This is a genomic window from Streptomyces sp. NPDC054866 (assembly GCF_053610745.1).
In genome coordinates, this window is the sequence record NZ_JBSGZA010000001.1 from 395270 (window position 1) to 508850 (window position 113581).

Annotated in this window: 99 protein-coding genes and 4 pseudogenes (2 of these 103 cut by a window edge); 53 read left to right on the forward strand and 50 right to left on the reverse strand. The window is 70.6% G+C overall.

The genetic code is table 11. The features are described from left to right. Positions 1-122 carry the 5' end (the start) of a hypothetical protein gene (locus tag ACWGI2_RS01575; protein WP_453693015.1) on the reverse strand. Its footprint begins 958 nt before the window's first position, so only the first 122 of its 1080 coding nucleotides appear in the window; it begins with the start codon at positions 120-122; its stop codon lies beyond the left edge, outside the window. A 153-nt stretch (positions 123-275) separates the two neighbouring features. Here ACWGI2_RS01575 and ACWGI2_RS01580 point away from each other — a divergent pair, with 153 nt between their 5' ends. From ACWGI2_RS01580 to ACWGI2_RS01610, 7 genes and pseudogenes are all read left to right on the forward strand, one after another. Beyond that, positions 276-680, forward strand: coding sequence for a MarR family winged helix-turn-helix transcriptional regulator (locus ACWGI2_RS01580; protein ID WP_453394890.1), 405 nt, complete (start codon positions 276-278; stop codon positions 678-680). 23 nt (positions 681-703) lie between these two features. Next, positions 704-1961, forward strand: a pseudogene (gene mgt / locus ACWGI2_RS01585) (macrolide-inactivating glycosyltransferase). 214 nt (positions 1962-2175) lie between these two features. Then, positions 2176-3144, forward strand: coding sequence for a CDP-alcohol phosphatidyltransferase family protein (locus tag ACWGI2_RS01590; protein WP_453693017.1), 969 nt, complete (start codon positions 2176-2178; stop codon positions 3142-3144). A gap of 333 nt (positions 3145-3477) precedes the next feature. Beyond that, positions 3478-4686 (forward strand): S8 family serine peptidase, encoded by a 1209-nt coding sequence (locus tag ACWGI2_RS01595; protein WP_453394062.1) that lies wholly within the window; start codon positions 3478-3480, stop codon positions 4684-4686. Positions 4687-4780: 94 nt separating this feature from the next. After that, positions 4781-5344 carry a DUF1697 domain-containing protein gene (locus ACWGI2_RS01600; protein ID WP_453693019.1) on the forward strand — a complete coding sequence of 188 codons (564 nt, stop codon included), beginning with the start codon at positions 4781-4783 and terminating at the stop codon, positions 5342-5344. Beyond that, positions 5337-5720: a nuclear transport factor 2 family protein gene (locus ACWGI2_RS01605; RefSeq protein ID WP_453693021.1), complete on the forward strand. Its 384-nt coding sequence runs from the start codon at positions 5337-5339 to the stop codon at positions 5718-5720. Before ACWGI2_RS01600 ends, ACWGI2_RS01605 begins: the two co-directional genes overlap by 8 nt. 34 nt (positions 5721-5754) lie before the next feature. Further along, complete coding sequence (locus tag ACWGI2_RS01610; RefSeq protein ID WP_453693023.1) at positions 5755-6783, forward strand: ketopantoate reductase family protein; 1029 nt, start codon at positions 5755-5757, stop codon at positions 6781-6783. Here the strand turns inward: ACWGI2_RS01610 and ACWGI2_RS01615 are convergent. From ACWGI2_RS01615 to ACWGI2_RS01680, 14 genes are all read right to left on the reverse strand, one after another. After that, entirely contained in the window at positions 6776-7285 is a 510-nt protein-coding gene (locus ACWGI2_RS01615) for a GNAT family N-acetyltransferase (protein WP_453693025.1), read from the reverse strand. The two genes, ACWGI2_RS01610 and ACWGI2_RS01615, sit on opposite strands and share 8 nt — an antisense overlap. 46 nt (positions 7286-7331) lie before the next feature. Next, a complete protein-coding gene (locus ACWGI2_RS01620) occupies positions 7332-8189 on the reverse strand; it encodes an SCO6745 family protein (protein WP_453693027.1) in 858 nt (285 codons plus the stop codon). An 11-nt stretch (positions 8190-8200) separates the two neighbouring features. Next, on the reverse strand, positions 8201-8971 hold the full coding sequence (locus tag ACWGI2_RS01625) for a sirohydrochlorin chelatase (RefSeq protein WP_453394068.1): 771 nt from the start codon (positions 8969-8971) through the stop codon (positions 8201-8203). Between the two features lie 6 nt (positions 8972-8977). Beyond that, entirely contained in the window at positions 8978-9880 is a 903-nt protein-coding gene (locus ACWGI2_RS01630) for an ABC transporter permease (protein ID WP_453693029.1), read from the reverse strand. Beyond that, complete coding sequence (locus ACWGI2_RS01635) at positions 9867-10658, reverse strand: ABC transporter ATP-binding protein (protein WP_249587029.1); 792 nt, start codon at positions 10656-10658, stop codon at positions 9867-9869. Before ACWGI2_RS01635 ends, ACWGI2_RS01630 begins: the two co-directional genes overlap by 14 nt. A gap of 36 nt (positions 10659-10694) precedes the next feature. After that, entirely contained in the window at positions 10695-11825 is a 1131-nt protein-coding gene (locus ACWGI2_RS01640) for an aliphatic sulfonate ABC transporter substrate-binding protein (RefSeq protein WP_453693031.1), read from the reverse strand. Positions 11826-12055: 230 nt separating this feature from the next. Continuing rightward, on the reverse strand, positions 12056-13426 hold the full coding sequence (locus tag ACWGI2_RS01645) for a sulfate adenylyltransferase subunit 1 (RefSeq protein ID WP_453693033.1): 1371 nt from the start codon (positions 13424-13426) through the stop codon (positions 12056-12058). Between the two features lie 2 nt (positions 13427-13428). Next, on the reverse strand, positions 13429-14367 hold the full coding sequence (gene cysD, locus ACWGI2_RS01650; protein WP_453693035.1) for a sulfate adenylyltransferase subunit CysD: 939 nt from the start codon (positions 14365-14367) through the stop codon (positions 13429-13431). 91 nt (positions 14368-14458) lie between these two features. Continuing rightward, the gene (gene cysC, locus ACWGI2_RS01655) at positions 14459-15064 is read right to left on the reverse strand and encodes an adenylyl-sulfate kinase (protein ID WP_453693037.1); all 606 of its coding nucleotides are present in this window, start codon (positions 15062-15064) and stop codon (positions 14459-14461) included. Further along, positions 15064-15777: a phosphoadenylyl-sulfate reductase gene (locus ACWGI2_RS01660; protein WP_453394075.1), complete on the reverse strand. Its 714-nt coding sequence runs from the start codon at positions 15775-15777 to the stop codon at positions 15064-15066. The genes cysC and ACWGI2_RS01660 overlap by 1 nt, the downstream gene beginning before the upstream one ends. Next, positions 15774-15953, reverse strand: a complete 180-nt coding sequence (locus ACWGI2_RS01665) for a hypothetical protein (RefSeq protein WP_453693039.1) — start codon at positions 15951-15953, stop codon at positions 15774-15776. The genes ACWGI2_RS01660 and ACWGI2_RS01665 overlap by 4 nt, the downstream gene beginning before the upstream one ends. After that, positions 15950-17647, reverse strand: a complete 1698-nt coding sequence (locus ACWGI2_RS01670) for a nitrite/sulfite reductase (RefSeq protein ID WP_453693041.1) — start codon at positions 17645-17647, stop codon at positions 15950-15952. The genes ACWGI2_RS01665 and ACWGI2_RS01670 overlap by 4 nt, the downstream gene beginning before the upstream one ends. Positions 17648-17763: 116 nt before the next feature. Next, entirely contained in the window at positions 17764-17847 is an 84-nt protein-coding gene (locus ACWGI2_RS01675; RefSeq protein ID WP_323178717.1) for a putative leader peptide, read from the reverse strand. A 137-nt stretch (positions 17848-17984) separates the two neighbouring features. Next, positions 17985-18545, reverse strand: coding sequence for a GNAT family N-acetyltransferase (locus ACWGI2_RS01680; protein ID WP_453394077.1), 561 nt, complete (start codon positions 18543-18545; stop codon positions 17985-17987). A 108-nt stretch (positions 18546-18653) separates the two neighbouring features. Here ACWGI2_RS01680 and ACWGI2_RS01685 point away from each other — a divergent pair, with 108 nt between their 5' ends. Then, positions 18654-19679 (forward strand): M4 family metallopeptidase, encoded by a 1026-nt coding sequence (locus tag ACWGI2_RS01685; protein ID WP_453394078.1) that lies wholly within the window; start codon positions 18654-18656, stop codon positions 19677-19679. 19 nt (positions 19680-19698) lie between these two features. Here the strand turns inward: ACWGI2_RS01685 and ACWGI2_RS01690 are convergent, their stop codons facing one another. Next, positions 19699-20991 carry a GAF domain-containing protein gene (locus tag ACWGI2_RS01690; protein ID WP_453693043.1) on the reverse strand — a complete coding sequence of 431 codons (1293 nt, stop codon included), beginning with the start codon at positions 20989-20991 and terminating at the stop codon, positions 19699-19701. Between the two features lie 244 nt (positions 20992-21235). Beyond that, entirely contained in the window at positions 21236-22870 is a 1635-nt protein-coding gene (locus tag ACWGI2_RS01695; RefSeq protein WP_453693045.1) for an acyl-CoA dehydrogenase family protein, read from the reverse strand. A 17-nt stretch (positions 22871-22887) separates the two neighbouring features. Here ACWGI2_RS01695 and ACWGI2_RS01700 point away from each other — a divergent pair, with 17 nt between their 5' ends. Then, positions 22888-24030: a YihY/virulence factor BrkB family protein gene (locus ACWGI2_RS01700; RefSeq protein WP_453693047.1), complete on the forward strand. Its 1143-nt coding sequence runs from the start codon at positions 22888-22890 to the stop codon at positions 24028-24030. A gap of 204 nt (positions 24031-24234) precedes the next feature. Here ACWGI2_RS01700 and ACWGI2_RS01705 read toward each other — a convergent pair whose 3' ends face one another. Continuing rightward, on the reverse strand, positions 24235-25086 hold the full coding sequence (locus tag ACWGI2_RS01705; protein ID WP_453693049.1) for an NmrA family NAD(P)-binding protein: 852 nt from the start codon (positions 25084-25086) through the stop codon (positions 24235-24237). A gap of 80 nt (positions 25087-25166) precedes the next feature. On the opposite strand from ACWGI2_RS01705, the gene ACWGI2_RS01710 reads away from it, so the two are divergent. Both ACWGI2_RS01710 and ACWGI2_RS01715 read left to right on the forward strand, forming a co-directional pair. After that, positions 25167-26102 (forward strand): AraC family transcriptional regulator, encoded by a 936-nt coding sequence (locus tag ACWGI2_RS01710; RefSeq protein ID WP_453693051.1) that lies wholly within the window; start codon positions 25167-25169, stop codon positions 26100-26102. A gap of 27 nt (positions 26103-26129) precedes the next feature. Then, entirely contained in the window at positions 26130-26849 is a 720-nt protein-coding gene (locus ACWGI2_RS01715) for a DUF6597 domain-containing transcriptional factor (protein WP_453693053.1), read from the forward strand. Here ACWGI2_RS01715 and ACWGI2_RS01720 read toward each other — a convergent pair. Together ACWGI2_RS01720 and ACWGI2_RS01725 are read right to left on the reverse strand one after the other, a co-directional pair. Continuing rightward, on the reverse strand, positions 26830-27237 hold the full coding sequence (locus ACWGI2_RS01720) for a VOC family protein (protein ID WP_453694620.1): 408 nt from the start codon (positions 27235-27237) through the stop codon (positions 26830-26832). The genes ACWGI2_RS01715 and ACWGI2_RS01720 overlap by 20 nt on opposite strands. Before the next feature lie 36 nt (positions 27238-27273). Continuing rightward, positions 27274-30201 (reverse strand): glycoside hydrolase family 2 TIM barrel-domain containing protein, encoded by a 2928-nt coding sequence (locus ACWGI2_RS01725; RefSeq protein WP_453693055.1) that lies wholly within the window; start codon positions 30199-30201, stop codon positions 27274-27276. Between the two features lie 243 nt (positions 30202-30444). Here ACWGI2_RS01725 and ACWGI2_RS01730 point away from each other — a divergent pair, with 243 nt between their 5' ends. Then, positions 30445-31140 (forward strand): pyridoxamine 5'-phosphate oxidase family protein, encoded by a 696-nt coding sequence (locus ACWGI2_RS01730; RefSeq protein WP_453694621.1) that lies wholly within the window; start codon positions 30445-30447, stop codon positions 31138-31140. A 6-nt stretch (positions 31141-31146) separates the two neighbouring features. On the opposite strand, the gene ACWGI2_RS01735 is transcribed toward ACWGI2_RS01730, so the two are convergent. Next, positions 31147-31278 (reverse strand): hypothetical protein, encoded by a 132-nt coding sequence (locus ACWGI2_RS01735; RefSeq protein WP_453693057.1) that lies wholly within the window; start codon positions 31276-31278, stop codon positions 31147-31149. Here ACWGI2_RS01735 and ACWGI2_RS01740 point away from each other — a divergent pair. After that, positions 31271-31393: a hypothetical protein gene (locus ACWGI2_RS01740; protein ID WP_453693059.1), complete on the forward strand. Its 123-nt coding sequence runs from the start codon at positions 31271-31273 to the stop codon at positions 31391-31393. The two genes, ACWGI2_RS01735 and ACWGI2_RS01740, sit on opposite strands and share 8 nt — an antisense overlap. A gap of 50 nt (positions 31394-31443) precedes the next feature. Here ACWGI2_RS01740 and ACWGI2_RS01745 read toward each other — a convergent pair whose 3' ends face one another. Continuing rightward, the gene (locus ACWGI2_RS01745; RefSeq protein WP_453693061.1) at positions 31444-31599 is read right to left on the reverse strand and encodes a chemotaxis protein CheB; all 156 of its coding nucleotides are present in this window, start codon (positions 31597-31599) and stop codon (positions 31444-31446) included. Between the two features lie 278 nt (positions 31600-31877). Here ACWGI2_RS01745 and ACWGI2_RS01750 point away from each other — a divergent pair, with 278 nt between their 5' ends. Together ACWGI2_RS01750 and ACWGI2_RS01755 are read left to right on the forward strand one after the other, a co-directional pair. After that, positions 31878-34421 (forward strand): polysaccharide lyase family 8 super-sandwich domain-containing protein, encoded by a 2544-nt coding sequence (locus tag ACWGI2_RS01750; protein WP_453693063.1) that lies wholly within the window; start codon positions 31878-31880, stop codon positions 34419-34421. 77 nt (positions 34422-34498) lie between these two features. Next, entirely contained in the window at positions 34499-35044 is a 546-nt protein-coding gene (locus ACWGI2_RS01755) for an RDD family protein (RefSeq protein ID WP_453693065.1), read from the forward strand. Between the two features lie 31 nt (positions 35045-35075). Here ACWGI2_RS01755 and ACWGI2_RS01760 read toward each other — a convergent pair whose 3' ends face one another. Then, positions 35076-35276 carry a ferredoxin gene (locus ACWGI2_RS01760; protein WP_453693067.1) on the reverse strand — a complete coding sequence of 67 codons (201 nt, stop codon included), beginning with the start codon at positions 35274-35276 and terminating at the stop codon, positions 35076-35078. Positions 35277-35290: 14 nt separating this feature from the next. Next, positions 35291-36535: a cytochrome P450 gene (locus ACWGI2_RS01765; protein ID WP_453693069.1), complete on the reverse strand. Its 1245-nt coding sequence runs from the start codon at positions 36533-36535 to the stop codon at positions 35291-35293. Positions 36536-36794: 259 nt separating this feature from the next. Between ACWGI2_RS01765 and ACWGI2_RS01770 the strand changes: the two genes are divergently transcribed. Beyond that, entirely contained in the window at positions 36795-37646 is an 852-nt protein-coding gene (locus ACWGI2_RS01770) for a radical SAM protein (RefSeq protein ID WP_453694622.1), read from the forward strand. 10 nt (positions 37647-37656) lie between these two features. Next, complete coding sequence (locus ACWGI2_RS01775; protein WP_453693071.1) at positions 37657-38067, forward strand: nucleotide triphosphate diphosphatase NUDT15; 411 nt, start codon at positions 37657-37659, stop codon at positions 38065-38067. Here ACWGI2_RS01775 and ACWGI2_RS01780 read toward each other — a convergent pair. The 3 genes from ACWGI2_RS01780 to ACWGI2_RS01790 all read right to left on the reverse strand — a co-directional run bounded on the left by ACWGI2_RS01780 (position 38039) and on the right by ACWGI2_RS01790 (position 41252). Next, a complete protein-coding gene (locus ACWGI2_RS01780; protein WP_453693073.1) occupies positions 38039-39739 on the reverse strand; it encodes a hypothetical protein in 1701 nt (566 codons plus the stop codon). The genes ACWGI2_RS01775 and ACWGI2_RS01780 overlap by 29 nt on opposite strands. 43 nt (positions 39740-39782) lie before the next feature. Then, positions 39783-40553, reverse strand: coding sequence for a S1 family peptidase (locus tag ACWGI2_RS01785; RefSeq protein ID WP_453394094.1), 771 nt, complete (start codon positions 40551-40553; stop codon positions 39783-39785). Between the two features lie 129 nt (positions 40554-40682). Continuing rightward, positions 40683-41252 carry a hypothetical protein gene (locus ACWGI2_RS01790; protein WP_453693075.1) on the reverse strand — a complete coding sequence of 190 codons (570 nt, stop codon included), beginning with the start codon at positions 41250-41252 and terminating at the stop codon, positions 40683-40685. A 198-nt stretch (positions 41253-41450) separates the two neighbouring features. Between ACWGI2_RS01790 and ACWGI2_RS01795 the strand changes: the two genes are divergently transcribed. Then, positions 41451-42293: a dienelactone hydrolase family protein gene (locus tag ACWGI2_RS01795; RefSeq protein WP_453693077.1), complete on the forward strand. Its 843-nt coding sequence runs from the start codon at positions 41451-41453 to the stop codon at positions 42291-42293. Here the strand turns inward: ACWGI2_RS01795 and ACWGI2_RS01800 are convergent. Beyond that, a complete protein-coding gene (locus ACWGI2_RS01800; protein WP_453693079.1) occupies positions 42263-43288 on the reverse strand; it encodes an AraC family transcriptional regulator in 1026 nt (341 codons plus the stop codon). The genes ACWGI2_RS01795 and ACWGI2_RS01800 overlap by 31 nt on opposite strands. Before the next feature lie 69 nt (positions 43289-43357). Here ACWGI2_RS01800 and ACWGI2_RS01805 point away from each other — a divergent pair, with 69 nt between their 5' ends. The 3 genes from ACWGI2_RS01805 (at position 43358) to ACWGI2_RS01815 (ending at position 48988) form a co-directional block, all read left to right on the forward strand. Continuing rightward, the gene (locus ACWGI2_RS01805; protein WP_453693081.1) at positions 43358-44968 is read left to right on the forward strand and encodes a flavin-containing monooxygenase; all 1611 of its coding nucleotides are present in this window, start codon (positions 43358-43360) and stop codon (positions 44966-44968) included. 227 nt (positions 44969-45195) lie between these two features. Further along, positions 45196-46311, forward strand: coding sequence for a ribosome small subunit-dependent GTPase A (gene rsgA / locus ACWGI2_RS01810; RefSeq protein WP_453693083.1), 1116 nt, complete (start codon positions 45196-45198; stop codon positions 46309-46311). Between the two features lie 1324 nt (positions 46312-47635). Continuing rightward, positions 47636-48988: an AlkA N-terminal domain-containing protein gene (locus ACWGI2_RS01815; protein WP_453694623.1), complete on the forward strand. Its 1353-nt coding sequence runs from the start codon at positions 47636-47638 to the stop codon at positions 48986-48988. A 230-nt stretch (positions 48989-49218) separates the two neighbouring features. On the opposite strand, the gene ACWGI2_RS01820 is transcribed toward ACWGI2_RS01815, so the two are convergent. From ACWGI2_RS01820 to ACWGI2_RS01835, 4 genes and pseudogenes are all read right to left on the reverse strand, one after another. Then, on the reverse strand, positions 49219-49587 hold the full coding sequence (locus tag ACWGI2_RS01820; RefSeq protein ID WP_453693084.1) for a PPOX class F420-dependent oxidoreductase: 369 nt from the start codon (positions 49585-49587) through the stop codon (positions 49219-49221). A 9-nt stretch (positions 49588-49596) separates the two neighbouring features. After that, positions 49597-50676: pseudogene (locus ACWGI2_RS01825) on the reverse strand (glycosyl hydrolase family 95 catalytic domain-containing protein); the annotation flags it as partial. A 459-nt stretch (positions 50677-51135) separates the two neighbouring features. Beyond that, positions 51136-51618 carry a DUF456 domain-containing protein gene (locus ACWGI2_RS01830; protein ID WP_453693086.1) on the reverse strand — a complete coding sequence of 161 codons (483 nt, stop codon included), beginning with the start codon at positions 51616-51618 and terminating at the stop codon, positions 51136-51138. A 55-nt stretch (positions 51619-51673) separates the two neighbouring features. Then, entirely contained in the window at positions 51674-52657 is a 984-nt protein-coding gene (locus ACWGI2_RS01835) for a helix-turn-helix transcriptional regulator (RefSeq protein ID WP_160507889.1), read from the reverse strand. A gap of 235 nt (positions 52658-52892) precedes the next feature. On the opposite strand from ACWGI2_RS01835, the gene ACWGI2_RS01840 reads away from it, so the two are divergent. The 3 genes from ACWGI2_RS01840 to ACWGI2_RS01850 all read left to right on the forward strand — a co-directional run bounded on the left by ACWGI2_RS01840 (position 52893) and on the right by ACWGI2_RS01850 (position 60079). After that, entirely contained in the window at positions 52893-56657 is a 3765-nt protein-coding gene (locus tag ACWGI2_RS01840; RefSeq protein ID WP_453693088.1) for a S8 family peptidase, read from the forward strand. Between the two features lie 129 nt (positions 56658-56786). Continuing rightward, entirely contained in the window at positions 56787-58250 is a 1464-nt protein-coding gene (locus ACWGI2_RS01845; RefSeq protein ID WP_453693090.1) for a protein phosphatase 2C domain-containing protein, read from the forward strand. 86 nt (positions 58251-58336) lie between these two features. Beyond that, positions 58337-60079, forward strand: a complete 1743-nt coding sequence (locus ACWGI2_RS01850; protein WP_453394104.1) for a pyruvate dehydrogenase — start codon at positions 58337-58339, stop codon at positions 60077-60079. A 7-nt stretch (positions 60080-60086) separates the two neighbouring features. Here ACWGI2_RS01850 and ACWGI2_RS01855 read toward each other — a convergent pair whose 3' ends face one another. Next, positions 60087-63143, reverse strand: coding sequence for an alpha-mannosidase (locus ACWGI2_RS01855; protein ID WP_453693092.1), 3057 nt, complete (start codon positions 63141-63143; stop codon positions 60087-60089). 217 nt (positions 63144-63360) lie between these two features. Here ACWGI2_RS01855 and ACWGI2_RS01860 point away from each other — a divergent pair, with 217 nt between their 5' ends. Then, positions 63361-63843 carry an ATP-binding protein gene (locus tag ACWGI2_RS01860; RefSeq protein WP_453693094.1) on the forward strand — a complete coding sequence of 161 codons (483 nt, stop codon included), beginning with the start codon at positions 63361-63363 and terminating at the stop codon, positions 63841-63843. Positions 63844-63882: 39 nt separating this feature from the next. Here the strand turns inward: ACWGI2_RS01860 and ACWGI2_RS01865 are convergent, their stop codons facing one another. Together ACWGI2_RS01865 and ACWGI2_RS01870 are read right to left on the reverse strand one after the other, a co-directional pair. Beyond that, positions 63883-64959 (reverse strand): DUF2637 domain-containing protein, encoded by a 1077-nt coding sequence (locus tag ACWGI2_RS01865; protein WP_453693096.1) that lies wholly within the window; start codon positions 64957-64959, stop codon positions 63883-63885. Between the two features lie 241 nt (positions 64960-65200). After that, positions 65201-66052: a (2Fe-2S)-binding protein gene (locus ACWGI2_RS01870; protein WP_453693098.1), complete on the reverse strand. Its 852-nt coding sequence runs from the start codon at positions 66050-66052 to the stop codon at positions 65201-65203. A 135-nt stretch (positions 66053-66187) separates the two neighbouring features. Between ACWGI2_RS01870 and ACWGI2_RS01875 the strand changes: the two genes are divergently transcribed. Then, a complete protein-coding gene (locus ACWGI2_RS01875) occupies positions 66188-66985 on the forward strand; it encodes a GntR family transcriptional regulator (protein ID WP_453693100.1) in 798 nt (265 codons plus the stop codon). Positions 66986-67236: 251 nt separating this feature from the next. Here the strand turns inward: ACWGI2_RS01875 and ACWGI2_RS01880 are convergent, their stop codons facing one another. Both ACWGI2_RS01880 and ACWGI2_RS01885 read right to left on the reverse strand, forming a co-directional pair. After that, positions 67237-67998 carry a hypothetical protein gene (locus tag ACWGI2_RS01880; RefSeq protein WP_453693102.1) on the reverse strand — a complete coding sequence of 254 codons (762 nt, stop codon included), beginning with the start codon at positions 67996-67998 and terminating at the stop codon, positions 67237-67239. Positions 67999-68152: 154 nt separating this feature from the next. Continuing rightward, entirely contained in the window at positions 68153-69865 is a 1713-nt protein-coding gene (locus tag ACWGI2_RS01885) for a PucR family transcriptional regulator (RefSeq protein WP_453693104.1), read from the reverse strand. A 348-nt stretch (positions 69866-70213) separates the two neighbouring features. Here ACWGI2_RS01885 and ACWGI2_RS01890 point away from each other — a divergent pair, with 348 nt between their 5' ends. The 6 genes from ACWGI2_RS01890 (at position 70214) to ACWGI2_RS01915 (ending at position 78366) form a co-directional block, all read left to right on the forward strand. After that, positions 70214-71104 carry an FAD binding domain-containing protein gene (locus tag ACWGI2_RS01890; protein WP_453394112.1) on the forward strand — a complete coding sequence of 297 codons (891 nt, stop codon included), beginning with the start codon at positions 70214-70216 and terminating at the stop codon, positions 71102-71104. Next, positions 71104-71697, forward strand: a complete 594-nt coding sequence (locus ACWGI2_RS01895; protein ID WP_160507900.1) for a (2Fe-2S)-binding protein — start codon at positions 71104-71106, stop codon at positions 71695-71697. The genes ACWGI2_RS01890 and ACWGI2_RS01895 overlap by 1 nt, the downstream gene beginning before the upstream one ends. Positions 71698-71699: 2 nt before the next feature. Beyond that, positions 71700-74090 carry a xanthine dehydrogenase family protein molybdopterin-binding subunit gene (locus ACWGI2_RS01900; protein ID WP_453394114.1) on the forward strand — a complete coding sequence of 797 codons (2391 nt, stop codon included), beginning with the start codon at positions 71700-71702 and terminating at the stop codon, positions 74088-74090. A 281-nt stretch (positions 74091-74371) separates the two neighbouring features. Further along, positions 74372-75850, forward strand: coding sequence for an NCS2 family permease (locus ACWGI2_RS01905; RefSeq protein WP_453693106.1), 1479 nt, complete (start codon positions 74372-74374; stop codon positions 75848-75850). 36 nt (positions 75851-75886) lie between these two features. Next, positions 75887-77044, forward strand: a complete 1158-nt coding sequence (locus ACWGI2_RS01910) for an XdhC family protein (protein ID WP_453394116.1) — start codon at positions 75887-75889, stop codon at positions 77042-77044. A gap of 98 nt (positions 77045-77142) precedes the next feature. Next, positions 77143-78366 (forward strand): FAD-dependent monooxygenase, encoded by a 1224-nt coding sequence (locus ACWGI2_RS01915; RefSeq protein ID WP_453693108.1) that lies wholly within the window; start codon positions 77143-77145, stop codon positions 78364-78366. A 27-nt stretch (positions 78367-78393) separates the two neighbouring features. On the opposite strand, the gene ACWGI2_RS01920 is transcribed toward ACWGI2_RS01915, so the two are convergent. The 3 genes from ACWGI2_RS01920 to ACWGI2_RS01930 all read right to left on the reverse strand — a co-directional run bounded on the left by ACWGI2_RS01920 (position 78394) and on the right by ACWGI2_RS01930 (position 81180). Continuing rightward, positions 78394-78852: an SRPBCC family protein gene (locus tag ACWGI2_RS01920; RefSeq protein ID WP_453693110.1), complete on the reverse strand. Its 459-nt coding sequence runs from the start codon at positions 78850-78852 to the stop codon at positions 78394-78396. An 18-nt stretch (positions 78853-78870) separates the two neighbouring features. Beyond that, a complete protein-coding gene (locus ACWGI2_RS01925) occupies positions 78871-79674 on the reverse strand; it encodes a polysaccharide deacetylase family protein (RefSeq protein WP_453693112.1) in 804 nt (267 codons plus the stop codon). Between the two features lie 66 nt (positions 79675-79740). Continuing rightward, complete coding sequence (locus ACWGI2_RS01930) at positions 79741-81180, reverse strand: aminopeptidase P family protein (RefSeq protein WP_453693114.1); 1440 nt, start codon at positions 81178-81180, stop codon at positions 79741-79743. Positions 81181-81270: 90 nt separating this feature from the next. Here ACWGI2_RS01930 and ACWGI2_RS01935 point away from each other — a divergent pair, with 90 nt between their 5' ends. The 7 genes and pseudogenes from ACWGI2_RS01935 to ACWGI2_RS01965 all read left to right on the forward strand — a co-directional run bounded on the left by ACWGI2_RS01935 (position 81271) and on the right by ACWGI2_RS01965 (position 87522). Beyond that, complete coding sequence (locus ACWGI2_RS01935) at positions 81271-82449, forward strand: NAD(P)/FAD-dependent oxidoreductase (protein ID WP_453693116.1); 1179 nt, start codon at positions 81271-81273, stop codon at positions 82447-82449. Further along, on the forward strand, positions 82446-82772 hold the full coding sequence (locus ACWGI2_RS01940) for a (2Fe-2S)-binding protein (protein WP_453394122.1): 327 nt from the start codon (positions 82446-82448) through the stop codon (positions 82770-82772). The genes ACWGI2_RS01935 and ACWGI2_RS01940 overlap by 4 nt, the downstream gene beginning before the upstream one ends. Before the next feature lie 81 nt (positions 82773-82853). Continuing rightward, a pseudogene (locus ACWGI2_RS01945) lies at positions 82854-83105 on the forward strand (FAD-dependent oxidoreductase); the annotation flags it as partial. A 474-nt stretch (positions 83106-83579) separates the two neighbouring features. Continuing rightward, a complete protein-coding gene (locus ACWGI2_RS01950; RefSeq protein WP_453694624.1) occupies positions 83580-84743 on the forward strand; it encodes an FAD-dependent oxidoreductase in 1164 nt (387 codons plus the stop codon). 60 nt (positions 84744-84803) lie between these two features. Next, entirely contained in the window at positions 84804-85709 is a 906-nt protein-coding gene (locus ACWGI2_RS01955; RefSeq protein ID WP_453693118.1) for a dihydrodipicolinate synthase family protein, read from the forward strand. 57 nt (positions 85710-85766) lie between these two features. Continuing rightward, the gene (locus ACWGI2_RS01960) at positions 85767-86768 is read left to right on the forward strand and encodes a proline racemase family protein (RefSeq protein WP_453693120.1); all 1002 of its coding nucleotides are present in this window, start codon (positions 85767-85769) and stop codon (positions 86766-86768) included. A gap of 61 nt (positions 86769-86829) precedes the next feature. Next, complete coding sequence (locus ACWGI2_RS01965) at positions 86830-87522, forward strand: GntR family transcriptional regulator (RefSeq protein WP_453693122.1); 693 nt, start codon at positions 86830-86832, stop codon at positions 87520-87522. A 30-nt stretch (positions 87523-87552) separates the two neighbouring features. Here the strand turns inward: ACWGI2_RS01965 and ACWGI2_RS01970 are convergent, their stop codons facing one another. The 3 genes and pseudogenes from ACWGI2_RS01970 to ACWGI2_RS01980 all read right to left on the reverse strand — a co-directional run. Further along, positions 87553-88887, reverse strand: a complete 1335-nt coding sequence (locus tag ACWGI2_RS01970) for a phytase (RefSeq protein WP_453693124.1) — start codon at positions 88885-88887, stop codon at positions 87553-87555. Between the two features lie 233 nt (positions 88888-89120). Beyond that, the gene (locus ACWGI2_RS01975) at positions 89121-89354 is read right to left on the reverse strand and encodes a hypothetical protein (protein WP_453394895.1); all 234 of its coding nucleotides are present in this window, start codon (positions 89352-89354) and stop codon (positions 89121-89123) included. A gap of 120 nt (positions 89355-89474) precedes the next feature. After that, positions 89475-90335, reverse strand: a pseudogene (locus ACWGI2_RS01980) (DUF72 domain-containing protein); the annotation flags it as partial. Positions 90336-90768: 433 nt separating this feature from the next. Here ACWGI2_RS01980 and ACWGI2_RS01985 point away from each other — a divergent pair. From ACWGI2_RS01985 to ACWGI2_RS01995, 3 genes are read left to right on the forward strand one after another with little or no spacing between them, the layout of a single operon-like run. Beyond that, positions 90769-91038, forward strand: coding sequence for a hypothetical protein (locus tag ACWGI2_RS01985; protein WP_453693126.1), 270 nt, complete (start codon positions 90769-90771; stop codon positions 91036-91038). Then, positions 91035-93128: a bifunctional polysaccharide deacetylase/glycosyltransferase family 2 protein gene (locus tag ACWGI2_RS01990; protein ID WP_453693128.1), complete on the forward strand. Its 2094-nt coding sequence runs from the start codon at positions 91035-91037 to the stop codon at positions 93126-93128. Before ACWGI2_RS01985 ends, ACWGI2_RS01990 begins: the two co-directional genes overlap by 4 nt. Before the next feature lie 2 nt (positions 93129-93130). Continuing rightward, positions 93131-94231 carry an LCP family protein gene (locus ACWGI2_RS01995; RefSeq protein ID WP_453693130.1) on the forward strand — a complete coding sequence of 367 codons (1101 nt, stop codon included), beginning with the start codon at positions 93131-93133 and terminating at the stop codon, positions 94229-94231. A 1-nt stretch (position 94232) separates the two neighbouring features. Here the strand turns inward: ACWGI2_RS01995 and ACWGI2_RS02000 are convergent, their stop codons facing one another. After that, the gene (locus ACWGI2_RS02000; RefSeq protein ID WP_453693132.1) at positions 94233-95609 is read right to left on the reverse strand and encodes a phosphatase PAP2 family protein; all 1377 of its coding nucleotides are present in this window, start codon (positions 95607-95609) and stop codon (positions 94233-94235) included. Positions 95610-95799: 190 nt separating this feature from the next. Here ACWGI2_RS02000 and ACWGI2_RS02005 point away from each other — a divergent pair, with 190 nt between their 5' ends. The 7 genes from ACWGI2_RS02005 (at position 95800) to ACWGI2_RS02035 (ending at position 102119) form a co-directional block, all read left to right on the forward strand. Further along, positions 95800-97437 (forward strand): alpha/beta hydrolase, encoded by a 1638-nt coding sequence (locus ACWGI2_RS02005; RefSeq protein ID WP_453693134.1) that lies wholly within the window; start codon positions 95800-95802, stop codon positions 97435-97437. Between the two features lie 265 nt (positions 97438-97702). Next, positions 97703-97972, forward strand: a complete 270-nt coding sequence (locus ACWGI2_RS02010; protein WP_453693136.1) for a hypothetical protein — start codon at positions 97703-97705, stop codon at positions 97970-97972. A gap of 11 nt (positions 97973-97983) precedes the next feature. Further along, on the forward strand, positions 97984-98187 hold the full coding sequence (locus ACWGI2_RS02015; protein ID WP_266871763.1) for a hypothetical protein: 204 nt from the start codon (positions 97984-97986) through the stop codon (positions 98185-98187). Then, positions 98184-99119, forward strand: coding sequence for an ABC transporter ATP-binding protein (locus tag ACWGI2_RS02020; RefSeq protein ID WP_453693138.1), 936 nt, complete (start codon positions 98184-98186; stop codon positions 99117-99119). The genes ACWGI2_RS02015 and ACWGI2_RS02020 overlap by 4 nt, the downstream gene beginning before the upstream one ends. Then, positions 99116-99901: a hypothetical protein gene (locus tag ACWGI2_RS02025; protein ID WP_453693140.1), complete on the forward strand. Its 786-nt coding sequence runs from the start codon at positions 99116-99118 to the stop codon at positions 99899-99901. The genes ACWGI2_RS02020 and ACWGI2_RS02025 overlap by 4 nt, the downstream gene beginning before the upstream one ends. Positions 99902-100062: 161 nt before the next feature. Beyond that, positions 100063-100875: a response regulator gene (locus tag ACWGI2_RS02030; protein ID WP_453693142.1), complete on the forward strand. Its 813-nt coding sequence runs from the start codon at positions 100063-100065 to the stop codon at positions 100873-100875. Beyond that, positions 100872-102119, forward strand: a complete 1248-nt coding sequence (locus ACWGI2_RS02035) for a sensor histidine kinase (RefSeq protein ID WP_453693144.1) — start codon at positions 100872-100874, stop codon at positions 102117-102119. The genes ACWGI2_RS02030 and ACWGI2_RS02035 overlap by 4 nt, the downstream gene beginning before the upstream one ends. Before the next feature lie 4 nt (positions 102120-102123). On the opposite strand, the gene ACWGI2_RS02040 is transcribed toward ACWGI2_RS02035, so the two are convergent. Beyond that, positions 102124-103296 (reverse strand): magnesium and cobalt transport protein CorA, encoded by a 1173-nt coding sequence (locus ACWGI2_RS02040; protein WP_453394196.1) that lies wholly within the window; start codon positions 103294-103296, stop codon positions 102124-102126. Positions 103297-103533: 237 nt separating this feature from the next. Here ACWGI2_RS02040 and ACWGI2_RS02045 point away from each other — a divergent pair, with 237 nt between their 5' ends. Beyond that, complete coding sequence (locus ACWGI2_RS02045; RefSeq protein ID WP_453693146.1) at positions 103534-104724, forward strand: winged helix DNA-binding domain-containing protein; 1191 nt, start codon at positions 103534-103536, stop codon at positions 104722-104724. 34 nt (positions 104725-104758) lie between these two features. Here ACWGI2_RS02045 and ACWGI2_RS02050 read toward each other — a convergent pair whose 3' ends face one another. Then, positions 104759-105418 carry a LysE family translocator gene (locus ACWGI2_RS02050; protein ID WP_453394899.1) on the reverse strand — a complete coding sequence of 220 codons (660 nt, stop codon included), beginning with the start codon at positions 105416-105418 and terminating at the stop codon, positions 104759-104761. A 57-nt stretch (positions 105419-105475) separates the two neighbouring features. Continuing rightward, the gene (locus tag ACWGI2_RS02055; protein ID WP_453694625.1) at positions 105476-106282 is read right to left on the reverse strand and encodes a response regulator transcription factor; all 807 of its coding nucleotides are present in this window, start codon (positions 106280-106282) and stop codon (positions 105476-105478) included. Between the two features lie 179 nt (positions 106283-106461). Between ACWGI2_RS02055 and ACWGI2_RS02060 the strand changes: the two genes are divergently transcribed. Both ACWGI2_RS02060 and ACWGI2_RS02065 read left to right on the forward strand, forming a co-directional pair. Then, positions 106462-108174, forward strand: coding sequence for an AMP-binding protein (locus tag ACWGI2_RS02060; protein ID WP_453693148.1), 1713 nt, complete (start codon positions 106462-106464; stop codon positions 108172-108174). Further along, positions 108171-109793 carry an AMP-binding protein gene (locus ACWGI2_RS02065; RefSeq protein WP_453693150.1) on the forward strand — a complete coding sequence of 541 codons (1623 nt, stop codon included), beginning with the start codon at positions 108171-108173 and terminating at the stop codon, positions 109791-109793. The genes ACWGI2_RS02060 and ACWGI2_RS02065 overlap by 4 nt, the downstream gene beginning before the upstream one ends. Here ACWGI2_RS02065 and ACWGI2_RS02070 read toward each other — a convergent pair. From ACWGI2_RS02070 to ACWGI2_RS02080, 3 genes are all read right to left on the reverse strand, one after another. Further along, positions 109756-110295, reverse strand: a complete 540-nt coding sequence (locus tag ACWGI2_RS02070) for a GNAT family N-acetyltransferase (protein WP_453693152.1) — start codon at positions 110293-110295, stop codon at positions 109756-109758. The genes ACWGI2_RS02065 and ACWGI2_RS02070 overlap by 38 nt on opposite strands. Positions 110296-110357: 62 nt before the next feature. Continuing rightward, the gene (locus ACWGI2_RS02075; RefSeq protein WP_453394202.1) at positions 110358-111074 is read right to left on the reverse strand and encodes a hypothetical protein; all 717 of its coding nucleotides are present in this window, start codon (positions 111072-111074) and stop codon (positions 110358-110360) included. 38 nt (positions 111075-111112) lie between these two features. Continuing rightward, the gene (locus ACWGI2_RS02080; RefSeq protein ID WP_453693154.1) at positions 111113-112006 is read right to left on the reverse strand and encodes a protein kinase domain-containing protein; all 894 of its coding nucleotides are present in this window, start codon (positions 112004-112006) and stop codon (positions 111113-111115) included. A gap of 282 nt (positions 112007-112288) precedes the next feature. On the opposite strand from ACWGI2_RS02080, the gene gcl reads away from it, so the two are divergent. Continuing rightward, positions 112289-113581, forward strand: the 5' portion of a protein-coding gene (gcl, locus tag ACWGI2_RS02085) for a glyoxylate carboligase (protein WP_453693156.1). It continues 495 nt past the right edge of the window; only the first 1293 of its 1788 coding nucleotides appear in the window; it begins with the start codon at positions 112289-112291; its stop codon lies off the right edge, out of view.

Here is a 113581-nt window from a genome sequence, read left to right on the forward strand (position 1 = left end):
AGGCCCATGCCGAGGCACATCAGCAGGGGTGTCACGAGGTGGAGGAGGACATGACGGAGTGGTCCGGAGGGGGTTGCCGGGCCGGCGGTTGCCTTGTGGGCGGGCGCCGATGTGGCGGTCATCGGAAGACCTCTCGCGATAGTTGGCTTATACACTCAATCTCGGTGTTGTACTGTACAACCATTCGCGGAGAGGGAGAAATCGTGGCCGACCGAGACGGGTTCGACCAAGGCGGGTCCGACCGAGACGGGTCCATCGAGATCATTCAGCGGGAGATGACGGCGTTCGCCCGGCGGGCCCGCGCCACCGCCGCGCGGATGCACCCCGAGCTCTCGCTCGTGTCGTACACGCTCCTGAGTCACCTCGAGTACCAGGGCGGATGCCGGGCCACGGACCTCGCGACGCACTACACGCTGGACAAGTCGACGATCAGCAGGCAGGTGGGCGCGCTGGAGAAGTCCGGCCTCGTGGAGCGGCGGCTCGACCCGACCGATCACCGGGTGCACGTGCTGCACCTGACCGACCGGGGGATCGAGGTGCTCGCGCAGGTCACCGACGCGCGCCGGGTCGCGTTCCGGGAGCGTCTCGGTGAGTGGGACGGGCCGGACCTGGAGAAGTTCGCCGAGTATCTGCTGCGCTACAACGACGCCGCGTCGCGCGGCGGCCCGACGGTCGAGTAGGCAAGACTCCGAACTGAAAGAGGTTGCACGAGACGTCTCGTCTCGTTTATGGTCCGGGGCATGACCTCACGCCAGCGTGCCCACATCGCCATGTTCTCCATCGCCGCGCACGGGCACGTCAACCCGAGCCTCGAAGTGATCCGCGAGCTCGTCGCCCGCGGCCACCGCGTCACGTACGCGATCCCGCACCTCTTCGCCGACAAGGTCGCCGAGACCGGCGCCGAGCCCGTCCTCTTCGATACGACGCTGCCGGGCCCCGACGACGACCCCGAGGCCTGGGGGACCGAACTGATCGACAACATCGAGCCGTTCCTCACCGAGGCGATCGAGACGCTGCCGCAGCTGGCGGCCGCGTACGAAGGTGACGAACCGGACCTCGTCCTGCACGACATCACCTCCTACCCCGCACGCGTGCTCGCCCGCCGCTGGGGCGTGCCCGAGGTCTCGCTCTCGCCGAACCTGGTCGCCTGGGACGGGTACGAGGAAGAGGTCGCCGAGCCGATGTACGCCGGGCTGAAGGAGACCGAGCGCGGGCAGGCCTACTTCGCGCGCTTCCGCGCCTGGCTGGAGGAGAACGGGATCACGCAGGACCCCGATTCCTTCGTCGGCCGCCCGCCGCGCTCGCTCGTCCTGATCCCCAAGGCGCTCCAGCCGAACGCCGACCGGGTCGACGAGACGGTGCACACGTTCGTCGGCGCCTGCCAGGGCGACCGCTCGGCGCAGGGCGACTGGCAGCGCCCCGCCGGCGCGGAGAAGGTGCTGCTCGTCTCGCTCGGCTCGTCCTTCACCAAGCAGCCCGGCTTCTATCGCGCGTGTATCGAGGCGTTCGGGGACCTGCCCGGGTGGCATGTGGTGCTCCAGGTCGGCAAGCACGTCGAGCCGGGCGAACTGGGGGACATCCCCGGGAACGTGGAGGTCCATCAGTGGGTGCCGCAGCTCGCGGTCCTCAAGCAGGCCGACGCCTTCATCACGCACGCGGGTGCGGGCGGCAGCCAGGAAGGGCTCGCCACCGGGACGCCGATGGTCGCGGTGCCGCAGGCCGTCGACCAGTTCGGCAACGCGGACATGCTCCAGGGGCTCGGCGTTGCCCGGCATCTGCCGATGGAGGAGGCCGCCGCGCAGACGCTGCGGGAGGCGGTGCTCGCTCTGACGGGCGACCCGGAGGTGGCGCGCCGCCTCGCCGAGGTGCGGGCCGGGATGGCCGGGGAGGGCGGTACGAAGATGGCCGCGGACCTGATCGAGGAGGAGCTCGCGAAGGCGGCGGGGTGTGACGCTCCGTGAGGGATTTCCGTTGCACCCCGGGGCGTTTCTGTTACATACCTGTCGCTCGATAACGCTCAGGTAACGCAGGGTGGTTCTGGCATGGGTATTGACTCGTCCTGAAAGGTTGACCGTTACCCCCGGCCAAAGGTTGCACAGCCAGGTTCTTGTTCCTTGAACCAATACCTTCTTAGCGTGAGGTGAACGTTCCGCGAACGCCAGGAAGTTGACCCCCATGCGACGAGACATACCGCCCCTCGACGAGGTGCGCCGCATCACCCAGAAGAAGCGCGACGCGTGGTGGACCGTGATCCTGGTCGATCCGGTCGCCACGCCGCTCGTGCGGTGGACGGCGAAGTGGACCCGGATCACGCCCAACCAGATCACCTGGGGCGCGTTCTTGCTGGGGCTCGTGTCCGCGGGGTTCTTCGCACTGGGGGACTGGCAGTGGCTCGTCGTCGGTGCCGTCGTCTACCACTTCAGCTTCATCCTCGACTGCATGGACGGCAAGGTCGCCCGGCTCACCGGCACCGGTTCGGTGTTCGGCGCCTGGCTCGACTTCGTCTTCGACCGCATCCGCGTGATGGCGTGCGCGGTGGCCCTGATGGGCGGCCAGTTCCACCGCACCGGGGACGCCTTCTACATCTGGGCCGCGGTCGCCGTGGTCGCCCTCGACACGCTGCGTTACATCAACGGGCTTGAGATCTTCAAGATCCGGCACACCATGCGCAAGCAGATCAAGGTCCGCATGAGGGCCGCCCGCCGGGCCGAGAACGAGGCCGAGCTGGCCTTCATGGAGGACCTGCTGCGGGAGAACCCCGAGGCCGACATCGAGCAGGACCTCCAGAAGACGCAGTCGGAGCAGGGAGTCCCCGAGGCCCCGGAGGCGCCGGTGCCCGCGCCCAAGCGCCAGGTCATCGACCTGCACCAGGAGTTCCGTGGCAAGTTCCCCGCGTATCTGCGGGCGCGTTCCTTCCTGCTGCGCCACCGGATCCGTACGCACCTGGTGAGCGGCATCGAGTTCCAGATGGGCGTCTTCATGATCGGCCCGCTGTTCGACGTGGTGCTCCCGGCGACGATCGTCTCCGGCGCGCTGCTCCTGGTCTTCGAGCTGGCGATCATCTACAAGTTGCTGCTTTCGACGCGGGACTTCACGCGGACGATCGACTCCTTCGAGGAGCGCAAGGTCCTGGCCGCGGCGTAAGGATCGCCGGCTTCGCCGACTTCCGTCCTCGAGCGCCGGGCGGGCTGGAACCTCCAGCCCGCCCGGCGCTCGAGGTGCGTCACAAGCCCCTTACATCTATGAGGACTTGAGGGATTCGGCCCCGCGGTGTCCGATCTGCCAACGGGGGCCCGTTTTGTTATTACAGAACCTTGTTGAACAAGTCACAGGTGTATGTAGGTATTGATCTGCGCGCGTCAATCAGACATGGTTTCGTCCCAACGCCCGGAGATCTTCCGGATCTCGAGGCGCGTTGCAGTGAAGTTTTGAAAACCCCCCACATCCCCCCACATCACCACGAGGAGACCCCTCTTCATGGCAACTCACAAGCGTGCACGCTCGGTGAAGCTCGTCTCGGCGATAGCCGCCACGGCCACCGCGGTAGGCGTCACCGTCTTCGCCACCTCGTTCGCAGGCGCGGCAACCCCCGCCGAGGGCAAGGTCTACGGAGCCGACGCCAAGGGCGCCGTCGCGGGCAGCTACATCGTCATGCTCGACGAGAAGGCCGACAAGGGCGCCAAGTCCGACCTCGCCGAGGAGTACGGCGGCGAGCTGAAGCGGAACTACTCGTCCGCGATCAACGGCTTCTCGGCCAAGAGCCTCAGCGAGACCGAGGCCAAGCGCCTGGCCGCCGACCCGGCCGTCGGCAAGGTCGTCCAGTCCAAGAAGTTCAGCATCGACGCCACCCAGGACAACCCGCCGTCGTGGGGCCTGGACCGCGTCGACCAGGCGGACACCGCGGGCGACAAGAAGTTCACGTACCCGGACGCGGCCGGTGAGGGCGCCACCGCGTACGTCATCGACACCGGTGTCCGCGTCAGCCACAAGGACTTCGGCGGCCGCGCCAAGTCCGGCTTCGACGCCATCGACAACGACGACAACGCGGACGACGGCAACGGCCACGGCACGCACGTCGCCGGCACCATCGCCGGTGAGGCGCACGGTGTCGCCAAGAAGGCGAAGATCGTCGCGGTCCGCGTCCTCGACGACCAGGGCTCCGGCACCACCGAGCAGGTCGTCGCGGGCATCGACTGGGTCACCAAGAACCACGAGGGCCCCTCGGTCGCCAACATGAGCCTGGGCGGCGGCGCCGACGAGGCGCTCGACGCGGCGGTCCAGAAGGCGATCGCCTCCGGCGTCACCTTCGCGGTCGCGGCCGGCAACGAGTCCTCGGACGCCGGTCAGGGCTCGCCGTCCCGCGTGAAGGAGGCCATCACGGTCGCTTCCTCCACCAAGGACGACGAGCAGTCGGACTTCTCCAACTTCGGCTCGGTCGTGGACATCTACGCCCCGGGCTCGGACATCACGTCCGCCTGGAACACCGGTGACGACGCCACCAACACCATCTCCGGTACGTCGATGGCGACCCCGCACGTCGTGGGCGCCGCGGCCGTCTACGTCGCCGCCCACCCGGACGCCAAGCCGGACGCCGTCGCCAAGGCGCTGACCGACGGCGCGACGCCGGACAAGATCTCGAACCCGAGCGAGGGCACGCCCAACAAGCTGCTCAAGGTCGTCGAGTAAGCACCCTCTCGTTACTCCCTTGAGTAACACCCACTGAACCGGCGGCCGCCGCGCCCACCCCCACGGGGCGCGGCGGCCGTCCTATGGTGTGCGGATGACGGTCAAGGCATACGCGGCGCTCCTGCGCGGCATCAACGTGGGCGGCAGCAGAAAAGTGCCGATGGCGGAGTTGCGTCCGCTGCTCGCCGGTCTGGGACTCGGCGACGTACGCACCCATCTCCAGAGCGGAAACGCGGTCTTCACCTGCGAGGCCACCGACGAGGACGCCCTGGCCGCAAGGGTGGGCGAAGCCATCGAGCGGCACTTCGGCTTCACCGTGGACGTCCTGGTGCGCGACGGCGCCTACTTGAAGGCGGTCGCCGACGCCTGCCCCTTCCCCGCGGCCTCACTCGAAGGCAAGCAGCTGCACGTCACGTACTTCTCCGAGCCGGTCGACGCGTCCCGGCTCGACCGGATCGACCCGGCGGGCTTCCTCCCCGAGGAGTTCCGGCTCGGCGACCGGGCGCTCTACCTCTACGCGCCGGACGGCCTCGGCCGCTCCAAACTCGGCGAGGTCCTATCGCGGCCCGCCCTGTTCAAGGGTGTCATCGCCACCACCCGCAACTGGAACACCGTCGCCAAGCTGGTGGAACTGACACAGGAGCAGAACCGTGGCTGACCGCACGCCCGCCGTCGACGCGGCCATCGAGGCCGAACTGCACCTGCTCGCCCCCGAGGTGCGCTCGTCGCCCGAGCTGCTCGGGCAGCTGCTGCACCCGGAGTTCACCGAGTTCGGCACCTCCGGCACCCACTGGGACCGCGCGTCCATCATCAAGGCCCTGACCGAGAGCACGAACAGGACGGCCCGCCCGATCATGACCTCCCGGATGCGGGGCGTGCAGCTCGCCGACGACGTCGTGCACCTCACTTTCGACACCGAGAGCAACGGCCGTCTGGCGCACCGCAGTTCACTGTGGCGGCTGTGCGAGGGCGAATGGCTGCTCTGGTTCCACCAGGGAACGCCGTTCAGCGAGGACGGGCCGTCAGAGGCCTGATCTTTTTACGGTGTCATGTGCGAGGCTCGGATCCATGCGCTACATCATCATCGGGGCAGGGGCGATCGGCGGCACCGTGGGCGGGCGCCTCGCCGAGAGCGGACATGACGTGGTCCTCGTCGCGCGGGGTGCGCACTACGAGGCGGTGCGGGAGAGCGGCCTGCGGGTCAGGACGCCCGACGGGACGATGACGCACCGGCTTCCCGTCGTCCAAGGCCCCGCCGAACTCGGCGAGTTGCGGGCGGACGACGTGCTGTTCCTCGCCGTGAAGACACAGGACTGCGAGGCCGCCGTCGACGCCTGGAGCGGGCGCCCGGTGGCGGGCGGCGGGACGGCGGGCGAGGTCCTTCCGCTGGTCTGTGCGCAGAACGGCGTGGAGAGCGAACGCATCGCGCTGCGCCGCTTCCGTCGGGTGTACGCGATGTGCGTCTGGCTGCCCGCGACTCACGTCGAGCCGGGCTCGGTCTCCGCGGCGGGCGCCCCGTACACGGGCATACTGCACATCGGCCGCTACCCGAAGGGCACGGACGACACCGCCCGTCTCATCTCCGCGGGCCTGGAGAAGTCGAAGCTGCTCTCGCCCGTCGTGGCGGACGTGATGCGCTGGAAGTACGGGAAGCTGCTCGCCAACCTGGCCAACTCCATCGAGGCGGTCACGGGCGTGCTCTCCGGCAGCGAGGCCATCGCGCTCTACCGGAGGGCCCGCGCGGAGGGCGAGGCGGTGCTCGCCGCCGCCGGCATCGAGGCGGTGAGCGAACAGGAGCAGAAGGAGGCCCGCGGCGACCGCATCAGCTTCGAGCCCTTCGACGGCTCGGAACGCGGCGGCGGCTCGTCCTGGCAGAGCCTGAGCCGGGGCACGGGCACCATCGAGGCGGACTACCTCAACGGCGAGATCGCGCTGCTCGGCCGCCTGCACGGAGTGCCGACGCCGGTGAACGACGCCTTGCAGAGCGTGGCGAACGCGTTCGCGCGGGAGCGGCGCGACGCGGGGTCGATGCCGGTGACCGAACTCCTGGGCCTGGTGGCCGGGGCACAAGAGAGGGCACAAGAGAGGTTCAGCTGAGCACCGAGGTCATCAGGAGCGTGGTGCGGCCGTTGTCCTCCGGGACCGCGCGGCCCTGGGTGAAGCCGAGGCGCTTGAGGACGGTGAGGGAGGCGATGTTCTCCGCGTCCACCGTCGCGTGCACCTCGGTCAGGGCGAGGGTCTGATGGCCGTACGCGGTGAGCAGGCGGGCCAGCTCCGTGCCGAGGCCCATGCCCCAGCTGCCCCGGAAGAGCCCGTAGACGATCTCGTGGCCGTCGAGCCACCTCTCCGGCGACGGCTTTATCTCCGCGTGGCCTATGTAGCGCCCCTCGTGCCGCACCGCCCAGACCGGGAACTGGTTCTCGGCGTACACGAGGCCGAAGATCCGGCGGAACAGCGCGTGGGTCTGCTCCACGCTCTGCGTCCCGTCCCCGAACCAGCGGCCCACGGCCTCGTCCTGGAGGAGCGAGACGAACTGTTCCTCGTCGGCGGCGACATAGGGGGACAGCACCAGACGCTCGGAGCGGAGTACGGGGGTCATCGGCGTGACGGTAGGGGCAGGAGTGGCACTTAGGCAACTGGATTGACTAATCCGCGGGCCGCGGAAGACCGATCGGGTTGGGGAAGGGGATGACGCCCGCCGCCAGGATCTGCCGCACCGGTCGTTCCAGCGCGGCCAGGAGCGTGTCCGCGTCCCGTGCGGCCAGCGGGCGCAGCAGGCGCGCCGTCAGGCGGTCCGTGGCGTCCTCGATCAACTCGCGCTCCGTACGGCCGTGTTCGGTGATGTGTCCGTCCCCGTCCACCAGGCCGCGCCCGCGCAGCCGGTCCACCGCGTGCGCCCACTCCTGCTCGCCCCACCCCCTGTCGTGCCGGATGGTGTCCTGGTCCACACGGCCCGTGGCGGCGGCGAGCACCAGCGACTCACAGGCGTCCAGGCCGTGGTCGGCGAGCGCGGCGACATGAGCGTCGCCCCTGAACTCGCGCACACAGGTGACCAGTTGCCACAGCCGCTGCACCGGGTCGGTGCGCTCGCTCACGTCGCGGTTCGCCGTGAACAGCGGGCGGGCGAGCGACGGGGCGTCCTCGACCATCGCCGTGAGCGGCGGACACAGGGCGGCGGCCTGGTCTTCGATGCCCGGGACCAGCGCGCGCAGCGCCCGCGCCGTGTAGGCCGCGCGCTCCTCCACGATCCGGCCCGGCGACACGTACTGCCAGGCGGAGGGAATGGCCCGCTCCACCATGCCGGGGGCGAAGACACCTAGCGCGGCCGTCGCCGCGCCCGACTCGACCGGGCCCATGGGAGCCGTACGGGCCGCGAAATAGCCCATCCAAAAACCCTTGAGGCCGAGCGCCCGGCCGAGGTCGCGGCAGCCCTCCTCGAAGTAGATCACTGCGTGCAGGGGCTCGGTCCGCAGCCAGAGCGTGCGGGATCTGGAGAGGGTCATGAACCCACAAACTAGGCCAGCACGGGAACCCGCGCCACCCGCCCGACCACACCGTTCGCGGCACATGCCTCGTCGTAGCGCCGTACGAGCAGCCGCGCCAACCCGGCCGAGGGGCCGAGCACTTGGGCCGTGACGTCCGCTTCGGCGGCCCCGCGCTCGATGCGGTCCGGCAGGAACCCGGGCGCGATGACGTAAGGAGCCACCGCCACCCTGCGCACCCCCAGGGCGCGCAGCTCCCGCACGGCGTCCTCCGTGCGGGGCAGAGATGCGGAGGCGAACGCAGGCCGCACGGCGCACCAACCGGTGTGCCGCCACTCCCGCGCGATTTCAGCGATCACTGCGATCGCCTCCGGGTCCGATGACCCCGCCGAGGCCAGCACGACCCCGGTCGAGGACTTGTCGGCGGGGGTGAGCCCCGCCTCGTACAGCCGCTGGTCCAGGGCGGTCAGGAGCAGGGGAGAGGGGCCGAGCACCGCCGCCTGCCGGATGCGGAGGCGGGGCGGTGCCTGGCTCAGGACCGCCGGGATGTCCGACTTCGCGTGGAACGCTCGCGTCAGGAGCAGCGGCAGCGCGATCACGTCACGTACGCCCTCGGCGTCCAGGGACTCCAGGACCTCGGGGACCGAGGGCGAGTTGAAGTCCAGGAAGCCCGTCTCCACCCGCAGCCCCGGCCGCTGTTCCCGCACTCGGCGCACCAGGGCGCGCACCGTCGCGGCATGCCGCGGATCGCGGCTGCCGTGGGCGACGACGAACAGGACGGGGCGGACGGGACGGCCGTACATGGTGGGTCAGCTCCTCACGAGAAGTCCGCGGCTGCGCAGCACGCGCCGCTCAAGGGGGCTGAAGATCAGCAGGTCGATGGCGATGCCGACGATGAGGATGAGGAGGATCGCGAAGAACACCTGCGCCATGCTGCTGTTCGTGCGGCCCGCCTCCAGGAGCTGGCCGAGGCCCATGCCCAGGTCCGGCGACTGCGCGATGATCTCCGCGGCCATCAAGGACCGCCACGAGAACGCCCAGCCCTGCTTCAGACCCGCCAGATAGCCGGGCAGCGCCGCAGGCATCACGATGTGCCAGGTGTGACGCAGGCCCGTCGCACCCAGCGTGCGGCCCGCCCGCAGGAAGAGCGGCGGCACCTGATCGACGCCCGCGACCAGGCCGTTGGCGATCGAGGGGACCGCGCCGAGCAGGATCACCGCGTACATCATCTGGTCGTTGAGACCCAGCCAGATCACGGCCGGCGGCACCCACGCCACCGACGGCAGCGACTGAAGTCCGGACAGGATGGGGCCGATCGCGGCCCTGATGAACCGCACCCGGGCCACGATCAGACCGAGCGGCGTACCGATCGCGAGGGCCATCAGGAAGCCGAGCAGACCGCGCGACACGGACGTCCAGATGTACTCCAGGAGCGTGCCCTGCATCCAGGCGTCCTGCACCTCGTGCCAGACGTCGCCGGGCGGCGGCAGTACGTAGGTGTCGGTGACGTTCGTCCACACCAGGACCTGCCACACCACCAGGACCAGCAGGACGGCGGTCACCGGCGGCAGGACCTTCTGGACGAGGGTCCGACGGAAGGGCGTACGCCGGGTCTGGACCGCGTCCAGGGCGTCAAGGCCCGCCTCCAGGCCGGCCAGGTCCTGGCTGCTGTCCCTCTCGGCCTTGTCGACCGGAGTGTCAGTGCTGGCCATGTCGGCGGATCTCCCCACGCAGTTGTTCGGTGATCTCGACGGACAGTTCCGCCACGGCGGAGTCCTCGATGCGGCGCGGGTGCGGGATGTCGACCCGCCACTCGTGCGCCACCCGGCCAGGACGCGACGAGAGGAGCACGACGCGCTCGGCGAGGCGGACGGCCTCGCGCACGTTGTGCGTGACGAAGAGGACGGAGACGTTCGTCTCGCGCCAGATGCGGGTCAGCTCGTCGTGCAGGACGTCACGCGTGATCGCGTCGAGCGCCGCGAACGGCTCGTCCATCAGCAGGATCTTGCTGTCCTGCGCGAGGGCACGGGCCAGCGCAACGCGCTGGCGCATGCCGCCCGACAGCTCGTGCACCCGCTTGCCGTACGCCCCTTGGAGCCGTACGAGGCCAAGCAGCTCCTCGGCCCGCTCGCGCCGCTCGGCCTTCGCGACGCCGCGCAGCTTCAGGGCGAGCTCGATGTTCTTGCCCGCGGTCAGCCACGGGAACAGCGCGTGCTCCTGGAACATCAGGGCCGGGCGGCCGTCGGTGGCGATGTCGCCCGCCGACGGCTTGTCGAGCCCGGCCACCAGATTGAGCAGCGTCGACTTGCCGCAGCCCGAGGCTCCCAGGAGGGTGACGAACTCGCCGGGAGCGACATCGAGCGTGATGTCGTCCAGGACGAGCTGCTGCCCGGCGGGCGTGGCGAAGGACTTCGAGACATGCTCGATCCGGGCTGCGTGCGGGGCGGCCGTGATGTCCTCCGCCGCCTTGGCGAGGGTGGTCGTCGCCATGGTCGTCACCTCCTGGGAACTGGTCGATGTCCGGGGTTACTTGACGCCGAGACCGGCGTCGTCGACCGCAGGCTTGCCCTCGGCCTTCAGGATCTTGTTCAGCGGCTTCAGGTCGTAGATGCCCTTGAGGTTCGGCTTGTCCAGGAGGCCCGCCTTGACCGCGTGCTTCGCCTCGGAGTCGAGGGTGGCGGCCAGCGGGTCATCAGTGGTCTGGATGGACTTCCACGCCGGGTCGATGACCTCGGCGGGCAGCTCCTTGCCGGACGCCTCCTTGAGGGCGGCGTTGGCGGAGGCCTTCGCCTTCTCGGGGTTGTCCTTGATCCACTGGTTGGTCTTCACCGAACCGCGCAGGACGGCCTCGACGACCTTCGGGTGCTCCTTGAGGAACTTCTGCGACACGATGATGTTCGTGATCACGAACATCTTGTCCGGCCACAGATCGGCCTCGTCGAGGATCGCCTTGCCGCCCTCGGCGACCAGCTTCGACGCGGTCGGCTCCGGCACCCAGGCACCGTCGATCGAGCCGGACCGGTAGGCGTCAGGGGTGATCTTGTTGTCGGTGCGGACCACCGAGACGTCGCCCTTGCCGCTCTCCGCGTCGACCTTCCAGCCCTTTTCCTTGACCCAGTTGAGGAAGGCCACGTCCTGGGTGTTGCCGAGCTGGGGCGTCGCGATCTTCTTGCCCTTGACGTCGTCAAGGGACTTGATCTTCTTGGGATTGACCACCAGCTTCACGCCGCCGGAGGCCGAGCCACCGATGATGCGCAGGTTCTTGCCCTGGGCCTTGGTGTAGCCGTTGATGGCGGGCGAGGGGCCGATCCAGCCGATGTCGATCGACTCCGAGTTCAGCGCCTCGATCTCCGACGGGCCCGCGTTGAACTGCGTGTACTTCGCCTTCGTCGCGCCCAGTTCCTTCTGGAACAGGCCCTCCTGGTCGCCGACGAGCGCGGTGGCGTGCGTGAGGTTCGGGAAGTACCCGATCTTCACCTCGTCGAGGCCCTCGATCTTCTTCGCACCCGCGGCCACCTGGGCCTTGTCGTCCTTGTCGTCCGATGCGGACCCGTAGCCGCAGGACGTGAGCACTACGGCGAGCAGCGGCAGGGCGGCGACGGCGGCCAGGGCACGGCGGCCGCCGGTGGTGCGTGGAGTGCGGAAGCTGGCAGGCACGGGAGGTGGTCCTCTCGTTGGCCCGGCGGTCACACCGTCAGGGTGTGGCCGGGAGATCGGCAGGTTTTCGTCTTCGCAGGTGGAACTCGCGGGGGGTGTGGGCGCGCAAGCGGTGCGCGTACGTCACTACGCACATCGCCCGACTCCGCCCTGCCCCGCGCCGAGGGCGCCGCTGCCGACGCGGCCGCCCTCCTTCGCGAAGGTCGAGAAATAGTCGATGGAGGTCATGGTCAGAAGTCCCAACCCTCGTCGTCCGCCGCCGGCTTGGCCTCTTCGGCCGTCTCCGTGGTGGCGAACGCGTCGCCCGCCATGCCCGCCGCGAGCGTCGTGCCGTCCGCCGGGTCGATCAGGAGGAACGAACCGGTGCGGCGCGAAGCCGCGTACGAGTCGACCGCGATCGGCTCGGCGGTGCGGATCACGACGCGGCCGATGTCGTTGGCGACCAGCTTCCCCGGGTCCGGGTGCTGGGAGAGGTCGTCCAGGGTGAGCCGCGAGGGGATCTCCTTGACGATCGCCTTGACCGTGCGGGTGGTGTGCTTGAGCAGCACCCGCTGGCCCACGTTCAGCGCGGTGTCCGCGACGTGGCAGACCGTCGCCGTGAGGTCCTGCGAGGTCTGCGGCTGGTCGCCGCTCGGCACGATCAGGTCGCCGCGCGAGATGTCGATGTCGCTCTCCAGGAGCAGCGTCACGGACTGCGGCGTCCAGGCCACGTCCACCTGCTTGCCCAGGAGGTCGATGCCCGCGATCTTCGACGTACGCCCCGAGGGGAGCACGGTCACGGACTCGCCGACCCGGAAGGTGCCCGCCGCGATCTGTCCCGCGTAGCCCCGGTAGTCGGGGTGCTCGGCGGTCTGCGGGCGGATCACGTACTGGACGGGCAGACGCGCGTGGCAGGAGGTCAGGTCGTGGCTGACCGGGACCGTCTCCAGGTGCTCAAGGACGGTCGGGCCGCCGTACCAGTCCATGTTGGAGGACGGCTCGACGACATTGTCACCGGCGAGCGCCGAGATCGGGATCGCGGTGATCTCCGGGACGCCCAACTCGCTTGCGTACGCGGTGAATTCCTCGGCGATCTTCGCGAAGACGGTCTCCTCGTAGGCGACGAGGTCCATCTTGTTCACGGCGAGCACCACGTGCGGGACGCGCAGGAGCGCGGCGACCGCGGCGTGCCGGCGGGTCTGCTCGATGACGCCGTTGCGGGCGTCGACGAGGACGACGGCGAGGTCGGCCGTCGAGGCGCCGGTGACCATGTTCCGGGTGTACTGCACGTGGCCCGGGGTGTCGGCGAGGATGAACCGCCGCTGCGGCGTCGCGAAGTAGCGGTAGGCGACGTCGATGGTGATGCCCTGCTCGCGCTCGGCGCGCAGGCCGTCGGTGAGCAGCGCGAGGTCGGGAGCCTCCTGGCCACGGCCGAGCGAGACGCGCTCCACGGCCTCCAGCTGGTCGGTGAGGACCGACTTGGAGTCGTGCAACAGGCGTCCCACCAGTGTGGACTTGCCGTCGTCGACGGACCCCGCGGTCGCGAACCGCAGCAGGGTGGTGGCCGAAAGCTGCTCGGCGGAGAGCGGCTGCGCCTTGTCGGGTTCGGTGGTGCTGGTCATGTTTAGAAGTACCCCTCGCGCTTGCGGTCTTCCATCGCGGCCTCGGACATCTTGTCGTCGGCGCGGGTGGCGCCACGCTCGGTCAGGCGGGACGCGGCGATCTCGGTGATGACGGCCTCCAGCGTGGTGGCGTCGGAGTCGACGGCGCCGGTGCAGGACATGTCGCCGACGGTGCGGTAGCGGACCAGCCGCTTCTCCACCGTCTCCTCGTCCTTGGGGCCGCCCCACTCACCGGCGGTCAGCCACATGCCCGAGCGCTGGAACACGTCCCGCTCGTGCGCGAAGTAGATCTGGGGGAGCTCGATGCCCTCGCGGGCGATGTACTGCCACACGTCCAGCTCGGTCCAGTTGGACAGCGGGAACACGCGGACGTGCTCGCCGGGCGCGTGGCGGCCGTTGTAGAGCTGCCACAGCTCGGGGCGCTGGCGGCGCGGGTCCCACTGCGAGAACTCGTCGCGCAGGGAGAACACGCGCTCCTTGGCGCGGGCCTTCTCCTCGTCCCGTCGTCCGCCGCCGAAGACCGCGTCGAACTTCTCGCTCTGGATCTTCTCGGTGAGCGGCACGGTCTGGAGCGGGTTGCGCGTCCCGTCCGGGCGCTCGCGCAGCTTGCCCGCGTCGATGTAGTCCTGCACGGAGGCGACATGCAGCCGAAGCCCGTGCTCGGCGACCACGCGGTCGCGGTACTCGATGACCTCGGGGAAGTTGTGCCCGGTGTCGACGTGAAGGAGCGAGAAGGGGATCGCCGCGGGGGCGAACGCCTTCAGCGCGAGGTGCAGCATGACGATGGAGTCCTTGCCGCCGGAGAAAAGGATCACCGGCCGCTCGAACTCGCCCGCCACCTCGCGGAAGATGTGCACACCCTCCGACTCCAGGGCGTCCAGGTGGGACAGGGCGTAGGGACTGTCCGTCCCCTCGGTCACAGTGGCCACGGTGGTCGTCATGCTGCACCCTTTTCGTTCGCTTCTCCGCCTGCGCGGCGCAGAGGTGCGGGATTCACGGTCCTCTGCGGCCGGGCGGCCACGCATGCGTCGCTCACAGGACACCCCTTTCGATGAGCAGCGCGCGCAAGGCCGCCGCGGACTCCTGCACGGTCTGGTCCTGCGACTCGATGCGCAGATCGGGTGACTCGGGTGCCTCGTAGGGGTCGTCGACCCCCGTGAGCCCGGAGATCTCACCGGCCGCCTGCTTGGCGTACAGACCCTTCACGTCCCGTACGGAGCAGACCTCCACCGGCGTGGCCACATGGACCTCCAGGTAGGGCGTGCCGCCCGTCTGGTGGCGCTTGCGCACCGCCTCACGGCTGTCCGCGAAGGGGGCGATCACCGGCACCAGGACCTTCACGCCGTGGCGCGCGAGCAGTTCGGCGACGAAGCCGATGCGCTGCACGTTGGTGTGCCGGTCCTCGCGGCTGAAGCCGAGGCCCGCCGAGAGGAACTCGCGGATCTCGTCGCCGTCGAGGACCTCGACCCGGTGGCCGTCCTCGCCGAGCCTGCCCGCGAGTTCGTAGGCGATGGTGGTCTTGCCCGCGCTGGGCAGACCCGTGAGCCAGATGGTGGCTCCGGTGGTCACGTGCTTCTCCGATACGTTCCGGGGACCGGTGGCTTGCTGGGGCTGAGTCGCTGCCTGAGGCCGTGTCATCAATGGATCCCGCACTCGGTCTTGGCGTTGCCCGCCCAGCGTCCGGCGCGCGCGTCCTCGCCCTCCAGGAGGCGGCGGGTGCAGGGCGCGCAGCCCACGGAGCCGTAGCCGTCCATGAGGAGGGGGTTGGTGAGGACGCCGTGCTCGGTGACGTAGGCGTCCACGTCGTCCTGCGTCCAGCGGGCGATCGGCGAGATCTTGACCTTGCGGCGCTTCTCGTCCCAGCCGACGACCGGGGTGTTGGCGCGGGTCGGCGACTCGTCGCGGCGCAGTCCCGTCGCCCACGCTGCGTACGAAGTCAGGCCCTCCTCAAGGGGCTTGACCTTCCGCATGGCGCAGCACAGGTCGGGGTTCCGGTCGTGCAGCTTCGCGCCGAACTCGGCGTCCTGCTCGGCGACGCTCTGCCGCGGCGTGAGCGTGATGACGTTGACGTCCATCACGGCGGCGACGGCGTCACGGGTGCCGATGGTCTCGGGGAAGTGGTAGCCGGTGTCGAGGAACACGACGTCGACGCCGGGGCGGGCGCGCGAGGCGAGGTGGGCGACGACGGCGTCCTCCATGGAGGAGGTCACGCAGAAGCGCTCACCGAAGGTGTCAACGGCCCACTGGAGGATCTCCAGGGCCGAAGCGTCCTCCAGGTCCCGCCCCGCCTGCTCGGCCAGAGCCTTCAACTCGTCGTCGGTGCGCTGTCCTTGAGCCTGAACGGTCGTCATATCTCTTCCCCTCCACCGCTGCCCAGCTGAACTCCCTGGGCGAGCAGCCCGAGGAACTTCAACTGGAAGGCGCGATTGCACGCGGCGCATTCCCATGCGCCGTGACCGGTCTCGTTCGGACGCAGGTCCTCGTCGCCGCAGTAGGGGCAGTAGAAGGGCGCGGCACGCTCGCTCACGACAGGGCCTCCTCGCTGGCGCGGGCGACCCAGGTGGCGAAGCGCTCGTCGTCCGCGCGCTCCTCCTCGAAGCGCTTGAGGACCCGCTCGACGTAGTCGGGCAGCTCGGCCGAAGTGACCTTCAGGCCACGGACCTTGCGGCCGAACCCGGCCTCCAGGCCGAGCGCGCCGCCCAGGTGCACCTGGAAGCCCTCGACCTGGTTGCCGTCACCGTCGAGGACCAGCTGCCCCTTCAGGCCGATGTCGGCGACCTGGATGCGGGCGCAGGCGTTCGGGCAGCCGTTGATGTTGATGGTGATCGGCTGGTCGAACTCCGGGATGCGGCGCTCCAGTTCATCGATGAGCGAGGCGCCGCGCGCCTTGGTCTCGACGATCGCCAGCTTGCAGAACTCGATGCCGGTGCAGGCCATGGTGCCGCGCCGGAAGGGGGAGGGGTTGACCCGCAGATCAAGGGCTTCGAGCCCCGCCACGAGCGACTCGACCTGAGCCTCCTCCACATCGAGCACGATCATCTTCTGCTCGGCGGTGGTGCGAAGCCGCCCCGAGCCGTGGGCGGCGGCGACATCCGCGATCTTCGTGAGCGTCGCGCCGTCCACGCGGCCGACGCGGGGGGCGAACCCGACGTAGAAGCGGCCGTCCTTCTGCTTGTGCACGCCGAGGTGGTCGCGCCAGGTGCCGGTCGGCTGCTCGGGGGCGGGCCCGTCGACGAGCTCGTACTTCAGGTACTCGTCCTGAAGGATCTGCCGGAACTTCTCCGGGCCCCAGTCGGCGACGAGGAACTTCAACCGGGCGCGGTTGCGAAGGCGCCGGTAGCCGTAGTCACGGAAGATGCCGATGACACCGCCGTACACGTCGGGAACCTCGTCCAGCGGCACCCAGGCGCCGAGCCGCACGCCGAGCTTCGGGTTGGTGGAGAGGCCGCCGCCGACCCAGAGGTCGAAGCCGGGGCCGTGCTCGGGGTGGTTCACGCCGACGAAGGCGACGTCGTTGATCTCGTGCGCGACGTCGAGCTGCGGCGACCCGGAGACCGCCGACTTGAACTTGCGCGGCAGGTTCGAGAAGTCGGGGTTGCCGATGAAGCGGCGCTGGATCTCGTCGATGGCGGGGGAGCCGTCGATGACCTCGTTCTCGGCGATACCGGCGACGGGCGAGCCGAGGATGACGCGGGGAGTGTCACCGCAGGCCTCGGTCGTGGAGAGCCCCACGGCTTCGAGCCGCTCCCAGATCGCGGGCACGTCCTCGATGCGGATCCAGTGGTACTGGACGTTCTGCCGGTCGGTGAGGTCTGCGGTGCCGCGCGCGAACTCCTGCGAGATCTCGCCGATGACACGCAGCTGCTCGGTGGTGAGCCGCCCGCCGTCGATCCGGACCCGCAGCATGAAGTACTCGTCGTCCAGCTCTTCGGGCTCCAGGATCGCGGTCTTGCCGCCGTCGATGCCCTGTCGGCGCTGGGTGTAGAGCCCCCACCAGCGCATACGCCCACGAAGATCGTTCGGGTCGATGGAGTCGAAGCCGCGCTTCGAGTAGATCGTCTCAATGCGTGTCCGCACATTGAGACCGTCGTCGTCCTTCTTGAACTGCTCGTTGCCGTTCAGCGGCGTGAAGTGGCCTACGGCCCACTGGCCCTCACCACGGTGACGGCTCGCCTTGCGCCGGGGCGCGGCAGTCGTGGGTTTTTCAGGGGTGGCAGCCATGGCTATACGTCCTTCAAGGCGGGCTGAGGGCGGCTCTGACCTGCACACTTCGCGCTAGGGGCGCGGCGGTGCGCAGATAGGGGGTCAAGCAGAGAGAGTCGTCGGCGCTGGTGCTGTCAGCTCGCCGGACACATGGCGCTGGACATGCGGCAGAGATCGACGTGACGCCGACTCACCAAGGCAATTCCAGTGCGATCCATGACGGAAGCGTGTCACGGGACTTTCGGCCCAGTCCACCATTATCCAGAATGTGGACGTGAGGGTCTTGCTATGCGAGACGGTGTGGTCTCGGTCACTTGTTGTCGGCCGGGCCCCGGGGCCCGGCCGACGCACCTTGCTAGGCCCCCTGCCAGGGCCCCGGCGTCGGAACGTCCGGCTCCTGTTCGACCTTCGTGTCGAAGAGCTTGAAGCCGCGCCGCAGGTAATTGTCCATGGCGTGCTCGCCGTCCTTGGAGCAGGTGTGCAGCCACACCCGCTTGGTCGGGGCCAGCTCGGGCCACCGCTCGGCGAGGTCCCAGGCCCGCCGCACCCCGTACGAGAGGAGGTGGCCGCCGATGCGCCTGCCCCGGAAGGCGGGGATGAGCCCGAAGTACACGATCTCGACGACACCGCCGTCCTGCGCCGCCAGCTCCACATACCCGGCGGGCGTCCCCTTGTCGTACGCGACCCAGGTCTCGACGCCCGGCTTCCCGAGCTCCTCCTGCCACTGGGCGTAAGAGAGGGAGAGCCGGTCCGTCCAGTGGATGTCGCCGCCGACGGAGGCGTAGAGGAAGCGGCTGAACTCGGGGGAGGGGATCTCGGCCCGGACGATCGTGACGTCCCCGTCCGGTGCCGCGGCCGGCAGCAGATCGGTGGGAGCGGTCTGCTCCAGGGACCAAGTGGTGACAGTGAGGCTCATGCGGGTCAGCGAATCACGTGCCACGCACCCTGGCCAAAGGTGCCCGGGATGCGGGAAGATCCCGCAGCGCACGCCACCCCCCGCATTCTTCGAGCTGGAGGATGTTCCATGGCCCGCCGCACACCCCGCGGCCTGCTCGCCGCGGCCACCGTCACCGTGGCCCTCGCGACGCTTGCCGCACCCGCTTCGGCCTCCGCGGACCCGCAGGCCCGTGTCTTCATGGTCAACCCCGTCCAGTCGTCGGGGGACCAGACCCTCGTCGACGCGAAGGACTCCGCGACGTCCGTTCCCGCCAGTGCCTACGCCACCGCCACCCTGCGCAACCTCGACTCCAGCGGTGGACTCTCCGGCAAGTGGGCGTACATCAGATCCGACACCGGCGCCTCCGCCAAGGTCGCTGACGCGGGCGGATACGCCCGCGACGACGACCAGTTCGAGCAGGTCATGGCGTACTTCTGGGTCAATGAGTCACAGGAGTATTTGCAAAGCCTCGGCTTCGGGACCGAGCTGCCGGGTGCCAACGACCGCGCCCAGCCCGTCCGCATCAATCAGTGGGGCGCGGACAACTCGTTCTTCACCGACAAGAAGGCCGAGATCCGCTTCGGCAAGGGCGGTGTCGACGACGCCGAGGACGCGGAGGTCGTCATCCACGAGTACGGGCACGCCGTGCACCACGCCCAGGTGCCCGGCTTCGGCACATCGCTGGAGGCGGGCTCGATCGGTGAGGCCTGGGGCGACTACCTGGCGGTGTCGGTCGGCGCGTACGCGGACGCCAAGTACGGCTGGCCCGCCAAGGCCGACCTCGCCTGTGTCGCCGACTGGGACGCCGTCTCGTACTCGGACGCCCCGCACTGTCTGCGCCGGGTCGACAGCGACAAGACGTACGCCGACAAGGTGGGGGAGGTGCACGCGGACGGCGAGATCTGGTCCCGTGCGCTCTTCGACATCCGTGGCTCGCTCGGTGCCCGTACCGCCGACCGGATCATCGTCAACGCCCAGTTCGGCTTCGCGCCCGACACCAGCTTCCAGGACGCGGCCCTGACGACGATCGCGACCGCTCAGAAGATGTACGGCAAGAGCGCGGCGGACGCCGTGCGCAAGGCGTTCGAGGCGCGGGAGATACCCGGCGTGTGAGGGGAGGGGGCAGCGGCATTCAAGGCTCCGGCACTCGCCGTGCCTCGCGCACCGCGGGCGCCGTCGAATGCGGCAGCAGGTTCGCCGGACGCTCGGGCAGGATCACGTCCACGTCCACGTCCTCGGGGAAGCGGTAGGGGCGGTGGGCCAGGAGGCCGCCCAGGTAACGCCGGACCCGGGAGAGCTCGGCGCGGACCGTCACCGTGCGGGCCGGGTCGCCGAACATGTCGTCGGCCAGGCCGGAGGCGGTGCGGCCCTTGCGGTGGGTGGCTAGGAGGTAGAGCAACTCCGCGTGGCGCGGGCTCAGTTCATGCGTCCAGCCGCCCGCGCCGCCGCCCTCGACGGTGACCGACCAGCGGCGCGGCCCGCTCACGTCCAGGACGACGCGGGTCGCCGCCAGCGGCTGCGGGTCCTCCTCGACGCGCAGCAGCCAGCCGCCGGGCAGCGGCTCCACCGCGCACGTGCCGAGCGAGGGCAGCCGTACGTGGCCCGCGGCCATCGCCCTGGGCAGCGCGAGACGGTCCGTCGGCGGCATTCCCGTGACCGCCGCCGTCCACCCGTGGGAGTCCACCGCGACGGCGCGCCCCGCCAGGCGGGCGAGGATCGGCGCCGCCACCGAGCGCAGCCGGTCGAGCGCCGTCACGTGGGTCTCCCGCAGCCGGGCCTCGGCGAGCTTCGCCACCGAGTCGACCAGGGCGAGCGTCGCCGGATGCATGGTGTTCAGCGGGCCGCTGATGTCGACCACGCCCAGGAGACGGCCGTCGCGAGGGTCGGTGATGGGCGCGCCCGTGCACGTCCAGGCGTGATGCGTCTCGACGAAGTGCTCGGCGGAGAACACCTGCACGGGACGGCGCACGACGAGCGGTGTCCCTATGCCGTTCGTGCCGACGACGCTCTCGCCCCAGTCCGCGCCCAGTTCGAAGCCGAGCGAGTCCGCCTTGCGAAGCACCGTGGAGTTGCCCTCCCGCCACAGCACCCGGCCCTCCGCGTCACAGACGACCATGATGTGGTGCGCCGCGTCCGCCACCGAGACGATCGCGTCCCGCAGCACCGGCATGATCTCCGTCAGCGGCGACGCGCGCCGCCGCTCCTCCAGCTCCTCGATGCTGAGCAGCCGGGAGCGGAAGTCGCGGTCGGGATCGACCCCGTCGAGCTTCATGCGCTCCCAGGACTCCTCGATCACCGGACGCGGCAGCACACGCGGCTGCTGCCCGGCCAGCGCCGCGTGGCGGACACCCGCGAGGAGCCGTGCGGCCTGCGCACAGTCCATGGCGGAGATCCTCGCGAGGTTGATCGTCGAAGTCGCGTTCATCACCGGGTCCTTCCCGAGCAGAGCCAGTGCGTCGGGGGCACTTGCTCATCGTGCCCTTTCGGCGTCCGCAAGGGTATTGGTTCAGAAATGAACTTCTGGCTTGCAACCGTCTGCAACCCTCGCGAACAGCCGTACGGCGACCGAAGCTGATGCCGACGCCGTTCGCGCGGCGTTCACGCTCCTCAACGGGGCTTGTGAGTGGGGGTGGTGCCGTGTCGGCGCAGCACCACCCCCGCGCTTCCCGCTAGTTGCCCGGCGCGGCCCGCTCCACCACGGTGGCCAGATCCAGACTGTGCGGCAGCGTCCCGAACGCCGAGCCCCAGTCCCCGCCGAGCCGCGAGGCACAGAACGCGTCGGCCACCTCCGGGGGCGCGTACCGCACGAGCAGCGAACCCTGGAGCACCAGAGCCATCCGCTCCACGAGCCGGCGCGCCCGCGCCTCGATGCCGTCCAGATCGGCCAGTTCGGTGAGCAGCCCCTTGATCGCGCCGTCCAGACGGTGATCGGCGCCGCGGGCGAGGCCCACCTCCTGGAGGAAGGCGTTCAGCGCCAGCGGCTCCCGCTGCAGCGCACGCAGCACATCCAGCGCCTGTACGTTCCCCGAGCCCTCCCAGATGGAGTTGAGCGGCGACTCGCGAAGGAGCCGCGGCATCCCCGACTCCTCGACGTAGCCGTTGCCGCCGAGCACCTCGAGGGCCTCCACCGCGAGCGGCGTGCAGCGCTTGGTCACCCAGTACTTCGCGGCCGGCACCGCGATGCGCAGGAACGCCCGCTCCTGCTCGCTCCCGTCGTCGTACGCGGCGGCGAGCCGCAGCGCGAGCGTCGTGGCCGCCTCCGACTCCAGGGCCAGATCCGCGAGGACGTTGCGCATGAGCGGCTTGTCGATGAGCTTGCCGCCGAACGCCTCGCGGTACGTGGCGTGGTGCACGGCCTGCGCGACGGCCTGCCGCATGATCGCCGCCGAGCCCACCACACAGTCGAGCCGCGTGGCCGCCACCATCTCGATGATGGTGCGCACCCCGCGCCCCTCTTCCCCGACCCGGCGCGCCCACGTCCCGTCGAACTCGACCTCGCTCGACGCGTTCGACTTGTTGCCCAGTTTATCCTTCAGGCGCTGAATGGCGAAAGCGTTCCGGGTGCCGTCCTCAAGAACACGCGGCACGAGGAAACACGTGAGTCCCGCGTCGGTCTGACCGAGCACGAGAAAGCCGTCGGACATGGGCGCGGAACAGAACCACTTGTGCCCCGTGAGTTCATAGGTGCCCTCTTCCGCGAGAGCACGCGCGCGTGTCGTGTTCGCGCGTACATCACTGCCGCCCTGTTTCTCCGTCATGCCCATCCCGAAGAGCGCACCGGCCTTCTGGGACGCGGGCCGGAGACCTTCGTCGTAGACGAGAGAAGTGAGCCGTGGCTCCCACTCGGCGGCGAGAGCGGGATCGGCCCGCAGCGCCGGAACGGCCGCGTGCGTCATCGAGACCGGGCAGCCGTGCCCCGCCTCGACCTGGGACCACACCAGGAACCCGGCCGCGCGCCGCAGATGCCCGCCCGGCCGCGACCAGGCCGTGGTCAGACCCGACGACACCGCCTTGCCGAGCAGCCGGTGCCATGCCGGGTGGAAGGTGACTTCGTCGATGCGATTCCCATAGCGGTCATGGGTGTGCAGAACGGGCGGATTCTCATTGGCCAGGAACCCCCATTCCCGCGCCTGTGCCGATCCCGCGGTGCGCCCGAGTTGGGAGAGTTGCTCACGCGCGGTGTCGAGCAGCGCGGGATCGAGATGCCGTTCGACTCCTTCCGTGAGGACGCGGTCAGACGTGAAGACGTCATATCCCACCAGGGGCGGAGCCTGGTTGGTCACTGTGTGGGTGGTGGCTGCCATGCCGCTACGGTAAGGAGGTGCACCAGGCAAAAGAAACACCCGGGAGGCCGACGGGCCGCTGGCACCGGGCCCGCGCTCTCTACAGCAACGTCTCCAAGCGCAGGACCGCCTGGCTGCTGCTCAAAGACACGGTCAACTCCTGCGTGGAATACCGGATCCTCGGCCTCGCCGCCGAGGCGGCGTTCTTCACGCTCCTTTCGGTGCCGCCGCTGCTCCTGAGCCTGATCGGCCTGCTCGCGTACGTAGACCGGTGGACCGGCGCGAACACCATCGCCAGCGTCGAGAACAACATCCTCGAGGCGTCCCGCACGGTCCTCTCCGACAAGGGTGTCCGGCAGATCGCGGAGCCGATACTGGAGGACGTCATGCGGGTCGGCCGGCCCGACGTCATCTCGATCGGTTTCCTCTTCGCCCTGTGGTCGGGCTCGCGCGCCGTGAACGTCTTCATCGACACGATCACGGTGATGTACGGATTGGACGGCGCACGCGGCATCGTCAAGACCCGTCTCCTGGCCTTCGGCCTGTTCATCGTGGCGCTGCTGATCGGTTCGGTGGCGCTGCCGCTGATGGTGGCGGGGCCCGACGCTGTGGTGAAGCTGGTACCTGGCTCCACGACGGTCGTACAGATCCTCTACTGGCCGGTGGTGACGCTTCTGTCGGTGGTCTTCCTTACGACGCTGTACCACGTGTCGGTGCCGGTGCGGTCGCCCTGGGTGGAGGACATGCCGGGTGCGCTGATCGCCCTGGGGATGTGGGTCCTGGGCAGCTTCCTGCTCCGGATCTACCTGACGAGCACCGTCGAAGGACCCACGATCTACGGTTCGTTGGCGGCGCCGGTGGCTGTGCTGTTGTGGATCGGAGTCTCGGCGTTCGCGGTCCTTGTCGGGGCGGCGGTGAATGCCGCGATCGACCGGGTGTGGCCTTCCGTCGCCACGGCGGCTGCGCGGGCGGCCAATGATCGGATTCGGGAGGCTCGGGCGGTGGAGGTGGTGGCGCGGGCCGCTGCCGCGAGGGAGGCCTCGCAGGACCCGGACGACCCCGACATGCCGTCGGAGTTCCCGGAGCGGTGGTCCCGCTTTCTGCCCCCGGATGACGTTTCCTCGCGACTGCGGACGCACGTCAAGAAGAACGGCGGCGGCGAGGAGCCGCCAGTGGAGTAGGGCGGTCCCTGCGGGGCTTTCCCCCACCCCGCCCCTTCCCGAAACTGAGGGGCTCCGCCCCCAGACCCCCGCTCCTCAAACGCCGGAGAGGCTGAATTTCCAGCCCGTCCGGCGTTTGAGGACGAACTCGGCGGAGCCGGTGATGAGGGCACACAAGGCCCCCGCGCCAGCGGGTTTTCGGGAAGGGGCGGGGTTGGGGACAATTCACGCTTTCCAGACGGCTGCATGCTCCCTGGCGAAATCAGCGAAGTCACGAGGCGCCCGCCCCAAAATCTCCCGCACCCCCTCGGAGAGATGCGCGTTGCGGCCGTCCAGGTTCGTTTCGAACAGCTCGATCAGGAACTCCGTCTCCTCCTCCGGAACCCCGAACTCGGCGAGCGCACCCCCGTACTCCCTCGCCGAGACGGGGACGTACCGGATCTCCCGCCCCGCGGCCGCCGCGATCTCCGCCACCGCGTCACGGAACGACAGCAGGCGCGGTCCCGACACCTCCACCACCCGTCCCTCGTAACCCGAGTTGGGGCGAAGCACCGCCACCACCACGTCCGCGATGTCCCGCGTGTCGATGAACGGTTCGAGCACCTCCCCGGCGGGGAACACCAGTTCCCCCTCCCGCATGCCGTCGAGGAGATGCCCCTCGCTCAGGTTCTGGGCGAACCAACTCGCCCGTACGACGGTCCACTCCGCCCCGGACTCCCGCACCGCCCGCTCCGTCGGCTCCGCCTGGTCCTCGCCCCGTGCGGACAAAAGCACGATCCGCCGCACACCGAGCGCCACCGCCTGCCGGGCCAGCGCGCCCACCGCCTCGCCCGCGCCGGGCGCGCCGACGTCCGGCTGGTAGGCGAGGTACGCGGCGTCCGCGCCCCGCAGTGCGTCCTCCCACGTCGAGGGGTCGTACCAGTCGAACCGCACGGCCCCCGACCGTGAAGCGGCCCGCACCGTGAACCCCGCCGCCTCCGCGGCCTCCGCGACCCGGCGCCCGGTCTTGCCGGAAGCGCCCGTGACCAACACCGTCATGCCCTGAGTGCTCTGCGTGTTCCCCGCGTTCTCTGTCATGACTTCAGTGAACCGGCCCCCGCCACAAGGAGCCATCCGCCAGGGACTCGCCCCCATACGCGTGCGTCTACGCTTCCGGCATGGACGTACTCGCAGGCTTGCTGGAAGGCCCCCGCGCGCGAGGAGCCTTCATGATCCGCGCGTGCTTCGACCCGCCCTGGTCCGTCCGCATCGCGGACGAGGCGCCCCTCTCGGTCATGATCATGGTGCGGGGCACCGCCTGGATCGTGCCCGACGACGGCGAACCCCAGCTGATCCGTCCCGGAGACGTCGCCGTCGCCCGCGGCCCCGACCACTACACCGTCGCCGACGAGCGGGCGGCGGGGCCCCACGTCGAGATCAGGCCCGGCGAACGCTGCGTGCCCCTCGGCGATACACCGGCCGACCAGTACCGGGACCTCGGCCAGCGCACCTGGGGGCAATCGCTCGACGGAGCCTCGGAGATGCTGATCGGCACCTATCAGGCGCGCGGCGAGATCACCGGGCGGCTCCTCGACGCGCTGCCCCCGCTCCTCGTCCTGCCCACCGAGGTGTGGGACTGCCCGCTCACCCCGCTGCTCGCCGACGAGATCACCAAGGACGAGCCGGGGCAGGACGTCGTGCTCGACCGGCTGCTCGACCTGCTGATGATCGCCTCGCTGAGGGCTTGGTTCTCGCGGCCGGAGGCGGAGGCCCCCGCCTGGTACCGGGCGATGGGCGACCCGGTCGTCGGACAGGCGATCCGGCTGCTCCAGGACGACCCCGCGCAGCCCTGGACCATCGCCGCGCTCGCCGCGAAGGCGGGCGTCTCGCGGGCCGCGCTCGCCCGGCGTTTCACCGAACTCGTGGGCGAGCCGCCGATGGCGTACCTGACGGGATGGCGGCTCGCGCTCGCCGCCGACCTGCTGCGGGACAGCGAGCAGACGATCGCCGCGATCGCACGCCGCGTCGGATACGGCAGCGCGTTCGCGCTTTCCAGCGCCTTCAAGCGGGTGTACGGGGTCAGCCCGCAGGAGCACCGCTCACGGGCCGCTTAGCCCCTTCAGCGGCGTAGCCTTGAGAACGTGTCGTACGAGACTGTCGAGTACGCCGAGCGGCCGTCCCGGCTCGCGGGCGCGGTCCTGTGGACGCGTGCCTCCGGTGGTGAGGCAGGCCCCGTCTACCCCGTCCTGCCCGACGGCTGCATGGACCTGCTGTGGACCGGCGGCAAGCTCCTGGTCGCGGGCCCCGACACGCGCGCGTACCGCCCCGAAGCGAACGTCGCCGCCCGGTACGTGGGCATCCGCTTCTACCCCGGCACCGCCCCCGCCTTCCTCGGCGTGCCCGCGCACGAACTCCGTGACCGGCGCGTCGACCTCGCCGACCTGTGGCCGTCCGCGCAGGCGCGCCGGCTGACCGAACGCATGGACGCGGCCGGTGATCCGGCGGCCGTCCTGGAGTCCGTCGCCCTGGCGCGCGCGGGCGGGAGCGAGCCGCCCGACCCGCTGCTCGCGCACGTCGTCAAGACCCTGGACGCGGGGCAGAGCATCGCGGCGACCGCCGAGGAGGCGGGCATCAACGCCCGCCTCCTGCACCGGCGTTCACTCGCCGCGTTCGGCTACGGCCCCAAGACGCTGGCCCGTGTCCTGCGGCTCCAGCGCGCGCTCGCCCTGGCCAGGGGAGGCCTGGCGTACGCGGAGACCGCCGTCGTCGCGGGCTTCGCCGACCAGGCCCATCTGGCGCGTGACGTCAAGGAGTTGGCGGGCGTTCCGCTGAGCGAGCTGCTCAGCCCGCGTCCGGGCTAGACAGCGGAGCGAACAGGTCGACGCCGTTGCCGTCCGGGTCGAGGACGGAGGCGTACCGCTGGCCCCAGAAGGCGTCCCACGGCTTGAGCTCACCGTGATATCCGGCGCCGACCAACTCGTCGTACGCCGCGTCGACGCCCGCCGGGGTCTCGCAGTGGAACGCGAGTCCGATGCGGCCGGAGCTCCGCGGCGGCTCCCAGTTCTCGACGAAGGAGCGGATGGTCTCCTCGGTGTCGAACGCGATGCGCAGACCGCCGGGGAGCGCCGCCTCGACATGCGGCTGGTCCTCGGAACCCTCGGGGAACTCCAGGCCGAGACGGCGGTAGAAGGCGAGTGTGGCGGACATGTCGGCGACGACGATGCCGACGAGGTCGAAGCGGGGTGTGATGTTCGTGTTCATGCTTCGCAGCGTAGGCAGCCGACCTCAGCTCGTCTTGAAGAAAACGGACAGCGGGACGTCAGCGGTCGTGTCGGGCGTGGCATCCCGGTGCGAGAAGGTGAACGCGAACTCGGCGGGGGCCGCGTGGAGTTCGTACCGCGGCAGCACCCCGGGACCGCACGACTGCGAGCCGATGCCGTGCTGCCCGTGGTCGAGGTGGACCCACACCGTGTCGCCGGGGGTGAGGTCCGTGCGGTGTGTGGCCGCGTCGAGCTGCTCGGTCGTCCAGCGGCGCGCCGTGAACCAGAAGGCGGGCTCGCCGACGACCCGTATCCCCTCGCCGGTGAAGCCCGCCCGCAGCTCGGCCCAACGGACGTCCGCACGGGCGCCGTTCTCCTGCGGGCGGACGTACGGGGTCTGCATCCGGTCGACCGGCGAGAAGTGCCGACTGGTGACGGATGCCGCTGCCGTGTCCGGGTAGGCCTCGTCGATGCCGCCGAACCAGTGCGCGTACCCGTACGCGGCGGGCAGACCGAGCCGGATGCCGAGCCGGGGCAGCGGCACCGTCCACTCGCCCTCGGGCGTGACGGAGACGGTGAGGCGCAAACGGGGGCCGTCGGACGTCCAGCGGTAGACGGTGCGCAGGCCGATGTCGCGTGCGGCGGGCGCCACGCGGGTGCGGACGGTGAGCGTGTCGTCGGTCAACTCGACTCCGTCGAGGCGGTGTTGCATGCGGTGCAGACCGAGCTCGCGCCACACGAGACCGTTGCGCTGCCCGCCCTGCCAGGACGCCCCGTTGTCGTTGTCGGTGGGGGCCCGCCAGATGTCCAGACGCGGGGCGCTGGACAAGGGGATGCCGTTCAGGCCGCGCAGTTCACCGCTTCGGGCGTCGAAGGTGCCGGGGCCGAGCGTGATGAAGTCGCCGCCGCGCGAGGGGCGTTCACCGATCGCGGCGGGGACGGTCGGCCGTGGCGTGACGGGGAACTCGGCCCGCGCGACGACGTGGTCCAGCTTCGTCCAGTCCGTCTTGACGCCCACCATCGCCGTGAGGTGCAGGAAGGTCTCGGCCTCGCGGCTCGCGGGCGGCGCGTCCGGCAGCTTCAGGTCGACGGATTCACCGGGGCCGAGGCCCGGTGGGACGGCCAGCTCCCCGGCCACGGAGACCTCGTCGTTGTCGCTGATGTACGACCACTCGAAGGACAGATGGGACAGGTCCGCGAAGTCGTGCAGATTGGTGATCCGAGCCGTCCCCGCGTCCTCGTCGTACGCGAAGCCCACGGGCTGGATGACCCGCTTGTACACGTCGAGCCCCGGCGAAGGCAGCCGGTCGGGGAAGACCAGGCCGTCACAGACGAAGTTCCCGTCGTGCAGCTCCTCACCGAAGTCGCCGCCGTAGGCGTAGCCGAACTCCGGGTGCCTGAGGCCGTGGTCGATCCACTCCCAGATGAAGCCGCCCTGATTGCGCTCATGGGCGTCGAACAGCTCCTGGTACTCGCTCAGGCCGCCGGGGCCGTTGCCCATCGCGTGCCCGTACTCGCAGAGGATGAAGGGGAGTTGGCGCCTCGGCTCCGGTCCTTCGGTGTCCGCCCGGTGGCCGATGCGCTCGACCTCGGCATGGTCGGCGTACATGCGCGAGTACATGTCGGTGTCCGCGCAGGACCGGTCGCCCTCGTAGTGGATGAGGCGTCCGGAGTCCCGTGCGCGGATCCAGTGGGCCATGGCGGTCAGGCCGCGGCCCGTCCCGCACTCGTTGCCGAGCGACCAGATGATCACCGAGGGGTGGTTCTTGTCGCGCTCGACCATGCGGGCCGCGCGGTCCAGGAGGGCGGGCGTCCAGCGGTCGTCGTCGACGGGGTTGCCGCGCCACCCCTGCTCGGTGAAGCCGTGGGTCTCCAGGTCGCACTCGTCGATGACCCACAGGCCCAGCTCGTCGCAGAGGTCGAGGAAGGCGGGATGCGGCGGATAGTGACTGGTGCGGACCGCGTTGATGTTGTGCTGCTTCATCAGGAGTACGTCGGTGCGCATCGTGCCGAGGTCGAGCGCGCGGCCCGTGTCCGGGTGGAACTCGTGCCGGTTCACGCCGCGGAACAGGATCCTGCGGCCGTTGACCTTGATGACCCCGTCCTCGACGGCGACCGTACGGAAGCCGATCCGCAGCGGGACGCGCTCGCCCGCCGTGGCAAGGACGCCGTCGTAAAGGCGTGGCGTCTCGGCGGTCCAGGGCTCGACGGCCACCGTCACCGACTCACCCGTGGCGACGTCGACGCCCAGCTCCGGCACGGTGACCCGGCCGTCGATGTCCGAATCGACCCGCAGCGTCCCCGTCCCCGCGCGATGGTCGTACGAGGCGTGCGTGAAGAAGTCGAGCACGCACCCCTCGGGGCGGTGCAGCAGGGTCACGTCCCGGAAGATGCCCGGCAGCCACCACTGGTCCTGGTCCTCCAGATAGGAACCGGACGACCACTGGTGGACGCGGACCGCGAGGACGTTGCCCGACGGCTTCAGGAGGTGGCCGACCGCGAACTCGTGCGGCAGCCGGGAGCCCTTGAACTCGCCGAGCTCCGTGCCGTTCAGCCAGACGCGGGCACAGGACTCGACGCCGTCGAAGCGGAGTGTGCCGCCGCCGGTCGTGGGCCAGTCGGCAGGGAGGTCGAAGGTGCGCAGGTGATCGCCGGTGGGGTTCTCGGTGGGCACGCGCGGCGGGTCGACCGGGAAGGGATAGACCATGTTGGTGTAGATGGGCGCGCCGTGGCCCTGAAGCACCCAGTGGCCGGGCACCGTCACGGTGTCCCAGGCGCCGGCGTCGAAGCCGTCCGAGGCGAAGGAGTCGTCGGCGGTGTCGGCGGCCGGGGAGAGCCGGAAGCGCCAACTTCCGTTCAGGGAGAGGGAGATGGCATCCGAGCGCGCATACCACGCGCGGGGCGGGAGGCTGCCGGTGCCGGGGGATACGTCCTCAAGGTAGGGAAGCTCCATGGCCTCCATCAGACAGCGGGGAGGTGGGACGTCACAACACTCACACGGCGGGGGTTGTTGGATTCTCGGCGGCTCGATTGGACGAATGTCGCATGGGGTGCGGATTTCGTCGTTCGCCCCCGATCTGTCGGCTGTAATCCGTTGAGGCATGGCATTTCGGTCGCGATATCGGTAGCTTGCGGAGGCGTGACCACCAGCAAGCACCAGACCGAGCAGCAGAGCCAGCAGCAGACCGAGCGGCACGTGCCCCCGACCCTGCCCCCGTCCCCGCCCCTCTCCGGCACGCTCCCGCAGACCGCCCGCACCCGCCACAGCCGCCTGCGCGAGCAGGGCAGCCTGGACCGCGCCGACCTCGAAGCGATCCTCGACGCGGGGTTCATCTGCCATCTGGGCGTCGTCGTCGACGGGCACCCCATGGTGGTGCCGACCGTCTACGGCCGCGACGACACGCGGCTGTATCTGCACGGCTCGGTCGCGAGCCGCAGCCTGGCCGCCGACCCCGACGCCACGGTCTGCGTCACCGTCACCCACGTGGACGGCCTGATCCTGGCCCGCTCGGTCTTCGAGCACGGCGTCAACTACCGCAGCGCGATGATCTACGGCGTCCCGCGCAAGGTCACCGACCCGGACGAGAAGCTGACGGGCCTGCGCCTGCTCACCGAGCACGCGACCCCCGGCCAGTGGGACTACGCAAGGCGCCCGAGCCGCAAGGAACTCGCCGCCACGACACTGCTCGCCCTCTCCCTGGAGGAGGCCTCGGTCAAGACGAGCGTGGGCCCTCCGGACGACGGCGAAGGCCCGGACGCGGAGCTCGGGCTGTGGGCCGGAAACCTTCCCCTGACGTCGACTTGGGGCACCCCGGTCGCCGACCCGCTGCTCCCGCCCGGCATCGCCGTCCCGCCGCACATCGCCGGGCGCGCCGGGACCAGGCACGGCTGAGGCACGTCAGGGCTTCACGGACGCGGGCGCCCCGCAGCCGTGCGCCTTCGCCGAACCCTCCGCGAACGCCTTGAGCGCGGCGCGCTGGTAGGCGCGGTCGGCGGACGTGGGCTCGCCCTCCCCGCACTCCGTGCTCACCCAGATCCGTGCCGCCGTAGAGGTCGAGATCCGCGTCGGGGCCGAGCAGCACGCCATCGGCCAGCGCGTCGGCCACGTCGTCGAACCTCCCCGCACGGGTAGTCCCGCCCGGTGATCGCTCCCGCCGTGAACCGCATCGGGCGACGCATGACTGCCTCTTGTTCTCTACGAGGCGGCGGACGGCCCCGGGGATCTCCTCCACGTGGAGCACGAAGTCCACGGCCCCCCCGTGGCGACCGCCGCTTCGGGCATGCCCGCGAACCGAGCGGCCTTCGGGTCCTCGACGATCACGGTGCGGCCCCGCTGTTTGACCGCCTCCACCCCACCAGGAGATGCCGGTCGGGGGGCGGGCCTGGATACCGCCCGCGGATGACGCGACGGCCAGGATGGAGTACGGCCTCAGGGTGGAGTACGGGCCTGAAGCGTACTGTTCCGACATCACACTCCGGGCCTAGCCGCTGCCGGTGGGCCTAGGCCCACAGCGCGTGACTGCCAGGTGCTGACGGTCTTGTCGCCACCCGGGGCATCTGCTTGACTCCGCCCGCCAGAACGCGAGTACGCCGATACGCCAGTACGCCATCTCACCGGCGGAGGTCGCCATGGAGATCACCCGCAGACGTCTGTTGTCCGCCCTGTCGGCCGCCGGTCTCCTGGCGGTGGTCCCCGCGCTGCCCGTGAGCGCCGCCGAGGCCGCGGCGGGCAGCGAACGCCTCCTGGCCAACACCGTCGGGATCTTCGCCGGGACCACCGAGTCCAACGCGCGCCCCGAGACGGCCGCCAAACTCGCCGCGATCGACAAGACAGCCCGGACGAACCTGAAGGCGATGGACGACGCGGGCGAGGGCGAGCTCTTCGCCGGTCTGGCGCTCGGCACCGACGACGCCAACCTCAACACGGCCTTCAGGCGGCTGTACGAGATCGCCCTCGCCACCCGAACGCCGGGCACCCCCTCCGACCTCTACGGCGACACCGCCGTGCAGCGCCGCGTGATCGACGGCCTCGGATGGCTCCACGAGCGCTACTACGGCGACCAGACGAAGGGCTACTACGGCAACTGGTTCAACTGGGAGATCGGCATCTCCCAGCACGTCAGCAAGACCCTCGTACTCCTCGTCGACGAGGTGCGCACCTACAAGCCGGGCCTCATCACCGCGTACGTCGCCTCGATGGACGCCTACCTGCGCAACGGCACCGACGGTGACGTGAACCTCGACTCGCGCTTCCACACCGGCGCCAACCTCGCCGACATCACCACCAACCGGATCCTTCAGGGCGCGCTCCTCGGCGCGGGCGGCGAGGCCCGCATCCGCAAAGCCCTCACCGACCAGCTGACGGTCTTCGTCACCATCGACCCCTACCGCCTCAACCACGGCGTGACCGACGGCTACTACGCCGACGGCTCCTTCATCCAGCACTCCTCCGTCGCGTACACGGGCTCGTACGGAAAAGGCCTGCTCACGCGGATCGTGCAGACCCTCAAGACGCTCGACGGCACGGGGTTCGCGCACGGGCAGGAACTGGTGCCGACCGTTCAGAGATGGGTACGCGACGGCTTCGCGCCGCTCATCTTCGAGGGCTGGATGATGGAGATCGTCAAGGGGCGCGCGGTGTCGCGGCCGGACGGCGGCTATGTGGATGTCGCGGTCGTCGTGGAGGCGGTCGTGGACCTCTCCTCGCTCTCCACCGGCGCCGCCGCCACCGCCCTGAAGAGCTACGTGAAGCACATCCGGTCCACGTCGCGCGCCGTGCTCAACCCGACCGGCTTCGTCTCGCCGGTCAGCATCGTGCGCTACACCGACATCATCGGCGACGCATCGGTGCCGCCCGCCGACCTGAACCCCGCGTCGCGCAGCGTCGCCTTCAACGCCATGGACAAGACCGTCCACCGCAGACCGGGCTACGCCTTCGCCCTCGCGCGCAGCTCCGACCGGATCAGCAAGTACGAGTACATGAGCGGCGAGAACCTCATGCCGTGGTTCCAGGGCGACGGCGCGTACTACCTCTACCTCTCGGGCCAGGACCAGACGCAGGCGTACGGGGTCGACTACTTCACCATGGTCTCGCCGTACGGCCTCGCGGGGGTCACCGCGCCCGTCGAGCGGCGCCGCACGGTCCCCGAGCTGTACGGGAAGCCGTTCTACGACAACCCCGGCCACCCGCTGAACTTCACCTCGTCGTCCGAGTCGCAGAACAAGTACGTCTACTTCCCGCGCGGCACCAACCAGTACTCAGGGGGCGCCGTCCTCGGAACGTACGGCGCGGCCGGGGCGGTGCAGTCCAGTGATGTCGCCTTCCGTGACCGGGAGTTGCTGCCGGATGACTTCGTGGCGTACCGGAACGCGACGGCGACGAAGTCGTGGTTCCTGCTCGACGAGGAGATCGTGGTGCTCGCGGCGGGGGTGGGCGACGGCGCGGGTCGGGCCGTGACGACGACGGTCGACGCGCGGACCGCGGCCCCGGACGACCAGGTCTCCGTCACAGGGGAGCTGCGTGACGGCCGCCCGTGGACCGGCGCGGGCACGGGCGACCTCCGGTGGCTGCGCTACGCCAACGCCACGCAGCGCACGTCCGTCGGCTACGTCTTCCTGGACACCCCGAAGGTGCGGGTCGCCCTGGACAAGGTCACCCGAAGCCGCCGGGTCGTCCGCACCGCGAACCCGGACACCGCGGTGACGCGCTCGGTCTTCGGCGTGACGGTGGACGGGGCGGCCGGGGCCGAGCCCGTCTCCCTGGCGTACGCGCTGGTGCCGAACGCGGCCGAGGCGGGGCTGAGGTCGTACCGGGGCGGGCAGCCGCTGAAGGTCCTCGCGAACACGGTGCGGCTCCAGGCCGTCAGCCACGCGGGCCTCGGCCTGACCGCCGCGAACAGTTTCACGGCGGGGCGCCATGAGACCGCGGGTCTGCGGATCGAGGGGCCCGCCTCGGTGCTCGTACGGCGCGAGCGTCGCGGCACGACCACCGTGGCGGTGTCCGACCCGACGATGGACCGTGCAGGGATCAGCGTGCTGCTGCGCGGCCGTCCCCTGCGGGCGGTGAGGGCGGACGAGGGGGTGCGCGTGAGCCGGGCCCACGGCGGGACGCGGATAGACGTGAACACCCACCACGCGTACGGACGGAGCTTCACGGTGACGTTGCGGGGCTGACAGTTGCAGGGCTGACAACTGCCGGTCCTTGGGCAGGCACTTGGAGCGTTGTCGCAGGTGTGAGGCATGATGCCGCCATGAGTGATCCACGGGGGCAGTACCAGTACCAGCAATACGCTCAGCCGCAGGCGCCTTACGGCGTGCAGATGCCACCCACGCGGCACCCCGGTCGGCTGCCGCGACGTGCCGGGGACGCGCGCCGCTTCTTGGCCGTGATCGTCGACCTGGCCGTCGCCCTGTACGGCGCGCTGGGGATCGCCGGCCTGACCCCGGAGTCCAGCCCGTGGTGGACTCTGTACGCCCTCGTACCGGCGGTGTCCTTCACCAACCAGTGCGTCCTGACGCTGCTGTTCCGCGGCAGTGTGGGGAAGCTGTTGTTCGGCGTCCGCGTGATGCGCGCCGCCGACGGGGGCCGCCCCGGGCCGGTCCGCGCCGTGCACCGCTGGCTCGCCGGTCTGTGCTGGCTGCCGCTGCAGCCGTGGTACTGGCTGCGGGAGAACTTCGGCGGCAGCACGGACAACTCGGTGCGCAAGAGCTGGACGGGCGAGCTCTACGACACGGATATCGCCGGGCTCCGCTCCGTACGCCGCAAGGACCTCGCCGCCTGGCAGCGGGGCCACTGAGCCGGTCCCGGCCCGGGGGCGGCCCGCCCAGTCAGGAGTCGTCGACGGTGACCGCCCGCACCGGGCAGGCCCGCACGGCCTCGCGCACCAGGGGGTCGCCGCCGCCGTCATCGCGGCCGGGGAGCACCTCGCTGAAGCCGTCGTCGTCCTGGGTGAAAACGCCCGGGGCGGTGAGCGCGCACATCCCCGCGCCCACACACCGCTCCTTGTCCACATGGACCTTCACGCTCATCCTCCGCCCATCTCCTACCAGGTGACGGGGAGTTCGAGCATCCCCTGGATCGTGTCGCCCGGCTTGAAGGGAATCTCCCGTGCGGGCACCGCGAGGCGAAGCTCCGGCATCCGGTCGAAGAGCGACCGCAGGGCGATCTCGATCTCGGCGCGGGCGAGGTTCTGGCCGAGGCACTGGTGAACGCCGTATCCGAAGGCGAGATGGTGGCGGTCGGCACGGTGGAAGTCCAGTTCCTCCGGCGTCTCGTAGGCCGTGCCGTCGCGGTTGATGAGGGAGGTGGAAAAGATGACGCCGTCGTCCGCACGGATGGTGCTTCCCGCGATGTCGATGTCCTCCTTCGCCACCCGCAGCAGGCCGTCCGCGATGGACAGGAAACGCAGCAACTCCTCGACGGCAGCGGGCATCAGCGCCCCGTCGTCTCGCAGTTCGGCGCGCAGTTCGGCGAGCTGCTCGGGGTGCTGAAGGAGCGTGAACGTCCCCAGGGAGATCATGTTCGCCGTGGTCTCGTGCCCGGCGACCAGCAGGATCGTCGCCAGGCTGACCAGTTCCTCGCGTTCGAGCGCACCCTCGGAGAGCTGCCGGTGGATCAGTTCGTCGAGCATCCCGTCGCCCGGCTCACGCCGTTTCCGCTCGATCAACGCGTGGAAGTAGGCGTCCAGTTCGTCCCGCGCCCGCTCCGTGTCCTCGGCGTGGGGGCCGCGCAGCAGGCGGCGCGACTGCTCCTCGAAGAACTCGTGGTCGGCGTAGGGCACGCCGAGCAGGGCGCAGATCACCATGGACGGAACCGGCAGCGCGAACGCGCCGACCAGCTCGGCGGGCGGCCCCTGTGCCTCCATGGCGTCCAGGAGCCGGTCGACCGTTTCCTGGATCCGGGGCCGCAGCGCGGCGATCCGCCTGACCGAGAAGCTGGGGATCAGCATGCGGCGCTGAGTGTTGTGCAGGGGGTCGTCGACGCCGAGCAGGGCGACTCGCCGGTTGCGTACCTTCGCGAAGCGTTCGGTCGGCGCGGGGAACGCCTCGTTCTCGCGGTCGGTGGAAAGACGTGGGTCGACGAGCAGGTCACGGGCGGTTCCCTGCCCGGTGACGACCCAGACGGAGCGTCCGTCGAAAAGGCGGACCCGGGAGAGCGGCCGGGCGTCGCGGAGCGGCTCGTACGACTCCGGCGGGTGGTAGGGGCAGGTGCGGTCCTGCGGGAAGGCGATGGGTTCGCGGGCGACCGGTTCGGGCGCGATGGGTTCGGTCGCGAGTGATTCCGTCATGGACTTACCTCACAAGCGGAGGGGTTCCTCTTACCTCTTCCATTGGATGCCTGGGGCATCTAGTTGGTCCACGACAAGACAAGCCAGAAAACGCCCGTTACGGTGCGTGAATCTGGCCAGAATCGCTCCCTCCGCTCAGGGTGCGCTTGTTGGGGGTGCCCTGAGGGCAGGTGTTCGGTGTGCGACGCTTAGGGGTTTGGCGAAAACAGGCCCCAGGTATCGCTAAGGTCCCCCCATGCTCATCCCCGCCTTCGTCGATATGCGACCCATTGGGCGATGTAACCTCGACTGTCCCTTTTGCTTCGGTCCGCGGCACGAGGTCCCCTCCATGCCCAGGAACACCGCACTGCGGGTCGCGTCCGCGCTGAAGGACGGGGGCGTGCGTGGCGTCGTCATCTCCGGGGGTGAGCCGACCTTGCTCTCCTATCTCGCGGAACTCGCGCGGACACTGCGCGAACCCCAGGCGGACGGTCGCTCGGCGAAAGTGGTCCTGAGCACCAACGGCCTCGCGCCTCTGCGCGCGATGCAGCGCGTGCTGCCCCACCTCTCCTGGATCGCACTGCCTCTGGAGTCCGCGGACGCGGCGGAGCATCGCGCGCTGCGCACCGGGGTCGCGCCGCACCGCGAGAAGATGCTCGCGCTGCTCAAAGAGGTGCGCAAGAACCACCGGCACGTCGGGGTGAAGCTCGGCACCGTCGTCACCAGGCTGAACGTCGGGGGCGCGCCCGGCGTGCTGAACCTCATCGAGGACGCCTGTCTGCCCGACGTGTGGAAGGTCTACCAGATGTCGGAGACCAACTACGGGGCGGACAACAGGAGTTGGCTCTCACTGGGCGACGAAGAGTTCGAGGACGTGGTCCACCGGTGCGGGGAGGCCGCCCGCGAGCGCGGTGTGGCCCTGCGGGTGTACCGCAACCGCACCCGCACGGGCAGCTACTTCTTCATCGACCCGGACTGCGAGGTCGTCGTCATCGACGGGGGCGGCGAGCGGCGGATCGGTAACTTCTTCGACCGCCTCGCGGAGGGCCCCGCCGTGCGGCCCGCTCCGGTCGAGGGGGCCAGGAACGCCGAGAACTTCACCGGCACTTACACCCGGACCAGGAACGCATGAGGAGCCCGCGATGACGACACAAGTACGCGTAGGGGTCCAGGCGATCGTCCGCGCGGGCGGCCGCGTGCTGCTCGGCCTGCGAGCCAACACCTTCGGCGACGGCACCTGGGGCCTGCCCGGCGGCCATCTCGAAGTGGGCGAGTCCCTGGCCGGCGCCGCCTGCCGTGAGCTGGCGGAGGAGACGGGCCTGCGCGCGATCGGCACGCGCGTCGCGTGCGTCACCGATCCCGACCCGGCGGCCAATCACCACATGCAGGTCGGCGTGGAGATCCTCGACTTCACCGGCGAGCCGCGGGTCCTGGAGCCCGAGCGGTGCCTGCGCTGGGAGTTCTGGCACCTGGACGCACTGCCCGACCCGCTGTTCGTCGGCTCGGCCGGGGTGCTCCGCAGCATCAGGGGCGGGGCTCTCCATCTCCCTTGAACCGGTCGTCGGACTGGGCGCGCACAGCGTCCCGTAGCGCCGTCTTGTGCTGGTCCTCGCTCGCCTCGAACTGGTCCAGGGTGCTTGCCAGTTCCCACTGGATGTCGAACTCGGCCCGGCTGTCGGAGTAGTACCTGCTGTCCTTGTGGAACTCCACCTCGAGGACATTGAGCTTTCGGCGGGTCCTGCGTTCCGGATTGGACGTGATGTAAGGCTCGAAGAATCCGCGGTCCGTGGTGAGCAGGGTCGAGCCGGGGATGTCGATGTGCGTGAGCCGCAATTCGATACGGTCGTGATATGTGTCGCGCAGTGTGCGGTAGGCGTCTATCACGTGCAGGAAAGTCTTCGAGTAGTAGTCACTCGCCGCGATGATGTCCACGATGTTGTGGGAGTTGGGGCGCTCGGCCGTCGCGTCGTGCTTGGTGAAAATGCCGAGGTTGTTCCAGGGGCTGCTGATGATGGCGTAGAAGTAACTGCCCTGATTCAGGGCGTGAATGACCTGCGGATGGAACAGCTTCAGATCCTTCAGGAAGAACGACGCACCCGCGTGCGCGACCAGCCTGATCACATTGCGCTCGTGCCGCAGGGCGTCGCCCTTCGCTTTGTTGCGGGCGCTGTTCTCCTGGGGCGTGTAGACATGCTCGATGAGATAAGGGAGTTCGTCCGACGGTGCGGTGGCACCCCGCATGTCCGCGAGCGCCGCACGCAGGGCGAGCGTCTGGGAGTGGTCACGGCCCAGGGTCCGCGCCGCCGTCGCGGTGGCCGAGTCGAGCAGGGTCACGGCCTGATGCCTGCGCGTGGCGCAGAACGCCGTGCCGTCGGCCGCGTCGAACTCCGCCGTGGCAAGCGCCGCTTGGGCGACCAGCGTCTCCTGGTGATCGGCGCCGAGGAGCGCGGCCGCGCGTAAGTGGGCGATCTCCAACTCGCCCAACTCCGCCTCGATCCGCTCCTCGTCCTGCACCGCCTTGGCGGCCTGGAACTTCGCCTGGGCCAGCGCCGAGCGCGCCGCGACGGCCTTCGGATCGTCGTCGTCCTTGAAGCTCGTGAACCAGTCGACGGAGGCGGCGAAGTCGCCCAGCGTGCGGGTCAGTTCGGCGGTGTCCCGCCGGATCGAGGCCACTTCGACCCGCACCCAGTCGGCGGTGAGCCGCGCCTCCGGGTCGCCGCCGTAGTACCTGCCAAGGATGGTGACCGCCTTCTGCGCCCAGATCTTGGCGTCCTCCAGATGCCCGGCCCGCAGGCTCACCGCGCTCAAGTTGGCCAGTATCCGGGCCAGTTCGGGTGCGGCGGCGCGCTGCGCGCGGTTGAGGGCGTAGTTGAGGACCATGCGGGCCCGGTCGAGATCGTCGTGCTCCGCGAGCAGTGAGCCGAGTTCGTTCCAGGTGTCGGCCGCGAACAGCTCCTGGTCGGCTTCGGCCAGCTCCATGTGGCGCAGGGTCACCGCGGCGAGAGCGTGCGAGCGTTCCCTCATGTCGAGCGCGAGGAGCAGCTGCGCGAGATTGATGTGCTGGCGGGCGTGGGGCCGTAAGAGTGCGTAGGGCGCTTCCGGGTTGGTGAGGCGATCCACGTAACCCGCGAGCGATTCCTTCAGATCGGACCGGTCCGTACCGTGCGCCTCAAGGGCGTCCTCCGCAGTCGCCAGCGCCTCGCTGACGTTCGCGATCGTCGTCATGTCCCCTCCAGGAGACGGGCCGCAAGGGTGTGCGGCATGCTCGTCACGGCCGGGGCCGGTGCCAGCGCAGGTTCACATAGCTGGTCACGGCGGCCAGTCCGGCCGGCACCGTGCGGTCCTTGCGGGCCAGTGCTTCCGCCTCGTGGTCCTGGCGCACTTCGTAGATGCGTTCGGAGTCGGACAGCGGCTGTCGTGGTTCGTGGTGGAACTTGAAGGTGTCGAATCGGCGCACCGCCTCGTCGATCGTGCCGGCGAACAGCGTGTCCTCCGGAGCGTCCGTGGTGGCGGGCCGTGCGACGAGGAGCCCGAGGACGGCCGCGGGGCGGCCGCGATCGGGCTCACCGCGGTCGACGGGACTGCCGGCGAACTTCCGTACGTCGTCGCAGGAACCGTCGTGCCGCAGCCGGTGGCAGTTGACGGCCTGCTCGCCCGTGCTCTGGTAGATGACCGATACGTGGCTCACGGTTCCCCGCAGCCTGCCGTTGCCCGACGGCCTGCGGGCCGCCGTCCACACTTCTCCTTCGCGGGCGACATCGAAGTGGATGCCGGGGAGCGGAACCTTTTCGCCTTTCTGGAACACGATCTTCACGAGAGCCATGTCGGAGAGGAGATCGAATTGCTGGACCTCGCCCTCCAGGCGCCTGCCGTTCGGAAGCCGCAGGAGAAGCGGTCGCATGCGCTTCTCTTTGTCATCTCCCAGGCAGTGCGCGGCAGTCAGGGCGAAGTGCCTGGTGAGGCGCACACCGGAACCGATGCGATCGTTGTTCCGGAATATCTGGATCAAGTGCTTCTGGTGCGGCTCGTGATGCGTCATGGGTTCGTTCCCCCGTCCGATCCCAGGAGAGAGCAACTGCCCTGCGGAGGCCGGCCGCTCTTGCGCCGTGAATATGCAATGGTAGCCACGATCGGTTCCAGGACGGCAGCTACCGCACAAGAAACCTTCTCAGGGCCTGAGTTGAGGAGATCCCTCCGTGTCCGGGCGCCGGAAAGGGCGCCACTTCCACCAAGGTCTTCTTTGTTTCCGCCTTCCGTGCACCTCCTCGCGCAGGATGCCCAGGAGCAGATGGTCGGAATCCTCTGATTCCTTGACGCGCTCGGTGAATTCCCGCCACAGCGGGTCCGTTTGACTCACCCGGGGATTGGTCCCCTCCTGGTTGTCCCAGTCGTGCCACGCGTCGATCCACGCCCGCATCGCCTGGAAGGCGGCCCAGTGCGCGTCGAGGACGGGAGTCGTGGCGTATATCTCCAGCCGGGCCGCGAGGACATGGACGTCGCTCACCGCCGCACCGGTGCCGTCCGGCCAGTCTCCCGTGTCCGACAACTGCGCGCGCAGGGCGCCGACCCGGTGCACGGCGATCATGGCTTCCTCGTAGACATCCATGCACCGCGACCACACGCGGTTCTCGCGCTCGCGCCTGTCCGTGGCGTGCTGGGTGAGCCAGGCGCCGGAGAAGGACGCGACGGCGCCCAGGGTCATGCCGGTGATCGCCGCTTCGGCCGGGTTGAGTCCCACCCCGCCAGCATGAGGGGTCGGCCGCGACGGCGCGGCGCGGTTGCGGCCGGATCTTCTACTGGAGGGTAGGCCCGTACGGTTGGGGAGGGTAGGCCCGCACGGCACCCTTGTTGTACGTTCCGTCCAACAAGCCTCGGCCGCGAGATCCTTTACGCGTCAACTCCGGTCGGCAGAAGTCGAGTTGGAGGACGATCAGCAGTGGCCGACCATGACCTGACGGGATTCACGCGGAGCCGGTTCACGCACGAGGGCACCACCCGCAAGGTCCTGCGGCGCGGCGAAGGCCCCGCCGTCATCGTGATCGCGGAGATACCGGGCATCACGCCCAAGGTCCTCGCGTTCGCCGAGAAAGTGGCCGCCATCGGATGCACCGCCGTGCTCCCCGTCCTCTTCGGGACCCCGGGCAGGGACGCCCATCCCCGGGCCCACGGCTCGCTGAAGTCGGGTCTCTACACGGCGTCGTCCATGCTGAAGGTGTGCGTGAGCCGGGAGTTCACCCTGCTCGCCACCGGCCGCAGCTCGCGCGTCGTGACCTGGCTGCGCGCCCTGGCCGCACACGAGCACAAGCGCTGCGGCGGCCCCGGCGTGGGAGCCGTCGGCATGTGCCTCACCGGTGGCTTCGCCCTGGCGATGGCCACGGACGACCGGCTGCTCGCCCCGGTCCTCTCCCAGCCCTCGCTCCCGCTGGCCGTCAACGCCCGCCGTGCGGGCACCATCGACATCTCGGACGAGGAACTCGCCGTCGTCAAGGGCCGCTGCGAGCGGGACGGGCTGCGGGTCCTCGGGACGCGGTTCAGCGGCGACCGGCTGGTCCCCGGCGACCGGTTCGCCTTCCTGCGCCGCAGGCTCGGCGACGCCTTCACCGCCGTCGAACTCGATGACAGCGACGCGAGCCCCGAGGGCGTCCTGCCGCCGCACTCCGTCCTGACCGAGCACCTCATCGACGAACCGGGCCAGCCGACGAGGGCCGCGCTCGACGAGGTCCTCGACCTCTTCCGTACGCGGCTGCTTCAGGAGACCGGCGGCCCGGCGGCCCCGTAGCCGCGCGCCCGCACCGCTCGGGGCGTCGCGCCCCACCAGCGGCGGCAGCAGCGGTTCAGGGCCGACTGCTCGGAGAGGCCGAGGAGCAGGGCGACCTGGCCCAGGGGGAGGGCGGTGCCGGTGAGGTAGCGGTGTGCCGCCTCGCGCCGTTCCTCGTCGACGACCTCGGCGAACGTCGTGCCCGCGGCGCGCAACCGGCGTTGCAGGGTCCGCGGATGGACGTTCAGAAGGTGCGCGACCGTGCCGATGCCGGGCGGCGATGTGCCGAGCGAACGCCCGACGACGGCGCGCACACCGGTGACGATGTCCGAACGCTCGCTGGGCAGTTGCTCGTCGAGGTAGGCGAGGGCCAGGCGGCGCAGATGCGCGTTGCCGCCGTCGAGCGGCCGGTCGGCCAGGCTGAGGGGGACACGCAGCAGCGCCGCCGGGCGGTCCGCCTTCACTGGTACGCCGAAGAAGTCCTCGTACACCGAGAGCGGAGCCAGCAGTGGATGCGGCAGCTCGACCGAGCCGAGGCCGTACGGACCGACCAGGTAGACGATCGCCCGGTGCATGAACCCCAGGGAGAGGTCGATGCCCTGCGGCGGTGCCGCCACCCCCTCGCGCACGCCGTAGCGCAGGGCGGCCACCCCGGGAGTTCCGTACGGGTCAGGCTCCAGGCTCAGGCTCAGCGAACGCGCGTGGACGAACAGATAGCGCGTCGTGCACTCCAGGGCGTCCCCGAGCGTGGCGGAGTTCTGGATGGCGAGAGCGAGGGCGCCGAGCATGCCCAAGTCCTGCCGGGCCGCGATGCGCAGGCCGAGATCAGGACAGCCGAGATCCCCGGCGGCCAGCTCCAGTACCGTGGCCATCGCCTCCTCGGGCACCAGGAGGTCGTCCCCGTCGAGAGCGCCCGCGGGAACACCCGCCTGCCGCGCGTACGCCTCGGCGTCGCCGCCGAGCTCCGCCACCGTGGCGCGGAAACCACGCAGCCCCGCCGATCTGATCACGGACATGTCGTCCAGGGTCAAAGATCTGTCGTCCCGGGTCAATTCCTGCCGCGTGTGCTTCCGGACACTGAAGGAATGACGTACTCCGCAGACTCAAGGACCGAGGGCCCGGAAGGCGCCGCTGGGCCCGGCGCCGCCGAGCCCGGCATCCCGGCCGAGCACATCGATGTCGTGATCGTGGGCGCCGGTCTCTCCGGCGTCGGCGCCGCCTACCGGCTGCAGACCGAGTGCCCCGAGCGTTCGTACGCGATCATCGAGGCGCGGCAGTCCATGGGCGGGACGTGGGACCTGTTCCGCTACCCGGGTGTGCGCTCGGACTCCGACATGTTCACCCTCGGCTACGCCTTCAAGCCCTGGCGCGACTCGAAGGTGCTCGCCGACGGCCGGTCCATCCTGAGCTACATCAAGGAGACGGCGGCGGAGTTCGGCATCGACCGCCGGATCCGCTACGGGACCAAGGTCGTCGGCGCCGACTGGTCCACCGCCACGGCACGCTGGACGGTGACCCTTGAGCGCACCGACCAGGACGGCAGCCGCACCCTGACCACCGTCACCTGCGACTTCCTGTACTCCTGCGCGGGCTACTACAACTACGACCAGGGCCACGCCCCCGAGTTCGCGGGCGTCGACTCCTTCACCGGCACGGTCGTGCACCCCCAGTTCTGGCCCGAGGACCTGGACCACGCGGGCAAGCGCGTGGTCGTCATCGGCAGCGGCGCCACCGCCGTCACGCTGGTGCCCGCGATGGCGCAGAGCGCCGCGCACGTCACCATGCTGCAGCGCAGCCCGACCTGGATCGGCTCGCTGCCCTCGCGCGACAGGCTGGCCGACGGCATCCGCGCCGTACTGCCCCCGCGCGTCGCCCACCGCGTCGTGCGGACGAAGAACATCCTCTTCACCATCGGCCTCTACCAGTTCTGCCGCCGCAGCCCGAAGGCCGCGCGGAAGCTGCTCACCGGCCTCAACAAGCGCATCGTCAAGGACGACCAGCTGGTCGCCGACCACCTCACGCCGTCCTACGACCCCTGGGACCAGCGGCTGTGCGCGGTGCCCGACGCCGACCTCTTCGAGGCACTGAAGGCGGGTGACGCCGAGATCGTCACCGACCACATCGACCGCTTCGTCCCCGAGGGCGTCCGGCTCAGGTCCGGCCGCGTCCTGGAGGCCGACGTCGTCGTGACCGCCACCGGACTCCAACTCCTCGCCTTCGGCGGCATCACCCCGCGCGTCGACGGCCAACAGGTGCGACTGGACAAGCAGTTCGTGTGGCGCGGCGCGATGATGACGGGCGTACCGAACTTCGCCGTGTGCATCGGCTACACCAACGCGTCCTGGACGCTGCGCGCCGACCTCACCTCCCGGCTCGTGTGCAAGGTGCTCAACCACATGCGCGAGAACGACTACGCGGCGGTGGAGCCGAGGCCGACGAGCACCCTCAGCGAACGCCCGCTGCTCGACCTCGCCTCCGGATACGTCCAGCGCTCCATCGACGCCTTCCCCCGGCAGGGCGACCGCGGCCCCTGGAAGGTCCGGCAGAACTACGTGCTCGACGCCGCGTCGACGATGCGGACCAACTTGCGCAAGACGCTCGCGCCCACGCCGCTGTCCGCCGTGCGCCGGGCCCGCGCGGCGGCCGCCGACCGGCCCGCTCCCGCCGGGCGGGAAAAGAGCTGGCGCTCCGCCTGAGCCCGAAGCTAGGGTTCCTTCTGTTCGTCCGGCGGCCGGCTTCCGGCTGGCTGCCGGCGCCGGTTGAGTGTGATCCAGGAGGTGTGACCGATGGCTGTCGTTGAGATGGGCGCTGCCCGCATCGAGAAGTCCGTTCATTCCACCTCCGTGGCCACCGGCTGACCTTCCTCTTCTTCCACGCGCCAGTGCGCGCGTGCGCCGGGGCCACCCTTGTGAAGGGTCACCCCTTGTCTTCCTCTGCGACCCCGCAGTCTTCCGCTCCGTCCTCGCACCCCCTCGCCCCCTACGGCTGGGACGAGGACTGGGAAGCCGAGTTCACCCCGTACGCGGCGCAGGGTCTGCTGCCCGGCCGTGTCCTGCGCGTCGACCGCGGCCAGTGCGACCTCGCCACCCCCGTCGGCACGGTCCGTGCCGACACCGAGTTCGTCGTGCCCCGCGACCCGATGAAGGTCGTATGCACGGGGGACTGGGCAGCCGTCGACCCCGAGGGCGGCGATCCGCGCTACGTCCGTACGCTGCTGCCGCGCCGCACGGCCTTCGTGCGCTCCACTTCCTCGAAACGGTCCGAGGGGCAGATCCTCGCGGCCAACGTCGACCACGCGATCATCGCGGTCTCGCTCGCCGTCGAGCTCGACCTCGGCCGGATCGAACGGTTCCTCGCCCTGGCCTGGGAGTCCGGGGCCCATCCGCTGGTCGTCCTCACCAAGGCCGACCTGGTCCCGGACGCCACGGGCCTGTCCTACCTGGTCGAGGACGTCGAGACGTCGGCCCCCGGCGTCCAGGTGCTCCCGGTCAGCGCCACGACCGGGGAAGGCGTCGACATCCTGTGCGCCGTCGTCGCCGGGGGCACGTCCGTCCTGCTCGGCCAGTCCGGAGCGGGCAAGTCGACGCTGGCCAACGCGCTGGTCGGCGAGGACGTCATGCACGTCAACGCCGCCCGTGACGTGGACGGCAAGGGCCGCCACACCACGACGACCCGCAACCTCCTCGTGCTCCCCGCCGGTGGCGTCCTCATCGATACGCCGGGACTGCGGGGCGTCGGCCTCTTCGACGCGGGGACGGGCGTCGGCCAGGTCTTCGCCGAGATCGAGGAACTGGCGGCCGACTGCCGCTTCCACGACTGCGCCCACACCGCCGAGCCCGGCTGTGCGGTACTCGCGGCAGTGGAGGACGGCACGCTCCCGCCCCGCCGCCTCGACAGCTACCGCAAGCTGATCCGAGAGAACCAACGCATCGTCGCCAAGACGGACGCAAAGCTCCGGGCGGACATGCGCCGCATGTGGAAACTGCGGGGGGCGGAGGGGAAGGCGGCGATGGAGGCCAAGCGGGGCCGCATCCGCTAAGGGGGGAGCGGCGCGGTGCGGGATGCTTCGGGCGCTCCCGCACCGCGCGTCCCGCGCGTACTCATGTGCCGGAGCGGCTCAGGACGGCGAAGATCGCGCCCTGCCACGGGCGGCCCTGCCCCGAGCGAGGACCTTTCGCGGTCCGTCACCTGGCCGCTGTGAGCAGCCGCAGCACCGGCCCGCTGCCTGCCGCGTGCCGAGCGACGTCCTTGGGGGACGGCGGGGTACGGGGTGCTTCGCGGACACCCTTGCCCCGCGAAGACCGAGGCCCCGCGAGCACGCGACACCGCGGGACCCCGGCCCTTCTGGCGCCCTGCTCCCGCTCCCGCTCTTGTGCCGGAGCTGCTCGTGGCGGTGAACTTCGTGCTCGTGTCAGGGGTGATCTCGGCCCGGCTCAGGGTCCCGCGCGTCTCGTCACCTGGCCGGGGGCGGCGCCTTGCCACCCCCAACGCTGCTCCTGTGCCGGAGCGGCTCGTGGCGGTGAAGATCGCGCCCTGCCACGGGCGGCCCTGCCCCGAGCGAGGACCTTTCGCGGTCCGTCACCTGGCCGCTGTGAGCAGCCGCAGCACCGGCCGCTGCCTGCCGCGTGCCGAGCGACGTCCTTGGGGGACGGCGGGGTGCAGGGTGCTTCGCGGGCACCCTTGCCCCGCGAAGACCGAGGCCTCGCGAGCACGCGGCACCGCGGAACCCCGGCGCTTCTGGCGCCCTGCTCCCGCTCCCGCTCTTGCACCGGAGCGGCTCGCGGCGGTGAACTTCGGGCTCGCGTCAGGGGTGATCTCGGCCCGGCTCAGGGTCCCGCGCGTCTCGTCACCTGGCCGGGGGCGGCGCCTTGCCACCCCCAACGCTGCTCCTGTGCCGGAGCGGCTCGTGGCGGTGAAGATCGCGCCCTGCCACGGGCGGCCCTGCCCCGAGCGAGGACCTTTCGCGGTCCGTCACCTGGCCGCTGTGAGCAGCGGCAGCACCGGCCGCTGCCTGCCGTGTGCCGAGCGACGTCCTTGGGGGACGGCGGGTGCGGGGTGCTTCGCGGGCACCCTTGCCCCGCGAAGACCGAGGCCTCGCGAGCACGCGGCACCGCGGAACCCCGGCCCTTCTGGCGCCCTGCTCCCGCTCCCGCTCTTGTGCCGGAGCAGCTCGTGGCGGTGAACTTCGGGCTCGCGTCAGGGGTGATCTCGGCCCGGCCGAGGGTTCCGCGCGACCTGGCACCTGGCCCGGGGCGCGGCAGCCGCCGCGACGCCCGCGTTCCGGGCGGCGTCCTGCCGCCCCCAACGCGGTGTCCGAATTCCGCCAGCCGAAGTGCTCTCGACGTCGCACACTAGAAGGCGTGATCGATGAAGAGACCAGGTACGAGGCGGTTCGCAGCCGCGATGCTCGCTTCGACGGGGAGTTCTTCTTCGCCGTCGAGACCACCGGCATCTACTGCCGGCCCAGCTGCCCCGCCGTCACCCCGAAGCGTCAGAACGTCCGCTACTACACCACCGCGGCCGCAGCCCAGGGCTCCGGATTCCGGGCCTGCCGACGCTGCCGCCCGGACGCCGTGCCGGGGTCCGCGGAGTGGAACGTACGCGCGGACGTCGTAGGGCGCGCCATGCGCATGATCGGTGACGGTGTCGTCGACCGCGAGGGCGTCTCCGGGCTCGCCGTGCGGCTCGGCTACAGCTCCCGGCAGGTCCAGCGGCAGCTCACCGCCGAGCTGGGTGCCGGGCCCGTCGCCCTGGCCCGGGCCCAACGGGCGCACACCGCACGGGTGTTGCTGCAGACCACGGCTCTGCCGATCACGGAGATCGCGTTCGCATCGGGGTTTGCCAGCGTGCGCCAGTTCAACGACACGATCCGGGCCGTGTACGCCCTGACGCCCACCGCGCTGCGGGCCGCCGCGCCGCGTGGCGGAGGTGCGGGGCGGGCGACCCCGGCCGCCGGGGTTCCGCTGCGGCTCGCCTACCGGGGGGCCTACCAGGCCGGCGCCGTCTTCGACCTCCTCTCCGAGGAGGCCGTCGCCGGGGTCGAGCAGGTCAGCGGGGAGCGGGGTGGGCGGACGTACCGGCGTACGTTGCGGCTGCCGTACGGCACGGGGATCGTGGCCGTCGAGGAGAGTGACCACGGGGTCGGTGGGTGGCTGGACGCCAGACTCCATCTGACGGACCTCCGTGACCTCACGACCGCCGTGCAGCGGTTGCGCCGTCTCTTCGACCTCGACGCGGATCCGTACGCCGTGGACGAGCGGCTCGGCGCGGACGCGCGGCTGGCTCCGCTGGTCGCGGCGCGGCCCGGCCTCCGGTCGCCGGGCGCGGCCGACCCCGAGGAGTTCGCGGTGCGGGTGCTTGTGGGGCGGGCGGAGGCTTCCCTGCTGGTGGAGCGGTACGGGAAGGCGCTGGACGCGCCGTGCGGGACGCTCACCCATGTGTTCCCCGAGCCGGGGGCGCTTGCCGGGGAGCCGGGGGCCTTGGGGGAGTTGGCTGCTGCGTTGGCTGATGGGCGGGTGCGGCTGGATGCGGGGGCGGATCGGGAGGACGCGGAGGCCGGGCTGTTGGCTTTGGAGGGGGTGGATGCGGGGGTCGTGGCGGTTGTCCGGATGCGGGCGCTGGGGGATCCGGATGTGGGGTTGCCGGGGGTGGGTGTGTCTGAGGGGTGGCGGCCGTGGCGGTCGTATGGGGTACGGCACTTGCTGGCGGCGGGGTAGGGATTTTTCCCCAACCCCGCCCCTTCCCGAAAACCCGCTCGGCGCGGGGGCCTCTCGGGGGCCTTGGTTGCCGTCAATCACCGGCTTCGCCGAGTTCGTCCTCAAACGCCGGACGGGCTAGAGATAGCCCGGCCGGCGTTTGAGGCCATCTTGTCGGGGCCCGGGGCGCAGGCACGCCACGCGGCGGAGCCGCAAATGTCACAGTCGGGAAGGGGCGGGGTTGGGGAAAACTACTCCTCCAAGCCCCAGCTATGGATCCGCCGAGGATGAATCCGAATCAGCTCCTCACTGAAGTGAGGGCCCAACTCATGCGGCCCCGTGAGGAGTTCGGCGTCCCCCCGGATATCGACGCCCCGCACCTTCCACGGCCGCTCACTCACAATGTCGTCGACGACCAACGACACCTTCGGATTCGTCTGCAGATTTCTCCACTTCTTGGTGGTGCCCAGCGCGTACCCCCCGATCAGGATCGTCCCGTCGTCCTGCGGGAAGAACCCGACAGGGTTCGCCTGCGGCTGCCCCGTCGCGTCGACACTGGCCATCCGGCCCAGACGCTGGGACTTGAGGTACGCCCGCTCGGCCTCGCTGAATTCGGTCATGGCGCGAGCCTAAGCCGCGGGCAAGCCCCAGCGCGGCGCCTCCTCGTTCGGCTCGACCGGCGCGATCCGCAGATCGGGCCGGTCACCCTTGGCGGTGATCAGCGCGGACTCGCCCCGCCCGAGGGCGATCCTGACGGTGCCGCCCCCCTCACCCTCGTACGGCAGAGACCGCCCCCGCCCGTCCCGCACCTCGACCGCCCCCGCGATGCCATGCCGCACGACACACGGCGCCCCCGCCTCGCTCACGACCCGCACCCACCGGGTCACCCCGCCCTCCCGTACCGCGCTGAGCAGGAACGCCCCCTGCGTACGGAAGTTGTGCACCGTGAGGTCAGCCCACGCCGGCGGCAGCGCGGGGAAGACGCTGATGACGTCGCCCCAGGACTGGCAGACCATGTCGTGCAGGGACTGCGCGGCGGAGAGCGGGGTCTCGATGACCGGGCCCGACTCCTTGTACATGGTGTTGGGCTGGATGAACCTGCTCATAAGCTGGCCCAGGTACTTCAGCGCGTCCTCGCCCTTGCCGAGCAGCGCGGACATCGAAGCGGCGCCCGTGAATGTGTAGCCCTGGAGGGCTCCCTCGAAGCCCACCCAGTGCGCCAACGACCTCTCGATCAGGGCGCGTTCCTCCGCCGTGCGGCCCGTCACCTCGTACAGCGGGTACACCGCGAGCATGTGGGAGTAGTGGCGGTGCGACTTCGCGAAGGGGATGTCCGCGCCGATCATGTAGCCGTTCGCGTCGGTCGGATACGCGGTCAGCCTGCCGACGACCTCCCTCCAGCGCGGCGCCAAATCATCGTCCATTCCCAGGAGTTCGAACACCTCCAGCAGTGTTCGGCAGCCCCACTTCAGCAGCATCAAGTCGTAGTTGCAGTCGCGCGAATTGCCCCCGTACTCGGGGGAGTAGGTCGCCGGCAGGTGCAGCTTGCCGTCCGCGCCCGGCTCCAGGAAGTGCAGGTAGTAGTTGACCGCCTTTCGCAGCAGCGGGAAGAGAACGTCCCGCAGGATCGACTCGTCCATGGTGTGGCGGTAGCTCAGCCAGACGTTGTGCAGCGCCCAAGTGAGGTTTCCGACCTCGGGAGATGGGGGTCCCCCCTGCTCCTTAAGAGCTTGGGGGAGGTCTTGCACCTCGGAGTGCTGAACGTTGAAGCGCAGTGCCGTGGTCGCGCCGCCCGGCTGCGTGCTCGGTTCCGCGTAGATCCCCGAGCCGAGGAAACCGTTGCCGAGGAATGGGCCCTCGTACCAGGTCTTCGGGAGCTTCTGCCAGACCAGATCGGCGTCGTCGAGGACAGTGCGCCAGGGGTCACCCGGCGTGCTCACCTCCGTCGCCTGCCGGGGCGCCGCGGTGGCCTGCGCGGGCAGGCCACCGGCCATCAGCGCGCCGCCGACCGCTGATCCGGTGGCTAGCACGGTTCTTCTGGACGGTTCTGGCATCGCGTCTCCCAAGGTATGCGTCGCGAGTCATCGGAGCTTTACCTCGCTGCTCGTCAATGAGTCGGGATAGATCCGATGGCGGTTTACCTACATGAACAGGTGCTGTGTATGTACTCAGCCCCAGATCACAGCCCCCACCCACGCCCCCGCAATCAGCAAGCACGCGAACAACTCGGTCAGCACACTCCACCCGCCCGCCCGCATGGCCGTTCTCGTCGCCGTCGCCGCCTCCCCGTGGCCGCCGAGCCGCAGCCGCTCGCCCAGGTAGATCCCTCCGATGAACCCCGGCAGCGACCCGATCACCGGCAGCACGCAGAACCCGACCAGGGCCCCGGCCCCCGCGTACACGGCCGTCCGGCGTGTGGCACCGCTCTGCCGGAAGCGGCGCGGGGGCAGCAGCCATCGGATGCCCTGTGCGACGAGGAGCACCACGGACGCGCCGACCAGGACCCACCAGGCGACCGGCTCCGGGTCCTTCAGCGCCCACCACAGAACCGCGGCCCACACCAGCCACGGCCCCGGCACGCCGGGCACAAGCACTCCGCAGAGTCCGAGCAGCAGTACCACTCCGACCAGCAGGAGTTCCCAGGCTCCCATCTGTCAAGCGTGCCGGAAACGGGAGAAAACCGCAGGTCGCACAAGCGGCGGGGGCCTACCGCGCCACCCAGCCCCGCTCGTACGCGTGCCAGCCCAGCTGCAGCCGTGTCGTCACGCCCGTCAGCTCCATCAGGCGCTTGACCCGGCGCTGCACCGTCCGAAGGCCCAGGTCGAGCTGTTTGGCGACGCTCGCGTCCGTCAGGCCCGCGAGCAGCAGCGAAAGGATCTCCAGGTCCGCGCCGTCCGGGCCCTCGGGGGCGTCCTCGGTGACCGAGTGGCCGCCCTCGCCGAGCCGCAGCGGCAGCGCGTCCCGCCATACAGCCTCGAAGAGCCCCGTCAGGGATTCGAGCAGGCCGCTCGCGTGCACCACGAGCGCGGCGGGCTCCGCCCTGCGCGAGGTCAGCGGCACCATCGCGAGTGATCCGTCGGCGATCACCAGCTTCGTCGGGACGCGGTCCACGACGCGCACCTGTTCGTTGCGGCCGATCGCCGTCGACAGTTCGATGAGGCCGGTGGGCAGGGCGAGGACGGAGCGTTCGACCACCACGCGATAGGTGACGCCACGGCCCGCCGCCTGCTCCTCCGCGTCGTTCTCCATGCCGGTCACGGCCACCGGGTTGCCGGTCACCAGGGCGCACACCTCGTGGCTCGCGCCCAGCTGGAGCTGGAGGAAGCGCTGCGAGACCGCGCCCGCGCCGGTGACCACCTCGACCAGGTCGTGCACCGTGGGCTCGGCCGCCTGCGCGCGGTACTCCTCGGCAAGGAGCTTCGCGGCGAGCTCGGCCTTCTCCAGTTCGTGCCGCTGCTGGGTCAGGAGCGCGCCGAGTGCGACGCCGGGCGGGGCCGCCACCCACCGGCCCGCCTTGCCGGACGCCTGAGCCGCGAGGCCGTGCAGCTCCAGGCGGCGCAGGGCGCGCACCGTATCCGGTTCGCCCAGCGAGAGCCGCCGCGCGAGATCGGGCACGTCGGCGGCGCCCACCGCCACCAGCGCGCGGTACGCCGACTCGTGCAGCTCGTCCAGACCTATCGCAGCCAGCATGCGGTGACGTCCCTCCCCAAGGCTCCGTTCCGACGGCGCCCTGGCGGAAAACAGCCACGGCGTAAACCCGCCCCAGGACATCATCCCCGCACCCCCCGCCTCTCTGCCAAGGTGACGCCACCGCAGCACCAACGGCAGCCGGGATTAGGGCCTTTGGGCCCCTTTTGGCTGTGGTTCCGCATGCCCTTCAACCACATGCCCGTCAGTCACATGCCCATCAACCCTGGGGAGAGCGATGCGCCCGATATCGCGTACGGCCTTGGGGGCGGCGTCCGCCGCCGTCCTCGCCGTCACCGCGGCCGTCCCGTCCGTGGCCGAGCCACGCGCGGGCACGGCGGACACGAGTCCGCTGGTGGGGAGCGTGGGGAGCGCGGCACGCGGCGGGGGCAGCTCCGTCGTCACCCTCGTCACCGGCGACCGCATCCTCGTCACGACCGACGGCAAGAAGCGCGCGGGCGCGAGTGCGCTGCCCGGCGCGGACGGGACAGTGCCCCTCGTCCAGACCAGACAGTCCGGCAAGGACCTGTACGTCTACCCAGAGGGCGCCGTCCACGCGATCGCCACCGGCAAGGTCGACGAGGAACTCTTCAACGTCACCGGCCTCGTCCGGCAGGGCTACGACGACGCGCACGCCAAGCAGCTCCCACTGATCGCCGTGTACGACAGGTCCGTCGACGTCACGCGCGCGGTCCCCGCCACTCCGCGCGGCGCCGAGCGCGGACTCGTCCTCGAACCCGTCGACGGTGTGGCCCTGAAGGCCGACAAGAAGAAGGCCGCGGACTTCTGGGCGGACATCACGTCCCCCAAGTCCCGTTCCGCGTCCGACCTGAAGAAGCTCTGGCTCGACGCCAAGGTCGAGGCCACCCTCGACAGGTCGACGAAGCAGGTGCACGCCCCCGAGGCCTGGGCCGCGGGCTACGACGGCAAGGGCACCAAGGTCGCCGTGCTCGACACCGGAGCCGACGCCGAACACCCCGACCTCAAGGGCCGGATCGGCGCGCGCAAGAACTTCACCGACTCGCCGGACGACGAGGACCGCCAGGGCCACGGCACCCACACCACCTCCACCGTCGGCGGCACCGGCGCGGCGAGCGACGGCAAGAAGAAGGGCGTCGCCCCCGGCACCGAGCTGCTGCACGGCAAGGTCCTCAACGACAGTGGCTCCGGAGCCACTTCGTGGATCATCGCGGGCATGCAGTGGGCCGTCGACGAGAAGGCCGACGTCGTCTCCATGAGCCTCGGCAACCCGGCGAGGACCGACTGCACCGACCCCATGAGCGCGGCCACGGAGGAGCTCGCGCAGTCGAGCAAGGACACGCTCTTCGTCCTCGCGGCAGGCAACACCGGGCCGAGCCTCAACTCCGTGTCCTCGCCCGGCTGCGCGCCCAGCGTCCTGACCGTCGGCGCCGTCGACCGCGACGACTCGACGGCCTCCTTCTCCAGCAGGGGACCCGCGTACGGCTCGCACACCCTCAAGCCGGAGATCGCCGCACCCGGAGTCGACCTCTCCGCGGCTGCGGCGGGCGGCAGGGGTATCTACGCCTACCAGTCCATGAGCGGTACGTCGATGGCGACCCCGCACGTCGCGGGCGCCGCCGCCCTGGTCAAGCAGCGCCACCCGGAGTGGAGCGCCCAGCAGATCAAGTCGGCCCTCGTCTCGTCGGCGGACAGCGGCATCCCGGGCGACGTGACCGAGACGGGAGGCGGGCGGCTCGACGTGAAGGCCGCCGTCGACCAGAAGGTGCTCGGCTCGCCCGCGGTGCAGGGCGGCAGCTTCGGCTGGCCCCAGGACAACTCCGACCGCACCACGGTCGACGTCCCGTACACCAACACCACGGACAAGGCAGTGGAGTTGAAGCTGTCGGTGCAGGGCGTGACCGGCAACGACGGCTCGGCCGTGCGGTCGGGCATCGCCAGGCTCGGCGAGCGCTCCGTGAGGATTCCCGCCGGGGCCACGGTCGAGGTCCCGCTGAAGCTCGACCCCGGCGCGGACCTCAAGCGGGCGCAGTACGGCGACGTGACCGGCCGCGTCCTGGCGAAGGCCGGCGGGGGTGTCGCGGTCTCCACACCCTTCTCCCTCTACGTGCAGCCGGAGACCGTCAGTCTCCGCGTGAAGCTCGTCGACCGCGCGGGGAAGCCCGCCGACGGCCCGTCGTCCGTCGACCTCATCGGCACCGACGACGCCACGGGTGAGCGCCGCTTCAACGAGGGCGCGAACGACCAGACGTACCAAGTGCGGCCCGGTGCCTACTTCTTGACCGGCTTCATCGCGACGCCTGACGCGGACGGCGGGACCCTGACCGACTCCCTCACACACATCGCCCGGCCCCAGGTCGAGGTGAAGAAGGACATGACCGTCACGCTCGACGCCCGCGAGGCGCACCGCCTCACCGTCAGGACGGACAAGGAGTCCGAAGTGCGCGGCGCCACCCTCGGGTTCGCCCGCACCTGGGGCGCCGACAACTGGCTGCACGCGGGCACCGCGGCAGGACCGCGCACCATCCGCGGCTTCTACCAGTCCGTAGAGGGCAAGGCGACCGACGGCACCTTCGAGTCCAGCACCTACTGGCGGGCAGCGGCGCCCCTGATCTCCGAACTGGCCGTCGTGGGCGGTAAGTCGCTGCACCCCGTGACCGCGTCGACCGGCTCGGCCAATCTCGACGGCACGGGCAGCGCGGCACTCGTCGACGCCAAGTCCGGTACGCCCGCGGAGCTGGAGGCCGCAGGAGTCAAGGGCAAGATCGCCCTCGTCAAGGTCCCGGACAGCGGCAGCGCGACCGGCGTGGCGGCGAACGCGAAGGCGGCGGGAGCGGTCGCCGTCATCGCCCACCGCACGGCCCCCGGCCGCTGGTACCCCTCGGTCGGTTTCGTCGGCTCCCCGCTGCCGGTACTCGGCATCCAGACGGGAGAGGCGACCGCACTCCTCGCCCAACTGGCCGACACGCCCGTCGAGTTGAAGTGGGAGGGAACGGCGAAGAGCCCCTACGTCTACAACCTCGCCTTCCCCGAGACCGGCCAGATCCGCGACGACCGCACCTACCGGGTGCGGGACAAGGACCTCGCCGCGAACGAGGCGACGTACCGCGCGATGGGCACGGCCACGGACTACGTGGACCTGCCGTCCGCCGTCCGCCCCTCGGGCCTTGAGGTGTACTTCGCCGACATCGCGTCGGTCCCGGCCCCCGGCAAGCGCACCGAGTACTACTCGGCCGGCACGACCGGCTGGGGCCACCAGGTCTCCAGCAGCTTCCCGTTCGGCGAGTTCATGATCGACCCGGTGCGGACGTACGAGAAGGGGGAGCGGCGCGCCGAGAAGTGGTACGACGGGGTCCTCGCGCCCGCGGCGCCGCGTGACGCCCAGGGCAGGCAGGCGCTCGCGGCCGAACGGCAGGGCAATCTGATCGGGGTCGCGCCCGGATTCTGGGACGACGGTGAACACGCCGGAGTCCAGGGCAGCTTCGGCGACATCGGCGGCCTGGAGCTGAAGCGGGACGGCGAGGTCGTGGGGGAGTCGGGCTGGCCGTTCGGGGTGTTCGCGGTCCCGGCCGACGACTCGGCGTACGAACTCACCCTCCACACGCACAAGATCGGCTCGAAGGTCTGGAAGCGGTCCACGAACACGCAGACCACCTGGGCGTTCCGCTCGCACCTCGACGAGGAGGTCCACTCGCAGGGGATCCCGATGCTGTTCCCGCGCTACGCGCTGCCGCAGGACGGCATGAAGACGATCGCGGCAAAGGACGGTCAGAAGATTGGGATCACGGCGACTGGGCACTCGGGCTACAAGCCAGGGGCGCTCAAGTCGGCGGCCCTGTCCTACTCGTACGACGAGGGCAAGACCTGGACCGAAGCCGAGACGTCCGCGTCCGGCGGGAAGTGGACCGCGGCCGTCGATCACGCCGGCGCCTCGGGCAAGCAGGTCTGGCTCAGGACCGAACTGACGGATGCGAACGGAAGTTCCGTCACTCAGACGGTGGCCCGCGCCTACGACGTGCGATAAACACACAGACACCGCCGGGCGGTCCTCCCGTGGGGGGTGGGTCCGCCCGGCGGCCCTCATCACTCTTCCGGTGGCCGGAATTTCCGGATGCACCGTTTTCGTACGCCCTTTGCGGTGGACAATAGGGGCATGAGCCAGCAGGGGGAGAGGCACGACGGAGCCTCCGGCCAGGAGGACGACTGGTGGGGTCAGCTCTACGACGACTCCGCTCATGACACGGGACCGGCCGAGGCGGCCGACACTCTCGACGACAGGTTCGCATCGGCGGTTTCTGCAGCGGCGGGCGAGGGCGTGGCTGAACCCGCACCAAGCGAACCGTTCACTCCACGCGAGCCGGAAGCGTCACGCGAGCCGGTAGCGCCACCCGAGCCGGAAGCGTCACGCGAACCCCCACTCGCCGCCCCCTGGGAGCCCCCGGCCGCCGCGCCCACGGGACCGGTCACTTTCCCGGCCGGACGAGCGAAGTCTTCCGGCGACCCGAGCCGCACCACCGCCGTCCCCGCGCCCCGCCCGCCCGAGGAGTCCCCGGCCCCGGCGCCGCGGGCGCAGGACCCGGCGGCTCCGCAGGCACCCGCGCCCGCGCAACCGCAGCCGTCCGTGGCGGCAGCACCCGTGGACTCCGTCTCGTACGTCGGCGACGGCCCGCCCACCTACGACGCCGAGCCCACCGTCCTGCCCGCCGCCGACCCCGACGACCTGGGCGATCTGGTCGCCGACACCGTGCTCGACGGAGCCCGTTACGGCAACTCCACCCTGCGCGCCGTCTCCGTGCGTGGAGACTCCGCGCGCTATCGGGGCGAGCCGCGCCGCGACTCGCTGCTCACCGCGCGGTTCGGGACCGGGGAAGGCGCCCTCGTCCTGGTGGCCATGGCCACCGGCGCGCGGGCCACGCCCGGCGCCCACCGCGCCGCCGCCGAGGCCTGCGCCTGGATCGGGCGCGCCGTGGGCCGCAGCCACCAGCGGCTCTCCGAGGACATCCGGGCCGCGCGGCGCGGTGACCTCAAGAGCGGCCTGCACCGGCTCACGGACCGCAGCCTCGGCAAGCTTCGCGCCCACGCGGTCGACCTCGGCATCGAGCCCGAGGAGTACGCCGCATCGCTGCGCTGCCTCCTCCTGCCGGCCGACCCCGAATGCCGCACCCGCGTCTTCTTCGGCGTCGGCGGCGGCGGACTCTTCCGGCTCAGGGACGGCGCATGGCAGGACATCGAGCCGCAGGTCAGCGACTCCGCCGGTGATGCCGGGCCGCCTGTCGTCGGATTCGGTTCCGTGCCGTCGGAGACCCCCGAGGGCGACCGGCTCACCATGGACATGGGGATCATCACGCCCCCGAGTCCGTACGAGCCCGCACCCGAGCCCCCGCCCCGGGAACCCTTCCGCTTCCGGGCCTCCGTAGCCCGCCCGGGTGATGCCCTGATGCTCTGCAGCGGCGGCCTCGCCGAGCCCCTGCGCGGCGAGCCCGAGCTCGCCACCCACCTCACGCAGCGGTGGGCGAAGAGCGGTCCACCGGGCCTGGCGACCTTCCTCGCGGACATCCAGGTCAGGGTCAAGGGCTATGCCGACGACCGGACGGCGGCCGCCGTCTGGGAGGCGTGAGCGGCCTCGTTTGGGAGGCGTGAGCGCCCGCCCTGTGAATTCATGGAACCCAAGAGAGTCAAGGGGACTGAAGGGTTCGTGAAGCCATGGCCAAGCAGAACGTCGCCGAACAGTTCGTCGACATCCTCCACCGCGCCGGTGTGCGCCGCATGTACGGCGTCGTGGGCGACAGCCTCAATCCGGTCGTGGACGCGATCAGGCGCACCAAGGGCATCGACTGGGTGCAGGTCAGGCACGAGGAGACCGCCGCCTTCGCGGCCGGTGCCGAGGCCCAGATCACCGGCAGCCTCGCCGTCTGCGCCGGTTCCTGCGGCCCCGGCAACCTCCACCTGATCAACGGCCTCTACGACGCCCACCGCTCGATGGCGCCCGTCCTCGCCCTCGCCTCGCACATCCCGTCGAGCGAGATCGGCCTGAGCTTCTTCCAGGAGACCCACCCCGATCAGCTTTTCCGCGAGTGCAGCCACTACAGCGAGATGATCTCCAACCCGAAGCAGATGCCGCGGCTGCTCCAGACCGCCATCCAGCACGCGATCGGGCAGTCCGGCGTCAGCGTCGTCACCCTGCCCGGGGACATCGCCGACCAGCCCGCCCCCGACAAGTCCCCCGAGAGCGCCCTGGTCACCTCGCGTCCCACCGTGCGCCCCGGCGACACGGAGATCGACAAGCTCGCCGAGATGATCGACAAGGCCGCCAAGGTCACCCTCTTCTGCGGCAGCGGCACGGCCGGCGCGCACGCCGAGGTCATGGAGTTCGCCGAGAAGATCAAGTCCCCGGTGGGCCACGCCCTGCGCGGCAAGGAGTGGATTCAGTACGACAACCCGTACGACGTCGGCATGAGCGGCCTCCTCGGCTACGGCGCCGCGTACGAGGCCACCCACGAGTGCGACCTCCTGATCCTCCTCGGCACCGACTTCCCCTACAACGCCTTCCTGCCCGATGACGTCAAGATCGCCCAGGTCGACGTGCGGCCCGAACGCCTCGGCCGCCGCTCGAAGCTGGACCTCGCCGTCTGGGGCGACGTACGCGAGACCCTGCGCTGTCTCACCCCGCGTGTCACGCCCAAGAGCAACCGCAAGTTCCTCGACAAGATGCTGAAGAAGCACGCGGACGCCCTCGAAGGCGTCATCAAGGCCTACACGCGCAAGGTCGAGAAGCACATCCCGATCCATCCCGAGTACGTCGCGTCCGTGGTCGACGAACTCGCCGCCGACGACGCGGTGTTCACCGTCGACACGGGTATGTGCAACGTCTGGGCGGCCCGCTATCTCTCCCCGAACGGCAAGCGCCGCATCATCGGCTCCTTCAGCCACGGCTCGATGGCCAACGCCCTGCCGCAGGCGATCGGCGCCCAGTTCACCGACCGCAAGCGACAGGTCGTCTCCATGTCGGGCGACGGCGGATTCTCCATGCTGATGGGCGACTTCCTCACCCTCGTCCAGTACGACCTGCCGGTGAAGGTCGTCCTCTTCAACAACTCGTCCTTGGGCATGGTCGAGTTGGAGATGCTGGTGGCCGGGCTCCCTTCGTTCGGCACGGACAACCACAACCCCGACTTCGCCGCCGTCGCCCGCGCCGCCGGTGCCTACGGAGTACGCGTCGAGAAGCCCAAGCAGCTCGCGGGCGCCCTGAAGGACGCCTTCTCGCACAAGGGCCCCGCCCTCGTCGACATCGTCACGGACCCGAACGCCCTCTCCATTCCGCCCAAGATCAGCTCCGAGATGGTGACGGGCTTCGCGCTCTCCGCCAGCAAGATCGTCCTGGACGGCGGGGTCGGCCGCATGGTCCAGATGGCACGCTCCAACCTGCGGAACGTGCCACGACCCTGACGGCTCGTCAGGCAGGCCGCAGCCGCAGCGTCACGATCTGGAACGGACGCAGCGCCAGCACGAGCCCCGTGTCATCGGTGTGGGCCGGTTCGAGCGGCCGCTCCAGGAGGTCGGTCACCTCGGCCGCGCTCACCGCGAACGACGTGGTGAGCGTGGCCGCCGCGCGCCCGCCCCTGGACTCGTAGAGACGCACCACGACATCGCCGCTCCCGTCGTCCGCCAGCTTCACCGACTCCACGGTCACCGCCGGATTGTCGACGCTCACCAGCGAGGGCAGCACGGGCGCCGCCGCCACCCGCAGCGGAAGGTTCAGCGCGAGCCCCTCCGCGACCGCGTCGCCCGTCGTCGCGCCGGGCAGCAGGGCGTACGTGAACCGGTGCGTGCCCAGATCCGTCTCCGGGTCAGGGCTGTGCGGGGCGCGCAGGAGCGTGAGCCGCACGGTGGTGCCGAGCCCCTCGCCGTGCGGCGCGCGCGTCACGTCATGGCCGTACGTCGAGTCGTTGAGCACCGCCACGCCGTACGCCTCCTCGGCGACCCGCAGCCAACGGTGCGCGCAGATCTCGAAACGGGCGGCGTCCCAGCCGGTGTTGGCGTGTGTGGAGCGGTGCACATGCCCGAACTGGATCTCGGCGGCGGACCGTTCGGCGTGCACGTCCAGTGGGAAGGCCGCCTTCAGTACCTTCTCCGACTCCCGCCAGTCGACCTCCGTGACGACGTCGATGCGACGGCTGCCCGCCGCGAGCCGGATCTCCTGCGTGATCCGCGAGTCCCCGAAGGCCCGCACCACACGGACGGCGACCCGCAGCGGCCCGTCCTCGACGAGCTCCACGGACTCGGCTTCCGTGAGGTCGGTGTGCGTGTTGCGGTAGTGCTTGTCCAGGTCCCAGGCGTCGTAGTGCGTGGGGTGGTCGGGGTGCAGCTGGAGGAGGTTGCCGCGCGATCCGGGGGAGAGGACCTCGCGCCGCGCGTCCACGTCGTGCACGGAGGTCAGCAGGCCGTCCGCGTCGATCGCGACACGGAGGTGTTCGTTGACCAGCTGGATCTCGCCGTCGGCAAGGAGGGCGGTCGTGCCGGTCTCCCGCGTGTACGAGGCCGCCTCTTCGAGGCTCTGGCTCCCCAGCGCCGGGACATTGACGTGCACCAGCGCGCCCTCGTCGGTCCTGACGACCTCGCTGCGGGCGTACGGCGACGCGTTGAGCGCGGCGGGCCCTCCCGGGCCGAGGGAACGGACCGCCGAAGCGGTGATCCCATCGAGCTCGGCCAGCACGCGCGCGTACGTGTCGCGGGCTTCCCGGTGCACCCACGCGATCGACGAGCCCGGCAGGATGTCGTGGAACTGGTGCAGAAGCACCGTCTTCCACAGCCGGTCGAGGGTCGCGTAGGGATAGACGTACGAAGGGTCGCGCACCGCGGCTGCCGTGCACCACAACTCGGCCTCGCGCAGGGCGTGTTCCGTACGCCGGTTGCCGCGCTTGGTGGCCGCCTGCGTCGTGTACGTCGCGCGGTGCAGCTCCAGATAGAGCTCGCCGGACCAGACCGGCGCCTTGGCCCCGTACTCCTCCTCGGCGGCGGCGAAGAACGCCGAAGGCCGCTCGATCTCGACGCGCGGCGACCCCTCCAGAGACCGCAACCGCCGGGCCTTCTCCAGCATTTCGCGGGTCGGCCCGCCACCGCCGTCGCCCCAGCCGAACGGCACCAGCGAGCGGGACGCACGGCCCTTCTCCGTGAAGTTCCTTTCCGCGTGGGCGAGTTCGGCCCCATGGATCTGGGAGTTGTAGGTGTCCACCGGGGGGAAGTGCGTGAAGACGCGGGTGCCGTCGATGCCCTCCCACCAGAAGGTGTGGTGCGGCATCTTGTTGGACTGGTTCCAGCTCAGCTTCTGGGTGAGGAACCAGCGGACGCCCGCGAGCTTCGCCAGCTGCGGGAACGCCGCCGTGTAGCCGAAGGAGTCCGGCAGCCAGATCTCCTCGGTCTCCACCCCGAGCTCCTCGCGGAAGAACCGCATCCCGTGCGTGATCTGCCGGGCAAGCGCCTCGCCGCCCGGCATGTTGGCGTCCGACTCGACCCACATGGAGCCGACCGGCGCCCAGGTACCGTCCGCGACAGCCTTCTTGATGCGCTCCCAGATGTGCGGCTGGTGCTCCTTGACCCACGCGTACTGCTGGGCCTGTGAGCAGGCGAAGACCAGCTCGGGATAGTCCTCGGCGAGAGCCGTCACATTGGCAAAGGTGCGGGACGCCTTGCGCACCGTCTCGCGCAGTGGCCATAGCCAGGCCGAGTCGATGTGGGCGTGCCCGGTGGCCGAGACCCGGTGCGCGCTGGCGTGGGCGGGACTTGCCAGGACCTCCGTCAGTTCGGCCCGCGCCGCTGCCGCCGTACCCGACACGTCGTGCAGATCGAGCGTGTCGAGCGCACGCTCCAGGGCGCGCAAGATCTCGTGGCGCCGCGGACGGGCGGCGTCCAGTTCGTACATCAGCTCGGACAGGACTTCGATGTCCAGCGTCAACTGCCAAACGTCCTCGTCCAGTACGGCGAGATCGGCAGACGCGAATCGGTAGATGAGGCCATCGCCCGCGGTCAGTACGTCGCCCAGGGGCGTCGGTTCGAAGTCGTGCAGAACGGCGGGGTTGGCCGCCGCCTCCAGGAGCAGATGCACCGGCTCGCCGCCCTGTGCGGACACTGCTACGGGGATGTGCCGGTTGCGGGGGTGAATGCCCTTGAGGGGTACTCCCGAGGCGTCGTACACCAGGCCCTCCGCCTGGAAACCGGGGCCGTCACCGGTGAAGCCCGGGTCGACGACCACCTCGACGTGCCGCCCGCGCCAGGCATCGGGCACCTGACCGCGCAGCCGGAACCAACTGGTCGACCAGGGCTTTCCCCAGGCCGTGCCCGTCTCGAAGGGCTCGTACGAGGCGTCGAGGGCCTCGGCGACAGGGACTGGTTCGCCCGGCGCGTGCCAGACGGAGAGGGTGAGCGGCACACGGTCCGCGTACTGGGCGGGGCGGATGAACTGCCGCAGGGCGCGCTCGAGGCGTCCCTCCACCAGCAGTCGGTCGTCGTGCACGGCGGCTCCTCGGAATGCTCGTGCGGGCCCGGAGCGGCGCGATCGGGCCCGGCCTGGATCATGCGGAAACGGTCCACCGCTTCACTTCCCCGCCGGGCTCGGGCGCACCCACTCCAAAGGTTGACGAATGGACATGAGTGCCGCCAACCGGGTGGGGCATGCATTCCGTGAGGGTGTTCGAGCAGGGAGGAATGGTCTCGTTTTGTGGGCGGGGGTCATGACAAGGCAGTTAAGAGGGGGCGGTCCCATTCATCTTGGGACCTCTTCGCCGAAAGCAAGGGACGAGCCGATCGACGACAAGCCGGTGGAGCTCCATCGGGCTCAACTCCGGCGCAGACTGGGGCGATCCGACCTCCGGGTGGTCCCCGAGGTCAGGTGCGCGCTGCGTGAACTGCTCCGGTCCTGGGGGAGGCCCGGAAGATCCGAGATAGCCGAGCTGCTGACCAGCGAACTGGTCACGAACGCACTGGTGCACACCGATCGCGACGCCATTCTGACGGCGACCGTGCGGCCTGGCAGGCTGCGCGTCGAGGTCAGGGACTTCGTGGGGCGCCGCCCGAAGCTCTGCGTGCCGAGCGCCGACGACAGCACGCACGGCCGGGGTCTGATGCTCGTGCAGTCCCTCGCCGACGCGTGGGGAGTGCGGGCGCACGGGGTCGGGAAGGTGGTGTGGTTCGAGCTGGACGGCGGCCCGGCATGAACCGGACCGCCGGCCAACTCCCGTCCTGCGCTGCTGACATCAGCCGAACTGCTGCTCCAGATCCTTGAGCTTCTGCTCAAGGGAGTCGAGCCGCGGCAGCGTCTGGGTGTCGTCCTCGGCGGTGAGGTCGACGGTGACGGGTTCAGAGCCGTTCTTCACGGCCTGGAGGGAGGGCCGGGAGCGCAGAGGCAGCTGCTCCTGTTCCTGTGGCGCTGTGGCAGGTGCTATCGCGGGGTCCGCGCCGACCTGCGCGGACCCGGCGGCCGGAGCGACGGCAGGCAGGTCGACCTGCCGCGCGCCGCCGCGGGTCGGGAGGCTGCGGTGGCCCCTGCTGATCGCCTTGAGCTGCGCACGCTCCAGCTTCTCGCGGCCCCGCCTGGTGATCCGGGTGCGCTCCTTCTCGCGCCGGTCCTCGCGGACCTCCTCGACCGCCTCGTCCAGGGTGCGTACGCCTTCGAGGAGCATCAGCGACCAGGCGCCGAAGGTCTCCCGGGGCGCACGCAGCCACCGTACGATCCGGATCTGCGGCAACGGCCTCGGCACCAGGCCCTGTTCGCGCAGTGCCGCACGGCGGGTCTGCTTCAGCGCGCGGTCGAAGAGCACCGCCGCCGACAGCGACATCCCGGCGAAGAACTGCGGGGCGCCCGCGTGGCCGAGTCCCCTGGGCGCGTGCACCCAGTTGAACCAGGCGGCCGCGCCCGCGAACGTCCACACCAGGAGCCGCGAGCCGAGGGCCGCGTCACCGTGGCTGGCCTCGCGCACGGCGAGCACGGAGCAGAACATCGCCGCGCCGTCGAGCCCGAACGGGACCAGGTACTCCCAGCCGCCGGTCAGGTTGAGGTTCTGCCGGCCGAAGCCGACGAGGCCGTGGAAGGAGAGTGCGGCGGCGACCGCCGCACAGCAGAACAGCAGAACGTACGAAGCCGTTCCGTAGATGGCTTCCTTGCGCCTGCGGCGCTCCTCGCTGCGTTCCCAGGAGTCGTCACCGGAGGCACCGGCGGCCGCCTTCTGCCCGGCGCGCTTGCCGCGTGCGAGTACCGCCACCGCCACCAGCATGCCCAGGAGCAGGACGCCACCCGGAAGCAGCCAGTCCAGCGATATGTCGGTCAGTCTCATCTGGGGTCCCTTGCGTCGCGGTAGGGCGTTCGGGCGCCATAGTGGCCCAATCCCGATGACCCCCAGAGGGGTTTCGGCGCAAGAGAACGCCAAGGGGGGTGCAAAGGGGTGCCGCGCGCGCCGTTTTGCTCGAACTCAGGCCTTGGTGAGGGGAGTTGAGTTCGATTAATCGGACACGAAAGGGTGGTTCAAGGGGGAGGGGGCGCGGTTTCGGTTCGGGGCGAGGCTCAGGTCAGGCCGCTCAGGCCGCGGCGGCGGCACTGAGGCGCGCGACGCGCTCCGCGTCGCAGGTGCGCGGGCAGGTCACACAGGTGTCCTCGGGGCGCAGCGTGTAGAACATGCAGCAGCTCGCGCGGTCACGCGTCGGCAGGGCCTCGCCGTTCGGCCCCCGCAGCTCACGGAACCCCGCCGTCCCCACGTACGGCTTGGTGGCGCCCGGAAGCAGCCGCTCCAGCTCGGTCGTGGCGCGCTGCTCCTCGCCGAGGAGATGGGCGATGTACCAGAGGCCCTCGACGATCTCGTCCGTGGCGACGCTCCACAGGGCGCGCGAGCGGCGCCGCATCCGGGGCCCGAAGGCGTCCAGGAGCGGTCCCAGATGCTCGGCGACGGAGGTACGCACCTCCGCTCGCAGCGCCTCCTCGTCCGGCACGACGCGGGCGCCGGGCAGCGAGGCGGCCGGATCGCCCGGCAGACAGGCGAAGCCCGCGCCGCGCACGGCAAGGCGGCCCAGGGTGCGCTGGAAGGACACGTTCTGTACGGGGAAGCGGGGGACGCGGCGGTGCAGGAACCACGGCACGGTGATGAGGAGCGTGGCAGGCCAGGCGTAGCGGTGCAGCGCGAAGCTGGCGATGACGTCCGGGCGCCCCGCCTGCCCGTAGTCCTTTTGCACCTGCGCCTCGTCCCACGCCAGAAACGCGTCGAGGTCGGCCCCGCCCTCCGCGAGCCGGGAGGCGGTGACCCAGCCGCCGCCCTGTGGGGCCTGCTCCTCGTCGCCGAGCTCGGTCACGCGCAGTCCTGGGAACACCTCGGTGAGGCGGGCGTAGGCGTCCGCGAGGGCGCTCGGGGCGCGCTTCGCCAAGGTGGGTACGGACATGCGAGGACCACCGAATCACGATCGATTACAGGTAAGCCTAACCTTACCCAGAATGATCGAGGTTTCAACTGCGGGGCTGTCCGCCTATGGTGCCTCTCGTACCTTTCGGACCGAGCGGACTTTGGGGTGGACCTCGTGGAGCAGGCCAGAGCGCATGACGCGTACCGCCTCGCTGTCCGTGTGCCGGAGCAGGTGCGGGCGGCGACGGCGCGGGACGCGGGCCCGGCGGCGCCCACGGCTGCCGCCCGCGGTGAGCACACGCACGGGGAAGCGGCCGTGCCTGTACCTGTGCCCGCGCCCCGCAAGACGGTCCAGCGGAACTCGGTCCGCGGGCAGATCCTGGACGCCCTGCGGGACGCGCTCGTCGGGGGCGACCTCGCGCCCGGCGAGGTGTACTCGGCGCCGGTGCTCGGCGAGCGCTTCGGGGTCTCGGCGACTCCCGTGCGCGAGGCGATGCAGCAGCTGGCGATCGAGGGGGCGGTGGAGGTCGTACCGAACCGCGGCTTCCGGGTCACTGAGCGGAGCGCGCGCGAGTTGGGGGAGCTGGCGGAGGTGCGGGCGCTGATCGAGGTGCCGGTGATGTTGCGGCTCGCCCGTACGGTGCCTGCGGCGCGGTGGTGCGAGCTGCGGCCCCTTGCCGAGGCGAGTGCGGTGGCGGCGGCGGGCGGCGACCTCGCCAGGTACGCGGAGGCGGACCGTGCCTTTCACGGGGCGGTCCTCGGCCTCTCGGGGAACCAGCAACTGGTGCAGGTGGCGGACGATCTGCACCGCCGGTCGCAGTGGCCCCTGGTGAGCGGCCCCGTCGCCGGGCGGCGGGCGGATCTTGTTGCTGACGCGGCGGAGCATATGGCTTTGCTTGAGGCGTTGGTTGCGCAGGACTTGGGGGTCGTGCAGGCCTTGGTGCGGGAACACTTTGCGGGGGCTGGGGGCTGAGGTTCGGGCGTTCCCTGCGGGGCATTCCCCAATCCCACCCCTTCCCGAAACCATGGGGCTCCGCCCCCTGGACCCCCGACAAGATGGCCTCAAACGCCGGCCGGGCTGGAGATTTCCCTGAGCCGGGGAAATCTCAGCCCGTCCGGCGTTTGAGGACGAACTCGGCGGAGCCGGTGATGAGGGCACGCAAGGCCCCCGCGCCAGAGCGGGTTTTCGGGAAGGGGCGGGGTTGGGGACAAGGACCCCCTAGATCAAGCCGCCGGCGCCGGCGGACTCAACTGCTGCGCCAGCCAGGACGGCACCCCACCCATCAACCGAAACAACCGCGCCGCCTCCGCCCGAAGCCGCCCCGCCTCAGGCTCCGGCTCCGCGTCGGCGAGAGCCGCAAGCGCCGGTGCCGTACCCACCAAGTACCCCAGCTCCTCCCTGATCCTCAACGACTCCGCGAACCCATGCCGCGCCTCCGCCAACTCCCCCTCCCGCAGGGCGAGTCCGGCCAAGTGGCGCCATGTGAAGGACAGCAGCAAGGCGTCGCCGTGCGCCGTCGCCCCCGCGTGTGCCCGCCGGTAGGCGGCCCGTGCCGCCTGGGGTGAGTCCGAGATGTGCTCGGCGATCAGGCCCCGGCGGAAGTCGAGGAGAGGCCGCCCCGAAGCAGTCGGGGCAAGGAGCGCCGCCGCCCGCCCCAGCGCCGTACGCGCCTCGTCAGCCCGGTCTCGCACGGCGAGCACCGTGGAGGCGTACGCCAGCTGGCCGCGCTCGCACGCCGCAGCCCCGCGGTCCTCGTCCTCCACGGCCAGCGCCTCCGCCGTACGCAGTCCGTCCTCCGCCTCGGCCCAGCCCTCTCCCGTGAACAGGCACCGCTCCACCAGGAGTGAGGTTCTCTGCAGTGCCGCCCCTGGCCCCTCCCGTGAGGCGAGCAGCGCTGCCGCGTCGGTCCAGCAGCCGCGCGAGCGCAGCCGCCATACCGCGGTCTGGAGTGGATCGTCCCCTGCAGTCGTTCCGGAACCAGACATGGCGGTATGCGCCACGTTGCCCTCCCCGAGCACGCCATTGAGCTGTTGAGTCGTGGGCGCATCTCAGCATGGATCGGCGTACCCGGCCAAGGGGCTGGGTGAAAGAATTCACAAAGGGCCGGCCATGAAAGGGGTTTGAGGGCGGTCGCTCGCGTCAGCTCATCCGCAGTGCCAGGAAGAAATCGAGCTTGTCCTCGAGGCGTGAAAGGTCACGACCCGTCAACTGCTCGATACGGCCCACCCGGTAGCGCAACGTGTTGACGTGCAGGTGCAGCCGCGCCGCGCACCGCGTCCAGGAACCGTCGCAGTCCAGGAACGCCTCCAGGGTCGGAATGAGCTCCGCCCGGTGGCGCCGGTCGTAGTCCCGCAGCGGGTCGAGGAGACGCGCCGTGAACGCCCTGCGCACGTCGTCCGGGACGAAGGGCAGCAGCAGCACGTGCGAAGCCAGCTCCTGGTGACCCGCCGCGCAGACCCGCCCCGGACGCGCCGCCGCGACCCGGCGGGCGTGCCGTGCCTCCTCCAGGGCGCCGCGAAGACCCTCCGCCGAGTGCACGGACGCGCTGACGCCGAGCGTGAGGCGGCCGTCGCCGTCGAGGCCCGCCGAGAGGGGCTCACGGACGGACTCCAGGAGGGAGTCGGCCAGCAGGCCCGACTCCGAGCCGTCGTGCTCCGTGGACACCGCCGGCAGCGGCACGAGCGCGATCGCCTCGTCACCCGTATGGGCCACCGCGATGCGGTCGGAGGGTTCGGGGCCCGCCGACAGGGGGTCCACGAGGATCTCCTCCAGGAGGGACTGGGCCACCGGGCCGCCCTCGATCTCGCCGCCGTCCCACTCCACGCGGGCCACCACGACCTGCCAGTGCGGTGCCGCACCCAGGCCGGGCAGCAGCACGGGGGCGGCGACCCGCAGGCGGGCCGCGATCTCCGCGGGGGCAGCGCCCGTCTGGACCAGTTCGAGGACCTCCTGGGCCAGCCTGCGCCGCACCGTGCGGGCCGCGTCGCGCCGGTCGCGCTCCACCGCGATCAGCTGGGTGACGCCCTGGAGCAGGTCGAGCCGCTCCTCGGGCCAGTCGCCCGCGTCGGCCTCGACGGCCAGGAACCAGTCGGAAAGGACCGTCTCGCGCACGTCGCGCAGGGCCGCCGTGCTCGCCGCGGCCGCCGCAGACGCCGACGCGGCAGCCGGACCGCGCCCACTGCTCCGAATGGGGAACAGGGAGTACGTCGTGCCGTCCATCTGGACCCGGTGCGGGCCCCTGCGGCCCGTGCGGGCCGCGGCCAGGTGCTCGCCCGCCAGACGCGCGCACACGGCCGCCGAGAGGGCGGGGCCCGCCGCGCTCGACCCCGCGATGGCGCGGCCCGCGGGGGACAGGACCCAGGCCCGCAGGTCCAGGTCGGAGCCGAGCAGGTCGAGGACGACGTCGGGGCCGCCGCCCGTGGGGCCCGAGGTCATCAGACGGCGGTGCCGGTCCACCACGGCCGCCAGGTCACCGGCCCGCTCGCCGGAGACCTGGCGGACGACGTGCTCGGTGATCGTCGCGAAGGCCACCGACTCGTTCACGGCGAACAGCGGAAGCCGGTGCCGCGCGCAGGCCTCGACGATGTCGTCGGGGATGTCGCCCAGTTCGGCCTCGCCCGCAGCGAGCGCGGCCACTCCGGCGCTCGCGAGGATGCGTACGAAGGGTTCCGTGTCCGAGGCGTCCCGGCGCCAGGCGAGGCCCGTCAGGACCAGCTCGCCTCCGGCGAGATACCGGCTGGGGTCGCGCAGGTCCGTGGTCATCACACCGCGCACGGTGCGGTCGAGCTCGTCCTCGCCGCCGAGCAGCCGCAGGCCCAGCGCGTCGGTGTCAAGGAGTGCGCGCAGCCGCATGGTGGTCGCCGCCGATCTTGTCTCGAATGGGATGTACAGACAGTTCGGGTGCGTCGACTCTGTGTTGCCGAAAGTCGACCCTGGCCCTCGTGTCCTGGGGTGCCTCCGGTTTCCAGGGGGAATCCGCGAGGTTGCTGAGGCTCGTTCTTCATACGAATCTACAAGACGCGCGCCTTGGCCAGCCAACTCCTTCATGGTTTCGGTGACTGACCGCATCGGACGGCGGGGCGGTGTACTTGCCCCACTCCGCGTTAACAGCACATGAACGAGCAGTCGAGAGGCCTCCGGTCCGACTTGGCTGGATCTTCTCGAACGAACGACCCTCGATATGAAGAAGAAGAGAGCCTCATGGACTTCCTTCGCCCCGCCAGCTGGGAGGAGGCGCTCGCCGCTAAGGCCGAGCACCCCACCGCTGTGCCGATTGCGGGTGGCACCGATGTGATGGTCGAGATCAACTTCGACCACCGTCGTCCCGAGTACCTGCTTGACCTCAACCGCGTCGCCGAGCTGAGCGAGTGGTCGGTGGGCGAGGAGACGGTCCAGCTGGGCGCCTCGGTTCCCTACAGCACGATCATGGAGGAGCTGCGCACGGAGCTCCCCGGTCTCGCACTCGCCTCGCACACGGTCGCCTCCCCGCAGATCCGCAACCGCGGCGGCGTCGGCGGCAACCTCGGCACGGCGTCGCCCGCCGGTGACGCCCACCCCGCGCTGCTCGCCGCCGACTGCGAGGTCGAGGTGGAGTCCGTACGCGGTTCGCGCCTCATCCCGATCGACGAGTTCTACACCGGTGTGAAGCGCAACGCCCTCGCGCAGGACGAGCTGATCAAGTCCGTCCACATCAAGAAGGCGGACGGCCCGCAGCAGTACTCGAAGGTCGGCACCCGCAACGCGATGGTCATCGCGGTGTGTGCCTTCGGCATCGCCCTGCACCCCGAGACCCGGACCGTACGGACCGGCATCGGATCCGCGGCCCCGACCCCCATCCGGGCGAAGGCGGCCGAGGAGTTCCTGAACGCGGCGCTCGAAGAGGGCGGCTTCTGGGACAGCAAGAAGATCATCACCCCCTCGATCGCCAAGCAGTTCGCGGAGCTCGCCTCCGGTGCCGCCAACCCGATCGACGACGTCCGCGGCACGGCGAACTACCGCCGTCACGCCGTCGGCATCATGGCCCGCCGCACGCTCGGCTGGACCTGGGAGTCGTACCGCGGCAACGGCCGCAGCACTGAGGGAGTCGCATAATGCGCGTGAACTTCACGGTCAACGGCCGTCAGCAGGAAGCCGACGATGTGTGGGAGGGCGAGTCCCTTCTCTACGTCCTGCGTGAGCGCATGGGGCTTCCCGGTTCGAAGAACGCCTGTGAGCAGGGCGAGTGCGGTTCCTGCACCGTCCGCCTCGACGGCGTACCGGTGTGTTCGTGTCTGGTCGCCGCCGGACAGGTCGAGGGCCGCGAGGTCGTCACCGTCGAGGGCCTGGCGGACTACGCGAAGCACCGCGAGGACTCCCACCCGGGCGGCGCCTGCGGCTCCGTCTGCGGCGGCACCAGCCTCCAGGAAGCCCGCCAGTGGCAGGCGAAAGGCACCGACGGCCAGACCGGTGAGGGCGGTGAACTCTCCCAGATCCAGCAGGCGTTCATCGACGCCGGCGCCGTCCAGTGCGGTTTCTGCACCCCCGGTCTCCTCGTCGCGGCCGACGAGCTGCTCGAGCGCAACGCATCGCCGTCGGACGCCGACATCCGTGAGGCGCTCTCCGGCAACCTCTGCCGCTGCACCGGTTACGAGAAGATCCTGGACGCGGTCCGCCTGGCGGCCGCCCGTCAGGAAGAGACGGTCTGATCATGGCTGGAACCAAGACCACCACGGGCGCGCCCACCGAAGTCACCCAGAAGCACAACAAGGGCGGCATCGGCGAGTCCACGCTCCGCCCCGACGGCACTCTGAAGGTCACCGGCGAGTTCGCCTACTCCTCGGACATGTGGCACGAGGACATGCTCTGGGGCCAGACGCTCCGCAGCACCGTCGCGCACGCCGAGATCGTCTCGATCGACACCGTCGAGGCCCTCAAGACGCCCGGCGTCTACGCCGTCCTGACGTACGACGACCTGCCGGCCGAGATGAAGAACTACGGCCTGGAGATCCAGGACACCCCGGTCCTCGCCCACGGCAAGGTCCGTCACCACGGTGAGCCGGTCGCCCTCGTGGCCGCCGACCACCCGGAGACCGCACGCCGCGCCGCCGCGAAGATCGTCGTCGAGTACAAGGAACTGCCCGTCATCACCGACGAGGCATCGGCGACCGCTCCGGACGCCGTCCTCGTGCACGAGGGCCGCACCGACGAGTACATCAAGCACGTCCCGCACCCGAACATCGTGCACAACCAGCCGATCGTCCGGGGCAACGCCGAAGAGGCCGCCAAGAAGGCCGACTTCATCGTCAAGGGCGAGTACACCTTCGGCATGCAGGACCAGGCCTTCCTCGGCCCGGAGTCCGGCCTCGCCATCCCGGCCGAGGACGGCGGCGTAGACCTGTACGTCGCCACCCAGTGGCTGCACTCGGACCTCGAACAGATCGCCCCCGTCCTCGGCCTGCCCGAGGAGAAGGTGCGCATGACGCTCTCGGGCGTCGGCGGCGCGTTCGGCGGCCGCGAGGACATCTCGATGCAGATCCACGCCTGCCTCCTCGCGCTGCGCACCGGCAAGCCGGTCAAGATCGTCTACAACCGCTTCGAGTCCTTCTTCGGCCACGTGCACCGCCACCCGGCGAAGCTCTACTACGAGCACGGCGCCACCAAGGACGGCAAGCTCACGCACATGAAGTGCAAGATCGTCCTGGACGGCGGCGCCTACGCGTCGGCATCCCCGGCGGTCGTGGGCAACGCCTCGTCCCTGTCGGTCGGTCCGTACGTGATCGACGACGTCGACATCGAGGCGATCGCCCTCTACTCGAACAACCCGCCCTGCGGCGCGATGCGCGGCTTCGGCGCCGTCCAGGCCTGCTTCGCCTACGAGGCCCAGATGGACAAGCTCGCCGACAAGGTGGGCATGGACCGGGTCGAGTTCCGCCAGCTCAACGCCATGTCGCAGGGCACGATCATGCCGACGGGACAGCCGGTCGACTCGCCGGCCCCGGTCGCCGAGATCCTGCGCCGCGTCAAGGCCCGACCGCTGCCGCCCGAGCGCCAGTGGGAGTCCAGCGAGGGCGCGGACGTCCGCGCGCTGCCCGGCGGACTCTCCAACACCACGCACGGCGAAGGCGTCGTACGCGGCGTCGGCTACGCGGTCGGCATCAAGAACGTCGGCTTCTCCGAAGGCTTCGACGACTACTCCACCGCCAAGGTGCGCATGGAGGTCATCAACGGCGAGCCGGTCGCGACCGTGCACACCGCGATGGCGGAGGTCGGCCAGGGCGGCATCACCGTCCACGCGCAGATCGCCCGCACCGAGCTCGGCGTACAGCAGGTGACCATCCACCCCGCCGACACCCAGGTGGGCTCCGCCGGTTCGACGTCCGCGTCCCGTCAGACGTACGTCACCGGTGGCGCGGTCAAGAACTCCTGCGAGCTCGTCCGCGAGAAGGTCCTGGAGATCGGCCGCCGCAAGTTCGGCTCCTACCACCCCGCGTGGGCCACCGCCGAACTGGTCCTGGAAGGCGGCAAGGTCCTCACCGACGGCGGCGAGGCCCTCGCGGACCTGGCCGAGCTGCTCGAAGGCGAGACCGTCGAGGTCGAGGCCGAGTGGCGGCACCGTCCGACCGTGGCCTTCGACAAGAAGACCGGTCAGGGCAACGGCCACGTCCAGTACTCGTTCGCCGCGCACCGCGCGGTCGTCGAGGTGGACACCGAGCTCGGCCTGGTCAAGGTCGTCGAGCTCGCCACCGCCCAGGACGTCGGCAAGGCGCTCAACCCGCTCTCCGTGGTCGGCCAGATCCAGGGTGGTACCACCCAGGGCCTGGGCGTCGCGGTGATGGAGGAGATCATCGTCGACCCGAAGACCGCGAAGGTGCGCAACCCCTCCTTCACGGACTACCTCATCCCGACCATCCTCGACACGCCGACCATCCCCGTCGACGTGCTGGAACTCGCCGACCCGAACGCCCCCTACGGCCTTCGCGGCATGGGCGAGGCCCCGACCCTCTCGTCCACCCCGGCCGTCCTCGCGGCGATCCGGAACGCGACGGGTCTGGAACTGAACAGGACGCCGGTACGCCCCGAACACCTCACCGGCACCTGATCCCACGATCTCTCCGGGCGGCGCGTGCCTCCCATGGAACGTCACACTTCCCGTCGCCCGTGCCGCCCGGAGAAACCCAGTACCGCACCGCTCGCGGTCACCGCAGTACCTGAGCAACACCCACGCAGCACCCACGCTCTTCGGAGCCCCAGTTCGTCTCGGGCCGTCCCCCGGGTCGTGCAGCCAAACGCACCATCCCAAATCCCGCAGTCTCCACAGGCCCAACCCTTGTTCGACCAGCCTGTTGCGGGTGCCCCTTTGAACCTTGGGAGTTAGGCACCATGACCCAGCAGTCAACCGAGCCGAAGACCACGGCAGAGGACGCGGGCAACGGCACACGCGTCCCGGCCGGAAGGTCTTGGCTGGACCGGTATTTCCACATAACCCACAGAGGATCGACGGTCGGCCGGGAGGTGCGTGGCGGCATCACCACCTTCATGGCGATGGCCTACATCATCCTTCTGAACCCCGTGATCCTCTCGGTGCCCGACGCCACGGGACACCGCCTCGACGGTGATCAGCTGACCACCGCCACCGTCTTCGCGGCGGCCGCCACCACCATCGTCATGGGCATCCTCGGCAACGTGCCGCTCGCCCTCGCGGCGGGACTCGGCGTCTCCGCCGTCATGGCCTTCCAGGTCGCCCCGGAGATGACCTGGGGCAACGCGATGGCGATGTGCGTCATCTACGGCGTCATCATCATCCTGCTGGTCCTCACCGGCCTGCGGACGCTGATCATGGACGCGATTCCCCTGGCGCTGAAGCACGCCATCACCATGGGCATCGGCATGTTCGTCACGCTGATCGGCCTGGTCCAGGCGGGCTTCGTCACCTCCATGCCGTCCAAGTACGGCGACATGGGCGCGAAGCCGATCCAGATGGGCATCGACGACAAGCTCATCGGCTGGCCCGTCCTCTGCTTCGCCGTCACCGTCCTGCTGATCTTCGTGCTCCAGGTCCGCAAGGTGCCCGGCGCGATCCTCATCGGCATCGTCGGCGGCACCGTGTTCGCCGCGATCGTCAACCAGCTCGCGGGCATGAGCCACAAGGACTGGGGCCTGAACGCCCCTGAGCTCAACGGCTCCGTCGTCTCGTCGCCCGACTTCGGCCTCTTCGGCGAGGTGTCCTTCAGCGGCATCGGCGACATCGGCGGAATCACCGTGGGTGTCATCGTCTTCACCCTGGTCCTCGCCGGCTTCTTCGACGCCATGGGCACCATCATCGGCATCGGCCAGCAGGCCAACCTCGCCGACAAGGACGGCAAGATGCCGGGTCTGAACAAGGCCCTGGCGATCGACGGTGCCGGTGGCGTCGTCGGTGGTTTCGCCGGTGCCTCCGGCCAGACCGTCTTCGTCGAGTCCACCGCGGGCGTCGGCGACGGCGCGCGCACCGGCTTCGCGAGCGTCATCACCGGTCTCGCCTTCACGCTCTGCCTCTTCTTCACCCCGCTGGCCCAGCTCATCCCGACCCAGGTCGCGGCCGCCGCGCTCGTCGTCATCGGCGCGATGATGCTGAGCAACGCCCGGCACATCGACTGGACCGACCAGGCCACCAGCATTCCGGTGTTCCTGACCACGGTCCTGATGCCGTTCACGTACTCCATCACGGTGGGTATCGCGGCCGGTGTCATCGCCCACGTCCTGATCAAGGCCGCCCAGGGCAGGGTCCGCGAGATCGGCTGGCTGATGTGGGTGCTCGCGCTCGTGTTCCTCGCCTTCTTCGCGCTCCATCCGATCGAGAACTGGATGGGCGTCAAGTAGCCCATCCTGGAATCACACACCCGTTAGGAGACGGACATGCTGGACATCGCCGAAGAGTTGAACCGGTGGGTCGAGCAGGGACGCGACTTCGCCGTCGCCACCGTGGTGGCGGTCGGCGGCAGCGCGCCCCGGCAGCCCGGTGCGGCCCTTGCCGTCGACTCCGACGGCACGGCGATCGGCTCCGTCTCCGGCGGGTGTGTGGAAGGCGCCGTCTACGACCTGTGTCAGCAGGCACTCGAAGACGGCGAAAGCGTCCTTGAACGCTTCGGATACAGCGACGAGGATGCCTTCGCCGTGGGCCTGACCTGCGGCGGCATCATCGACATCCTCGTCACCCCGGTCCGCGCGGACTCCTCCGCGCGGCCGGTTCTGGCCGCCGCGCTCGCGGCGGCCGCGTCGGGCGAGGCCGCGGCCGTCGCCCGCATCACCTCCGGACCCGCGGAACTCGTGGGCCGGGCTCTTCTCGTACGTTCCGACGCCGACGCCCCTCATGAGGGCGGCCTCGGCGGACATCCCGAGCTGGACCGCACCGCCGCGGGCGAGGCCCGCGCGATGCTGGACGCCGGGCGCACGGGCACGGTGGAGATCGGTGAGGACGGCTCGCGCTGCGGGCAGCCCCTCACGCTCCTCGTCGAGTCGAGCGTCCCGCCGCCCCGCATGATCGTGTTCGGCGCGATCGACTTCGCGTCGGCGCTCGTCAGGATCGGCAAGTTCCTGGGCTACCGCGTGACCGTCTGCGACGCCCGGCCCGTGTTCGCCACGGCGGCGCGCTTCCCGGACGCGGACGAGATCGTCGTCGAGTGGCCGCACAAGTACCTGGAGCGGACGGAGGTCGACGGCCGCACCGTCCTGTGCGTCCTGACGCACGACGCCAAGTTCGACGTGCCGCTCCTCGAACTGGCCCTGCGCCTTCCGGTCGCCTACGTGGGCGCGATGGGTTCACGCCGTACGCATCTGGAGCGCAACGACCGGCTCCGTGAAGTCGGCGTCAGCGAACTGGAGTTGACCCGCCTCCGCTCGCCCATCGGCCTCGACCTGGGGGCGCGCACCCCGGAGGAGACGGCCCTTTCGATCGCCGCTGAGATCGTCGCGAACCGGCGCGGCGGCAGTGGGGTCTCGCTGACGGGCGCGCACACGCCGATCCACCACGACGGCTCGCGGCGGCCCGCGGGGCGCATCGGGTCCGTGGCCTGACGTCTCGGATCCGCCGCCGTCTGAGATCCACGGGCCCGCCCCCCATTGCTGCTACCTTGCGTCACGAATGATCTATTTGTGTCGTAATAGGAGCATCTGTGAAGGTCGCCTGCGTCGGTGGCGGGCCCGCCGCCCTCTACCTCTCGATCCTGCTCAAGCGGCAGGACCCGTCCCACGACATCACCGTTCACGAGCGCAACCCGGCAGGATCGACCTACGGCTGGGGGGTCACGTACTGGGGCGGCCTGCTGGAGAAGCTCCGTGCCGGTGACCCCGAGTCCGCGCGCGCCATCAGCGAGCACTCGGTCCGGTGGAGCGACGGCGTCGCCCACGTCGGCGACCGCACGACGGTCCACCACGGCGACGAAGGCCACGGCATCGGGCGCCACCGGCTCCTCGACATCCTCACGAGCAGGGCCCGCTCCCTCGGCGTACGCGTCGAGTTCGAGCGGGAGATCACCGACGCGGCCCAGCTGCCCGACGCCGACCTCGTCGTCGCGGGCGACGGTGTCAGGAGCGCGCTGCGCGAGCGTCACGCCGACCACTTCGGCGCACAGGTCGCGCTCGGCCGGAACAAGTACATCTGGCTCGGCACCACCAAGGTCTTCGACTCCTTCACCTTCGCCTTCGTGGAGACCGCGCACGGCTGGATCTGGTGCTACGGCTACCGCTTCAGCGACGAGCGGAGCACCTGCGTCGTCGAGTGCTCCCCGGAGACCTGGACGGGCCTCGGCCTGTACGAGGCGAGCGAGCCCGAAGGCCTCGCCCTTCTGGAGCGGCTCTTCGCGGGGCCGCTGGACGGACACCGCCTGATCGGCCGCGCGCAGGCCGACGGCAGCGCGCAGTGGCTCAACTTCCGGACGCTGACCAACCGGACGTGGCACCGCGGCAACGTGGTCCTGCTCGGCGACGCCGCGCACACCACGCACTACTCGATCGGCGCGGGCACGACGCTCGCCCTTGAGGACGCGATCGCCCTGGCGGACGCGCTGCGGGGGAGCCCGGCGGAGCTCACTCCCGCCCTCGCGCGCTACGAGCGGGAGCGCAGGTCCGCCCTCCTCTCGGTGCAGAGCGCGGCCCGCTACAGCGCCCAGTGGTACGAGAACCTGCCGCGCTACATCGGCCTCGACCCCGCCCAGATGTTCGCGCTCCTCGGCCAGCGCCACTCGCCGCTGCTTCCCCACGTCCCGCCGCAGCTGTACTACCGGATCGACCGCGCGGCCGAGCAGTTGGAGCCGCTGCGCAGGATGAAGCGGTGGCTGGGCCCGAGGGTGGCACGCACCCTGCACGGCCGCACGTGCTCGCCGGCTTCCCGGGGCTGAGTGAGGTCTGCTGAGTCAGGTCCCAGGTCACGCGTAGGGGCGGGGCGCCGGAGAGGAGAGCAGTCCGTCCACCGCCCGTCCGAACATCCGTCGCGCGGCGGCCACGAGCACCCCGTCGAAGACCCGCGGCAGCCACCGCACGCGCAGGTCCTCCCGCCAGACGACCGTCGAACCGTCCGCTCCCGCCCGGGGGGACACCTCGATCTCCGCCCACCCCGTCACGAACGAGCCCCGCTTCTCAAGGCGGCACAGGCCCCCGCCCTCCACGGCCGGGCGCCACGTCACGACCTCCATGACGTCGTCGAACCCGACAGGACCGAGCCCGCTGCGGGCGACGAACACCGTCCCCTCCCCACTGGGCGGCGGCGTCCGCACGGTGACCCGCGTCAGCGGCACCACATCGGCATGCCGCTCCCACGCGGTGAGCCGGCGCCAGACCTCGCCGGCGGGCAGGGATGATTCCCGGTCGATACGGAAGAGAGCCACACGGCGATCCTGCCAGGGCTAAGGGCGGTAGACCTTCCCCGGCTCGGCCTTGCCCGGCGCGAGCAGCTGCGGAACCGTCACGAAGACGTAGCCGCGCTTCTTCAGCTCGTCGATGATGCCCGGCACCGCGGGCACCGTCCCCTTGTAGATGTCGTGCAGCAGGATGATGCCGTCCCGCTTCGTCTGATCGATGACGCGCTTCTGGATCAGGGCGGAGTCGTTGGTCGTGTAGTCCTTGGCGGTAACGCTCCACAGGACTTCCGAGAGGCCTTCCTCGCGCGAGATCTTGTTGACGTCGGGGTTGGTGCGGCCCTGCGGCGGGCGCATCAGCGTCGGCTTGTGGCCGATCAGCTTCTCTATCGCCTTGTTGGGCCTGCGCAGTTCCTCGCGTGCCTCGTCCGGCGTGATGTCGGTGAGGATCTTGTGCGACCAGGTGTGGCTCGCCACCTCGTGCCCTTCGGCGGCCATGCGCTTCACGAGTCCGGGGTGCTCGGCTATGTGGTTCTTGCCGAGCAGGAAGAAGGTGGCGGGCACCTTCTCCTCCTTGAGGATGTCGAGCAGCCGCGGCGAGTTCTCGCTCGGCCCCGCGTCGAACGTCAGGGCCACGCACTTCGCCTTGCGGCAGTCGACCGTACCGAGCTTCGCCTGGTTCTTGACGCTCACGGACGCAGCGTCCTTGCGGGCGGAGCTGGGGGATGTGGTGTCCACCTTGGTGCACCCCGTCAGGGCGACGGCCATGACCGCGGCGGTCATGGCCGTCATGGACGCGGCTCGGCGGAACCCTTTGGCGGAACTCTTCATCTTGCTTTTCGCAGCGGGCATGCGAGCACTATACATAGCGTGTATATACGGGGTGTATAGCGGGGGTCGCCGGGCCGCCAGGGTGCTCTAGCGACCGCTCACCAGGCCGCTCATCAGGCCGCCCATCCAGGCCTCGACCGCCGCGGAACCGCGCGGCAGACCTGCCGACAGGTTCTCGTTGCCGTCGGCCGTGACGAGGATGTCGTCCTCGATGCGGACCCCGATGCCCCGGTACTCCTCGGGCACGGTGAGGTCGTCCGGCTGGAAGTACAGGCCGGGTTCGACGGTGAGCACCATGCCCTCCTCCAGTACGCCGCCGACGTACTCCTCGGTGCGGGCCTGGGCGCAGTCGTGGACGTCGAGGCCGAGCATGTGGCCCGTGCCCGCCATGGTGAAGCGGCGCTGCAGGGCGAGCTCGAAGACCCGCTCGGGGTCGCCGCCGAGGAGCCCCCACTCGACGAGCTTGCGCGCGAGGTGCCGCTGCGCCGCGTCGTGGAAGTCGCGGTACGCGGCGCCCGGCTTCACGGCCGCGATGCCCGCCTCCTGCGCCTCGAACACGGCGTCGTAGATCTTCCGCTGGAGCGGGGTGAAGGTGCCGTCGATGGGGAGGGTGCGCGTGATGTCGGCGGTGTAGAGGGTGTGGGTCTCCACGCCCGCGTCCAGGAGCAGGAGTTCGCCGGGGTGTACGGGCCCGTCGTTCTGCTCCCAGTGCATGATCGTGGCGTGCTCGCCCGCCGCGCAGATCGAGCCGTAGCCGATGTGGTTGCCCTCCAGGCGGGCGCGGCGGAAGAAGGTGCCCTCGATCCAGCGCTCCGAGGTGGCGACGGCGGTCGCCAACTCCCGCACGACATCGGTGAATCCGCGGACCGTCGAGTCGACCGCCTTGCGCAGCTCGCCGATCTCCCAGTCGTCCTTGACCAGGCGCAGGCCCGAGAGCGCCTCGTCCAACTCGGCGTCGCGCCGCTCGTCGGTCGTCACGGCGGCTTCGAGCGCCGGGTCGTGGCCGCGCACGATGCGGGTCGGCACGTCGGGCGACGCGGCCAACTCGGCCGGGGCGTCGCGGACGTCACGGCACGGCAGGCCGAGGAGGAGCTCGGACTCGGCGAGGCTGCGCCTGCGGCCCATCCACAGCTCGGCCGTCATGCCGGTCCAGAACTCGTCGCTTTCCCGGCTGTCGCGGGGCAGTTGATAGAGGTACGCGTCGTGGCCCTCGCCGTCGCCGGCGGCCCGCGGTTCGAGCACGAGGGCGCAGTCCCGCGCCTGGTCGCCGGTCATGTGGACGTACGCGGAGTAGGGACGGAAGGGGTAATGGCTGTCGTTCGAGCGGATCTTGAGCTTCCCCGAGGGGATCACCAGGCGTTCGCCCGGGAACAGCGCGGAAAGGGCGGCGCGGCGGCGCGCGGCGTGCGGGGTCTGTTCGGCAGGGCGCAGGTCGCGCTGCTCGGTGTCGGCCCAGCCCGTCCGCATCAGGGCGGAGAGCTCGTCGGAGATCTCGGGATACAGGCCGTTCTTACGCGAGTTGGCCACGGGGTTCACCTCTTCTTCTCGTCTTCCGGTGGCGGTTCCGCCAGCGTAGGGACCCTTGGCCCGTAAGGGAACATGTGACATAGTACTGACGTGACAAAGCGGCTGACCTGCGATGTTGTGGTAGTCGGCGCCGGGATGGTGGGCGCCGCTTGTGCCCTGTACGCGGCGCGCGCCGGACTGTCCGTCGTCCTGGTGGACCGCGGTCCGGTGGCCGGCGGCACGACCGGAGCGGGCGAGGGCAACATCCTCGTCTCCGACAAGGAGCCAGGCCCTGAGCTCGAACTGGCCCTCCTTTCGGGGAGGTTGTGGACGGAACTCGCGGCTGAGCCGGGCGTGGGCGAGAGCATTGAGTTCGAGGCCAAGGGCGGCGTGGTCGTGGCGTCGTCCGGTGAAGGGCTCGCGGCATTGGGGGAGTTCGCCGCGGGGCAGCGTGAGGCGGGCGTCGACGCGAGGCCCGTCACGGCCGACGAGCTGTACGACCTCGAACCGCACCTAGCTCCCCGCACGGCGGGCGGCGTGTTCTACCCGCAGGACGCCCAGGTGATGCCGACCTTGGCGGCAGCCCAACTGGTGCGTATGGCAAGGTCCTTGGGAGCAGAGCTGCGCACGTCTGCTTCCGTCACCGCGGTGCTGCGGACGGCGGGCGGTGAGGTACGCGGGGTCCGCACCGACAGGGGCGAAATCCACGCTCCGTACGTCGTGAACGCGGCGGGCACCTGGGGCGGCGAGATCGCCGCGCTCGCCGGAGCCGCCCTGCCCGTGCTGCCGCGGCGCGGCTTCGTCCTGGTCACGGAGCCGCTGCCGCGCAGGGTCAGGCACAAGGTGTACGCCGCTGATTACGTGGCGGACGTGGCCAGCGGGTCCGCGGCGCTCCAGACGTCGCCGGTGGTCGAGGGCACGGCAGCGGGGCCGATCCTGATCGGCGCGAGCCGCGAACGGGTCGGCTTCGACCGCTCCTTCTCCTTGCCGGTCATGCGGGCCCTTGCGGCGGGGGCGACCCGGCTCTTCCCGTTCCTGGCGGACGTCCGCGCGATGCGCGCGTACGTCGGCTTCCGCCCTTACATGCCGGACCACCTCCCCGCCATCGGTCCTGACGCCCGGGTGCCGGGGCTGATCCACGCCTGCGGACACGAGGGAGCGGGCATCGGACTCGCCGCGGGTACGGGGCACTTGATCGCCCAACTACTGAGCGGCGCGCCCCCGGACCTGAGCCTCACCCCCTTCCTCCCCGACCGTTTCGCCACCCGCCCGCCCGAGGAGGCGCCATGAACAAACGCACCCCCCTGAACCTGGCCCGAGCCCACCCGGGCCCACCGCACACCGTCACGTTCGACGGCCGAGAGATCCCGGCCCTGCCGGGCCAGACGGTGGCAGCCGCGCTCTGGTCGGCGGGCATCACGGCCTGGCGCACCACGAGGCGGGGCGGTGAACCAAGGGGAGTCTTCTGCGGAATCGGCGTCTGCTTCGACTGCCTGGTGGAGGTCAACGGGCGCGCGAACCAACGGGCTTGCCTGACGCCGACAGCACCGGGCGACGAGATCCGGACGCAGGACGGCAGTGGTCATGGCGGGGAGACGGGGGAGGGGCGATGACGGCTTTGGGGGCGCGGCGGCAGCAGGTGTCGCACCGGGCGGTACGGCAAGCGGTGATGCGCTGTGGGGAGGGAGGTTTCCATGAAGGCGGCTGACGGCGGGTTCGCAGGTACGACGCCGCCGGGCACGCTCGTCGTGATCGGCGCGGGCCCCGCAGGCCTAGCGGCGGCGCTCGCCGCGGCTCAACGGGGTGTGCGGGTGACGGTGGTTGATGCGGCAGGCCAGGCAGGCGGCCAGTTCTACCGACAGCCCGCCGCAGCGCTCGGCGCGAGGCGGCCGCAGGCGTTGCATCACCAGTGGCGCACGTGGGAACGGCTGCGGGACGGGCTGGCGGAACAGATAGCGGCGGGCCACATCACGCACTTGACGGAGCATCACGTCTGGTTCGTGGAGCGCATCGGGGGAGCCTCGGCGGGACAGGGGGCGGAGGGGGAGCCTGGCGAAGGGGGAGGGGAGACATCGGGCGCACCGGCTTCCGGTGTGGCGAGCGGTGGGACATCGGCTTCCGTGCCGAGCGGTGGGGCTTCCGGCGTGCTGAGCGGCGGTGCATCGGCTTCTGCCGTGTCGAGGGGTGGGGTATCGGCTTCCGGCGTTCCGGGCGGTGGTGCACCGGCCTCTGACTTGCCGAGCGGTGGGGAACCGCCTTCCGGCGTGCCGAGCGGTGGGGCACGGGTTTCCGGCGTGCCGAGCGGTGGCGCATCGGCTTCCGGGGTGTCGGGCGGTGGTGCGGTGTGTGCGGGCGGTGTGGGGCCTGGTGGGGCGTCCGGTGGGCAACCCCCGGGTGCCGGCGTTGCTCCGCCTGCCGGTGTGGCATCCCTTCCCCCGGCTTCGTCCACCGCCCCCGCCGGGCCCCGCTTCACCGTGCACGCGCTCCTGGGGCCCGAGCAGGAAGAGTCCGTGGCGGTGCATGCCGACGCCGTGGTCCTCGCGACCGGGGGGTACGAGAAGGTGCTGCCCTTCCCCGGATGGACCCTGCCCGGCGTGATCACCGCCGGTGGTGCGCAGGCCATGCTCAAGGGAGGCCTCGTCCTTCCGGGGCGCACCGTCGTCGTGGCCGGAACCGGGCCGCTACTCATGCCCGTCGCCGTCGGGCTCGCGGCGGCCGGGGCCGAGGTGGCCGCCCTGGTCGAGTCCGCCGACCCCAAGGCCTTCGCGCGGCACGCGGCCACCCTCGCCGCCCATCCGGACAAGCTCGCAGAGGGTGCCGGATACGCCGCCCAACTACTGCGCCACCGCATCCCGTTGGCCTCGCGGCACACCGTCGTCGAAGCGCACGGCAAGGACGCGCTCGAAGCGGTGACCATCGCCGCGCTCGACGCGGCGGGGCGCGTCAGGCCCGGCACCGAGCGACGCATCCCCTGCGACACCCTCGCCATCGGCCACGGCATGCTGCCGCACACCGATCTCGCCGAAGGGCTCGGCTGCCGCATCGACGGCCTGAACGTCGCCGCCGATACCGAACAGCGCACCGACGTCCCCGGCGTCTGGGCCGCCGGGGAGGCGACAGGCATCGGCGGCGCGGCACTCTCCCTTGCCGAAGGGCACATCGCCGGACGCTCGGCCGCCGCCCGGCTCCGGGGGAGCGCACCCGACCCGCGCGCATGGACCGCCGCCGCCAAGTCCCGTACGAGAATGCGGGAGTTCGCCGCCGCGATCAACGCCGTGTACGTGCCGCCCGCCCACTGGGCCGAACAGCTCCACGACGACACCCTCGTCTGCCGCTGCGAGGAGGTCCCCGCCTCGGCGGTCCGCGAGGCCGTCGAGGAACTCGGGGCCACCGACGCGCGAACCGTGAAACTCCTGACCCGGGCCGGCATGGGCTGGTGCCAGGGCCGGATGTGCTCGGCGGCCGTCGCCGGACTCGCGGGATGCGAGGAGCGGTCCGCGCGGCGGCCGTTCGCCAGGCCGGTGCCGCTCGGCGTGCTGGCACAGCCCACCGAAAACCAAGCGGAACAGCCCCCCTCCCCCTAGCGGCAAGACCAAACTGCACCCGCCCCACACCCACCGCACCCCACCGAAGGGACCACCCCCATGACCACGCCCGCCGACCAACCCCGCCGCCCCTGGCACGGCGTCCTCGTCGCCACCGCTCTCCCGCTGAACGACGATCTCTCCGTCAACTACGCCCGCTTCGCCGAGCATTGCACCTGGCTCGTCGAGAACGGCTGTGACGGCGTCGTGCCCAACGGATCGCTCGGCGAGTACCAGGTGCTCACCCCCGAGGAGCGCGCCAAGGTCGTCGAGACCGCCGTCGCGGCGGTCGGCGGGTGGCGCGTGATGCCCGGCGTCGCCGCCTACGGCTCCGCCGAGGCCCGCCGCTGGGCCGAGCAGGCCAAGGACGCGGGCTGCGCATCCGTGATGCTGCTCCCGCCGAACGCCTACCGCGCCGACGAACGCTCCGTACTCGCCCACTACGAGGAGGTCACGAAGGCGGGCCTCCCTGTCGTCGCGTACAACAACCCCATCGACACCAAAGTCGACCTGGAGCCCGAACTCCTCGCGAAGCTGCACGGCGAGGGGTACGTCCACGCCGTCAAGGAGTTCTCCGGAGACGTACGCCGCGCGTACAGGATCGCCGAACTCGCCCCGGAGCTGGACCTGTTGATCGGCGCCGACGACGTCCTGCTCGAACTCGCCCTCGCGGGCGCCAAGGGCTGGGTCGCGGGCTACCCGAACGCGCTGCCCGCCGCCTCCGTCGAGCTCTACCGTGCCGCCGTGACCGGCGAGCTGACCACGGCACGGGAGCTCTACAGGGAGCTGCACCCGCTGCTGCGCTGGGACTCCAGGCCCGAGTTCGTGCAGGCCATCAAGCTGTCCATGGACATCGTCGGGCGGCACGGCGGCCCCTGCCGTCCGCCACGGGTGCCGCTGCTTCCCGAGCAGGAGAAGGCGGTACGCGTCGCCACCGAACGCACGGTCGCCGCCGGGCTCGCCTGACACCCCGCACGGTCACCGACCCCAACCCCGCACGGCCACCGACGAAAGGGCTCCTGCATGCGCAGCAAACTCGTCCTGCACGCGGTCGACTCGCACACCGAAGGCATGCCGACGCGGGTGATCACCGGCGGCATCGGCACCGTCCCCGGCGCGACGATGAACGAGCGCAGGCTCCACTTCCGCGAGCACCGCGACGACATCAAGCAGCTCCTGATGAACGAACCGCGCGGCCACGCGGCGATGAGCGGCGCCATCCTCCAGCCGCCCACCAGGCCCGACTGCGACTACGGCGTGATCTACATCGAGGTCTCGGGCTATCTGCCCATGTGCGGGCACGGCACCATCGGCGTCGCCACCGTCCTCGTCGAGACCGGCATGGTCGAGGTCGTCGAGCCGGTCACCACCATCCGCCTGGACACCCCGGCGGGCCTCGTCGTCGCCGAGGTCGCCGTCGAGGACGGCGCGGCGAAGGCCGTCACGCTCAAGAACGTGCCGTCCTTCGCCGTCGCCCTCGACCGCAAGATCACCCTGCCCGACGGCCGTTCGGTGACGTACGACCTGGCCTACGGCGGCAACTTCTACGCGATCCTGCCCCTGGACCAGTTCGGCCTCCCCTTCGAGCGCGGGCGCAAGGACGAGATCCTCGCGGCGGGCCTCTCGCTGATGGAGGCGATCAACGCCGAGGGCGAGCCCGTGCATCCGCAGGACCCGTCCATCCGCGGCTGCCACCACGTCCACCTCTACGCGCCCGGCGCCACCGCCCGGTACTCCCGGCACGCGATGGCCATCCACCCCGGCTGGTTCGACCGCTCGCCCTGCGGCACGGGGACTAGCGCGCGCATGGCACAGCTGCACGCGCGCGGAGAGCTCCCGCTGGACACGGAGTTCGTCAACGAGTCCTTCATCGGTACGCGTTTCAGCGGGCGGCTCCTCGGCACCACCGAGGTCGCGGGCACCCCCGCCGTACTGCCCAGCTTCACCGGCCGCGCCTGGGTGACCGGGACCGCGCAGTACCTCCTCGACCCGGAAGACCCCTTCCCCGCGGGGTTCGTCCTGTAGGGGCTACTGAGATACTCCTACGACGTACGACGTGACATTGCACTCAGGAGGAACCGCCCCCATGCCCGCCCGGCGCAACCCCGCCCCGTCCGCCGCCCCCGCCGCGCTGCCCAGCCTGGGCGGGACGCGCAGCAGCTACCGCGAGCGGGTCGCGGACGCCCTTCGCGCCGCGCTCATCGCGGGTGAACTGCGCGCGGGCGAGGTCTACTCGGCGCCCACCCTCGCCGCGCGCTTCGGCGTCTCCGCCACCCCGGTCCGCGAGGCGATGCTCGACCTCGCCAAGGAGGGGCTCGTCGACACGGTGCCGAACAAGGGCTTCCGGGTCACCGCGGTCTCCGAGAAGCAGCTCGACGAGTACAAGCACATCCGCGCGCTCATCGAGATCCCCACCACGGCGGAGCTCGCCACGTCGGCGGACCCCGCCGCCCTTGAAGCGCTGCGGCCTGCCGCGCAGGCGATCGTCACCGCGGCGGCGGACGGCGACCTCATCGCGTACGTGGAGGCCGACATCCGCTTCCACCTCGGCCTGCTCGCGCTCTCCGGCAACGACCACCTGGTCGAGGTGGTCGGCGACCTGCGCAAGCGCTCCCGCCTGTACGGACTCCAGGCGCTCGTCGACGCGGGCCGCCTTGAGGCGTCGGCCGAGGAGCACCTGGAGATCCTCGACGCGCTGCTCGCCCGCGACGAGGAAGCCGTACGCGCGGTGATGACCCGTCACCTCGGTCACGTACGTGGCCTGTGGGCGGCCGAGTAGCACCCAGGGCCGTATCAGCCGAGGGCCGTATCAGTCGTCGACGGCGTCGAACACGTCGCCCAGATCCACGAACTTGAAGCCGGTGGAGGGCCGTTCGGAGTCACCGGGCGTGTCATGGCCGTCCTGCACGACGAGCAGCCCGTTCGGGTACGCGGCGCCCAGCGGCTCGTTGAGCACCGCGGCACCGTCGCACTCCTCGGAGCCGTCGAGCGTGGCGGACGCGGCGGTGACGCGGAAGCCGCCCTCGTACTCGTTGCGGTCGGACAGCTCACGGTCGTAGGCGGCGAAGGTGTTGTCGCCCTGGCTGGAGGCCAGCAGATATCCGTCACCGTCGCTGTCGCCTTCTTCAAGGAGCGTCAGACCCTCGACGTCGGCCTTCAGGCGCTTGCCGCCGTAGCCGGGGTCGGCGCCCGCGGCGCACTCCTCGGTCGAAGGGTCGTACGTCCCTGGGACGCCGTACTCCCTTACCTTGTCGACCAGTTGGGGCTTCCCGGTGAGGTCGGCGCGCAGGCGCCAGATGCCGACGTCCTCCTGGCCCGCGTACAGCGTCCCGTTGGCCGGGTCCACGACCATGCCCTCCACCTGCGGCAGTTCGCCCGGCTCGCCGCACGGCGACCACGAAGTGCCGTTCGGCAGGCGGAAGTTGGCAGGCAGGTCGAGCGTGCGGACCTTGCGGTAGCCCACCGTGCCGTTGCTCTTCGGGGTCAGTTCGAGGAGCGCGATCCGGGTCCGCTCCCGTTGGCTGACCACCGCGTACGACCGTCCGGTGGCCGGGTCCGTCCACGTCGCGAGGCCGTACGCGGTGCGCTGCTCGTTGGTCTCCTCCTGCGAGGACGAGAAGACGGGCGGCGCCGACGGGTCGGTGACGTCGGTGAGCGGGCCGCCGGAGCGGTCGCGGTCGATGCGGTAGACGCGCAGCCGGTCGTTGCCGCGGTCGCTCGTCACGGCGAGGTCGGCACGGCCGGACGGCAGGCGCAGACCGTGCACCAGGTCGACGTTGTTGAAGCGGCCGGGCGCGTCCTCGGGGCCGGGTGGCGCGGGCGCGGGAACGGACTGCACCTCGCGCGCGGAGAGGTCGTACACGCGCAGCCCGCCCTGCTTGGCGGTGGCGACGACCAGGCTGCGGCCCGGGTCGGCGGGGTTGCGCCAGATCGCCGGGTCGTCGGCGTCGGCGTTGCCGCCCGCGTCGTCGTCGTGCAGGGCGGGGGTCTCGGAGCGCGGCTCGACGGCGGGCAGGGGCGTGGCCGCGACGGCGCCGGAGTTCAGGGGCGCGGTCGCCGCGACCGCCGTGAGGGCCGCGACAAGGGCGACGCGCGTGAGGGCGGGCCGGGTGAGGCCGGCGTGGGGTCTGCGGGGCTTGGCCATGAAGGGATCCCTTTCTGTCATGGGCACTGCATGACGGATCCACTCTGTGATCTTGCCGTGAAGACTTCCGTCGGGTGGCGCGACGGGCGGCGGTCCGTGCGGTGAACGGAGAATGTCACGCTCCCACGGAGCGCCGACAGGCCCGGCGTACGAGGCCCCCGGGCGCATCGCCCGGGGGCCTCGCGGGCGCGTACGGGCCACGCTGAAGGGGCCCTTCGATCGCGCGCGGCGGGTCAGTCGTCGAGTCGGCTGCGCAGCAGGCGCTTGCCCAGTTCGGCACCCTTGCGGCTGTCCGCCTGTGCCTTGCGGAAGAGGTCCGCGACCTCGGTGTCCTTCTCGCGCTCCGCGTCCTGGATGTATTTCTCCAGGCGCAGTGCGTTGCTGAGGCACGCCTCGACGTACCAGAACAGGTTGTAGTTCTTGTCCGCGGTGCCGGTGACGTCGCCGGTTTCAGCCTGGTGTGCCATAACTCCGTCCCTTCCGTGGTCGGTTGTGCGGCTTGTATGCGGCCGGGTATCCCCACTGCCGCGTCCGTACACGTGCGGGGAGCCGGAGTCGGACGGGACCATGGCCGCACCGCCTGCGCCGGCCGGACCGAGCAGCCGCGTCATGGCCTCGGCGGCACGTACGGCGGCGTCCGCGCAGCAGCTGTTGAACAGGACGTGGACCTGCTCGGTCCGCTCGGCGAGCGTGTGCAACCGGGGCAGCCATTCGGCGAGTTCATGGTCGGCGTACGCGTACCGGAAGCGGTCCTCCTTGCTTCCACGCCCCCACGCGTCACTGCGCCCGTGGAAGCGTACGACGGCAAGGCGGGGCGAGGTGACCGGTGCGCCGGGAGGCAGCGAGGACGGCAGCGTCCGGTTCATGTCGACGCCGACCGCCGCCATGCCGTGACCGGCCAGCAGGGCGCGGGTGGCCTCGGCCTGCTCCGCCCGCCACCAGTCGGGGTGCCGGAACTCCACGGCGAGCGGCCACCCTTGGGTCCGCCGAGCGGTCAGCGCGAGTACCTCCTCGGCCCGCTCCCCGGGCCGTAGCCACGGCGGGAACTGGAACAGCACACTGCCGAGCCGTCCGGCCTGTCGCAGCGGTTCGACCCCCGCGGCGAAACGTGCCCACACCTCGTCCAGGACGCCCGGGTCCAGGACGCCCGGGTTCCGGGCGCCGTCCCGCAGGCCGCCGGGCAGCGCGGCCGGGCGTGTGGGGTGTCCCGTGAGCATCGAGAACGCCTTCACGTCGAACGTGAAGCCTTCGGGTGTCCGCTCGGCCCACAACCGGCTGTTGCGTTCGCCGGGCAGCGCGTAGTACGTCGAGTCGACCTCGACGACGGGAAACCGCTCGGCGTAGTACCGCAGCCGCCCTGCCGCGTCGCGCTGTCCCTTCGGGTACCACCCGCTGCGGACGAGCGCCGGATCGGTCCACGAGCAGGTACCCACAAGAATGTCGCCCATGGGAGCCCCGGTACCCACGTGGCGCATCCCCAACTGACGACTGCCGCTCCCCGGTGGTCTGTTGCCGTGCCGCACGGGTGTCCGAGTAGGGTCGGGGGCTGCGTGACGCCAGGCGGCCGCCGCCTGACGCCTCGCGAGCAGTACAGCGGGCCCCCGGGCCCGTAACCCCCCACACATGTAACCCCCCACACATAAAGAGTCGCGCGTGCGCGGCCGCAGATCAGGAGCACCAGTGCAGGGCATCCCCCACATAGCCAGCACACCGCACGACGGGCGATTGCCGTCCGCGTCCCCGCCGGGCGCGCCCGGGCGCCCGGCGCGACAAGACGCTGTCACGGCGCGACAAGACGCTGTCCCGACGAGGCAGACCCCTGCCGCGCGGCATCCCCCCGCTGCCGCGCCCCAAATCCCCGTATTCATCGACGAGTCGGGCTTGCGGAGGCGGACGCTGCAAGGCCTCGCGCTCGTCGTGGGCTGCGCCTGCCTCGGGTATCTGCTGTTCGTCGGCACCGTGATCAGCGGGCTCTGGCAGCCCGTCGGCACGCAGCCGCCGAGTATGAACGCCCCTGCCCACCCGGGTGCCAAGAAGGCCCCAGAAGCCCCCGGCGCCCCCGCCCGAGCCGGAGCCCGCGCGGACCGGGACGACCACCGCCGCCCGCCGGCCGGCAGATCCGCCCCGCCGGCCGGAGGCCCGGAGAAGTGAGCCCCCGTGCCACCGCTGTCCGCCGACCGCCGCGCGGACACTGGCTCGTGCTCCTCCTCGTGCTCCTGGTGGTCGCCGTCGCCCTCCTCTTCGAGGGCTGGACGACCCACCAGGTCGACGCCGCGCGCACCAAACCGCCGTGCACCCGGCCGATCCCGCGCGAGGCGGACGACGGGAAGCCGTTGCTGCGGTTCGGCCCGAAGGGGGTCGCCACCGCGGGCATGCCGCCGGGGACCGTAGCGCTCACCTTCGACGGCGGGCCCGACCCGGTGTGGACACCGCGCCTGCTCGACCTGCTGCGCAGACACCACGCACGGGCGACCTTCTTCGTCTACGGGAAGGACGCGGCCCGGCACCCCGAACTGACGCGGCGGATCGTGCGCGAGGGCCACGAGATCGGCTCGTACACCTACAGCGGCGGCGACTTCGGAGTCGCCTCACCGCTGCGCGCGCGTCTCGAACTCTCGCTCACCCAGACCGCTCTCGCGGGTGCGGCCGGCGTCAACACCACCCTGCTGCGGCTGCCGCACACCACGGCCGCGGACACGCTCTGCGGCCCGCAGTGGCCGGCCGCGAAGCGCGCGGCGGAACAGGGGTACCTGGTGGTCGCATCGGACTACAAAACCCGCAAGCCGTGGCGCGGCCTCGTGACGCAGCACAGCCAGACCGACCTCGGTTTCCGCGAGGCCGAGGAGTTGCTGCGTGACCGCAGGGTGAATTCGTTCACCACCGTCAGCGGCGGCCTCGGCCGTCCCTCCTTCACCCAAGCGGTCCCGGTCGCCCGGGAGATCGAGGGCGAGGGCCTGATCTGGTCGCAGCGGCTCGGCCACGCCTTCCTCACCGTGATGGTGTGGACGCTGACCCTCACGGGCGTGCTCGGCGTCCTGCGGATGCTCCTGTTCGCGCTGTTCGCCCGGCTCCACGTGCGCAGGCTGCACCGGTACCGGCCCGGCGCGCCACGCCTCCGCGAGGTGCGGGACCCGGTGACGATCCTGGTGCCCGCGTACAACGAGGAGGCAGGTATCGCCTCCACGGTGTACTCGTTGCTCGCATCGACCCACCCGCACTTCCAGGTGATCGTGATCGACGACGGCTCGACGGACGCCACCGCCGACATCGCCGAGGACATCGACGACCCGCGGGTGACGGTGATCCGCCAGCCCAACGGCGGCAAGCCGAGCGCCCTCAACACCGGCCTGGCGCACGCCCGCTACGACATCGTCGTGATGGTCGACGCGGACACCATCTTCGAACCGGAGGCACTGGCCCGCCTCGTCCAGCCGCTCGCCCACCCGGCGGTCGGCGCGGTCAGCGGCAACACCAAGGTCGGCAACCGGCGCCGCCTGCTGGGCAAATGGCAGCACCTGGAGTACGTACTCGGCTTCAACCTCGACCGGCGGATGTTCGAGGTCCTGGAGTGCATGCCGACGGTGCCGGGGGCGATCGGGGCGTACCGCAGGGACGCGCTGATGGGTGTCGGAGGCGTCAGCGACGAGACCCTGGCCGAGGACACCGACCTCACGATGGCGCTCTGGCGGGCCGGCTGGCGCGTCGTCTACGAGCAGTCGGCGGTCGCGTGGACCGAAGTGCCGAGCACCGTGCGGCAGTTGTGGCGTCAGCGCTACCGCTGGTGCTACGGCACCCTCCAGTCGATGTGGAAGCACCGGCACGCGGCGACGGAGGTAGGACCCGCCGGACGCTTCGGCCGGCGCGTGATGCTCTACGTCACGCTGTTCCAGATCGTGCTTCCGCTGTGCGCACCGGTCGTGGACATGTTCGCCCTGTTCGGTGCGCTGTTCCGCGACCCCGTGGAGGCCGCCCTGGTCTGGTTCGGGTTCCTCTCCATCCAGCTGGTGACCGCCGCGTACGCGCTGCGGCTCGACCGCGAACGGCTGCGTGTGCTGTGGGTGCTCCCGCTCCAGCAGTTCGTGTACCGGCAGTTGATGTACCTGGTGGTCATCCACTCCGTGGCCACGGCGCTGCTCGGCACCCGCCTGAAGTGGCACAGCATGAAGCGCACCGGCACCGCCGACCCGTACCTGCTCCAAGCGCCGCCCGAAGAGACGCGGCGCAGTCTGCAAGGGAGTTGACCATGACAGACGTGATCCCGGAAGACTCCGCCGCGCGCGAGCAGGCCGAGCGGTTCACCGACCGCCCGAGCTCCCGCTACGGACCTCGGCGCGCCCACGCCCGTCAGGCGAAGAAGAAGCGCAGGCGGCTGCGGCGGGCGGTCCTCGTCCTCCTCACCGGCGTGGTCGTCGCGGCGGGCGGCACGTACGGCTGGGCCGAGACCCGGCTCCAGCGTGACGTCGACCTCGGCGCGTACGGGGACCGCCCGCCGCCCGGCAAGGGCACCAACTACCTCATCGTGGGCTCGGACAGCCGCGACGGGCTCTCGCCGGACGCCGTGAAGGATCTGCGCGCGGGCGGGGGCGGCGGGCGGCGCACCGACTCGATGATGCTGCTGCACACCGGGGCCAACGGAACCAGCATGGTCAGCCTGCCGCGCGACTCCTGGGTCACCGTGCCCGGCCGCCTCGACACGACGACGGGCAAGACGAAGCGCCCCGAGGGCGACAAACTGAACGCCGCGTTCGCCTACGGCGGCCCCGAACTCCTGGTCCACACCGTCGAGCGCAACACCGGCCTACGCATCGACCACTACGCGGAGATCGGCTTCGCGGGGTTCGTGAACATCGTCGACGCCATCGGCGGCGTACGGATGTGCCTCGACCGCGACATCAAGGACAAGAAGTCGGGCGCCGACCTGCGCAAGGGCTGTCACACCCTGGACGGCAAGCAGGCGCTCGCCTTCGTCCGCCAGCGGCACCAGGAGAAGGAGGGCGACCTGGGCAGGTCGAAGAACCAGCAGAAATTCCTGTCGACCCTCGCCCACCAGGCCGCCCGGCCCGGCACCCTCTTCGACCCGACGGAGATCGGCCCGGCCATGCAGGCCGGGCTCGACACGCTCATCGTCGACAAGGACATGAGCCTGCGCGACCTCAGCAACATGTTCCGCGCCGTGCAGAGCGTCTCGGGCGGACAGGGCGGAAGGGGCGGACAGGGCAAGCGGATCAACGTACCCGTGTCCGGCTTCGGCGTCCCCACCCCCAAGGGCAACGTACTGAAATGGGACCCCGAGAAGTCGGCCCGGCTCTTCGCCGACCTGCGCCACGACAGGCCGCTGACCTGACTCACACCATTTCGGGCTGGGGTTCCGGCGGCCGGAGGGTCGGCGCGGCCGCCGGTTCCCAGGCTCTGTTGGTGCGTACGTAGCCGTAGATCACCGAGGCCATCGACAGCATGACGAGGGGACCGAACACCCACGGATGCGCCGCCATCTCCATCGGCAGATAGCGGTACGACACCAGGAGCGCGCCGAAGACCGCCGTGCCATAGGCGACCAGCTGGATCCCCGACCGGTCCCAGCCGCGGTCGTACGCGCGCAGAGCTCCCTCGACCGTGAGCGCGAACACCACGCCGGCGACGAGATCCACGCCGTAGTGGTAGCCGAAGCCGAGCGTCGCGCTGAGCGTGGCGACCAGCCAGAAGGTTCCCGCGTAGCGCAGAAGGCGCGGGCCCTTGCGGGAGTGGATGAAGATCGCGGTGGCCCACGCGGTGTGCAGGCTGGGCATGCAGTTGCGGGGGGTGATCCCGTCGTACGGCACCGGGTGCGGGACGCCGATCGGCGGCGGCGTGTGCGGCCACAGATTGGCCACGGCCCACTGCACGCCGCCGGTTCCGGAGGTGCCGGGGCCGTAGGCGAAGACCGGCCCGACCACCGGGAAGATCATGTAGACGGCGGGGCCGAGGAGGCCGATCACCAGGAAGGTACGCACCAGATGGTGGCGCGGGAAGCGGCGTTCGCTCGCCACGTTGCGCAGCTGGTAGAGGGCGGCGACGACCGCGGCCACGGCGAGCTGGGCGTAGACCAGGTCGATGACATGGGGGACGAGCGGGCCGCTGGCCTCCAGCATCCGGCCTGCGAGCCATGACGGGTTGCCCAGGGCGTGATCGGCGGTCGCCACGTACGGGTCGAGCACGGTCGGGCGAGTCTTCGCCGTGATGAGCAGCCAGGTGTCACCGGTCTTGCGTCCGGCCACGAGCAGCAGCCCCAGGCCGACGCCCTTGAGCATCAGAACCCGTTCCTCGCCGACGCGGCGCGTGATCGCGACGGCCGCACAGCCCAGCATCACCCACAGCGCGCCATTGCCGAAGAACTGCCCTTCGGGCACCTCGGTGCCGACCGCCCACCGCACCAGCACGAAGACGGCGTCGATCCCGACCGCGGCACCGGCGGCGATGAACCGCTGCCGCCACGTGAGCACCACCATCATCAGGGCCAGGCCGCCGTACAGCGGCCCCGGCTTGGGCGGGAACAGCACCTCCCGCGCCTGATTGGTGATCGGCCCCGGCACACCGCCGTAGCGGCGCGCGGCGATCTCCAGGGCGACGAGGAACCCCAACGCCACGAGACCTGCCGTGACCCAGAGGATCGTGCGTGGCTGACGCCACACGGAGGTCTTGACCGTGCCGATTGTGCCGGTTTCGCCGCTTATTCGCTGACTCATCCGCGAAAATATAGGTATCAAGTGTCTGGCCGATTGTTAGTTGCTTTTCGAGCGGAACGCGGGCGCTCGTCCAGAGGCCGATCATGCCATCGCGGTGGCTCGGGCGGTCCGCTGCGGGGGGTGGCCTCACCGGGAATGGGGGGACAGCGGTAGTGAGGAGGGGTGATCGTTCCGCATAGCGTCTGACGGTGTGACACATACACGGAACAACCACGATAACGAGCGCGAGAACAACCACGAGAACGAGCGCGTCGGCCAGGCGGTGCGCCGCGCCTCGCTCGTGGGGCTCGCCCTCGTCGCCTGTCTGGGCGCGGCACCCGCGGGCTCCGCCACCACGGCCACCACGGCCACGACGGCTCCCACGGCGTCGGAATCCGGGGCCGGGCTCGACCGCTACTACGACCAGCGCCTCAACTGGGGCGGCTGCGCCAAGAACGCCGACGACGCCAAGGGCCGTGACCTGGACAAGGCGGGCGTGCAGTGCGCGGACGCCGTCGTGCCGCTCGACTACGCGAAGCCCCGTGGCCGTACGATCACCGTCGCGATATCCCGGCTCAAGGCCACCGACACCCGCCACCGCATCGGCTCGATCCTGCTCAACAACGGCGGGCCCGGTGGCACCGCCCTTGAGTCACCGCCGGAATTCCACGCCTGGATGAAGAAGGCGGGACCGCGCTACGACATCGTCGGCTTCGACCCCCGCTTCGTCGGCCGCAGCACCCCGCTGGACTGCGGCTGGCCCGTCGGCACCAACCTCTTCTCGGCCGGTCTCGGCCGGGCGAGTTACGAACGTCAAGTCGCCCTCAACAAGGACCTGGCCGCCAAGTGCCGCGCCACCAACGCCTCCGTGCTGCCGCACATCAGCACACGCAACACGGCCCGCGACATGGACGTCATCCGCGGCGCGCTCGGCGAGCGGAAGATCTCCTACTTCGGCTACTCGTACGGGACCTACCTCGGCACGGTCTACACCCAGATGTTCCCCGGCCGCACGGACCGCATGGTCCTGGACGGCGCGATCGATCCCCGCGAGTTCGGCCCCCGGCTGCTCCAGGAGGCCGTCGGCGAGAACGAACGGGCGCTCGCCGACTGGGCCACGTGGGCCGCAGCCCGCGACGCGACCTACGGCCTCGGCCGCACCCGCGCCCAGGTGCTCGCCACCGTCGACCGCGTCATCAAGGCGTCCGCGCGCGGCCCGCTGACGGTGGGCACCGCCCCCGAGACCTACCGACTGGACGACACCCAGGTCCCGTTCGTCCTGCTGGCCGGGGTCGACAGCGACACCGACGCGTCCCGGGCGGCGCTCGGCGAGAACGTGTCCGTACTGAACAGGGCGGCGGCCGGGCAGCCGACGGAGCTGTCACCGTCCTTCGCGGGGCTCCTGAAATTCGCGATGACCGGCGAGCAGTCGGCCACGGGCAGCGTGCAGTCCGCGATCATCTGCGGAGACCGGGCGGCCCCGCGCGACCCCGAGGTCTACTGGCGGGACATCGAGCGCAGCCGTGCCACGCATCCGCGCTTCGGCGCGCTGAACAACAACATCGGCCCGTGCGCGTTCTGGGACCGCCCCCGCGAGGAACCCACCCGGGTGAAGCACGACGCCAAGACGTTGATCGTGTCGGCCACCGGAGACCCCCGCACCACGCACAAGGGCGCCGTCGCCCTGCACGGACTCCTGCCCAGCTCCAAGCTGCTCACCGTGAAGGGCGCCAACCGGCACGCGATCTACGGCCTCTACGAGAATGCCTGCGTCGACAAGAAGGTCAACCGCTACCTGTCCACCGGCAGACTCCCCGCCCACGACCAGACCTGCGCCAAGACCAAGTAGACGGCCCCACCCTGCCGTCCGTTCGACAGCCCACGATCGGCAGGTACCCACCCCCCAGGCAGGGGGTGAACCCCCCTGATCCGCGGACGAGGCGAGAGAGCCGACATGATCCCGTTGCCGCCTCTTTGCGGTCTCTTTCTTGAGGCGCCGTACTGCCGCAACCAAGATCAAGTTCCGGTCCCGGCAGCCGCCTGGACCGGGATCGAGGTGGTGATCGCCGCCTTGCTGATCGGTCCGGAAGCGTTGGCGGAAGCTGGCCTTCCAGATGGATGTTCTGCTGCACGGCGCCATCATCGCGACCATCGGCCTGTGGAGTTTCAGCCTGATCATGATCGGTGCTGCCGCGGTCGCCGCGACGCCGGATCGCGTGGAACTCGCGGACCCCGTACCGCAGGACGGGCGAAAGACCCCGGTCGCGGAAGAGCCCGAAGACCTCGATGAGGCAGATGAGGCAGACGAGGCCGGTGGAACTGGTGAAGCCGGGAAAGCCAGTGAAGCCGGCAGAGAACCGACGTATACCCCCCACTTCGGCTGAAGGAGAGACACATGGCTGCGGACACCATCATCGCGTGCGGCAAGGACCACGTCTTCTGGGGAAGCTGGGTCCACGGAGCCTCAGTGACCACCATCCGGCTCGGCCCGCGCCGGCTGGGCATGTGCAAGGCGGGTCGGCATCTGTCGCTGCTCCGTCGTGTCGACGAGAGCGAGTTGACGGCCGAGCAGCGCGGCACCCTCTTCGACGCGCCGTGACGGGGGTACGCCTCGACGGGGTCGTCGCCGGGTACCGCGGACGCCCGGTCATCGGCCCCATCGACACGGAACTCGCCCCTGGGGTGCATGTCCTGCTCGGGCGCAACGGCGCCGGGAAGACCACGCTCATGCGGGTCCTTGCCGGTATCCTGCCGCCGCTCGCGGGGCGGGTTCTCCTCGGTGGCACCGACCTGGCCACCCACCGTGAGGCGAAGCGCGCGATCGGCGTGCTGACCCACCGCGCCGCGCTCAGCCCGCAGTTGAGCGTGCGGGACAACCTGGAGTTCTGGGCCCGGGTGCAGGGCCTGGACAGCGCGCTGCACACCGAGCGGATACGGGACGCGGCCGCGCGGTTCGACATCGAAGGGCTGCTCGGCCGGCGTACCGCCCGGCTCAGCAGGGGCCAGCTCCAACGGGCCGACCTGGCCAGGCTCACCCTGACCGACCCGGACGTCCTGCTGCTCGACGAGCCCATGACGGGGCTCGACCCGGTCAGTGCCGAGCACACCCGCGCACTCGTACGTTCCTGGGGCGCGCACAAGACCGTCCTCTACTCCACGCACAGCGTGCCCGAGGCGATGACGCTCGCCTCACACCTGCTGGTCCTCAAGGGCGGGGCGCTCCACGGACTGCCCGCGGCGGGAGAAGCGGAACAGGCCGCGTCGCCGTCTGCGTACGACCTGCGCACCTCGCGCGGCGGCGGAGCCTGGGAGCGGGCCGAGCTCGGGCAGGACACGACGATCGGTGAGCACATCGCCGGGCTCGTCGCCGGAGGTGTCGAGGTCACCGACGTACGCCCCGTCTCCGAAGGCCGCGTTTCCGTGGACACCGTCTCCGCGGGTGCCGCCGACATCACGGAACCCGGCACTGAGACCGCCACTCGAACTGCCATTGAAACCGCCATCCACCAACTCCTGGACGATTCCTCATGACCACCGGCGGACTCCTCGGCGCCCTGCTCGTCCGCACCTGGCGCCACCAGGGCCGCCAGGCCCTGCTCGTCCCCGCGGCCGCCGGTACGGGCCTCGTCGCCCTGCTGCTCGTGCTGCCGCACATATTCCCCGACGCGGTCCACGGAGAACTCGTCGCCGCCGACAACGGCCTGGTCGCCGTGGCCGGTCTGCACTCCGCCACCGCCCGCGCGCTGAGCACCGCACTGCTCGCCGCGCCCACCCTGCTCGGGGTGGCCGCCGCGCTGATCACGGGGGCGGTCAGCCGCGCCGTCGTCTCAGGGGACCTGGCGGGCGGCTCCATGGAGGCGCTGCTCGCCACACCGGTCCGTCTGCGCTCCGTGTACCTCGCCTACACCGCGTGCGCGCTGATTGGGGTGCTGTCCTGGCTCGTCCTCGTACTCAGTTTCACCGGACTCGCCTGGGCCGCCCTCATGCTCGGCGGCAGCAGTGTTCATCTCAGCGCCGGATACCTGCTGTTGGGGCTGCTCGTCCCGGCCGCCTCCGTGCTGTGGGCCGCGTCCGCCACCGTGTTCGTCGGTTTTCGCTGGCCCGCCGGGCTGCGGCCGACCGCGGGGCTCAGCGGAGGGCTCGCGCGGGCGATCGCCCTTTTCCCCGCCTTGGGGGCGACGACGGCCGCCAGCCTGGCGCCGGACGCGTATACGACGATGACGGGCTGGTACGTGAGCGGCACCGTGGTGCTGACGGCCGTGCTGCTCGTGCTGATGCCGCTGGTCTTCCGGGCGGAGCGGGTCCTGGAATAACGGGCCCTGGAACAGCGGGTCTTGGACTGGTCAGCCCTGGAATGGGCTGAGCTGATCACCCCGGTTCGCACTCGTCCGGCTTGCACAAGGCGGGACGAGAATCCCATGATGGACACTTGATCAACAGGGGGACAACGGGGACAACGGGGGCGACGAGGACAGTGGCGAACAGAGGGGCGGGTCGGCCTGACGACGTCATCGACGTCGTGATCGTCGATGACGAGGAACTGTTTCGTACGGGATTGCGCATGGTCCTGGAGACGGCCGGGGACGTACGCGTGGTCGAGGCGTGCGAGGCGGACGGCGTGCTCAAGGCCGTGGCCGCGCACTCCCCCGACGTGGTGCTGCTCGACATCCGGATGCCCCAACGTGACGGCCTCGCGGTGCTCGAGGACCTCAAGGGACGCATTCCGACGCCGGCCGTGGTCATGTTGACCTCCTTCAGCGCCGACGCGTACGTGGTGCGCGCGCTGCGCGCCGGGGCGGACGGCTTCCTGCTCAAGGACAGCGATCCGGACGACCTGATCCGCGCCGTGCGCGCGGCAGCGGTGGGAGGTGTAGTGCTCTCCCCCTCCATCGCCGCGGCGGTCGTGGAGGGGTACGCCTCCACGCTCGACGCCCGGACACCTCCTGGCCCCGATGCCTTGGAACGCGACCTGCCGGGACACGACACGTCCCGTGCCGCGCAGCGAACCGCATCAGGTGAATCGCGGGAGCGTCTGGCCCGGCTCACCGCCCGGGAGCACGAGGTGCTCGCGCTGCTCGGCAACGGCCTGTCCAACCCGGAGATCGCCGAACGGCTCGCCATCACTCCCGGTACGGCCAAGGAGCACGTCAGCGCCACGCTCGCCAAACTCGGCACGGACAACCGCGTACGAGCCGCGGTCATCGCCTATCAGGCCGGTCTCGTCGGCGGGTCTCGGCCGGCTCCGGGACGCGACGGCGGACTGCCGACGCCGGAACCGGCCCGATGATTCCGGCCAAGCCTCGGCTCCCGCCGTTCGCGCGCCGCTGCGCGACTGAGGCCGCCGTACTGCTCCTCGCGGGCACCGACCTGCTGGTGGAACTCCTCGAAGGCGAGAAGGAGCAGCCGGGCCCGTACGGCCTCGTGCTGACCGTGCTCGCCCTGGCCGCCCTGCCGTGGCGGCGGCGTCGGCCAGTGCTCGTGCTCGTCCTGACGCTGCCCGCGCTCCCGGCGGGCATGCAACTCGCCCCCCTGGTGGCCCTGGTCGCAGCGGCACGAGTACTACCCCTCGTGGCGGCGTCGCTGTGCGCGGTCGTGGTGTCCGTCGCCGAACTCCTTGACTCTCTGCTGTGGCGCGCCGGATCGCCGCACGCGTCCGGTGACGTGCTCCAGGCGTTGGTGTACTGCACGGTGTTCGGGGCGGCACCGGCCGCGCTCGGACAGTTGCTGCGCTCCCGGGCCCGCGTGGCCGAACAGGTACTTGCCCTGCGGCAGAGCCACGAGCGTGCCCTGAGGAGTGAGCGCGCCGCCGTCGAGGAGGGCGCACGGGCCGCGCTCGCACGCGAGATGCACGATGTGGTGGGGCACGAGATGAGCCTGATCTCGGTCAGGGCGGCGGCGCTGGCCCGGCGGGCCCCGGACGCGGACACCCGTCAGGAGGCCGAACTGATCCGCACGGTGAGCCTGCGTGCCCTGGACGAGATGCGGCACCTGGTCAGGGCGCTGCGGGAACAGCACCCTGAGGAGGCGAGCGTGCCCCTCGGCTCCCGCCTGGCCGACATCCCCGCCCTCGTCGAGCGCAGCGGACTCACGGTGCAGCCCCTGACCATCGCCCCGGGGGACGGGGTGTACTGGCCCGCCACAGTGGAGCTCGCCGCCTACCGCACCGTGCAGGAGGCACTGACCAACGTACTGAGGCACGGCGACGTCGGCGCCCCGGTCGCGCTGCGCGTGGAGTCCGTGGACGGCGACACCTGCCTGGTCGTCGAGGTCCGTAGCGCGTCGGCCCGGGGTACCACCGGTGAAGCCGCACCTGAGACCACCGGAGGAGCCGCCTGCGAGACGAGCGGCGGCCACGGCCTCACCGGTCTGCGCGAACGCGCCCGCATCCTGGACGGCGCACTCGCCGCGGGCCCGACGCCGGACGGCTCCTTCCTGCTCCGGGCCGCGTTCCCGGCTCCGGGGCACGGGCTCATGGGGCCGGAGAGACGGCGGCTGACGGCACCGCGGACAGCAGCCACCCATCGGCCTTGAGGGCTCAGAGCCAGTCCCGCCGCTTGAAGATGAAGTACAGGCTCACGCAGACCACGGCCATCAGCCCGATCGCGAACGGATAGCCGAAGGCCCAGTGCAGCTCCGGCATCTCGTCGAAGTTCATCCCGTAGATCGTTCCCACCAACGTGGGAGCAAACAGAATGGCGGCCCACGAGGAGATCTTCTTGATCTCCTCGTTCTGTTCGAAGCCCGCCTCCGCCAGTGCCCGCATCTCCGCGTTCTGCTGCTGTGTGACGAGCGTGGAGTTGACCGTGAGGATCTCGGTGAGGGCCTGGCGGAAGCCGTCTACTCGTTCGCTGGTGTGCGTGACGTGGTCGGCTACGTCGCGCAGGTAGCGCTGGAGTTCCTCGTCTGTGCGGTACTTCGCGAAGCCCGCCATCAGGGAGTGCAGCATGGCCACCAGGGGGCGGGTCGCCCGTTGGAACTCGACCATTTCCCGGGAGAGTTCATAGATGCGGCGGGAGACCTCCGGGTCGCCCCTGAAGACCTCGGTCTCGATCTCGTCGATGTCGTTCTGGACTCCGGCCACGACCGGGGCGTACCCGTCGACCACCGCGTCCAGGATCGCGTACAGGACCGCCTCGGGGCCGAGCTTGAGGAGCTCGGGGCTCTCCTCCATGCGGCGGCGTACGGCGGTCAGGTCCGGGGCGGCGCCGTGGCGCACCGTGATGACGAAGTCGGGGCCCACGAAAACGTGCAGCTCGCCGAAGTCGACCTCCTCCGGGGCGTCCAGATAGCGGGCCGCGCGCAGGACTACGAAGAGGGTCTCTCCGTAGCGCTCCAGTTTCGGACGCTGGTGCGCCTCCATCGCGTCCTCGACCGCCAGCTCGTGCAGGTCGAACTCGGCTGCCAGCGAAAGGAGTTCGGCCTCCGTGGGGCGGGCGAGGCCGATCCACGCCATGCCGTCGTGCTGCTCGCGCAGCTCCCGGAAGGTGTCGGCCAGGGAGGAGGGGGTCGCGACGCGGACCCCGTCTCGGTAGAGCGCTGCCTGTACGACACTCGCGGCTTCCGGCGGTGCGGGGGAGGGGGGCGCGGGTGTGGCCTCGGGGTCTCCGGAGCCCCCGTTCCCTGAAGCCGCAGAGGCCCCGGCCGGCATGGCGCGCCGCCAGCCGTGCCTCTTCGCGCTCGGTGCGGGCCGGGGCCGGCGCTCCGCCATGCTGGCTGCCTCCGTTGTCGGGCGGTGTCGGATGGGGTCGGGTGGTGTCTGGTGAAGTCGAACTTGTGTCTTGGTGGCTTTGAAGCAGGATATACGTCTCAAAAGGCGCGAGCGTGGCGACATCTCGACGCTCCCTCGATGCTCCTCCCGGCACGCCTTTTGGTGCGCTTCCCGATCCCTGTTCGCCTATCCGCTTGCGGACCGTCGATGTCCGCAAGTCCGGCTAGCCTGCGGAGCATGACCAAGACGCCGAGTACGCCGAAGTCGACGAATCCCCAGACGAAGGCCGCCCCGCACCCCGCCCCCGTACTCGGCACACGCGCCCTCAACCGCGCCACCCTTGACCGTCAGCTTCTCCTGCGCCGCTCGGCCGACCTCTCCGTCGAGGGTGCCGTCGCCCACCTCCTCGGTCTCCAGGCGCAGAACGTGAAGCCGCCCTACTACGCGCTCGCCGCCCGGCTCGAAGGGTTCGACCCGGAGGCCTTGTCGGGGCTCCTTGCCGCGCGTGATCTCGTACGCATCGTCACGATGCGCTCCACCATCCACCTGCACACCGCCGACGACGCCCTCACCCTGCGCCCGCTGGTGCAGGCCGCGCGCGACCGTGAGCTGCACGCCTTCCGCAAGGGGCTGACCGGCGTCGACCTCACGGAACTCGCCTCGCTGGCCCGCGCCGCCGTCGAGGAGGAGCCGCGGACGATGAAGCAGTTGCGAGAGATCCTGCTGCCCCACTGGCCCGACGCCGACCCGCAGTCGCTCGCCGTCGCCGCCCGCTGTTCGCTGCCGCTGGTCCAGGTCACCCCGCGCGGCCTGTGGCGGCGCAGCGGGCAGGTCGCGCTCACCACCGTCGAGCACTGGCTCGGCCGGGCGAGCGAGCCGGTGCCCGCCCCCGACGCCACCGTCCTGCGTTACCTCGCCGCCTTCGGGCCCGCCTCCGTCAAGGACATGCAGACCTGGGCAGGGCTGACGCGGCTGCGGGAGGCGTTCGAGCGGCTGCGGCCCCAGTTGCGTACGTTCCGCGACGAGAACGGCGTCGAGCTCTTCGACCTCCCCGACGCGCCACGCCCCGACGCGGACACCCCGGCTCCGGCGCGTTTCCTTCCCGAGTTCGACAACCTCCTGCTGTCGCACGCGGACCGCGGCAGGGTCGTGCCGACCGAGTACAAGGGCCGTTCCTGGAAGGGGAACTTCTCCTACAGCGTCTTCCTGGTCGACGGTTTCCTGGCGGGCGTATGGCGCGTCGAGGAGGGAGTCAAGGAGGGCGCGGGAGGAACCAAGGGCTCCGCCGTCCTCACCATCGAACCGTTCGGCACCCTCAGCAAAGCGCAACGGCACGAACTGACCGAAGAGGCCGACCGGTTGCTGAGCGGCCCCATGAACCGGGCAGCCACGTACGACATCCGCTTCGGCACGGTCGTCGAGCGTTGACCATCGACCGCTGAACGGCGAACGCCGCCGTCCCTCAGTCCGCCCGGCCCGTCGCCGCGACCGTCACCCCGAGCCCGATCATCGTGACGCCCCCGGCCCCGCCGATCAGCGAAAGCCGCCGCTCCGAGCGCGCGAACCAGGTGCGGGCCGCGGACGCCGTAAGACCCCACAGCGTGTCCGTGACGAGACCGATGCTGATCGGGACAAGCCCCAGGAGCAGCATCTGCGCGGGCAGATGACCCGCCGAGTGGTCCACGAACTGGGGCAGCACCGCCGCGAAGAACACGATGCCCTTCGGGTTCGTCACGCCGACGAGCGCGCCATCCACGACGGTACGCAGATCGAAGCGCAGATCGGTGCGCGTCTGATCGGGGGAGCCCGGCCCCATGGACTGTGCCCGCATCTCCTTGCGGTGCCGGAACGCCTGCACACCGAGGAAGACCAGATAGGCGGCCCCCGCCAGCTTCACCGCCATGAACACCGCGGCCGACCGCTCGACGAGCGATCCGACGCCGAACGCGACCGCGACGACCAGGACGTACGACCCGAAGAGGTTGCCGAGCGCCGTCGCCACGGCGGTGCGCCTGCCATGGGCCAGGGCCCGGCCGATCACGAACAGGACGCTCGGCCCCGGGATCACGATCACCAGCAGCGACATCGCGGCGAAAGCGAGAAAACGGTCCGTGGACACCATGCCCATCACCCCCTCGCCGCTCATTCAATCCGCTGTCGGCATCGCCACGTAAGACACCTACGGCAGCAAACCCGCCCTCCGCGCCGCCACCACCGCCTCCAGCCTCGTGTGCGCGCCCAACTTCCGCATGGCCGCCCGCAGATACCCCTTCACCGTCTCCGGCCGCAGCCCGAGTCTCTCCGCCGTCGCCGCGTTCGTCGCGCCCCCGGCCACGCACGCGAGGACGTCCACCTCGCGCGGCGCGAGGGACACCGACCGCTCCCGCCCCGCGGGCACCGTCGCCGCCGAAGCCAACCGGCCGCACACCGCCAGTATTTCGGCCCGCAGCGCCGGGTCGGCGATCCGCGGGGCCAGTTCCCTGAGCGCGCCGTGCGCCTCGCGTACCTGCTCCCAGGCGGGGCCCGCGCCCTCCCGCGGCTCCCGCGCCGCCGCGATGAGCGCGTGCACCTCGTCCCGTACGACAAGGGCCTGCTCCACGTCCCGCGCGGCCGCCACCGCCGCCGACAGGGTCCGGTCGCCCAGCGGTTGGACCGAGCGCAGGGCTCCGTACAGGACGCCTCGCACCCTGCGCCGTACCACCACCGGCACCGCGAGCACCGAGCGCAGGCCCTCCGCGGCCACCGCGCTGTCGTACTCATGGCTGATGTGGCGCGAGTCGTGGTAATCCGTGACCGCGCAGGGGCGCGAGAGTGCGACCGCCTTGCCGCCCAAGCCGTTCCCGGACGACACCGCCAGGCCGCACAGCGCACGCGTACCCGTGCCCGTCAGCTCGCCGATCCGCACGTGCCGCTGCCCCTCGACGAGGCCCCCGAAGGCCACCGGCAGCCCCGTGCCGCGCCGCAGCCGCAGCAGCGCCGCCCGCATCTCGACCGCCTCGCCTCCGTCAGCCGTCACGCGTCAGACCTTTCACTTCGGAACACCCCCGTCCGGGGGTGGTGAGACCTGCATCACGAATTACACGATGTTACGTAGCGTCCGGCAATGACTCCGGCGAAGAGCCCGGCAAAGCTGCCGGGTATCGGACCGGCGACGAGGAGAGCGCAATGACGAGCAGGGGCACGGGCACAGGAACGACGGGCACGACCGGCTCCAGCGGAACGGAACAGTTCCGCGCGGCCCGGGACTTCCTGCTGCGGCATCGTGAGGACTACACCGCCGCCTACGAGGGTTTCGCCTGGCCGCGGCCCGAGCGGTTCAACTGGGCGCTCGACTGGTTCGACGTCATCGCCGATGGCAACGACAAGACGGCGCTGCACATCGTCGAGGAGGACGGGCCCACCACCCGCTTCTCCTTCGCGCACCTTTCCGCCCGCTCCGACAAGGTCGCCAACTGGCTGCGCGCCCAAGGCGTGCGCGCCGGTGACCGCGTCGTCGTGATGCTCGGCAACCAGGTCGAGCTCTGGGAGATCGCCCTCGCCGCGATGAAGCTGCGCGCCGTCGTCATCCCCGCGACGCCCCTCCTCGGCCCCGTCGACCTGCGGGACCGCATCGGCCGCGGGCGGGCCAGGCATGTCGTCGTACGCCCCGAGGACACGGCGAAGTTCGACGAGGTGCCCGGCGACTACACCCGCATCGTGGTGGGCGGAGAAGTGCCCGGCTGGATCTCGTACGAGAGTGCCGATGACGCCCCTGAGACCTTCGAGCCCGACGGCGTCACCCGCGCCGACGACCCTCTGATGCTCTACTTCACCTCGGGCACCACGGCCCGTCCGAAGCTGGTCGAGCACACCCATGTGTCGTACCCCGTCGGCCACTTGGCGACGATGTACTGGATCGGGTTGAAGCCCGGCGACGTACACCTCAACATCTCCTCGCCGGGCTGGGCCAAGCACGCCTGGTCCAATCTCTTCGCGCCCTGGAACGCGGAGGCGACCGTCTTCATCCACAACTACACGCGCTTCGACGCGGGCCGCCTCATGGCCGAGATGGACCGGGCCGGGGTCACGTCGTTCTGCGCCCCGCCGACCGTCTGGCGCATGCTCATCCAGGCTGATCTGACCCAGCTGCGGACACCGCCGCGTGAGGTCGTCGCCGCGGGCGAACCGCTCAACCCCGAGGTCATCGACCAGGTGCGGCGCGACTGGGGCGTCACCATCAGGGACGGCTTCGGGCAGACCGAGACCGCCGTGCAGGTCGCCAACTCACCTGGCCAGGAGCTGAAGTTGGGCTCGATGGGACTGCCCACGCCTGGCTTCGCCGTGGAACTCCTCGACCCGGTCACCGGGAAACCGGGAGCGCAGGAGGGTGAGATCTCCCTCGACCTCGCCACGAACCCGGTCGGCCTGATGGTCGGCTACCACGGCGACCCGGAGCGCACCGCCGAAGCGATGGCCGGCGGCTACTACCGCACCGGCGACATCGGCACCCGGGACGCCGACGGCTACATCACGTACGTCGGCCGCTCCGACGACGTCTTCAAGGCATCCGACTACAAGATCTCCCCGTTCGAGCTGGAGAGCGCGCTCCTGGAGCACGAGGCGGTGGCCGAGGCGGCGGTCGTGCCCGCGCCCGACCCGGTGCGGCTCGCCGTTCCGAAGGCGTACGTCGTCCTCGCCGCCGGACATGAACCGGGGCCGGACACCGCGAAACTGCTCTTCGAGCATTCGCGCGCGGTCCTCGCCCCTTACAAGCGGCTTCGCCGCATCGAGTTCGGCCCGCTTCCCAAGACCGTCTCCGGAAAGATCCGCCGGATCGAGCTGCGCGAGGCGACGGCCGCGGGCTCCGATGCCGAGTACCGCGAGGAGGACTTCCGATGAGCGAACTGTCGTATGCGCACGGTGTCGGTTCGACGCCGCTGCTCGGTGACACCATCGGGCGCAACCTCGACCGGGCGATCGAGGCCTGGCCGGAGCGGGACGCGCTGGTGGACGTGGCGGCGGGGACGCGCTGGACGTACGCCGAATTCGGCTCCGCGGTCGAGCAGTTGGCGCGGGGCTTCATGGGGGCCGGGGTCGCCAAGGGTGATCGTGTCGGCATCTGGGCGGTGAACTGTGCCGAGTGGGTGCTCGTGCAGTACGCCACCGCGCGGATCGGCGCGATCATGGTGAACATCAACCCGGCTTATCGCGCACATGAGTTGGAGTATGTGCTGAAGCAGGCCGGGGTGACGGTCCTGGTCGCCTCGCAGTCGCACAAGTCGAGCGACTACCGGGCCCTTGTGGACCAGGTGCGGCCCGACTGTCCCGAGCTGAGGTCCGTGCACTACATCGAGGACGGCTCCTGGGATGTGCTCCTTGACGCTGCGAAGGAGGTGTCGGACGTCGAACTGGCCGCCCGTGAGGCGGAGTTGAGCTGCGACGATCCCGTCAACATCCAGTACACATCGGGCACCACCGGCTTCCCCAAAGGGGCGACGCTCTCCCACCACAACATCCTCAACAACGGCTACTGGGTGGGCCGGACGGTCGGCTACACGGAACAGGACCGGGTGTGCCTGCCCGTGCCGTTCTACCACTGCTTCGGCATGGTGATGGGGAACCTGGGGGCCACGTCCCACGGCGCCTGCATCGTCATCCCGGCACCGTCCTTCGACCCCGGCGCCACGCTGCACGCGGTGGAGCGCGAGCGCTGTACGTCGCTGTACGGCGTGCCGACGATGTTCATCGCGGAGCTGAACCTCCCCGACTTCGCCTCGTACGACCTGAGTTCGCTGCGCACCGGCATCATGGCGGGCTCGCCCTGTCCGGTCGAGGTGATGAAGCGGGTCGTCGCCGAGATGCGCATGGAGGAGGTCTCCATCTGCTACGGCATGACGGAGACGTCCCCGGTCTCGACACAGACGCGGCGCACGGACGACCTGGAGCGGCGGACCGGCACGGTGGGGCGCGTGCTGCCGCACGTCGAGGTGAAGGTGATCGATCCGGTCAGCGGCGTGACCCTGCCGCGGGGCGCCTCGGGAGAGCTGTGCACACGGGGCTACAGCGTGATGCTCGGCTACTGGAACGAGCCGTCGCGGACGGCGGAGGTGATCGACGCCGGGCGCTGGATGCACACCGGTGACCTCGCGGTGATGCGGGAGGACGGCTACGTCCAGATCGTCGGCCGCATCAAGGACATGATCATCCGGGGCGGCGAGAACATCTACCCGCGCGAGATCGAGGAGTTCCTGTACGGCCATCCGAAGATCGCGGACGTCCAGGTGGTGGGGGTGGCCGATGAGCGCTACGGGGAGGTTCCGCTGGCCTGCGTGATCCTGCGGGACGCGGAGGATCCGCTGACCCTGGAGGAGCTACGGGCCTTCTGCGAGGGGCAGTTGGCGCACTACAAGATCCCGGCCGGGCTGCGCATCCTGGAGAGTTTCCCCATGACGGTGTCCGGAAAGGTACGAAAGATCGAACTCAGGGAGCGGTACGGGGTCCGGTCCGACCCGGGCTGAGCTCGCGCCGCATGGCGACGCGGGGCCAGCGGTCGAGGCCGAGCTCGGCCTCGTGGGCACGGATCTTCCGCAGCCCCGGGGTGAGTTCGTCCTCGGCGAGCACGCGGAACCCGATGCGGGCGTAGTACGGCGCGTTCCAGGGGACGTCCGTGTAGGTGGTCAGGGTCAGGGCCTCCCTGCCTGCCTCGCGGGCGCGGTCGGCGGTGTGCTCGATCAGGGCCTTGCCGATGCGCCGACGCGCCGCTCGCGGATGCACGGAGACCTGCTCGACGTGTTCCGCGCCGTCCACCGGCTCACTGAGGAGATACGCGACGGGGGCGTCGCCCGCCTCGACAGCCACCCACGCCCGGCCCGCCCGGCGAAATTCCTCCAGGAGCACGATGCCCGGGGGTTCGTCATCGGCGACCGCCGCCATGCCGAGGGCACGAAAGGGTTCGCCCGCGGCGCGTTCGATGTCCTGCAGGAGGGGGAGATCGCCTGTCGTGGCGGGCCGGATGTACATCTGGCGAGTATGGCGCCCTCACGGGCGACGACCACGGGATCTTCCGGAGCGCCGGCCGCCCGTCACCCCGCGGCGATCAGTTCCTCCGCCGCGTTGTTCACCGGCTGGGGTGTTCCCGCCAGGTCGATGATGAACAAGGGGATCGAGAGTGTGTCCGCCCGGGAGCGGGCCTTTTCCTCGTAGCCCGCGAGGGAGAAGCAGACGCAGCTGACGGAGTCGGACATCGCGCTCAGCCACACGCACTCCACGTCACGCAGCGACGTCGGCTGCACGGACGGCTCGACCAGGGCGAGCACGCCCCGCGCCGACACCCGCACCCCGGAAGGCGCCCGCTTGACCGCTCCCCGGACGTCCCCGTACCCGAGCCACCGCAGATACAGCCCCGCCACCGTCACCGCGTCCCGCGCCGTGCGCACCGGCACCGGCAGGAAGGCCGGCCGAGGCGTCGGTGACGCACCGGACGCGGGCGCACGAGCGGTAGCCGGCGGAGGTGGCGGCGCACCCGAAGGTGCCTGCACCGCCCGTACCGGAATGCGCAGCACCGCCCCGCAACCGCACCCCAGCTCCGGCTGCGGCCACTGGTCCCTGCGCCCGCACATCCGGCACCGCACGGTCACCCACTCATCCGCCCACGTCCGGTCCGTCACCGGCATCACCGTCGCGCCGCGCGCCACCGGCGGCACCACGGGGGCGCCGCACGCGCAAGGGTAGGACGGCGGGGCGTACACATGATCGCGCCGGCAGACCGGGCACCGTACCGGGACGCCACTCTCCGTCATCACCCTCACCCGCCACCGTGACCGTCACCCGCTCGCCGTCACCGCTCGACGGTTCGTGGCGTCCATCGTCCCCCAAGTGGGCTGGCCGCGGGGGCCAGTTGAGCCAAGAGCAGCGTGCCCGCCAGGGTCAGGGCTCGGCGGCGGCTGCCCGGCAGGGGAAGGCCCGCCATCCGGGCGACGGTGCGTGGGGCGGGCCTGGCCGTGGGGTGAGTGGCGAGGCAGGCGGTGATGAGGGGCAGTAGCTCCCCGGGCACGCCCGCCAGGTCCGGGGCGTCGCCTCCGGCCTCGAAGGGGCCGCGCCCCGCCGCCGCGTAGGCGAGTACCGCGCCGAGCGAGAAGACGTCCGACGGCGGCCTGGCCTCGCCCCGCGCCGGAGTCAGGAGCTCGGGTGCCGTGTACTCCGGCCCTGCGCGGTCACCTCCGGCCCGCGCCGCGCACCCGTCCATGCCGAAGCCCACCACGCGAGCCCCGTCCGCGCCCAGAAGCACCTTCGACGGCCGAAGGCCACCGTGCACGAGGCCCGCCCGGTGGATGTCGTTCAGCGCCCCGGCGAGCGCGTTCGCCAGGGCGCGCAGTTCCGGCGTACCGAGTGGCCCGCCGAGATCCCGTACGCGCATGGCGAGCGTCGGGCCGTGGACGTACTCCGTGGCGAGCCAGGGCGCCGCGCCGTGCGGGTCGGCGTCGACGAGCGCGGCGATGCGGCGCCCCCGCACCGCGCCGAGCGCGTGGACCTCGCGGGCGAAGCGCGTACGGAACTCCTGGTCACGGGCGAGGGAGGCGTGCACCACCCGCAGGGCGGCGGCGCGTCCCGCACCGTCATGCGCGAGGAAGACGTGCCCGAGGCGCCCCTGCCCGAGCAGGGGCCCGGCCGTCCAGCGGCCGTAGGCCTGCCCGTGCTGCCGGGCAGGCGACGCGTCCGGTGAGCTGGCCACGCTCGACCCCCCGATGGTGCGGCTCGCCTCGCGATGGTGCGGCCCGAATTCAATGCGAATTCAACGACTGGGACGCGCCGCTCGGGCGGCCCGGTTCCCGGACATCTCTTGACGGTCTCCACCGCGCCCCCCTACATTGCTTCCATATAGCAGAACTAAATTTCCACAATGCGGAAACAGAAGCTCACCGCGGGGCGCGACGGGAGCCGGATCCGCCAGCCGTATCCGTCAGCCGAATAGCTGATGAAGCTGTCGAAGCTGTTGTCGAAGCAGGAGAACCCCATGGCCCGTATGACCGCTGTCCGCGCGGCAGTTGAGATCCTCAAGCGCGAGGGCGTCACCAACGCGTTCGGTGTCCCCGGCGCGGCGATCAACCCGTTCTACAAGGCGCTACAGGAGGGCGGTGGCATCGACCACACGCTCGCCCGGCACGTCGAGGGCGCCTCGCACATGGCCGAGGGCTACACCCGCGCCAACCCCGGCAACATCGGCGTCTGCATCGGCACATCGGGCCCGGCGGGCACCGACATGATCACCGGTCTGTACTCCGCGACCGGTGACTCGATCCCGATCCTCTGCATCACGGGCCAGGCGCCGACGCACCTGCTCCACAAGGAGGACTTCCAGGCCGTCGATATCGCGACGATCGCCAAGCCGGTCACCAAGATGGCCGTCACGGTCCTGGAGGCCGCCCAGGTTCCCGGCATCTTCCAGCAGGCGTTCCACCTGATGCGCTCGGGCCGCCCGGGTCCCGTCCTCATCGACCTGCCGATCGACGTCCAGCAGACCGAGATCGAGTTCGACATCGACACGTACGAGCCGCTGCCGGTCTACAAGCCGACCGCGACCCGCGCGCAGATCGAGAAGGCCATCACCTTCCTGGTCGAGTCCGAGCGTCCGCTGATCGTCGCCGGCGGCGGCATCATCAACGCCGACGCCTCCGACCTCCTGGTCGAGTTCGCCGAGATCACCAACACCCCGGTCGTCCCGACCCTGATGGGCTGGGGCACCATCCCCGACGACCACGACCTGAACGCGGGCATGGTCGGCCAGCAGACCGGCCACCGCTACGGCAACGCCACGTTCCTGGAGTCGGACTTCGTCCTCGGCATCGGCAACCGCTGGGCCAACCGTCACACCGGCTACAAGCTGGACGTCTACACCCAGGGCCGCAAGTTCGTCCACGTCGACATCGAGCCGACCCAGATCGGCAAGATCTTCGCCCCGGACTACGGGATCGCGTCCGACGCCAAGGTCGCCCTCGAACTCTTCGTCGAGGTCGCCAAGGAGCTCAAGGCGGCGGGCAAGCTCCCCGACCGCTCCGCGTGGGTCGCCTCGCACCTGGAGCGCAAGGAAACCCTCCAGCGCCGCACGCACTTCGACAACATCCCCATGAAGCCGCAGCGCGTCTACGAGGAGATGAACAAGGCCTTCGGCCCGGACACGCGCTACGTCACCACCATCGGCCTCTCGCAGATCGCGGGCGCCCAGATGCTGCACGTCTACAAGCCGCGCCACTGGATCAACTGCGGCCAGGCGGGCCCTCTGGGCTGGACGATCCCGGCCGCGCTCGGT

Excerpts from the sequence above, each read along its gene's own strand:
- ACWGI2_RS01905 (WP_453693106.1), top strand. The coding sequence starts at position 74,372 with ATGACCCAGCAGTCAACCGAGCCGAAGACCACGGCAGAGGACGCGGGC.
- ACWGI2_RS01635 (WP_249587029.1), bottom strand. The coding sequence starts at position 10,658 with ATGGCGACGACCACCCTCGCCAAGGCGGCGGAGGACATCACGGCCGCC.
- cysC (WP_453693037.1), bottom strand. The coding sequence starts at position 15,064 with ATGACACGGCCTCAGGCAGCGACTCAGCCCCAGCAAGCCACCGGTCCC.
- ACWGI2_RS01955 (WP_453693118.1), top strand. The coding sequence starts at position 84,804 with ATGACCACGCCCGCCGACCAACCCCGCCGCCCCTGGCACGGCGTCCTC.
- ACWGI2_RS01645 (WP_453693033.1), bottom strand. The coding sequence starts at position 13,426 with ATGACCAGCACCACCGAACCCGACAAGGCGCAGCCGCTCTCCGCCGAG.
- ACWGI2_RS01840 (WP_453693088.1), top strand. The coding sequence starts at position 52,893 with ATGCGCCCGATATCGCGTACGGCCTTGGGGGCGGCGTCCGCCGCCGTC.
- ACWGI2_RS01755 (WP_453693065.1), top strand. The coding sequence starts at position 34,499 with ATGAGTGATCCACGGGGGCAGTACCAGTACCAGCAATACGCTCAGCCG.
- ACWGI2_RS01995 (WP_453693130.1), top strand. The coding sequence starts at position 93,131 with ATGACAGACGTGATCCCGGAAGACTCCGCCGCGCGCGAGCAGGCCGAG.
- ACWGI2_RS01600 (WP_453693019.1), top strand. The coding sequence starts at position 4,781 with ATGACGGTCAAGGCATACGCGGCGCTCCTGCGCGGCATCAACGTGGGC.
- ACWGI2_RS01725 (WP_453693055.1), bottom strand. The coding sequence starts at position 30,201 with ATGGAGCTTCCCTACCTTGAGGACGTATCCCCCGGCACCGGCAGCCTC.
- ACWGI2_RS01975 (WP_453394895.1), bottom strand. The coding sequence starts at position 89,354 with ATGGCACACCAGGCTGAAACCGGCGACGTCACCGGCACCGCGGACAAG.
- ACWGI2_RS01750 (WP_453693063.1), top strand. The coding sequence starts at position 31,878 with ATGGAGATCACCCGCAGACGTCTGTTGTCCGCCCTGTCGGCCGCCGGT.
- ACWGI2_RS01680 (WP_453394077.1), bottom strand. The coding sequence starts at position 18,545 with ATGAGCCTCACTGTCACCACTTGGTCCCTGGAGCAGACCGCTCCCACC.
- ACWGI2_RS02040 (WP_453394196.1), bottom strand. The coding sequence starts at position 103,296 with ATGGCGGAGCGCCGGCCCCGGCCCGCACCGAGCGCGAAGAGGCACGGC.
- ACWGI2_RS01620 (WP_453693027.1), bottom strand. The coding sequence starts at position 8,189 with ATGACCCTCTCCAGATCCCGCACGCTCTGGCTGCGGACCGAGCCCCTG.
- ACWGI2_RS01685 (WP_453394078.1), top strand. The coding sequence starts at position 18,654 with ATGGCCCGCCGCACACCCCGCGGCCTGCTCGCCGCGGCCACCGTCACC.
- ACWGI2_RS01820 (WP_453693084.1), bottom strand. The coding sequence starts at position 49,587 with ATGACCGAATTCAGCGAGGCCGAGCGGGCGTACCTCAAGTCCCAGCGT.
- ACWGI2_RS01970 (WP_453693124.1), bottom strand. The coding sequence starts at position 88,887 with ATGGCCAAGCCCCGCAGACCCCACGCCGGCCTCACCCGGCCCGCCCTC.
- ACWGI2_RS02065 (WP_453693150.1), top strand. The coding sequence starts at position 108,171 with ATGAGCGAACTGTCGTATGCGCACGGTGTCGGTTCGACGCCGCTGCTC.
- ACWGI2_RS01590 (WP_453693017.1), top strand. The coding sequence starts at position 2,176 with ATGCGACGAGACATACCGCCCCTCGACGAGGTGCGCCGCATCACCCAG.
- ACWGI2_RS02070 (WP_453693152.1), bottom strand. The coding sequence starts at position 110,295 with ATGTACATCCGGCCCGCCACGACAGGCGATCTCCCCCTCCTGCAGGAC.
- ACWGI2_RS02015 (WP_266871763.1), top strand. The coding sequence starts at position 97,984 with ATGGCTGCGGACACCATCATCGCGTGCGGCAAGGACCACGTCTTCTGG.
- ACWGI2_RS01765 (WP_453693069.1), bottom strand. The coding sequence starts at position 36,535 with ATGACGGAATCACTCGCGACCGAACCCATCGCGCCCGAACCGGTCGCC.
- ACWGI2_RS01760 (WP_453693067.1), bottom strand. The coding sequence starts at position 35,276 with ATGAGCGTGAAGGTCCATGTGGACAAGGAGCGGTGTGTGGGCGCGGGG.
- ACWGI2_RS01780 (WP_453693073.1), bottom strand. The coding sequence starts at position 39,739 with ATGACGACGATCGCGAACGTCAGCGAGGCGCTGGCGACTGCGGAGGAC.
- ACWGI2_RS01885 (WP_453693104.1), bottom strand. The coding sequence starts at position 69,865 with ATGCGGCTGCGCGCACTCCTTGACACCGACGCGCTGGGCCTGCGGCTG.
- ACWGI2_RS01925 (WP_453693112.1), bottom strand. The coding sequence starts at position 79,674 with ATGCCCGCTGCGAAAAGCAAGATGAAGAGTTCCGCCAAAGGGTTCCGC.
- ACWGI2_RS01670 (WP_453693041.1), bottom strand. The coding sequence starts at position 17,647 with ATGGCTGCCACCCCTGAAAAACCCACGACTGCCGCGCCCCGGCGCAAG.
- ACWGI2_RS02050 (WP_453394899.1), bottom strand. The coding sequence starts at position 105,418 with ATGGTGTCCACGGACCGTTTTCTCGCTTTCGCCGCGATGTCGCTGCTG.
- ACWGI2_RS02010 (WP_453693136.1), top strand. The coding sequence starts at position 97,703 with ATGGATGTTCTGCTGCACGGCGCCATCATCGCGACCATCGGCCTGTGG.
- ACWGI2_RS01940 (WP_453394122.1), top strand. The coding sequence starts at position 82,446 with ATGAACAAACGCACCCCCCTGAACCTGGCCCGAGCCCACCCGGGCCCA.
- ACWGI2_RS01835 (WP_160507889.1), bottom strand. The coding sequence starts at position 52,657 with ATGCTGGCTGCGATAGGTCTGGACGAGCTGCACGAGTCGGCGTACCGC.
- ACWGI2_RS01695 (WP_453693045.1), bottom strand. The coding sequence starts at position 22,870 with ATGGCAGCCACCACCCACACAGTGACCAACCAGGCTCCGCCCCTGGTG.
- ACWGI2_RS01870 (WP_453693098.1), bottom strand. The coding sequence starts at position 66,052 with ATGTCCGTACCCACCTTGGCGAAGCGCGCCCCGAGCGCCCTCGCGGAC.
- ACWGI2_RS01630 (WP_453693029.1), bottom strand. The coding sequence starts at position 9,880 with ATGGCCAGCACTGACACTCCGGTCGACAAGGCCGAGAGGGACAGCAGC.
- ACWGI2_RS01880 (WP_453693102.1), bottom strand. The coding sequence starts at position 67,998 with ATGTCTGGTTCCGGAACGACTGCAGGGGACGATCCACTCCAGACCGCG.
- ACWGI2_RS01890 (WP_453394112.1), top strand. The coding sequence starts at position 70,214 with ATGGACTTCCTTCGCCCCGCCAGCTGGGAGGAGGCGCTCGCCGCTAAG.
- ACWGI2_RS02035 (WP_453693144.1), top strand. The coding sequence starts at position 100,872 with ATGATTCCGGCCAAGCCTCGGCTCCCGCCGTTCGCGCGCCGCTGCGCG.
- ACWGI2_RS02025 (WP_453693140.1), top strand. The coding sequence starts at position 99,116 with ATGACCACCGGCGGACTCCTCGGCGCCCTGCTCGTCCGCACCTGGCGC.
- ACWGI2_RS01705 (WP_453693049.1), bottom strand. The coding sequence starts at position 25,086 with ATGACAGAGAACGCGGGGAACACGCAGAGCACTCAGGGCATGACGGTG.
- ACWGI2_RS01805 (WP_453693081.1), top strand. The coding sequence starts at position 43,358 with ATGACGTACTCCGCAGACTCAAGGACCGAGGGCCCGGAAGGCGCCGCT.
- ACWGI2_RS01850 (WP_453394104.1), top strand. The coding sequence starts at position 58,337 with ATGGCCAAGCAGAACGTCGCCGAACAGTTCGTCGACATCCTCCACCGC.
- ACWGI2_RS01860 (WP_453693094.1), top strand. The coding sequence starts at position 63,361 with ATGACAAGGCAGTTAAGAGGGGGCGGTCCCATTCATCTTGGGACCTCT.
- cysD (WP_453693035.1), bottom strand. The coding sequence starts at position 14,367 with ATGACGACCACCGTGGCCACTGTGACCGAGGGGACGGACAGTCCCTAC.
- ACWGI2_RS01580 (WP_453394890.1), top strand. The coding sequence starts at position 276 with ATGACGGCGTTCGCCCGGCGGGCCCGCGCCACCGCCGCGCGGATGCAC.
- ACWGI2_RS01965 (WP_453693122.1), top strand. The coding sequence starts at position 86,830 with ATGCCCGCCCGGCGCAACCCCGCCCCGTCCGCCGCCCCCGCCGCGCTG.
- ACWGI2_RS02045 (WP_453693146.1), top strand. The coding sequence starts at position 103,534 with ATGACCAAGACGCCGAGTACGCCGAAGTCGACGAATCCCCAGACGAAG.
- ACWGI2_RS01910 (WP_453394116.1), top strand. The coding sequence starts at position 75,887 with ATGCTGGACATCGCCGAAGAGTTGAACCGGTGGGTCGAGCAGGGACGC.
- ACWGI2_RS01675 (WP_323178717.1), bottom strand. The coding sequence starts at position 17,847 with ATGGATCGCACTGGAATTGCCTTGGTGAGTCGGCGTCACGTCGATCTC.
- ACWGI2_RS01845 (WP_453693090.1), top strand. The coding sequence starts at position 56,787 with ATGAGCCAGCAGGGGGAGAGGCACGACGGAGCCTCCGGCCAGGAGGAC.
- ACWGI2_RS01785 (WP_453394094.1), bottom strand. The coding sequence starts at position 40,553 with ATGACGCATCACGAGCCGCACCAGAAGCACTTGATCCAGATATTCCGG.
- ACWGI2_RS01690 (WP_453693043.1), bottom strand. The coding sequence starts at position 20,991 with ATGAACGCGACTTCGACGATCAACCTCGCGAGGATCTCCGCCATGGAC.
- ACWGI2_RS01800 (WP_453693079.1), bottom strand. The coding sequence starts at position 43,288 with ATGTCCGTGATCAGATCGGCGGGGCTGCGTGGTTTCCGCGCCACGGTG.
- ACWGI2_RS01610 (WP_453693023.1), top strand. The coding sequence starts at position 5,755 with ATGCGCTACATCATCATCGGGGCAGGGGCGATCGGCGGCACCGTGGGC.
- ACWGI2_RS01625 (WP_453394068.1), bottom strand. The coding sequence starts at position 8,971 with ATGTACGGCCGTCCCGTCCGCCCCGTCCTGTTCGTCGTCGCCCACGGC.
- ACWGI2_RS01595 (WP_453394062.1), top strand. The coding sequence starts at position 3,478 with ATGGCAACTCACAAGCGTGCACGCTCGGTGAAGCTCGTCTCGGCGATA.
- ACWGI2_RS01615 (WP_453693025.1), bottom strand. The coding sequence starts at position 7,285 with ATGACCCCCGTACTCCGCTCCGAGCGTCTGGTGCTGTCCCCCTATGTC.
- ACWGI2_RS01770 (WP_453694622.1), top strand. The coding sequence starts at position 36,795 with ATGCGACCCATTGGGCGATGTAACCTCGACTGTCCCTTTTGCTTCGGT.
- ACWGI2_RS01830 (WP_453693086.1), bottom strand. The coding sequence starts at position 51,618 with ATGGGAGCCTGGGAACTCCTGCTGGTCGGAGTGGTACTGCTGCTCGGA.
- ACWGI2_RS01865 (WP_453693096.1), bottom strand. The coding sequence starts at position 64,959 with ATGAGACTGACCGACATATCGCTGGACTGGCTGCTTCCGGGTGGCGTC.
- ACWGI2_RS01660 (WP_453394075.1), bottom strand. The coding sequence starts at position 15,777 with ATGACGACCGTTCAGGCTCAAGGACAGCGCACCGACGACGAGTTGAAG.
- ACWGI2_RS02055 (WP_453694625.1), bottom strand. The coding sequence starts at position 106,282 with ATGCGGGCGGCGCTGCTGCGGCTGCGGCGCGGCACGGGGCTGCCGGTG.
- ACWGI2_RS02075 (WP_453394202.1), bottom strand. The coding sequence starts at position 111,074 with ATGACGGAGAGTGGCGTCCCGGTACGGTGCCCGGTCTGCCGGCGCGAT.
- ACWGI2_RS02000 (WP_453693132.1), bottom strand. The coding sequence starts at position 95,609 with ATGAGTCAGCGAATAAGCGGCGAAACCGGCACAATCGGCACGGTCAAG.
- ACWGI2_RS01710 (WP_453693051.1), top strand. The coding sequence starts at position 25,167 with ATGGACGTACTCGCAGGCTTGCTGGAAGGCCCCCGCGCGCGAGGAGCC.
- ACWGI2_RS01895 (WP_160507900.1), top strand. The coding sequence starts at position 71,104 with ATGCGCGTGAACTTCACGGTCAACGGCCGTCAGCAGGAAGCCGACGAT.
- ACWGI2_RS01900 (WP_453394114.1), top strand. The coding sequence starts at position 71,700 with ATGGCTGGAACCAAGACCACCACGGGCGCGCCCACCGAAGTCACCCAG.
- ACWGI2_RS01775 (WP_453693071.1), top strand. The coding sequence starts at position 37,657 with ATGACGACACAAGTACGCGTAGGGGTCCAGGCGATCGTCCGCGCGGGC.
- ACWGI2_RS02060 (WP_453693148.1), top strand. The coding sequence starts at position 106,462 with ATGACGAGCAGGGGCACGGGCACAGGAACGACGGGCACGACCGGCTCC.
- ACWGI2_RS01960 (WP_453693120.1), top strand. The coding sequence starts at position 85,767 with ATGCGCAGCAAACTCGTCCTGCACGCGGTCGACTCGCACACCGAAGGC.